Genomic DNA, 83840 nt, shown 5'->3' on the forward strand with positions numbered 1-83840 from the left:
TGTCTGCTGAGGAGGCGAACTATACGTCACGGCCCCAGACCCGTCAACACCTTTCGCGATAAAAACCGTAACAAAAGCAGGCCGCGCACCCCAAGCCATTGATACGGCAACGGATATCCACAAAGGGTATTTGATAAACCCCCGTCACAGCCCCGCCGCGCCTAGCAAAACGGGCCGGAGATAGACTCCGGCCCGTGGCTTCAAACGGTGTAAACCGCCCTATTCCTTCTTCACATCCAGCAATTCCTGCAGCTGATTCAGCGTGGAGCCGTCCTTGACCACGTGCTGCAGCCATTCTTCCAGGCTCATCTCGGCCCAGCGCGCCGCCCGCTCGGCCAGTAAGGCCACCGGGCTGTGCGGTTCGTTATGGCGGAAGTAGCGGGCGACTTCGCTCAGCATCTGCACCGCTTCCTGGCGGCTGCGGATCTGCCCGTTGAAGGAGATGGGGGCGGCGGCGACCGGCGCCGGCGCGCTGTGGCTTTGAGTCACGGCTTTTCTTTCCTCGCTGACTTGAACGGGCGCCGGCGCGACGCCGGCGGGCGCGGTTTGCTGGCGGTAGCGCAGCACCAGATCCTGGCAGGCGTAAATGCCGTTGCGGATTTCCGCCAGGCTGGGCGCCTCGTCAGCAAAGCGCTGGTCCACTTGCGCATCCAGCGCTTCGTAGCGGCTCAAGGCCGCCACCAGGTTTTCCGCCAGACCCTGGAACCAGACGTGGCCGGACTGGGTAGCGCTCTTTTCGAATTCATCGCCGGAGAGCTTGCCTTCGGCGATGGCGGCGGCCTTGGCGTCCGCGTCCTTCAGCCCCAGGTTCTCGACTTCGCGCGATTGCTGCCAATCGTTCCAACCGTAGCCGCCGAAATCCGGCTTCAGCAACGGCACGCTGCGGATGGCGATGCCCAGTTGCTGGTTCAGCCACTCCAGTTTGCCGACGCGCTCGTCCAGATCGTGCGGGTCCAGCTCCGGATAACCGTTTTCCCAGTATTGAGCCAGCCAGCCGTCCAGCACGGCCAGGCCCAGCGCCAGCCCGTGAATGCCGTTGACCTGAACCTGGGCCTCGGCGTACCAGGCCAGCAGTTGCAGGTCCTTGCTGTTTTGCGTCAGCGCCTGTTCACACAGGCGGATGACCTTGGGCCATTCCGCCACCTTGAGCGTCTGCTCCCAATCCCCTTGCGACAGGCCGGGGTCGTCGCTGCGGCGGGCTTCGCGAATCTGGTCGAAGAGCGTGGAATAGGCCAGGTCCTCGCCCGCCGGCGCGGCGCCGGGAATGGGGGCCAGCAGCTGCTCCACGTGTTGATCTATGTTTTCCATGCTTGCTCAGCTTCTATATATAGGTGTGGCCGGTTCAGCCTTTGCCGACTTCCGGCATGGTGGAAATCAGCGCGGCGCCGCAACTGACCTTGTGTCCTTCCAGCGCCACCGGCTTGCCGCCGACCAGCCAGCTGGAATCGCCTTCCACGATGGTGCAGTTGACGTGGCCCTGCTGCGGGCAGGTGACGGCGTCTCCCAGGCAGGCGACCTTCTTGCCGAACAGGGTAGTGCTGGATGCGGCGCTGACGACGGCGCCGCCATGATCGGTGGGGTCGCCCAGTCGAATCACGCGTTTCATGCTGCAGTCTCCTTGCGCGGCGGCCTGGCCATGGCCAGCGCCACCTGCTCATGGCTAAATTGGGTGAGGATGGCCGGCGCGGCCAATCGCGCGCTGTGGCTGACGGCGATGGCCGTCAGCATGGCGCTGGCGGCGACGCCGACGTCGCCCCAGTCGCGCGCCAGATTGCTGGCTTCATCGACCGGATGCAGTTCCACGCCGTGCCGGCTCAGCGCGCTGGCGATGGCGGCCAGGCGCACGCCGCCGACATTGACGTCGCCGCCGTTGTGCGCCAGCCAGGCCAGGCTGGCGGCCTGGTCATTCTCCGGCTTGGCGTCCTCTGGGCTGAACGGGTAGTCCAGCAACGCCGCGTTGACCAGGGCGTTGTCCAGCACCGGCTGCAGCTGGCGCGCCAATTGCAGCGCGCGCTCCTGCTGCAATGCGACCGAGCTGGACTGGCCAAGCTGGGCCAGCACCGGCAGTTCGGCCAAACCGGCCTGGTGGCGGCCCGGCACCAGGCCCCAGCTGCCGCCGGAGCGGCTGAAATCTTTTTCCCAATACGGCTGGTAGGGATCGGCGCCTTCGGCCACGGTGACGGCGACACCCTGCTCCGGCTCCGGCAGTTGCTCGCGCAGCATCAGCAGCACCGCCACCGCCAACCCCGGCTTGCCCAGCCAGCGTTGACGCTCTGCCGCCGCCGTGTCTCCTTCGTCACCGTCGTCGGCGCCTTGCAGCGCCAGCGGCGCATCGGCGCCGAGCACCAACACGCCCGGCAGTTCCGGCTCTTGCTGCAATAGCTGCCGCGCCCGGTCCGCCACCGTGCCGGTGCCGGCGCCGGCCAGGAAACGCGCGTCCGGCGCCGGCCAGTCCTCATCGACCTGCCCCGCCATCATGGCTTCCAGCTGCCACTCCTTGACCGCGGCGATCTGCTCGATGCCGGACGGGCCGGGCACCACTTCCATCAGCAGCGGCAGCCAGGCCGCGCCGGGCGCGGCGGCGTAGAGCTGGCTCAGCGCTTCGACCACGTGCGGCCGCAGCGCGGCCAGCACATCGTCGGCGTCACCGCAGGCATCGGCCTTGTCCACGCTGGACCACAGGCAGCCGTCCGGCGCCTCCGCCAGCCAGAAGGGTTCGTCCTCGGCCGGCGTGGCGCAAGCCCATAACCAGCGGCACTCCACCACCGCCTGGCGTTCGCGCAGCTCGGCCAGATGGCGTTCGCGCGCGGCGTCGCGCGCCGCCTGGTGCTCGGCGTCGGCCGCGGCGGCTTGCTCGGCCTCGGCCTGCTTGGCACGTTTTTCCTTCAAATAGCCCCACAGCTTGACGCCGGCGCTGAGCAGCATCGGCGGCCCCAGATGCAGCAGCAGGATGGCCGACGGGCTGATGCGCTGCCAGCTTTGCGGCAACACCAGCCACAGCAGCCCCCACCAGGCGACGGTGCTGACCCCGAACAGGCCCAACATTCTCCACATGCGCGCGACTCCTTAGCTCAGCCGCACTTTGACCTGCTCGCCCTTCAGCGAGACGGCGATCTTCTTCACCGGCTTGCCGCTGGCCATGCGCGCCAGCAAGTCGCTGGAGATCTGCGCCAGCAGGGTGCGGGTCAGGATGGCGTCGGCGTTGCGCGCGCCGCTGTCCACGTCCAGGCAGCGCGCCGCCATCTGCTCGGCCAGTTCCTCCGGGAACTCGACCTGGGCGCCGTGGTTGTCGGCGATGCGCTGGCGGATCTTGTTCAGCTTAAGGCCGACGATGGCGCGCAGCACCTCGTCGCTGATCGGCAGATAGGGCACGATGGTCAGGCGGCCGAGGAAGGCCGGCTTGAACACGTTCTGCAGCGTGGGGCGCAGAATCTCCACCAGGTCTTCCGGCGTCGGATCGCGGGTTTCGCCCTCGACGGTGACGCCGTGCTCGCAGGCGCGCATCACCAGGTCGGTGCCGGCATTGGAGGTCAGCAGGATGATGGTGTTCTTGAAGTCGACTTCGCGGCCTTCGCTGTCTTCCAGCAGGCCTTTGTCGAAGACCTGGAAGAACAGCTCCAGCACGTCGGGGTGGGCTTTTTCCACCTCGTCCAGCAGCACCACCGAGTAGGGCTTGCGCCGCACCGCCTCGGTCAGCACCCCGCCCTCGCCGTAGCCCACATAGCCCGGCGGCGAGCCCTTGAGGCCGGAGACGCTGTGCGCTTCCTGGTATTCCGACATATTGATGGTGATCAGATTGCGCTCGCCGCCGTACAAGGCCTCGGCCAGCGCCAGCGCGGTTTCGGTCTTGCCTACGCCGGACGGGCCCACCAGCAGGAACACGCCCTTGGGCTTGCCCGGGTCTTCCAGATTGGCCTTGGCGATCTGCACCCGCTCGGCGATCTGCTCCAGCGCGTGATCCTGGCCGATGACGCGCGCGCCCAGCAGCGAGGCCAGCTTCTGCACCTGTTCCAGCTCATTGCTGACCATGCGACCCAGCGGGATGCCGGTCCAGCCGGAGATCACGTCGGCGATCACGCTCTCATCCACGCACTCGAAGGCCAGCGGCTGCAGCTTCTGCAATTCGCGCAGCGCCTTGCGCTTGGTCTGCAGCGGGCTCGGCTTCTTGCCCTTGACCGGCTTGGCCTCGGCCTGCCGCTGTTTGAGCTCGTCGATTTCCGCGACCAGCTTTTGCTGCTCGTCCCAGGCGGTGTGCAATTGCTCCAGGTCCGCCCGCAGTTCGGCGCGCTGGGCTTCCAGCTCGGCGATGCGCTCGGCGTGGCCTTCTTCGCGCTGCAGCGCGCTAATTTCACGGTCGATATTGTCTATCAGCACCGACACGTCCTCGATCGGCCCCGGCTTGCCGGCGCGCGACAGCGCGACGCGGGCGCAGGCAGTGTCCAGCACGCTGATGGCCTTGTCCGGCAACTGGCGGCCGGCGATATAGCGGCTGGACAGGTGCACGGCGGCGGCCACCGCCTCGTTGAGGATTTCCACCTTGTGGTGCTCGGCCATCGCCAGGGTCAGGCCGCGCACCATCTGCACGGCGATTTCCGGCGCCGGCTCTTCCACCTTCACCACTTGGAAGCGGCGCGCCAGCGCGGCGTCCTTTTCGAAGTACTTCTTATACTCGGCCCAGGTCGTTGCCGCGATGGTGCGCAATTCGCCGCGCGCCAGCGCCGGTTTCAGCAGGTTGGCCGCGTCGTTCTGGCCGGCCGCGCCGCCGGCGCCGATCAGGGTGTGAGCCTCGTCGATGAACAGGATGATGGGCACCGGGCTGGCCTTGACCTCGTCTATCACCTGGCGCAGGCGGTTTTCGAACTCGCCCTTGACGCTGGCGCCGGCTTGCAGCAAGCCCAGGTCCAAGGTGCGCAAGGTGACGCCGGCCAGCACCGGCGGCACTTCGCCGTGCACGATCTTGCGCGCCAGGCCTTCCACCACCGCGGTCTTGCCCACGCCCGGCTCGCCGGTGAGGATGGGGTTGTTCTGCCGGCGGCGCATCAGGATGTCTATCATCTGACGGATTTCAACATCACGGCCCAGGATGGGGTCGATCTTGCCGGCCTTGGCCTGGGCGGTCAGGTCTATGGTGTATTTGTCCAGCGCCGGGCTGCCGCGCTTGCCGGCCACGGGCGCGGCCATCGTCGGTTCCACGCCGGCCTCGACCGCCGGCGCGTTGGCCGAGGCCTCGCCGCCGTGCTGACGCAAGGCGGCGTAAGCGCCTTGCAAGCGGCCGGCATCCTGGCGCGCCAGCGCGGCGGAGCCGGATTGCAGCGCGCCGCGCAGCGCCTCGTCCTGCCACAGCGCCAGCAGCAGGTCCAAGGTGGACACATCGTCCTGGCCTTGTTCCGCGCTGGCCAGCAGCCAGGCCTTTTCCAGCCACTTGGGCAGCCAGGCGGACAGCACCGGGTTGCGGGTATTGCCGCTGCGGAAGGCGTCCAGCGCCGCTTCCAGCTCGCGCTCGATGCGCGGCAGGTCCGCGCCCAGCGCGTGCAGCGCCGCCAGCGCGGCGTTGTTGTCCTGGTCGAACATCGCCAGCAGCGCGTGTTCGATCTCGATTTCGAAATGAGTGCGCGCCAGCGCGCGGCTGGCCGCCTGCTCAATCGCCTGGCGGGCGGTGGGAGTCAGTCTGTCGATCAGGGCTTTCAGGGATACGGACATATCGTTCCAATACGCTCAAAATGAAAAATCAGTTTCGCCGGCGCCGCTCAATGCAGCAGCGCGTAGCGCATGTCTTCAGGGTCCCGCCGCTGCGGGCCCAGCCAGCAATTGCCGCCCAGCCGCAAATCCACCGGGCCGCCCAGCTGCGACGGCGGCACGTCGCGCTTGTCCAGCACCAGGCTGACGTCGGCCGCCAGATTGTGGCCGACGGCGAATTGCAGCAGCGCCTGCAAGGCCTGCGCGCCGGGGCCGCCCGGCAGCAGCGCTTCGAACTGGGCGCGGCGCATGCTGCCCAGCCGCAGCTGCAGCTTGGTCTGGCGGTCCCAGACCCGGGCGCCGGCGAACAAGGACACGCCCAGTTCGCTATCGCTGGCGCCCAGCCGGCTTTGTTCCGTCGCCGGCACCTTCATCCACTGGCCGACGAATTGCTCCAGCGCTGCGTCGACGCCGAAGAAACCCTGGATCAGGGTTTCCAGCGCCTGCGCCGACAAGGGCTTCTGGCTGAGCAGGCCGGCGTAATAGATGAACAGGTTTTCATCCAGCTGCGCGTCCGGCCCCATCTGCTTGCGCAATTGAGACAAGCCCAGGCCGCCCAGGTCCAGCAGATTGCGGGTGAAGCCGTCGCGCTCGCCGGCCTCCACTTCCAGCCAATAACGGTATTTGCGCCAGGCGCCGAAGAACAAGGCGGTGGCGCGATGGCTGAAGATGTCCAGGAAGGCGTGCAGCGAGCCATCCTTATACTGCTGGCGTCGCTCCAGCAACAGCTCGGTATAACTGGTGGGCAGAGCGCCGCTGGGGCCGGTCAGCCCGATGAAGCTGACCGTCATCTCGTCGGTGGCGTCGGCCTGCTCCGGCTCCCTGGCCGGCTGATAGCGGCACAGCTCGCTGGGCGGGAAGGACAGCGAGGCCAGCGAGCGGAAGCGCAGGCTGGCCGGCAGCCGGCCGCGGCGCTCGCCGCGCTTGCGCGTGGCCAGGCCGAGGATGCGCACCGCCTGGAAAAAACCGAACTGGCTGGCGTCGCGCGCCAGTTCCTGCTTCAGATCGCGCGGCTTGCGCTGGGCCGCGGCCCGCATCGCCCTATCATTGGCGCTCATGATCCACCTCCGGCCGGCTGCGGCGACGCATCGCCCACAAACCAAACAACAGCCCGGTGATCAGGCTCAGCGCACCGCCCGGCGCGAACAGCAACACGCCATAGCCCGCCATCTGGCCCGATCCGCTCACCAAGCCCCACCAGCCCAGCAACAGCATCGCCAGCGGCAAGCCCAGACACATCACCCAATCCAGCGCCGGGCCACGCTGCCACAAGCCCTCCTCGGAGGACAAGGAGTAATACAGCAATTGGCAAAAGCTGGGCGCCAGCAGCAAAACGATCAAAATTTCCATGGCGTCCTCAAATCACCAAGGCCTCGCCGGCGCGGGCCGGCCATGAAGCCAGCGCCTCGTCCTGCTGCACCGCATGCACCCGCAGCCGGGTAAAACTGTTGGGCGCGCAGTAGAGCGCGAAGAAACGCTCCAGCACCGCGGCGAACAGGTAGACGCTGCCGCCCACGTAGTAATCCGGGTCCAGCGTCAGGCGGATTTCGCTGCCGCGCACGAAGCCGCTGAAATCGCGGCCGGACACCCGGGTCACCGCCGGCTGGCTTTCGATTCCCACCACGCCCTGGATCTGGCGCACATTGACCGGGGAATCGGTCAGGTTGTACAGCGCCAGCATTTCCTGCAGCGCGGCGCAGCCGGAATCGACGATGGACATGTAGTTCAGCGACAGATGCGACACCAGCCGCCATTGCACCGCGCGCCCCAGCGGGCTGCGCTGGCTGGCGCTGGGCTTGCGCAGCAGGCGCACGCGCTTGACCACGGAATGGCCGGGCAGGGAGAAGTCGGTGCGCTGGGTGGATTGGCTGCCGCCAAACGGAATCTGTTCCGGCAGGTCGCGGTTGCTGCACAGCAGCTCCAGGCTCAACACCTCGGTGGCCGGACGCACGGCGTTGAACTCCAGGTCCGCCAAGTGCAGCTCCAGATCCGTGCCCTTGTCGCCCTGCCGCGGCGAGCGTTCACGGCTGGCGTGCCAGTAAAAGCGCGGCGTTTTCTTTTCGCTGCCATGGCGTATCGCGTAGAACGGCGGCACTTCCTCGCTGCTCTCGCCGTCTCCGGATTTTTCCACCCGCACCACGCGCTTGATCTGGATCGCCTCGTAAGCCTGCTGCTTGCGCCCGTCCACCAGCACCGGATAGCTGGCTTTCTGGTGGGTGACGCGTATCGGTTCGCCCGGCTGGGTGAACAGATTAACGATGGGGGTGCAGCCCAGCTTCATGTGCTGGGCCTGCAACTGGGTTTGCAGGCGGTTGTGGCGCTCGCTGTCCGGGTATTGGTCCAATAGCAGGCGCAGCACCAGCTTGTCGCCATCCAGCCGCGCCACCGCCTTGTCCAGCTGCAGCAGATCGACGAACAGGAATTTGTCCGGGTAGCAAAAGTATTCGGTCAGCAGCCGGTAGCCCATGAAGGAGCGCTCGTCGTAATCCAGCAGCCCCTCGTCGCGGCCGAAGCCCACCGCCTTCAGGCTGGCCGCCGGCAGCTTGCGGGTGCGCGCCGGGTCCTCGCTGCCATCGCCCACGCTGACACTCTGCACATTGGACAGCAGCATCTCGTACAGCAGATGCATCAGCGCCGGCTCGCCGTCCAGGAAGAAACGCAGCGATTGCAGGCCGATGGCGTTGAGCGCCAGGCCGCCGTGAGTGTGGAACTCCAGCGTCAGCACCGCCGCAGCCTCCGGCGCCAGCTGGCGCAGATAGGGCGAGCCGCTGGTCAGTTCCAGCTTGGCCTCGGTCAGCGACAGCGGATACAGGTCCACCGGATAGGCGCTGCGGAATTTGCACACCACGCCCTGCATCGCCGGCGCGTGCACCGGCTGGCCGCGCTCCACCCGGTAGCGCTTGGCGATTTCCGGCCGTTGCGGATCGCACTCGAACTGCACGATGGTGGCGGATGGAATCGGCTGCAGATAATGCGGATACAGCACATTGAGGAAGCTGGTGGCCACCTCCGGGTATTCGTCGTCCAGCTTCTTGTGGATACGCGCGGCCAGGAAGGCGAAGGACTCTATCATCCGCTCGGTATGCGGGTCCTCGCACTGGTCGCCTTCCATTTGCAGGCGGCCGGCGATCTTGGGATAGCGGCGCGCGAACTCGCCGGACAGCTGGCGCAGGTGTCCGAGTTCGCGTTCGTAATACGGCAATAAGGATTCAAGCATTAAGGCACACGTGACATCATTGTTATCCGGCCGCGCCGGCGGGCTGGCCCCGGCGCGAAACCGCTATTTCTTGGTTTTGAAATACTTCTCCAGGCCAAAGCTCAACGGCTCGCGCAACAGCAGGCCGCCATCCTCGCCCAGGCCGAAGATCAAGGAGGGAATCGCCGGCCGGCTCAGCCCCAGGTCGTCGACGGCGATGGCCAGCAAGCGGTCCGCCCGGCGCGCGGCCGGCACCTCCAGCCAGGTCCAGGCGTCGGCGCTGCCCTGACGCCGCAAGGCCACGCGGGTCCAGTCGTCGGCCTTGCCGTCCCAATCCAGGATCGCATCGCCGCTGGCGTTGCTGACCGCCTGTCCCAGCGTTTTGCCCGCCGCCTCGAAGCGGACCTCGATGCCGGCCGCCCCGCCCACGCGCGGCTGGCCGACGATGGCGATCAATTGCCTCGCCGTGGCCGGCTGACGCACATTCATTTCCGCATCCGACATCAGGCGGTACTTGGGCGCCTGAGCCGGCAATTGCGCCTCCACCGTCACCAGGCCGTTGCTCACCCGCCAACGGCCCTCCAGATAATAAGCGCGGCTGGCCAACAAGGACCAGGAAGCCTGGCCGTCGGCCTGCAAAGCCAGCTCGGACTCCGTCCGGCTCTCCATACGGTAATGCCCGGCCAATTGCGCCGCCGTCAGCGGACGGTCCAATTTGCGGTAGCGCAACGCGGAGCGCACCGGAATCTCAGGGGCCGGCTTGGGCATCGTCAAGCCGCCGTCCGCCTGGATCTCCAGCTCCGCTTGGCGGAACAGGGGCTGCACCGCGTCGGCGTTGCTCAGCTCGAAACCGGCCGCCCGCTCCGTCCTGCCGGCGGCGTCCACCTCGAACCACTGCCAAGCTTGCCCGGAGCCGGCCAGGCGCAGGCCCACCTTGCGCCACGCTCCCCATGCCTTAGGCTGCCAGGCGATCAGATAGCCCGGCGTCCGGGTGGCCTCGGCCTCCACTTGCCGGCCTTGATCGTCTTCCAGCAGGGCCTCCGTTCCCGCCACGCCCATGCGGCCGGCCGCCAGCACCGCCACCGTCATCATCGCCTCGTCGTAGCGGTCCGCGGCCATGAAGCGGCCGGAGGCATAGGGCAATTGCCGGTAGGCCGGCGCTTCGCCGCCTGCCGCCGCGCGCAGAACGATCCGTCCCCGCCCGCGCGTCCAATCGCCGCGCACCGTGCGCGCGCCGCTTCCCTTGATGAACCATTCAAACTGGCCCGAAGGCAGCAGAACCAGGCTGCTGGGCAGCCAGTCCTCGTCGGCCGGCACATAGGTGCCGGCCGCCTTGTCCGGCGCGGCGGCCTGCGCCGGCGCGCAGAGGCAGCCCAAAAGCAAAGCGGCGCAAACTCTATGTACGGTTTTGCCAGACCTACGGACCACTCTTTCCTCCCGCATCCCATTTCCCATCGCTTTTATCCAAATATTCAACACAGCCGCGCCCAACTATTGCTCCTAGCCCCTATTCAGCTCAGCCGCGCGCTCACAGGATCACGCCATCATCACATCAGGCTGTTGCGCGTCGCGGTTGCGCAAACGGGTCAACAGCACATTGTCGGCGCCGGCATAGACCTTGCGGTAGCGCAGGTAGCCGGCGCCCACCAGGAAAGGCTCCTGCCCCGTGGTCACCCGCACCGGCACTTGTTGCATGCTGCCGGACTCCTCGTAGAGCTTGACCCAGCCCTTTTCCTCCTCGGTCAGGGACTCCTGGTTGCGGCTGCTCATCTTCCTCAGCTCCGCCTGGATTTCCGGCGTTTCCTTGCCGGTCAGACGGAACCAGGCGTAGGAATCATGCACATAGTCGGTAAACAAGCGGCTGGCCGCCGCCGGCAAGTATTTGCCGCCCTCGCCCTTTTCCAATTCCGGCCAGATTTCCTTCAATTCCGCCCAATCCTTGACCACTTTCGGGTCCCAGGTGGGCGGGTAGTAATTCCGCGTCGCGCCCCGTCCCATCTGCACCTTCTCCTCGCGCATCCAACGCCGGAAGTATTCCAGATGCTCGGCCATCTTCTGATTGCCACCCACCAGATCGTTGACGTCGCCGTTGTTGATGCCCTTCAGATTGGGGAAATGCTGGGTCAGCGAGGCATGATCCAGCTTGTCCGCCCAAGTCAGCCGCCAAGCGATGTAAGGCCAATACATATCGCGCAACAAGTCCTTGTACTTGCCTTCCTTGCGCGGTATGGCGGCGAGGAAATCATTGAAGGCCGTGATCAATTTCGGGTCCACCAGCATCCGGTACTGCACCGCCGCCGGCATCTTCTCCGCCTTCAGCGGCACCCCGGCCAGCCGCGCCTTGCGATACATCACCGCCAAGGCGATGCGCGACAGCTTGTCCGAACCCTTGGGGTCCTTGCCGCGCCCCTGCTCCAGAGGCAAATAACCGCCGCCGACATCGGAATGCACACCGGGAAACATGATCTCCTCGGCATTGCCCGGCAGGCCGCCCTGGGTTTCGATGGAATCCAGCGGAAAGCTGCGGCGGATCTCATGCGCGGAAACCAGGTGCACGCAACGCATGCCCATGGGCACCCGCAGCGACTGCTCGGCGTCGGCCCATTCCGCGTGACCGTCGAACAACAGCGTGGAGGACGCCAGGCCCACCGAGGCCACGGTGTCGAACAGGCCCAGAAAGTCGAAATGCACCGGGATGCCACCCAGGGTTTTCTGGCCGCTGTTGCCGGTCATCTCGGCATCCAGCTCGCACATGCGCTGCATCCAGTTGCTGAACGAGCGCGCCTTGGTCGCCCCGCGCGAGAAACCAAACACCGATAGGTAAATGCCGCTGATGCGGCCCTTGTTCATGCAGGCCACTTTGTCGTCCGGGCCGGGCAGATAGGGCTTGATCGCCTTCTGCAAGTCTTGCAAGACCATGCGCAGCTCGTCGAAGGTGCTCCGCCGGCCGGTGCGCATATCACGCTCGCTGATCCAGCCGCCGTTTTTCAGGTTCCAGCCGGTCACCACCATCCGCTTGCTCAGCGTTCGTATTTTCTCGTCCGACACCAGGACGCTGTCCTTGAAATAGCGGTGCACATTGTTGACGGCCTGCATCAGGCCCCAGACGATGCGTTCGTGACCATACAAGGCCATCGCCGCGCCCATAGACGCGTCGCTGCCCTTGCCGCTGTCCTTCACGCTGGAGAAGGGCGTGCCCACCCCCGGCACATAGACCTTGAAGAAATGGGGATAATCCTGCTCCACGTCCGCCCACTGCGGATCATTCGAGATCACGCCCTTGACGCCAAGGCCGGGGTAACAATCATACAGGCGGGCGACGTTGGAAAAGCCGTCGTTGTCCTGGCACAGATTGTAATTATTGCGCGTGCCGTCAAAGAAGAAGCCGAAGAACAAATTGCCGTCGCAGCTGGCGGCTGGGTTTTTGATGGGGGGGAGTTCTCTTTTTTCCCACTTTCTCAAAACCACTTCATCGTCAGCATTGAAAAATTCTTTCCTATTGCACGGATCTGAATCTTTATCAATCAACTTATCACTGATTTTTGTCATGGCTTCCTAAGCTCCATCTGACGGATTTCAGCTTTTATATCATCAATTGTTTCTTTATATTTTTGGGCTTTCTCAGGGCTTTCTTTCGATGCCACTTCTAATTTATCCAATGATCCTTTGAGGATATCGAGATCCCTTTTCCATATCTTCCGCCGAAACTCTAGCGAAGGCCTCGGCCACCCCCTCACCGCCCCCGGCCAATTCGCATTGGGCGGATCGTAGCGGCTGATCACCGCCGCCAGCTTGCCGCCGTCCAGAATCTGCACCCACAGCGTTGCCGGTTCCTCGTAGCGCGGTACATCCAGCTCATGCGTCCGCAGCGGAATCTTTTCGTACGCCCATTCCTGATAGGTCTTGGCCTTGGTGCCCAGCCGGGTCTTCACCACCACCTTCAGCCCCGGACGCCATTGCGTCGGCAAGGACACGCAGCACATGGCGCCGCTGCCCGCATAGGCCGCCACCCGCTCCATCGCCTCCAGTTGTTCCGGATCATCGGCGCGGGCAATGCCCACCACGTCGTAATCCTCATCGGTGTAATTGACCGCGGTCAGCGACACGCCGATCTTGCCCGATCCCAGCGCCGCGCAGCCGCTGGAGGCCAGCACGACAAGTACCAATAAAACCCGGCCTAGCAAACTCATATCATCCTCTCCATGCACATGCCGCGAATACAACGCATTGCCCTTCAAAAAAAACTCAAAATAGAATCATATTGCAATGGCAATCCTAGCAAATATGGAGAAAAACCATCTGATCTCCCCTTCGACTACCCACGAAGCTCCAAGAACCATAAATGCAATGAAATATCATGGTCTTGACCCCATAAGCTTCACTTGCTCTTTTGCCCATTTTGCCGCCTCGGTAAACTCCACCTCTTCTCTAGGATTCTGTCTCGCGGCGTCTTCAAATCGTTTAGCTCTTCGCAAATATTCTGCGGAATCCCTATCCCATCTCATTCTTCGATATTCTAGAGAAGGCCTAGGCCATCCCTTCACCGCTCCCGGCCAATTCGCATGAGGCGGATCATAGCGGCTGACCACCGCCGCCAGCTTGCCGCCGTCCAGAATCTGCACCCACAGCGTTGCCGGTTCCTCGTAGCGCGGTACATCCAGCTCATGCGTCCGCAGCGGAATCTTTTCGTACGCCCATTCCTGATAGGTCTTGGCCTTGGTGCCCAGCCGGGTCTTCACCACCACCTTCAGCCCCGGACGCCATTGCGTCGGCAAGGACACGCAGCACATGGCGCCGCTGCCCGCATAGGCCGCCACCCGCTCCATCGCCTCCAGTTGTTCCGGATCATCGGCGCGGGCAATGCCCACCACGTCGTAATCCTCATCGGTGTAATTGACCGCGCTCAGCGACACGCCGATCTTGTCCGATCCCAGCGCCGCGCAGCCGCTGGAGGCCAGCACGACGAGAACCAATAAAGCCCGGCCTAGCAAACTCATATCATTTTCTCCACAGCAGTACTGCAGATACCTCTCGCATAGCCTCTTAAAATGAAATCCTTATCCCAGCAAAAACGCCATCGACAGCTCAAGCCATGATGAACCGATCTTTTGCCAAGCCTCAAAAGCTTAAACCAGTCAACATTATTTTAAATGGCATCTATGGCTTGTTTTTTTCCATCTTTTGGATTTTATTTTTCAGATATTCTATGTTTTCTCTAAACTCTGTTTCTTTTGTTGGATCGTGCTCAATAGCACCTTCAAGAGACCTCAAGTCACCAAGCAAGATGGCATAATCCCGTGCCCATATTCTCTTCTTAAAGCCCTGCGAAGGCCTAGGCCATCCCTTCACCTCTCCCGGCCAATTCGCATGGGGCGGATCATAGCGGCTGACCACCGCCGCCAGCTTGCCGCCGTCCAGAATCTGCACCCACAGCGTTGCCGGTTCCTCGTAGCGCGGTACATCCAGCTCATGCGTCCGCAGCGGAATCTTTTCGTACGCCCATTCCTGATAGGTCTTGGCCTTGGTGCCCAGCCGGGTCTTCACCACCACCTTCAGCCCCGGACGCCATTGCGTCGGCAAGGACACGCAGCACATGGCGCCGCTGCCCGCATAGGCCGCCACCCGCTCCATCGCCTCCAGTTGTTCCGGATCATCGGCGCGGGCAATGCCCACCACGTCGTAATCCTCATCGGTGTAATTGACCGCGCTCAGCGACACGCCGATCTTGTCCGATCCCAGCGCCGCGCAGCCGCTGGAGGCCAGCACGACGAGAACCAATAAAGCCCGGCCTAGCAAACTCATATCATTCTCTCCATGCCCAGACTTCCACTACAAACCGGACATATTGAAAGATGCCAAACTTTTCATGGCCTAGTGCCCAGTAACTTCAACTCAAATAAAACTGAGTTAATCGCTTTTTGATAGCTTTCCTTTTCCTTGTAATCTGTCTCACGATCCTTCGCATTAACCATTTTCGCTAGCTGCTTTTGAAGTAATAGATTATCCCTATCCCACAACTTACGACGATGCTCTATCGAGGCTCTCGGCCATCCCTTCACCTCTCCCGGCCAATTCGCATGGGGCGGATCATAGCGGCTGACCACCGCCGCCAGCTTGCCGCCGTCCAGAATCTGCACCCACAGCGTTGCCGGTTCCTCGTAGCGCGGTACATCCAGCTCATGCGTCCGCAGCGGAATCTTTTCGTACGCCCATTCCTGATAGGTCTTGGCCTTGGTGCCCAGCCGGGTCTTCACCACCACCTTCAGCCCCGGACGCCATTGCGTCGGCAAGGACACGCAGCACATGGCGCCGCTGCCCGCATAGGCCGCCACCCGCTCCATCGCCTCCAGTTGTTCCGGATCGTCGGCGCGGGTAATGCCCACCACGTCGTAATCCTCGTCGGTGTAATTGACCGCGGTCAGTGACACGCCGGTCTTGTCCGATCCCAGCGCCGCGCAGCCGCTCAGAAGCAAGATAATGAAAAAGGGTAAAAACCATCTACCAATACCCTGAGAACCATCCTCATGGCTCGAACTCACATTAAGAATGCCCGTAAGCGTTCTCACTTCAGCCTATTCTCAAGCTTTAGTATGCTTTTTTTAATATCCGAAATGGCCCAATCCATATTTTTTTTCTGCTCAACACTTAATCCAGGTTTTTTTGATGCATTCTCCATTACAGCCAATAATTCTTTCTCGCGATTCAACTCCAAAATCAATTTTTTATTTTGATACGCAGCACTTGGCCTAGGCCACCCCTTCACCGCCCCCGGCCAATTCGCATGAGGCGGATCATAGCGGCTGACCACCGCCGCCAGCTTGCCGCCGTCCAGAATCTGCACCCACAGCGTTGCCGGTTCCTCGTAGCGCGGTACATCCAGCTCATGCGTCCGCAGCGGAATCTTTTCGTACGCCCATTCCTGATAGGTCTTGGCCTTGGTGCCCAGCCGGGTCTTCACCACCACCTTCAGCCCCGGACGCCATTGCGTCGGCAAGGACACGCAGCACATGGCGCCGCTGCCCGCATAGGCCGCCACCCGCTCCATCGCCTCCAGTTGTTCCGGATCGTCGGCGCGGGCAATGCCCACCACGTCGTAATCCTCATCGGTGTAATTGACCGCGCTCAGCGACACGCCAGTCTTGGCCGGCCCCAGCGCCGCGCAGCCGCTCAGCAACAGGCCGGCGACCAGGCGGAGGCGCGGGGCAAGGTAGCCGATCATGGCGTGGCCGGTTTCTTCTCCAGCTCCAGGTCCATGCCCGCCGCCGGCATCAGGAACAGATACTCGCCGCGCAGCTGATGGCGGCGGCCATTGCTCGCTTCCAGCACGCTGCCCTTGGGCAGACGGAGCAAGGCCATGCCCTCGGCGACCAGCGCTTGCGACTTCACGCCCTTGGCGTCTCCGCCCAGCCAATCGCGCAAGGCCTGGCCGCTGGTTTCCAGCTTGGCCGGCACCGGCTCGCTCCAGCCCAGTTGAGCCGACACCAGGCCATAGTCCTTGCCCAGCTTGACCACGGTCAGCAGCGCGGCGGGTTCGCCGTTGTCGTCGTACACCTGCTGCATCCGTTCATTGGGCAGCAGCGCGTAACGGCCCAGCCAGTCGTCGGCCTGGGCCAGCGCGGGACAAAGCAGGGCCAGCAGCAGCGCGCCGCCTTGCAGAAATTTACGTGCCATCCGTCTCTCCTTTTGCTATCGAAATCAAGCCGGCGCGCGCAGCGCGTCCATGCAGCGCTCGAAACGTTGATCCGGCTCTTCCTGTCCTTCCAGGTCCGCCTGCGACAAGGCCCGCTCCACCACCGGGTAACAGTCCGCCAGCACCTCGGGGGTGATGTAGCGGTGAAAATGCATCTGGTACAAGGTTTCATCCGCTTCGCCAGCGCGGATCAAGGCCAGGGTCTGGGCTTGGTCCAACACCACCTTGTCCGCCGGCGGCAATGCGCGCGTCGGCAACGGCAGGCTATGCCAGCCGCCCGCGCGCGCCGGCAGCAGGCACAAGCTGGCCGGACCGAAGAATTGCCCGCGCTGTTCCGCGTCCTGCACCGCCACGATGTCAGGCAAGCGGCGGGTATCCGGGTAGCGCAGATTGAAATGCAGGTCGTCGGCTTTCACCACGCACCACGGCAGTAGACGCTGCGCGAGTTCGGACAGGCTTTCCGGGCTGAGCCACACGCTGAGCATCGGCATGCCGTCGCAAAACGTCAGCAAGCGCCGCAGCGGCTCGGGGAAGGCCGGGTCGAACTGCGCCAGCAGGGGCGAGGCCGCCATCAGCTCCTTGCCGCCGTCGTCGCTCTGGGTAAACACGCTGAGCCAGGGCAGCCCGCTGGCGCGCAGCCGCCGCAATAGATCCGGGTTCTGCGCGCCGTCCAGCAGCAGATAACTGTTGTGCTCCGGCATCTCCGCCACGGCAGCCAAACACCGCTCCAGCTCCGCCCAATCGAAAGAATGAATATATTTCATCGCTGTACCTGACTGAAGGCGGAGCCGGCCTTGGCGCTGCGCAGCAAACACTCCACGCAGACTTCCTTGGGAAACAAGGGGAACGGCGGATTCATGCTGGCCGGCCCGCTCCAGTCATGGCGCCCGCCCTTGAAGCTGACGGTGCCCGGCGCGTGCAGCTCGATCTTGCCGTCCTTGATCCGCACATAAGCGCCGCCGCTGGTCAGCAGAATCTCCTTCTTGCCATTCCACAGCTGCTGGCCCTTGATGGCGGTGATCTTGACGTCCTGGTCGCCGGTCACTTCGATATTGTCGCTCTGCGCTTGAACCTGCACCTTGCCCTTGGCCGCGATCAGCTTCAGCGCGATCTGATCCTTGACCCCGGCGACGAACAGGCTGATGTGCTGGCCCACATTGTGAATCCAGCGCCGGCCACTGGTCTGGTTAGTGTCGCGCTGCGCCACCAGGTCCAGATTGCTGCCGGCGGCCACGGTCTGGCTTTGCTGGCTCAGGCTGGCGATACCGGCCGGGGCCGATAGCACGATCAGCGGTTGTTGACCGGCTTGGTCCTTGGCGGTTTTGCCGTCCTTGTCGGTGTTGGAACCGGCTTCCCAGGCTTTCAAGGCGGCGGCCTGGTGTTGCAGATGGCCTTCGGTTTTCTTGGCGGCCTTGGCGTTGTCCGGGCCGATTTCCTCCGGCCCGGTTTCCATGGTGTCGGCCTGCTGGCCGCTGGCGGTGTCGCCCAGGCTTTGGCTCAGGGCCAGGGCTGCATCGAGCTGGCTTTGCGCCTGTTCGCGCGCCAGTTGTTTACCGGATGCGCCGTTCTGCGCTTCGGTGCTCAGCAGCAGGCCGTGGCCGGCACGGATCGCGCCGTGATGGTCGGTGCGCAGTTCGAAGCCGTCGCCGCGCGGTTCGGCCTTGCCGTTGCTGCGCGGCTGGGTGAGGAAGCCTTGGTTGAGCTGGGTCTTGCCCGGCTCACTCGATAGCTTGGCGCGCACTTCACCCGGGGTGTCGTCGAACAGCAGTTCGTTGTACTGGCCGCCCTGGTGTTCCTTGGATTTGATGCCGGACAGCGTCTTGTTGGCCGGCAGCGCGCCGGCGCCGCTGAAGTCCGGGGTGGGGTGGCTGCCGTTGTAGAGCACGCCGGTAATCACCGGGCGGTCGATATCGCCTTCGATGAAGTCGACCAACACTTCCTGGCCGATGCGCGGGATGAATTGATGGCCCCAGCCGGCGCCGGCGCTGGGCATCACCACCCGCAGCCAGCAGGAGGATTTATCGTCCATCCCCGCGCCGATGCTGGGGTGTTCGTCCGGCCGCTGCCAGTGGAACTGCACCTTGATGCGGCCGTGCTGGTCGGTGTGGACTTCCTCTCCTTGCGGGCCCACCACGGTGGCGGTCTGCACGCCACGAGACTTGGGCTTGGCCAGTTCGGTATGGGCGTAGGCCGGGGTCAGCGGCACGCCGCGACGCTGGGCGTCGAAGTCGGCGCGGAACGGTTGCGCGTCTTTCTCTCCCGCCAGCGCTTTGAGATCCGCCGGCAGGTTGTTGCGCGCGCTTAAAGTCTGGCGGGTGACCACGAATTCGCGCTGCTCGCTGCTGTCGCCGTCGTGGGCCGGGTGTTCGTCCAGGCGGAACCACTGGCCGGCGGCCAGGCCTCGCACCGAGCCGCCGCCGCTGAACTGTTTGGCCTTGAGGTCATGCGCCTGCTGGCGCAGCTGGGCGTAGTGGCTGAGCTGGTCGGCGTCGCCGGCGTAGTACAGCGATTGCGGGTCGTAGTCGTGCAAGGAGGATTGCAAGGCCTTGCCGTTCTGGCCCTGGTCGATGCGGCTGTCGTCGCCGCTGTGCTGGGTCTGCACCGGCTGGTAGTCGAAGCTGGCCAAGGCCACCGCGCCAGGCACGATCTGGCGCTGCGCATTCCACTCGGTCAGGCCGTCCTCGGCCTCGGTGGCGTCGCTACGGTGGAAGCGCACCCGCTCGACCGTAGCCGGCGGCAGGCTATAGGGGTCGTCGAAGGCGACCAGTTGCACCTGGGGGGTGTCGCCATCGACATGATCGAAACGCCAGGCATAGCCCTCTTCGTGCAACAGCCGCACGATGAAGTCGTAATCGGATTCGCGGTATTGCAGGCAGTAGCTGCGTGGTGAGGCCGGGCCGGTCTTGAACTCCAAGGTCTGCACCCGCGCGAATACCGGGTTGGCTTGCTGATGCTCGGCCAGGATCTGTTTGACGATGTCCGGCACCGACAGGTCCTGGAACACCCGTGAGCTGACGCGATGGCGCAGCAGCGCGAACGGCGGTTCGATGGTCAACTGGTAGCGGCTGAAGCCGCCATCCGAGCCTAGGCTCTGCACCTTGGACACCACGCCGCAGCGCAGGCTCTCCGCGCCGGCGGCATCGAGAATGCCGAGGCGGGCCGGCAGGCCGAGCAGGGTCTTGAGTTCGATCGCGCCGTCCGGGGACAGACACACCAACTGGTAGGCGTAAGGCCGGGACACGCCTTCCTCGCCGGCCAGGCTCAGCGGCAGCAGTTGCTCGGCCGCCACGCTGCCGTCGCCCAGGCTGAGGGTGAGCAGGCGCTGGTCTTGGTTGAAGGCGGAGGCGAAGCTGGCGAGCAGGGTGCTGAGGTCCATGGCGTTTAACTCAAGGTCAAATCAAATCGACTGCGCAATGCGTCAAGCCGCGCCGAGCAAACGGCCGCGGCTTGAGCCGGAGTAATTAGTTGGCGACGATGCGCACCGCGTGCAATTGGCGCTCGGTGTCGTAACGCACGCTGATCTTGCCAGCCGGGATGCCGGCGTCGGTCAGGACTTGCTTGACCGCGATGGCGCGGGTCTGAGCGGCGGCGCGGGCATTGCCGATGTCGCCGCGGTAGCAGTGGCCGCGCACCAGAATGGATTTGGCGGTTTTAAGCTTGGGCAGCAGCAGTTGCAGCTGGGCCTCGCCCACCGGGGACAGCTTGGGGCTCATTTTTTCAAACGGGATCAGGTTGGGGTCTATGGCCATATTGGCGGCCACGGCCTTGTCCAGCGCGGCCTTCTCTTCCGCCGCCTTGATCACGGCGGGGTCCTTGGAGGCTTGTTGAGCGTTAGGATTGGTCTTGCAGCCCGCGAGCGCCAAGCACGCAAGCGCGGCGACCATCAGCAAACGTTTCATAGCATTACTTCCCGAATTGACTTTAAACATGGGCAAAGGGCCTCCCGGAAACCGCTGCGCCAGGCCGGCGCGCGGCGGCTTCCCGGATGCCTAAAACCCGCCTGGGTCACAGGCGGGTTTGCGTTCCAGCAAGGCTGGAGATTAAGCGATCGCCTTGTTGGCGGTCAGGTCCCAACCGGAGCTGACGTTACCGCCGCCGGCGCCATCGGCGCGTTTCTGCTGGGTGTAGGTCCACTTGATCTTGCCGTAAGTGAAGCTCACCTTTTCGCTCGGGAAGCCGTTGTCGTTGGCGGAACCGTGCGGCTCAACCTTGGCGATCAGGACTTGTTCCATCTTGATCTCCATGTACTTCACCTTATCGCCACCGGCACGGCACAGTTCGATGGTGATTTCCTTGATGTGCTGGCCCTTGCAGCAGGCTTCGTAAATCTTCGGGCTGGCCTTGTCCAGGAAGTGGGTGATTTCGTAAGCGGCGTGGTTCACGCGCTCGGCGGTAGCGCCGCCGGCGGAGCTGGCGGTCGCTTGAGCCGGCTGTTCCAGCTTGTGGGCAAAGGATTGGATCTCGATCCAGTCCGCGTGCTTCTCGTCGCTGCTCTCGCCAGGAATGCCATCAATTTTCAGGAATGCATCAAAAGCCATTTACTTCTCCTTAAACAAAGGTCAAAAATCGGAGGGTTCGCCCTCCTATTGCAAAGGATGCCCAAGGCCGCGCGCCCTGCGGGAGCGCGTGGCACCGGGCTCTCCAGCGTTAACCCGCCGGTTGCGGCAGCTCCGCGACCAGACGCAGGGAAATGGTCAATTCATCCAGCTGGAAATGCGGCCGCAGGAAGGCGGCGGCGCGGTAAACGCCCGGCTTGCCCGGCACTTCCACCACGTCGACGCGGGCTTCGCGCAACGGGTATTTGGCCTTGGCTTCCTGGCTGGCGGAGTCGTCCAGCAGCACGTACTGCGCCAACCAGGTATTCAGGAAGTCCTGCACGTTCTGGCGCGAGGCGAAGCTGCCGATCTTGTCGCGCATGATGGATTTCATGTAATGCGCGATGCGCGACACCGCGAAGATGTAGGGCAGCTGAGTGGACAGGCGCGCGTTGGCGTTGGCCGAGTCGGTGTTGTAGGTCTTGGCCTTTTGCACCGACTGGCCGCCGAAGAAGGCCGCGTAGTCGGTGTTCTTGCAGTGCACCAGCGAGATGAAGCCCAGATCGGACAGCAGTTTTTCGGTGCGGTCGGTGATCGCCACCTCGGTCGGGCACTTGAGCGCCACTTCGCCGTCGTCGGTCTTGAAGGTATGGGCCGGCAGGCCTTCCACCAGGCCGCCGCCCTCCACGCCGCGGATGGCGGCCAGCCAGCCGTACTGGGCGAAGGCCGAGGTCAGCCGCGCGGCGTAGGCGTAGGCGGCATTGGTCCACAGGTATTTTTCGTGGGTGCTGCCGTCCACGTTTTCTTCAAAGTCGAATTCCTCCACCGGCACATTGTCGCGGCCGTAGGGCAGGCGGCCCAGCACGTGCGGCAGGACCAGGCCGACGTAGCGGGAGTCTTCCGATTCACGGAAGGATTTCCACTTGGCGTATTCGACGGTGTCGAAGATCTTGGCCAGGTCGCGTGGCTTGCCGATGTCGGTGAAGCTCTCCAGGCCGAACAGGCCGGAGGAGGCGGAGGTGATCAGCGGCGCGTGCGCGGAGGCGGCGACGTGGGACAACTCGTCCAACAGGTAGAAGTCTTCCGGGTGGCGGGTGAATTCGTAATCGCCCACCAGGCCGGCGTAAGGCGCGCCGCCGAAGGTGCCGTATTCTTCTTCGTAGATTTTCTTGAACAGCGCGCTCTGGTCGAATTCCGGCGCCGCCTTGAAGTCCTTGACCAGGTCTTTCTTGGAGGCGTTGAGCACCTTGATCTTGAGCATGGTGCTGGTTTCGGATTCCATCACCAGGTATTTGAGGCCGCGCCAGGAGGCTTCCAGTTTCTGGAAATCCTGCTGGTGCATGATCTCGTTCAACTGCGAGGAGATCAGCGCGTCGATCTCGGCGATGCGCGCGTCTATGCTGGCGGAGAGATCGCGCGATACGCTGACGCTGCCTTCCAGTACTTGGTCGACCAGTTCGCCGATCAGATCGCGGGTATGGCCCTTCTCGCTGTCATTGGTGGCAACGCGGCTTTGCTCGATGATGGAATCGAGCAGGCTGCCGGACGCCGCCGGTGCTGCGGCCGCGCCGGCCTCGAGTTGTTGTTCTGCGCTCATCTATTACTCCCCTGCTTTGTCCGGATGCGCGGCCTGGCTGATTTGCTTCAGCTTTTCGGTATCGCGCACCACTTCATCCAACAATTCTTCCAGCTTGTCGTTGCCCGCCATCTTGTTGCGCAGATCGGCCAGGCGCTTGCGCGCGTCCAGCAGCTGTTTCAGCGGCTCGACCTGGTCCACCACGTTCTGCGGCTCGAAGTCGGCCAGCTCGTTGAAGTTCAGTTCCATCGCCAGCTGGCTGCCGTCTTCCTTCAGTTTGTTGTCCACCTTGATGGTCAGCCGCGGCGCCATGCCTTTCAGCACTTCATCGAAGTTGTCGCGGTCGATCTGGACGAACTTGCGCTCCTTCATCTTGGGCAGCGGCTCCTTGCTGTGGCCGGAGTAATCCCCCAGCACGCCCAGCACGAAGGGCAGTTCCTTGGTTTCGATGGCGTCGCCGATTTCAACGTCGTAGGTGATCTGCACGCGCGGCGGGCGTACCCGCGACAGTTTTTTCTGTGTGCTTTCTTTGGCCATGATGGTTCTCTCTCAAGTTCACAAAGCTCTGGCGCCGCCTGCATTCAACAATTGCCCGCGGCTCCGGTGTTACGCCAATACTCAGGCCACGCTGCGCGACAGGCTGGAAGCCACATCGCTCAACTGAGCCACCGAAATGGACGGATCGTTCAGCCGCCGCCCCAGGATATAGGCCGCCTCGGCATAAGCCTGGTGGTTGCGCCACGGCGCCTGCGGTTCGGCCACGTCGACCACGAAACGCGCGTCCAGTTGCCCGCCCCAACACTGCGCCACGATTTGCTCATTCAGTTCACCTGGCAGCAAGGCCAGGAAACGGCCTTCCGGCCGCCGCATCAGCAGGCATTGCTCCGCCTGGCCTCCCTGGCCGGTGGTGGCGGCCTGGTACAGCGACAGCCAGGTAGCCGCGGCCAGCATGTCTTCGCCGTCGCTGTCCGGCAGCGGCAGCAAGTAGGTTTGCGCCGTCAGGCTGCCCTTGAACTTGCGCAGCAGCTGATGGTGGAAGGTGAAGGCCAGCAGCACGGTTTCCAGGTCCGGCAGGCCGCGTTGGGCCAGCAGCGCGCCCAGCCGGCTGGCCGGGGTCATCGTCATATGCCGCTCCAGCAGTTGCTGCGCCAGCTCGATGTCGGCGCTGGAGGAGGAGCCGAACCACGACTGCTCCTCAAGGAACTGCCGGCAGGCCAGCATTTCCACCGCATTGTCGATGGCGCTGCTCAACTGCTCCTTCAAGCCGGAGAAAAACAGCTCGTTGGCCAGCATCAGCACCGACAGCGGCGGCAGCGGGGTGTCGCATGGCAGCAAGGAGGCCGCCACCAGCGGGTAGTTGCGGCCGCTCTCGTCGCGACTGGGCTGCATCACGCCCAGCGATAGCCACATTTGATCGCGGCTGCGCAACACGAAGCTGGTGGCCGGCGTCGCGCGGTAACGCTCCACCGCCTCCGGCCCGCTCTCCAGCCCCAGCAGGCTCTGGGCCAGCAGCTGGTCCAGTTGGGTGGCCGCCGGATGGGTGGCGTTGATGCGGACAAAATCGCCGCGGCGCGGCAATTTGCCGAAAATGCAAAACTGCGGGGGCGCTTCCTGAGCGCGCTTGAAATTGAACGCCATGACTCGTCTCTCTCCTTACAGCGTCACGCGCTCAGGCAAGGTCAGCTTGTACAGCTTGGTCAGTTGCAGCGGGTTGACGCCACCGACCATGCGGAAATTGAATTTCACCGTTTGCGCGTCGCCATCGGGCTTGCGCAGGTTCCAGGTAAGCTGGGCGGAGTCCGGGCTGTCCTGGCTGACCTTGGCGCTGGACAGCAAGCGCATCAGGCCCATGCGGCCCGGCTGGTTGCCCACCACGCTGCTGGCGCCGCTGTAGGACACCACCTGGATGCGCGCGCCGGCGTTCTGGCCAGTACCCGGCCAGGTGAACGGCTGCCAGGCTTGCGGGCCGTTGCGGTAGCGCAATTCCTGGCCGTCCACCTCGAACACGATCTCGGACAGGCCCGGCGTCGGCGTCGGCTGCAACTCAAAGCGGGTGTTCTCACCGTCCTGCAACTGGGTGTTGGCCAGCGCGGACAGGCTGCTGACGCTGGACAGGAAGGCCGGGTTGAATTTCACCCCCATATTGCCCCAGGCGCGCGGCACCAATTGGTCGCCCTTCTTCTGCACCAGGCCGCTCAGGTATTTGTTGATGAATTTGTCCAGGGTGCCGTCATTGGCTTTGACGAAGCGGCTGATCTCCGCCACCGAGGCGCTGTTGCTGGAATCGGCGAACGGATATTTGCCGGCCAGCTGCTTCCATTGCGGCAGCACCTCATTGGCCCAGGCCTGGTTGATGTCGTTGGCCACCGGGCCCAGCAAGGCGTTGTAAGACTGGGTCAGCGGACGCACCAGCATCGGCCGCACCATTTCGCCGGTTTCCGGCGACACCTGGCTGAGCAGGCTATTGTCGACGAAGGCGGCGGTGTCGCCCAGTTCGGAGCCGGAACCGCTCAGCGTCGCCTGCAGCGCGGCGCGCGCCTGCGGGCCGGGCTCGTCGGTGCTGGAGATGGCGGCCAGCTTGGCCTTCAGCTTGGCCAGTTGGTCCAGATAGGCGTTGATCGGCGGGTTGTCGCCCTTGACCAGCTGCGCGACGCCGGCGAACTGACGGCCCACTTCGCCGTACAGCTTGCCCTTGTCGGCCTGGGCCGGCGCGCTGCCGCCCTTGAGGAATTCAGCAGTCTTTTCCAGCATCGACTGCTTGGCGTTTTCCAGCGAACGGTTCAGCTCGGACGGGTTGTCCCAGGCGGTTTCCATCGCCGCGCGCGCCAGCACCAGCTTGATCGGCGAGTTTTGCTTGTCGGACAGCCGCGCCATCGCCGACGCCGACTGCGCCGGATTGGTGAAGTCGCGAGTGGTGACGCCGATCAGGAATTTCTTCCAGGCCGCCGCGTACTGGGTGCGATACAGGGTTTCCAGCGTGGCTCGGTTTTTCTCCACGTCGCCGTCGCGGCCCAGATTGTCCTGGGTGGACGAGGCCAGCACCCAATCGTCGCTGCGGATCTCGCCCTTGCTGGCTTCGTCGATCGCGCCCTTGACGTAGCCGTTCCAGGCTTCGCGGGTGAAAGCGCCCTCCACCATCTGGCTGCCGGCGATCACGTCCAGATCGCGGTTGTCCAGGATGCGCGCCACGGTCAGCGGCGAGAAACGGGTATTGGCGCGCGCCTTGATTTCATTGAACACCCGCTCCTGCGCGGACAGGCGCTTGAAGGAACCACGCAGCACATCGCGCGCTTCGCCCACCACCTTGGCGTTGTTGTCGATCAAGGGCAGGTCCGCTTCCTTGATCTGGCTGACGTAGAAGGCCACCAGCTTTTCGGCCACCGCCATCACCTCTTCCACCGAATACTGCCCGCGCTGGCTTTCCAGATACGGCCGCCAGTAGCGCGGCAGCTGGTCTATCAGGTGCGCCTCGTCCATGCGCTTCTGCTCATGCAGCATCAGATAGGTTTTCAGCGCGTTGTAGCTGGCGTCCAGCTGCTGCGGATTGCGCTGCGGCGCGGCGGTTTCGCCTTGAGCAGCGGACGCGTCCAGCTTGGCCGTGGTGGCGCGTTGCGGCCAATCCAGCGCGCTCAGCTTGATATTGGGCAGGCCTCCGCGCGGCGCGTGCTTCTTGGGCTTGGGTTTGAACGGCGCCGGAGCGGGCGCCGCCACCGCCGGCTTGGCCGGCTCGCTCACCACCGGCGCCGGGGCCGGCGCTTCGGGCTTCAGCGCCACCAGCGTGGTTTCCAGATTGCGCTGCACCGGGCGCAGCATCACGTCCTTCAGGCCGGCGAAATACTCGCGGCGCAGTTGCGGTTCCAGCTCCTTGCCCTGGTACAGGCCCAGACCGATCTGCCACGGCGCTCCGTTCTTGCGATAGGCCTGCAGTTCTTCCAAACGCTTTTGCAGGATTTGCAGCGAGCGCAGCTTGTCGTACAGCTGACCGCTAGCGGCCAGTTTCTGCGCCTGGGCGCGTTCCGCCTTCACCTCGTCCAGCAGGTGCTGGTTGCCGATGAAGGACCAGGTCCAGAAGCTGGCCAGCGCCGCCAGCGACAACACGCCGGCCGCCATGCCGATCAGGCGCCAGCGGCTGCCGCTGGGCTTGGTCTGGCGCGAAATCAGGTGTTGATCCTGGAACAGCACGTCGCGGAACAGATTGCGCAGGAAGAAGCTATAGGACGCGGGCGCCTGCTTCATGTCCTGACCGCCCTTGTTCAAATCGAACTGACCTTGCACCCGATTGGCGGCGACGATGCGCGGCACGCCTTCTTGCAGCGCGCTGGTGAAATAGAAGCCACGCAGCAGCGGGCGCGCGTGGTAGGGGTCTTCCTCGTGCAAGAGCTTAACGAACTTGACCACCGCCTCTTTCAGGCCGTGGAATTCGATGGGGAAGGCGAAATGGGCGGGCTTGATCTGGTCGCCGCGATACTGGATCAGCTTTTCCTCGCCGGCCTGCACCAGGCCGCGGTACAGCAGTTCAAACTGCTGGCCGGTGACGGTGGCGATGTCGAAGCCGGCGCCTTGATCGGCGCTCAAGGTCGCGCCCCAGACCCGCGCGCGTTCCTCGTCGTCGGCTTCCTGGAAGAACTGGGCGAAGCCGCCCAACAGGTCCAGCTTGGTGAACACCAGATAGATGGGCACCAACAGGCCGAAGGTATTGCACACCTCATGGATGCGCTCGCGGATCTGGCGCGCGTACAAGGTGAAACCTTCGCTATTGTGCTGCGCCAGTTCCGGCAGGCTGATGGCGATCAGGATGCCGTTCACCGGCGCCTTGGCGCGGTGCTTTTTCAGCAGCTTGAGGAATTCCAGCCACTCCACCCGGTCCTCGCTCTGGGTCGCGTAACGGCCGGCGGTGTCCAGCAGCACGCCCTCGGTGGAGAAGAACCAGTCGCAGTTGCGGGTGCCGCCCACGCCCTGGATGCCGCTCTTGTCGCTGAACGGAAAGGTGAGGCCGGATTGCAGGATGGCGGAACTCTTACCCGCCGCCGGGTGGCCGATGATCATGTACCACGGCAGCTCGTACAGCGCGGCGCTGCCGCTGGCGGAACCCAGCTTGGATTTTTTCAGCGTATCGATGGCGCCCAGCAGCCGCTGGCGCAACAGGGTAACCTCGGCGCGCTTGTCGGAACTGGCGTTGATCACCGCCTCGTCCGCCTGCTTGCGCAGCATGCGCTCCAAGAGGCCACCGGCGCGGCGCGCCAGCACCTGGCCCACCAGCAGAGTCAGCACCCAGAACAACATGACGCCGATGATCCAGCCCAAGCGGGCCTCCAGCGACTCCAGGCCCAACCAGGGGCCCAGGAACCAGATCAACGCGATCAGGATCAGGAACCCGATTGCAGAAGCCACTTTGGCGTGACGCAACCAACCTTTCATAAACACCCACCACCTTCTTGTAAGCCGTTATTTTTTGAGCAGGGACTTGAGCGAGCCGGGCCTCTCAATATGCCCGAAGTCCTTGAAGCTCCAGTTACCGCCCCATGTCAGGCCGGCTGCAGCAGCTTCCTCCCCCAGCGCGGTGTAAGCCTGCATCGCCCAGGGGTCACGTTCTGAAATCACTACCTTGCCCGCGCGGATCGGCGCCAGGTCCACCGCCAAGCCGTATTGATGCTTGCTCTGGCCACCCTTGGCCTTGGTCACCAGCGTGGCCTGCCCGGCCAGCGAATCCTGGCGCTCCGGGCTGCGGTAGCCCTCCAGCAGCACCATGGGAAAGCCCCGCGCCTTCATTTTTTCCATCACCCGCAGCACCACCTGCACGAACTCCGGATTCAGCTTGCTCCAGTCGCGGTCGGCATGGCCCAGGCTGGGGCGCTCCGCGATGACATTGACAAAAGCTTCCGGCGGCAGCGGCGGCGGCGGCACCAGTTTTTCTTCCAGCAGCGTTTGTTTGATTCTGATGCCCTGGGCATACTCGGCCGCCTCGAACTCCGGGCTGCGGTGGAAGCGGTTCAGCTTCAGCGTGATCGCCACCGCCAGCGCCACCAGCAGCAGGGACACCACCGGCAGCCACACCCGCCAGTAGCGGGCGGCCACGCCCGGCGCTCCGCTCGACACACGCAAAAAAGCGGCGCTCAATGCCCGCTTTTCATTCGAAAGCGCAGGAGCCGCCGCAGGCGTGTCCGCTACCGGCGCGACGGCCTTTGGAGAGCGCGTTCCCTCCAAGATGCGGGGCTGTCCCAAGAAGAACTTCCAGCCCAGCCACGACAGCAGCGAGACGATGCCAAACACAAGGACTGGCAGGATATAGTTAAAATGCATTTTGACGCAAAACAGTAAATGACATTACAATTTAAATCAATAGCTTGAACGACCCAATCGCGAATTTTGACGCCAATATGCAAATTAAATTGCCAGCTATCATGCATTCCAATTAAACCAAAAATTTGGGATACTTTCGATAGCAGATAGTCACAAATCCAATCGTTAGGAACCGCCGTCATGACGAAAAAACGCCCCCATTGGCAACGCGCAGCAGTCTTGTTTTCCGCCGTTGTCATAGCCACTCTGACCGCTTGTTCCAGCACCAAAAACATAGACATCAAGGCCGAGGGAACCCCCACGCTAAACCGCGACGCCAAAGGAAAACCGCTGTCCGTGGTGGTGCACGTCTACCAGCTGAAAAACCAGCAGGCCTTCAACCGCCTGACCATGGAAGCGCTGGCCAGCGGCAAACCCGAATCCGAGCTCCTGGGCGATAGCCTGATCAGCAGCAAGGAACTGACCTTTTTGCCAGGTGGTAAAGTGACGCTGGATGACGTCACCATTGAAAAAGACGCACAGTTCATCGGTGTCGTCGGTTTCTTCCGCCGTCCGGACCCCAATTTCTGGCGCCTGTTGTATGACGCCGACACCGTCCGTAGCAAGGATCTGAGCTTCCGCGCCGCAGAATGCCACTTGGAAGCCATCAAGCCCAAGGCCTTGACCATGCCCGGCCAGCCCTCCACGCCCAAGGTGGATTGCGCCGCCAGCCGGAACTGAGGCGCCACCGGCCATAGAGCGCGACGCTGAAAATTAACAAAGCCTTTTGCATGACAAGGACAAAGCGCTGCTGCAAAATGTCGCGCATTTTAGCGATCGTGTACACAGTTTGAACAGGGTGTTATTACCGGCTGCGCCCGGCCCCAGACGGGATTTGGCCTTGCCGGGCAAGCCGCCCGCAGCCGCCGCGGCCAAGCCCGGCGAACCCGCTGATGAATTTTCAGCGCCCATTGAATTTGAAATTGCAATCCAGACAAGGTGTATCAGTAATGCAACAAGCCAAACGAGTGCTATGGGGCGAAGGCATGTTCCTGCGCCCGCAGCACTTTCAGCAGCAAGCCCTCTTGCTGGAGCAGCACCTCTCCTCGCGGCAGCAACTGAGCAACCGCCACGCCTGGGGCGTGCAGCAGATCACGCTGGATGAGCAGGCGCTGAAGGGCGGCACCGTCCGCATCGACGCCTTGTCCATCCTGTTTCGCGACGGCACGCTGTACCAGGCGCCGGTCAATGCGCCGCTGCCCTTGTCGCGCGACCTGAACACCTTGCCGCAAGCCGGCATCAAGACCACGCTCTACGCCTGTCTCGCCCATATGCAGCCCTATGGCGGCAATACCCGCAGCGGCGAGGCGATGTCCCGCCCCACCCGCTTCCAGAGCGCCAATGTCGAAGTGGCCGACCTCTACACCCAGGCGCTGGACGCCGACCTGTCCACGCTGGAACTGGACGTGCGGCTGATGATCGAGGAAGAAAACCGCGATGGCTACGACGCCATCCCGCTGTGCCGGCTGGAAAAGGACGCCACCGGCCAATGGAGCCTGGCCGGCGGCTTCATCCCGCCGCTGGTGACGGTGGAAGGCTCGCGCGAAGTCAGCCACATGCTGCGCCGCCTGCTGGACATCCTGCTGGTGAAGAACCAGGCGCTGTCCGGCGGCCAGCGCGAACGCGCCAAGAACGTGATGGAGTACAGCTCCAGCGACATCAGCTCCTTCTGGCTGCTGCACACCGTCAACCGCAACTTCGCCAAGCTGCGCCACCTGTCGCTGGCCAGCCCGCTGCATCCGGAAGAACTCTACCTGGCGCTGGCCGAATTCTGCGGCGAGTTGCAGACCTTCTCCACCCACTACACGCTGTCCGACATCCCGGCCTACCGCCACGACGACCTGCACACCGTGCTGCCGGCGCTGGACGCGCAAATCCGCGAACTGCTGGAAACCGTGATTTCCTCGCGCTACGCCATCATCCCGCTGCACTCGCCCAAGCCGTCCTTCTACATCGGCCGGCTGGAAAGCGACCGCCTGCTGGAAAACGTCGATTACTACCTGTCGGTGCAAAGCGAACTGCCGGCCAGCCAGATCATCGACAGCGTGCCGTTGAAGATGAAGATAGGCGCGCCGGACGACGTGGAAAAAATCCTCAACTCCGCCATGCGCGGCGTGGCGCTCAGCCACGCGGCGCAAACCCCGTCCGCCATTCCGGTGCGGGTGGGCAACCACTATTTCGCGTTGGAGCCGCACGGCGAAATCTTCAGCCGCATGCTGCAATCGCGCAGCATCTGCATCTACATGCCGCAAACGCTCTCCAACCTGACGCTTGAACTGATCGCCGTATTCCGCTGAGACCGCCATGAACCAAACCGCCGCCACCCCTCAAGAACGTCCGCTGGCCGTGGCCGCCGCCGCGGCCCCCACCCTGCGCGAAATGCTGGAAGACGGCATCTACCTGCTGTTCCTGCTCAAGGACGGCAACGCCCCCAGCAGCGCGGTGGAATTCAACCGCCGCGTCGACCAATTCCTGAACCAGTACGAGCGCAATGCGCGCAACTTCGGCAAGGATCAGAACGCCATCAACCACTCCAAGTACGCGTTCTGCGCCTTGATGGACGAAATCATCCTGTCGTCGGAATTCGACATCCGCGACGAATGGGAACGCATGCCGCTGCAACTCCGCCTGTTTGGCGAGCACCTGGCCGGCGAGGGCTTCTTCAACCGCCTGGAACAGCTGCGGCTGGAACCGGCCACCCATATCGAGCCGCTGGAAGTGTTCTATACCTGCCTGCTGCTGGGCTTCCAGGGCAAATACCTGCTGGAAGGCCAGGAAAAACTGGGCTATCTGACCCACAAACTGGGCCAGGAAATCCAGCAAGTGCGCGGCGGCAAGGCCGAGTTCGCGCCCAACTGGCAACTGCCGCAACGCTTCCAGGCCTTTGTGCGCCATGAACTGCCGCTATGGCTGTACTTCGCGCTGCTGGCCGTGGTGGGCGCCGGCATCTTCGTCGCCTACCGCTGGTTGCTGTCCAGCCAGATGCAAAGCATTTTCGGCCTGTAAGCGATGAACCGCCGCCACGCCCAGCTGCTGCCATCGGTTCTGGACCGGCTGTTGGACGATCAGCCGGACAACAGCCATGGCGCCGAAACCATGCTCTACGAGCTGGCGCAGATCAAGCGCTCGCTGGCGCGGGATCTGGAAGCGCTGCTCAACACCCGGCTCGCGCCGGTGCAAGAGCTGTTCGACGCCTACCCGCTGGCCAACGACAGCATGCTGAGCTTCGGCATTCCGGACCTGTCCGGCATCAGCCTGCTCAACCCGCACGACCGCGAACTCTTGCGCGAACAACTGCGCCGCGCCATCGAAGTGCACGAGCCGCGGCTATCCCGCGTGCGCGTCAATCTGGACGCGCCGCGCGAGATGGAGCGCCACCTGCGCTTCCGCGTCGACGCGGTGCTGAAAGTGCACCCGCACCGGCCGCCGGTCACCTTCGACGCCACGCTGCAACTCTCCTCCAACGTATACAAGGTACAAGGCTGACTCAGCCTGACAGCGCCCCATGGACCTCAGCACCCTGCTCGCCAGCTTCGCCTCCGCCTTCAATCAAGACCAGCGCCTGCTCACCCTCAGCCTGGGCGACGGCAGCGTGGCGGCCGAGCAACTGCTGCCGCTGAGCCTGGCCGGCGAGGAAGGCGTGTCCCGGCCTTACGCCTACCAGTTGGTGTGTCTGTCCCCGGACGGCGCGATCGAACTCAAGACCCTGCTCGGCCTGCCGGCCCGCCTCGGCATTCTCGATGCCGCCGGCGCGGAGAGCCTGCGCTGCGGCGTGGTGTCCAAGGTGCAGAGCCTAGGCTCGGATGGCGGCTTCAGCCGCTACCAGTTGACCATCGAACCGCCGTTCGCGCTGCTGCGCCATCGCGTCAGCTCACGGGTGTTCCAGGACCTGTCGGTGCCGGACATCGTCAAACAGATCCTGGCCGAGCATCAGCAAGCCAACCCGGTGTTCGCGCGGGTGCAGACGCTGGCGTTCAAGACCGGCCCGGCGTCGCCGCGCAGCTACTGCCTGCAATACCGCGAATCCGATTACGACTTCATCGTGCGGCTGTTGCACGAAGAGGGCTATGCCTGGCGTTTCGATCATGTCGATGGCGACACCCCCCAAGTGCAGCTGGTCGCCTTCGACGACCCTTACAGCCTGCCGCCGGCCAGCGTGGAACGAGTGCGCTTCCACCGCAGCGACGCCACCGAAGCCGAAGACGGCCTGACCGAGTGGAACGCGCAGCGCCAGATCGTCCCCGCCGCGGTGGCCTTGGCCAGCTTCGATTACCAGCCGGTGCAGACCCAGCACAGCGGCGACGACAGCCGCATCGACCAGGGCCAGAACGGCAAGGCCTTGCAATCGTCCTTGCACGACTACGACCCGCAATCGCTGTACTACGCCGGCGACGCCGATCAGCTCAGCCACTACGCCCAGCTGCGCCAGCAAGCGCATGACCTCAAGGCCAAGCAATTCAGCGGCGGCGGTTCGGTGCGCGGCCTGGCCGCCGGCCAGTGGTTCCGCCTGGACGAACACCCGGCTCACGACGGCGACAGCAGCGAACAGCGCGAATTCGTCGTCACCCGCCAGACCCTGAGCGCGCGCAACAACCTGCCGGCGGATCTCAAAGCGCTGGCGGGAGAGAAAGACGCGCAACCGTTCCGCGCCGACTTCGACGCCCAGCGTCGCGGCGTGCCGCTGACCCCGGCCTACGCCCATACCGAACTGGCCAAGCCCAAGTCTCGTGGCGTGCAGACCGCCACCGTGGTGGGCCCGCAAGGAGAGGAAGTCCACACCGACCAGCACGGCCGCATCAAGGTGCAGTTCCACTGGCAGCGGCCGGACGAACACCCCAGCATCGGCGCGGGGATGGACGATAAATCCTCCTGCTGGCTGCGGGTGGTGATGCCCAGCGCCGGCGCCGGCTGGGGCCATCAATTCATCCCGCGCATCGGCCAGGAAGTGTTGGTCGACTTCATCGAAGGCGATATCGACCGCCCGGTGATTACCGGCGTGCTCTACAACGGCAGCCATGCCACCCCGGACTTCAGCGGCGCTGGCGCGCTGCCAGCCAACAAGACGCTGTCCGGCATCAAGTCCAAGGAATACCAGGGCGGCCTGTACAACGAACTGCTGTTCGACGACACCCCGGGTGAAGTTCGGGCCAAGCTGAGTTCCGAACCCGGCAAGACCCAGCTGAATCAAGGCTTCCTCACCCAGCCGCGCAGCAATGGCAAGGCCGAACCGCGCGGCGATGGCTTCGAACTGCGCACCGACCATCACGGCGCGATCCGTGCCGGCCACGGCCTGCTGCTGAGCACCGAAGCGCAGAACGGCGCATCCGGTAAACAACTGGCGCGCGAACAGGCGCAAAGCCAGCTCGATGCAGCCCTGGCCCTGAGCCAAAGCCTGGGCGACACCGCCAGCGGCCAGCAGGCCGACACCATGGAAACCGGGCCGGAGGAAATCGGCCCGGACAACGCCAAGGCCGCCAAGAAAACCGAAGGCCATCTGCAACACCAGGCCGCGGCCTTGAAAGCCTGGGAAGCCGGTTCCAACACCGACAAGGACGGCAAGACCGCCAAGGACCAAGCCGGTCAGCAGCCGCTGATTATTCTGTCCGGCCCGGCCGGCATCGCCAGCCTGAGCCAGCAAAGCCAGACCGTGGCGGCGGGAACCAATCTGGACCTGGTGGCGCAGCGCGACAGCAATCAAACCTCAGGTCGGCGCTGGATTCACAATGTAGGCCAACACATCAGCCTGTTCGTCGCCGGGGTCAAGGACCAGATCGCGCTGAAGCTGATCGCCGCCAAGGGCAAGGTGCAGGTTCAAGCGCAGAGCGACAGCATCGAGGTCACCGCGGACAAGGATGTGACCGTCACCGCCTGCAAGGGCAAGGTGGAAATCGCCGCCGGTCAGGAAATCCTGCTCACCAGCGGCGGCGGCTATATCCGGCTCAAGGGCGGCAATATCGAAGTGCACTGCCCGGGCGAAGTCAGCGTCAAGGGCGCCAGCCACGCGCTCAGCGGCCCGGCCAGCCTCAGCACGCCCACGCCCACCTTCAACAAGCCCGGCATGGGTAATCTGCAAGTGATCCACGATTTCGCCAACGGCTTCTCCATGGATCAGGGCAAGTTCGTGGTCACCGACGCATTGGGCGTCAAACACCGTGGCGTGCTGGACGAGGCCGGCAAGGCCATCGTCAATGGCTTGCCCACCGGGCCGGCGCAAGTGCAATTCCTGGGCCGTCCGCACAAGAGCGAGGCGGACATCTTCCCCTTTGTGCCGCAGCCGGAAGCGGTGCTGCAAAAGATGGGCGCGGCGGTGCAAGAACAAGCAATGAATCAGCTAAGCAGCCTGGTGGGCAAGGCGCTGCCGCCCGCCGCCGCCGGCCTGGCGCAAAACCTGGCCCAGGCCAAGGGCGCGGTGGACCAGGCCAAGGCCATGGCCTCCCAAGCACAGGCCGCGCTGCAACAAGCGCGCGACATCAAACAACTTGCCTCCGGCGCGTCCCTCCCCTCCGCCGCCGGCATGATCAAGAATATCGTTTAAGAGCCCTCCTTCGACATGAGCACCGCAGCCCAAGCCAAACCCGTCGCCGTAATCAACGGCACGCCGCAAAACGCAGCCCAAGTCATCCAACAAACCGGCAAGACTTTCGATCAATGGCTGCAAAGCATCAGCGACGGGCATCTGTCGGTGGACAGCCTCAAGACCATAGGCAGCGCGGTGCCCATCGTCGGCAACCTGATCTCGGTGGGCGATGTCATCGTCGACCTGATGGAGATGTCGGAAAAGAGCAAGAAGAAGCAGGAAGTCGATGTCTTCGACTGGCTGTTTCTGGGCGTGGACCTGGTGGGCGTGGTGCCGGCCGCCGGCGGCCTGTTCAAAATGGGCGCGCGCCCCACGCTGAAGCTGTGCGCCAGCAGCGTGCGCCGCGCCGGCGGCGACTGGCTGAAAATGGAGCTGTCCGCCTCGCTGACCCAGAAAGTGGCCAATATGTTGCCGGCCGACTTCCGCAATATGCCGGACCAGTGGGTCAAGCACGTGGACGGCAAAATGCAGAGCACGCTGGAAACCTGCGGCGGCAAGGGCAAGGTCATCATCTCGGACCTGGCCAATCTGCTGATCAGCCTGGGCTCCGGCAACTTCAGCGGCTACGTCAAACAGCACGTGCCGCAAGCGCCGGTCAAATACCACCTGGAGAAAACCAATAATCAAGGCTTCTGGGCATCGGTGGGCGCGGAACTGGACGCGCTCAACCGCGCCGCCGCCAACGCCAAGAAAGAAGCCGCCGCCGGCATGACCGTGGCCGCGGCCAAGGGTATAGACATGGCGCTGAAAGGCAGCGCCGCCGCCCGCATGATGCTGAGCCTGGGCCGCACCCTGCTGGCCTGGGCCGGCCAGCTCACCGCCAAGCTGCTGTCCATGTACTCCAGCCACCTGAAGCCCTTGCTGAACAAGCTGCTGGAAGCTTTTCTCAAACACCTGCCCAAAAAGGCCGCAGCGGTGGCCAACAAAGTCACCAACAAGGCCAAGAAAGGCACCCAGCAGCTTTATCAGGAAGTCACCAGCCGCTTCAAGGGCAAGATCAAACCGCCGCCCAAATGCGCCTGCGCCGCCTCGCCCAACAGCATCGGCTATGTGCTGGGCGAAGAATCGCTGCAACACACCGACTTCAGCCTGCCCGGCGTGCTGCCCATCATTTGGACCCGGCAATACCGCTCCAACTTCGACGGCAACGACGCCCGCGGCGACCTGGGCGCGCGCTGGGGCGTGGCCTACGGCGCGCGCTTCGACATCGAGGGCGAAGCGCTGAAGCACCACGACGACAGCTGCCGCACCCTGGACTATCCGCTGCTGCCGGTGGGCGAATCCCTGAAGGACGAGCTGGAAGGCTTCACCCTCAGCCGCCTGTCCGACACCCTGATCTCCCAGACCTACGGCCACGACCTGGTGCAGCTGTACGAGCGCCACGGCGACAGCTTCCGCCTGGCGCTGATCAAGGACCGCGCCGGCAACAGCATCGCGATGAACTTCCGAGACGGCCGGCTGATCCAGCTAGTCAGCAGCGCCGGCCATGTGGTGGATCTGGCGCATGACAAGCACGGCCGCATCGTCCGCGTCAGCCTGCAAAACCCGGAAACCGGCCTGCCGCTGCGCACGCTGGCGCAATACCAATACAGCGAGATCACGCCGCTGGCCGCGGACGCCGGCGACCTGCTGGCCGCCAGCGATGAAAACGGCCAAAGCTGGAGCTACCAGTACCAGCACCACCTGCTGACCCGCTACACCGATCGCACCGGCCGCGGCATCCACCTGGAATGGGACGGCAGCCACCTGGACGCGCGCGCCGTGCGCGAATACGCCGACGACGGCAGCCAGGACATCCGCCTGGCCTGGGACGACAATATCGACCTCACCTATGTCACCGACGCCTACGGCCGCACCACCGAGTACTACTTCGACGACAAGGGCTACAACTACCGCATCGTCTACCCGGACCACAAGGAAGAATGGTTCGACTACGACGCCCAGAAGAACCTGGTCAATCACATCTTCCCGGACGGCTCGCAAGACAGCTTCACCTACGACGACAAGGGCAATATGGTGCTGCACGAGCGCCGCGACGGCAGCGAAGTCGCTTTTGCCTACGACGCCGAGGACAATCTGGTGGAAATCACCGATCCGCTCGGCGAAAAATGGCTGCGCGCCTACGACGACAAGGGCCAGCTGATCGAGGAAGCCGACCCGCTGGGCCACAAGACCAAGTACGCCTACAACGAACAGGGCCTGCCGGTGGCCATCACCGATGCCAAGGGCGGCAAGAAGCAGATAGCCTACCGCCCGGACGGCCTACTGCAGAGCTATACCGACTGCTCCGGCAGCGCCACCCAGTGGCAGTACGACGAACGCGGCCGCGCGCAGTTGATCATCGACGCGATGGGTAGCGCCACCCGCTACCAGTACGCGGCCAACGGCACCCTGCAAGCCATCGTCCAGCCGGACGGCCAGGCCACCCAGCTGGAACACGACGCCGAAGCGCGCCTGCTCAAGCTGACCGACCCGCTGGGCCGCGCCACCCATTACGACTACGACCAGGCCGGCCGGCTGCAGGCCCGCACCGACGCCAACGGCCACAGCCTGGCCTACAAATACGACAAGCTGGGCCGGCTGACCGCGCTGCGCAATGAAAACCACCGCCACTACCTGTTCGAATACGATGCCGGCGGCCAACTGATCAGCGAAACCGGCTTCGACGGCAGCGCCACCCGCTACCACTACAACGTGGCCGGCCAGCTGGAAAAGCAGCAAGAAGGCGATATCGCCACCGACTACCGCTACGACCGCGCCGGCCGCCTGATCGAGCGCAGCGCGCCGAACAGCAAGGAAAGCTTCGGCTACGACGCCGCCGGACGGCTGTACCAGGCCAAGAACCGCTACGCCAGCCTGCGCTGGATCTACGACCCGGTGGGCAATGTAGTGGAAGAACACCACGGCTACAGCGTGGCCGGCGTCAAGGAAACCTACCGCTGGCAGCATGAGCACGACCCGCTGGGCAACCGCGTCGCCAGCGTGCGCCCGGACGGCCGCCGCGTGGACATCCTCAGCTACGGCAGCGGCCACGTGCATGGCCTGCTGTTTGGCCAGCGCGACATCGTCAACCTGGAGCGCGACAAGCTGCACCGCGAAACCCAGCGCGTGCTGGGCAATGCGCTGCAACAGCACCAGAGCTACGACAAGGCCGGCCGCCTGGCCAGCCAGCGGCTGATGGGCAGCACCCAGTGGAACCGCCAATACCAGTACGACGCCGCCGGCCAACTCACCGGCATCGCCGACAGCCGCGCCGGCCAGCTCAACTACCGCTACGACCCGGTGGGCCGCCTGCTGGAAGCCGCCACCCCCAAGGGCGTGGAAAGCTTCCGCTTCGACCCGGCCGGCAACCTGCTGGACAACACCCCGGCCGCCGACGGCCACCAGGACAACAGCCTGTTGGGCAATCTGCTCAGCCAGTACGCCGGCCGCCACTACCGCTACGACAGCCGCGGCAACCTGGTGGAAAAACGCGTCAACGGCGCGCTCACCAAGCTGGAATGGGACAGCCACAACCGCTTGTCCCGCCTGACCGCGCCGGACGGCCAGCGCACCGACTACCACTACGACCCGCTGGGCCGCCGCATCGCCAAAATCCAGGCCGGCCAGACCACGCTTTACGGCTGGGACGGCGACGTGCTGGCCTTCGAAACCCGGGACGAACAAGCAGTGCATTATCTGTTTGAGCCGGACAGCTTCGTGCCGCTGGCCCAAGTCCACACCGAAGCCGTGCGCGGCGTCAAAGTGCCCAACTGGAACCAGTACCGGCCCTACGACTCCGACCTGGACCCGCTGCGCAAACCCGCGCCGGAACCCAGCGAACCGACGGCGGTGTACTACCACCACACCGACCACCTGGGCACGCCGCAGGCGCTGACCGACGAACAAGGCGCGCTGGCGCTGGAAATGGACTACCAGGCCTGGGGCCAAGCGCGCGAAGTCATCGCCGACGCCGCCAGCAAGGCCGGCATCCGCAACCCCTTCCGTTTCCAGGGCCAGTACCAGGATCAAGAATCCGGCCTACACTACAACCGCCACCGCTACTATGATCCGGAGATTGGGCGGTTTATTTCGCGGGATCCGATTGGGTTGTTCGGCGGAATGAATAATTTCATGTACGCGACAAACCCAGTGGAGTGGGTAGACCCGTTAGGGCTCGTAAACCTTAGAACGACCGACCCCAAAAGAGGGTCGCTGACACCTATTCAAACAAGATGCTGGTATTTAAGAGAAGAAGAAAGAATCAATGCTAAATTATGCGAATGCAAGTCCCAGAAAGAAAGAGCAAGATTAGCCCACAAACTCAGAAATGAGGCTCGAATACGCGCACGACTACTCAGCAGTGACTCCAAATGGGGGACGGGCCTATATATTGGGGGGGAGGCGTCGGGCACAAAAAGAGCTGAGCCGATGCTAAAATGGAAGGATGCTATTGCTCGCGCGAAAGCCAAAGGGGCAGAAACTTCGGAAGATATATACAAAAGCATCGAAGAGTCTTCGCAAAAATCACGAGCAAGTGTAAACAAATCCCTAGAAGGCATTGATTGTAAAAAACAGCTAGAAGGAATTTAAATGAGATTCATCAACCTAGAAACAGCAGACATAAAACAAGCCATCAAAAAAATAAACGACCCCAATATTATAGAAATAATAGAGGAAGGCCTGATGCCAGAAGCAGATATTTTAATTTGCAAGCATCATGGCAAAAATTTAAACATAAAAATCGACTTGGATTATGGGGCCGAAATATGCCCAATTGATAGCTTTTCACCTCAAGAGTTAAAGGATCTAGAAAATAGCATCATTGCAAATTTGCCCTCAAATTAACCACCTTAACGTCATGTTCAGTACAAAAAAACCATACAGGTTCTATGACTCCGCACGGGTTCTACGAGTCCGCCATAGGCCTACTGCGCAAACTACCATAGAAATCAATAGCAGCGAACTATGAACACAGTCACTTCCTAACCCAATGAGATAAGGCGTCCAGTGTTAAGGAAGACTCATGGCCAACATAAATGAAATGTGGATTGATGACATCACCACATTGATCCTAAATGCCAGATCAAATGTAGCCATCACAGATATTGAAATCTAGCAAGCCATTAGTAGCATAGAGCAATTAATAAAAAATATAAAAGCAAAAAATCATTACCGATGGAGATAGAAAATATTCTCACTAACTTGCAGACTAGTCTAATAACAAGCATGGACTGGCTTAAAAATGAGAAAACCAGATGGCAATAACGGGGACCATATACGAAAGCAGACTTACTCCTCTCCGATTTGGTAAGGAACATTAACGTTCACGCAAAATAAATATCAACTCATTTAAATCATAACCAAAAGAAATTGATCAACCAGTCTCCAGCTGCAACTACCCCAGCAGCCCGCTAGGCCCACCGCCAAGACCCAGACCAGCCAGACCACGCTTCTATGGCTGGGACGGCGACGTACTGGCCTTCGAAACCCGGGACGAACAAGCGGTGCACTATCTGTTTGAGCCGGACAGCTTCGTGCCGCTGGCCCAAGTCCACACCGAAGCCGTGCGCGGCGTCAAAGTGCCCAACTGGAACCAGTACCGGCCCTACGACTCCGACCTGGACCCGCTGCGCAAACCCGCGCCGGAACCCAGCGAACCGACGGCGGTGTACTACCACCACACCGACCACCTGGGCACGCCGCAGGCGCTGACCGACGAACAAGGCGCGCTGGCGCTGGAAATGGACTACCAGGCCTGGGGCCAGGCGCGGGAAATCATCGCCGACGCCGCCAGCAAGGCCGGCATCCGCAACCCCTGCCGTTTCCAGGGGCAGTACCAGGATGAGGAATCCGGGCTGCACTACAACCGCCACCGCTACTATGATCCGGAGATCGGGCGGTTTATTTCGCGGGATCCGATTGGGTTGATGGGTGGGTTAAATATTCATAACTACACACCCAATCCAGTTAGCTGGGTTGACCCCCTAGGCTTAGCTGCGAGAAAACCACAATGCCCAGTTAGAGCTAAAGCAATTTATGCTGAAAAGCTTGCAGAAATTAGAGAGGCAACTGCAACTCATGACTACACCAACAGGCCAAACGCTAACTTAACTGTTCCCGGAGGGGTGTCCGGTGCCATTGAGCATACAAAACGAACTGGTGAACTAGTCGGTGGCTCAGATCACGTACAAAAAGGCATGCAGATTAGAAACACGTTAAAAATAACCCTAAAACAAGTAGATAACGCCTACGACCTTTGTCAAGAGCAAAAGAAAGAGCTTCACCGCCTTGCAGACCCATATGTAGCGAAATTGGATCACGCACTCAGCATGCCTGGCTTTAAAAAGAGCTAACCCATGAAAAAAATCAACATTAGCGAAATAAAAAGAAGAATTGACAATTATGGTCCATACACCTGGGAGGATCCAAGCAACATTTCTGGATTCGATTTGGCAGAAAACAAAATCCAACTCGCCCTGAGATATTATCAAACTCACATACTAGACTGGGAAAATGAGCTGCCAGATGAAATTCTTACCGATTACTTAAATGCATGTCTTTGCAGTGAAAAAGCTCATCAACAAACTCCAAAGCATCAGACAGACCTTATATCATATCAACAGTTTTCTGATGCTCTGATATATTTAATCGAAAGCCTTCACTCTTCATATGGCGCCACAGTAATTTCAAGTCACCACCCGAAGGCAACAAACACGAAAGAAGGAACATCATATTTATTAAAAAAATTCATAAATGCATACGACAAATCGCATCAACACATGACCAAACAGATTTTAAATGAGGCGATTTATTTTATATTTACATACAATCTAAAAAATGATACTGTATTTAATTACCGCCCATCAGAAAAAGAAATATCTTTTCTCAACAAAATAGAGAATGATCGAAAAGACCTTACACACGAGCAGTACGAAATAGAAAGAAAAATAGAGCTATTCACTACCGAAATATCAAAACCAGAAAATAACAATCTTGATTTCAGTTCTGCAAAATCCCTATCCAAGCAGCTGATGATAGAGCCATCTGTTTTTAATATCGCATGGCACATTAGCAAAAATCAAGCTAACTAGTAAATCATCTCTGAGCATTACAGCAAACAACTCCTTGAATTGCAAAAATTAAAATCAAAATTTCATATGGATTACCCATCAAATTCCATCAATCAGCACAAGAAAATACCTCACAACTCAGGTGAGGTTTGAACAAAAACCTTTAACACCAAAAATATGACGCTAGTAAAATGTATACACCATGACTGGTCTGGCACGGAAAACATCAGCAGCAAAGCCACCGAGGCCATCAAGAACAACACACTCGATCAAATATTATATACAAGCATTATTTTTGAAGAGCTTGAGTTCCCGCTCGTTGTCACTGGAGGAGAAATCATACACGATGTGGCTTTCTCTACTCCTCAGGTCAAAATAGAAAACGAAGGCATATTAAATTTAGTATTATCCACACTTAAACCAATGTGCTACAAATGCGTAGAGGTTTATGCAAAATCACGTCAAAACACCTAAGCCATCAGCTCAATTACCAAAAAAACACAAATACAAAATACATAAACCTCAAAGCCATACATAATTTATCAAATTGACTTCTTGCAAAGATCACAACCCATATCAACAAGCATAGCATTCAGCTCACCTGTGCAGATTGATAACACCCATATTTTTATCCTTTATTTCAATTTTTTTAACACCTCAAGCTGTAATAAAGTCAAAATCTTCATCTCTACCAGAACAACTTCACCTCTCATCGAAACAGAACATGAAGCCCGCGATAGCCGACTTTAATTTACATGACCGCGTAGGGAATTTAATAGGTAGAATTGCTACAACTTTTATTGAAGGCGAACTCTTACTCGGTAAATTTGCACCCCGCCTTCATTTCTCATTACACAAAAAGCTATTCAACGAATTTGAGTACGCCACAAACAATCAGCTGTTTGTTGAGATTGATCGACTGGAAAAAGAAATAAAAGAAATCGGCTTTTTCTTGATCGGCCCATCACCTCAAATGGGGCGAATTGAAATTGCCGACTTGCAGATCATGGGAACTGATGTGAGCTTTAGATTAAAAAACCAAGCCCCTATAACGGGAGAATCTATTGCACAATTTTTGCAAAAATGAATTGATCACTTCCCAAAAAAACAGCGAATAGCCTTGACATAAAATTGCTAGATTAGCTTTCTTACTCTTTGAGATTAAATAATCGCTCAACGACCCCAAGAGCGTGAGAGTTTACGATTCGCCTCTGCAGCCAACTAGCGGGACAGCGCCCCCGCCACCGACAGCTCAGGACCACAAGCAGCTAGGCAATTCTCAATCAGGCCACAACAAAACCAAAGCCCCATCCGGGGCTTTGGTCGTTTGGGTGCTTAGGCCAGTTCTTGCATTTGCATCGAGGTCTGTTGCAAGCGGCGGGCGAGTGGTTCCAGCAAGCAATACATCTGTTCGCTGTCCAGCGTATCGAGGTTGGATTGGTCCAACATCATCGTTAGACCGGCCATCGCGCTGCTGACCTGGCTGAGTTCCAGGCAGATCAGACGGGCACTCTGCTGGAAATGCTCGCAGTATTTGTCTAGCTGTTGCAACAGCGGGTCAAGCGGCTGCAGTGCGGGATGTTGCTGGCGCAGGGCATGCAATTGGCGCAGCAAGTTAGACAGCGTGGGAAGATGAGGGGATTGAGTGGTGCTAGTCATGGCGACTCCTTTACTGAGCATTAAGCCCACCATCCGACGCTAACCGGAGGCGGCGGGCACATGGCGGGATTAGCGTTACCGGCAGTAAGGATCCGGCGCGTGCAAGCACGCTCCCACCATGGCCCGCCAGAGAAAAGGACGTAGCAATGGTGTCACGGACGTAAAAAATGCCGCATGTGGCGGCAGTCCGCCTTACTGATTCGGAACGCTAATTCCGGTGCTAAACCACAGCACAGCAGGATTATCACGTGCTTGGGGCCGGGAGGCAAGGGGCCGACGTCCCCCACTCCACGCAGACATCATCTGCGGCGTACAAGTATCGGGCTAAAGCTGGCGTCAGCGGATGATCGACCACTGCAACTGAAGTCAGACACACACAATCAACGCGATCGCCACCAGCCACGCCCGGCACCAAGAATCCAAGCTACACTACAGCCTCCATCATAGAGATGAAGCGGCTAATTACTTGAGCCTTATGAAGTGACTGTTGAAAACGGCAGAACATAATGGATATTATCAAGGAACAAATGCTAGGAATCACCGCAGAAATAGCCGACAGCGTAGAGTTCAGCTTCTCAGAAGTTCACATCAACCACGGCGCTTATTTTTGGGGGAAAATAATTTTACCGCTTATATCTCGGTGCTTCCGCTTGAAATCGAGCTACTTATTGAAGGCGGCTTTGATGAAAGCACTGTAACGATTGCATTGGAGATATGCACACCAGACGGAGAGATTATAGCGGACGACTTCAGTACGATCCAATCTCCCAAAGAAAATGTAAGAAAAACAATCACCCCATACCTAGACACCATATCAAGCAGATTTATCACTGAGATAAAAAATAAAAAACAATCACCTTCAGCAGCATAAGCATGCAAAACAGCCAAGAACAAATTGAGATTTGCCAAAAATATTCATCAAAAATAATTGCGCCAGATGACAGTGAAATGATCGCCATTGCGCTCGAAACAATTGGTCAACTCCCCATACGCGGCATCAGAACCTTCAAACAAGATGGTGACAATATATCCTGGTTTTTCTACTGCGGAGACTTCTCGGATACGCCAGATTTTTTCAAACCCATGCATCTTAGTCACCTTAATGAATACTTGCCGGAAGTGATGAAGTATCTTTGCTTGGAACCCGGCTATAAATTCATGGTGGACCCATACGGCTTTGAAGATGTATGGAAGGAAATCTAAAAGACAGCCCAGTTGGCAAGCGGGTTATACATTGGTTCGCTCATAGGCATCCGCCGCTTCATATCAAGTACAAATGTCATCACGCTGCATTAGCTCATATCAGAAAGTGCAGAATGAAAAAATCAAGTTCAGTGCCTCGCCTGCAGATCATGGAGCATGCCGAATTAGAGTCCGCCCATACCTTACGAAATTCAAACACACCGCACCAACCCCGCCATAGACGCTTTCCAATGTCCCCCATAGAATTCACCTCCAACTTTCTGACGAAAATGCTCGAATGGGAAGACTGGTATTATGCAGAAAAGAAAAAAATTGAGAACATGTCTAGCGGTAGCCATATTGATGCCGTCTGCCTGGAGTCTAGAGCCAAACTTGAGCTCATATTGCAACCTTATCTAACGGAAACGGCTTTTAATACAATTGGACAGGCCAAGCTGGAGACACTAGGGGTCGGGAGACCTCGCCTCTATGATCAGGAGGCGATCTCCTGTACGGAAATCACGCCCACCAAGTTTGAAACCATTACAATAAGTAGAAAGCAACAAAACCGTTACTCAAAGTACCTTATTTTCCTGAAAAAAGATAACTTCAAAATTGACAAAGCGCTTCAAAGCATTGATGGTGTCAACTGGACAAAAAAGAATTCCATATAGCGGTGCACCATCGGCAATGACTAGTTATAACGCTGCCACCCCAAACATGGCGTGATTAAATCAAAATGGAAAAAAGCATATTACCCGTCATCTTACAAATGATGGATACCGTCCCCTTCTTCGAAAATGTTACGTCAAGCCACCCGGCGCTCGAATCGAATGGGACATTTTGCAATAGCCTCGAAAGCTTTGAGCACAGGATTCGATCTGAAGAATGGGAAAGTGTCAGGAGCGAAGCGGCGGCACAATTGAGCCTGACTCTTAATAAGAAGTTTCAGAATCAATATCAGGAATGGAATAGCGTCGCCAAAGCGGCCCGTCTGTTTTTTGACGAAAGAATAGCGCCTAAACTAAGACAGTTTGAACAAGCACATGGACTGAAAAGTTTAGCCGATGATATTGGCTATGACATTAGCCATATCATTATTGAGGAATATTTTGTAAAGCGGATAGGTATCAAAAGAATGCTTTTCAGCCGCCTGTTAGATATATACAAACAGGGCAGGATTCCTTGCGGCTACACTGTCTTTCCTGAGAAAAACCATGCTCAGCCGGTGGGGAAAATCATCTCTTTTAGCCCTCCCTCCATCATGTGAATTCAAACGCAAAGCTCAACCAGGATCTATATTCAGGATGATTCCAATCGCCGTGGGCATTTACTTGGCCGCTCAAAAGGGAGATGTTTTCCGCTCCCACCCTTCCCTCGCGGCAGCCGCATTAAAACACCTTGGGATAAGTGAGCGCTCTCAGTTTGGAGAGTTCTACATGAAGTACCAAGGAGCATTCATTAGCCCAAATGATGAGCCAGAGTTACTGGATATCGTGGCTTTAGTGATACCCGCCATACCGGATCAGACTGAACACATACAAAGCGTTTATGGCATTCCAGTTCACTATCTCGCACTGACGACAGATGAAAGCGAAGGCATGTATCTGTATGACAAGAGCAGTGAAGCGGTGCTGGACGTAAACTTCGAGGAGATTCCCTCACTGAGGCAAGGCACCCACACTGCGAGATGGAAAGACTTCAACAGCTTTCTAATTTCCTACTTTTCTTAGCGCCCGTTCAAAGTCTCGCGAGCCAGGGCGAGACAAGGCGTTGTGGCTGAGAAAGCGAAATGTACGGTTGATACATCAGCATTTCGAAACTGTACTCTCCGCGTAACGCTCCACGACGCGTAGCAGATCGTAAAAAGGCTCTTAAGCAGTGCCTCCCGCATATACGCTAGAATCCTAGCCGGCAACTTAGTCCCCTCCACCCTCCAAGCCGGTGCCTCCGCATGAGCCATTACGACTCCGAGTACTACTTCATTTGCTACCAAAGCGCGGAGAACCGCCCGATTCTTGCGGCGGATGCCGCCACCGCGGACCTGGCCTACAGCTCTCAAGCGCTGCCGGCTAGCGCGCTGCCGCTGCAATTCATCAACGGCGCGCAGACTGAAAGCAATAAAGGCATATTCAGTGATAGCCCGCCGGAGATTCTGTTTCATGGCTCGGATATCGCGGTCAAGCATGCGATATATCAGCGGCTGGCCGCCATGGAGCTGCCCGGCCTCGTACCGCAGGCCGCCAGCTACTGCGACCACAAGGGCCAGCGGCATGATGATTATTACTTTTTGACCTTCACCCGCTCGCTGGATTGCTGGGACAGAAGCTTGTCATATTATGCACCGGAGCCTTTAAGCGGCTTTGCCGATCTGCGCTATGAGGTGGTTAGCTATCAGCTTTGCGCCCAGACCTTGGCCTCCATTCCGTTGAGCCAGCGCAGGCTGTTTAAAATGGGTGCCACCACCGAGGGCTGGCTGTTGGCGCATGAAAGCATCGCCGACATCCTTGACCGGCCAGGCGTTACGCTGGTTCCGGTGCAGGATTTTGGAACCGTGTTTTTCCCATAGTCCCCCAGACAGACTTATTGTTTTGCCTGGCTCGGCTCAGCACCAACCATGCCTGTGATACCACCAATAGGAAGCGAATATGGCGGCTTATCTGCCACTGGGAGTTGGCCCTGCGGAAATGGAGCTCTTGCTTAAACATGGCATCAAGTATGACAAGAGGCAAAAACGGCAGTTGCTGGAGGCTTATCATGACCAAGCCAGGCCGACACTAGCGGTATTGCTCGATTACTTTAGCGCCAGAAAGCTGAAAATCCCGCAAGACTATCTGGATTTCCTAAGCCAGCATAACGGCGGGAGGCCTGAGCCTGGCTCGCTCCGACTTCAAACTCAGAGTATCTCGATACAGTATTTTTATGCCTATTCCAGCCCATTGGAAGCCTGTACCCTGGACTACGCCAGCACTTTATATCAGGGCCGGATTCCGCATGGCTTGCTTCCAATTGCTCATGATTCCAGCGGCAGCTTATTGCTGTTGAATGGCAGCCAAGTGGACTCCGGGCATATTTATTACTGGAATCATGACAATGAGGCCGACTGCACGGTTGAGGCTTGCTGGGACAATATGCTCAAGCTTGCCAGCAGCTTTAGCGAGCTGGAGCGCTTGCTGCAGCAGTCACTCTGTTGAAAAGTGAAACCGCAAGCCCGTCCCTGGCAAGCGGACGAAAGAGAGCCGATGAAGATTTACAGCATGTTCAGCACCACACAGAGCGAACACTCGCTGCTGGATATCAAAGATCCCGATGGAGCCATTCTCGATTTCTTCCTGCTTGGCATGGGCAATAAAGGTCTAGAAAACGGTCGCGCGCTACAAGCCAACGCGCAGGCTTTTTTCCAGGAAGAGAGCATGGCGGATTATGACTACTTCGAGCCCAGCATCAGCCTGCCCATCTTTTCTGTTCTGGCCTGCACCTGCATCGGTGAAGCGCTAACAGCACAGATGAGCTTACACCCCTGCAAGACCCGTGTTGGCGCCGGCAGCATAGAGATGTTCGCGGGCCGAATCTTGAATAGAAAACCGATATTCGAGAGAGTGGATGATTATAAAATTCAGATACGAAAAGATGCCGACATCCGGCGGGAGGATTTGATCGTCCGGGACGCGAATCTGCCTCAATTCTTTTTTGTCACCGAGTCCTTCAAGATATTGTGCGAACAGCGCCGCTTAAAGATAAAGTTCAAGCCATTCTCGCTGATGAAATAGGCCGGCAAGCGGCGCTGAGAATAAGAAAGGCCCAAAATGATCCACTCCGCGGAAGAATTCATTGCCCTGCGTGATAGCGATAATAAAGAAGAATATGACCGTTCCGCCTTTGAAGAGGCGCCGCTAGCGGTGTGGAGGGACTTGATTCAACGCTATCCCGACTACCGGCGGTGGGTTGCGCATAATAAAACCGTGCCCGTTGAAATCCTGGCCGAGCTATGCAACTATGGCCCGGATATTCGCCAGTTTGTCGCCACCAAAAGAAGATTGTCCCGCGAATTGTTTATCCTGCTGTCTCAAGATCCGGCGGCCACCGTACGCCAGTCCATCGCGGTGAACAAAAAGACGCCGCTGGATATCTTGCAGTCTCTGGCCAAGGATGAGGACGCGGATATCGCCGACTCGGCAACACGTAATGCAGGCAAACGAGCTTGAAGCGCCATCTGATTGCGGGCCCCGGCAGGCCGCTTGAGCACAAACCGGATTCCACCCACGAGCATTAGCGATGAGCGATGAATATTTGATCAAACTGCCAGCGGGTGGCGGCCAATTGCTGATGGACACGCTAAGGTCCAGCGCGATGGCAAGCACGGCGAGCGAGGACTGCCTGATGCTGCGTGACCCCGCCATGGAGAGCGGCTGGCATTACAGCATGCGCACCTTCAAGCAGTCTGAGCATTGCTTGTTCATGGAATTGGCCATGCCCAGCTATCCATTATTCCTGCTGCTGGAAACCGTCTTACTGGCAAGCGAGCACGCTATTGTTGAATACGATGACGATGAGCCCATCACCTTGGCTCGGGTGTTTCGAGTTTAAGTGGGCCAGCATGCCGCGCGCTCTCCGGCAAGGCGGGCCAAGAGTCTGCTCACAGTCTGCTGCGCGTCGGCAACGCGTTACATGGTGAGCACGTCTTCGAAAGGCTCATATACCTTGTGTACACTCCGCTTTCTCAACCGTTTTCGCCTTGTCTCTCCTTAGCCCGCGAGGCTTTGAACAGGCGCTCAGCCCAACATTGAGAACAGAGCCAATATGAACACCATCGCCAGTGGGATGGAAAACCTCATCGCGCAGCACCGCGCCTACGCCTTGAGTGGGCAATTCAGTCCTGGCAGCGCCAGTTGGCCATGGGCAGGCCCGGCCAACCCGGATATCCTGGCGTTCTACCGCCATTACAACCCGGTCGACGTTTTGATCGAAACCGGTTTGACGCCCTTGCGGTTTCATAACACCGCGACGCTGGCTGCGGCGCAAACGGCTTACTCACCGCGCGGGAATGAGGCGCTGCCGCCGGCCCACTGGCCGGCTAACAGCCTGGTGATCATGGACGATATCGGCGGGGGCCGGCCCATTATCGCGGAGCTGCGGCCGGAGCATACGCTCATCTGGGCCCAGCACGAAGCCGGCACGCTGCTGCGGATTGCCGCCTCGCTGCCCGCCCTCCTCCATGCGCTGGCCGCCATGGTGGATCTGATCTACGGCAAGTATCAAGTCTTTGAGGTGTTCGACGCGGACGGCGAGGTGAGCGGCGCGTTCTCCGAGGACTTTTGCTCCGCGACGTCCCCATTTCTGGGCGCGGAGGGCAGTTTGAACTTCTTCGAATATTTATACGGCTGAGCACACGCTCCGTCTCGCGGAAAGAAAACCTTATGCGTTACGCCTTCCCGGCTGCCAGCGCGGCCATTCTGGCCGCTCATGGCTGGCAAGCCGGCCGAAACATCGCGCCGCAAGCGGCCATCCTGGCTTGGGAACAGGACGGCTACGCAGTGTTCCCGGCCGGCGTGCATTTCATCCAGAGCTTCCATGGCATTACCTTGAGCCACCGCTCATGGAACGGAGACGCGGATGACGAGTCCTGTTTTGACGCCATCCAGGCCACCCGGGGCTTTGATCGCCTCTGGGCCTTGGAGGTCTACCAGCCCTTGATCGGGCAAAAGCTGCTGCCGGTGGGACAAGGCTATGCCAGGCACCTCAGTTATCTCATTGCCGAGGACGGCGCGGTTTACGCCGGCTATGATGACTTCTTCTGCCGAATTGGCGCCGATGTCGTCGCGGCGCTGGAAAACATCATTTTCAAACGGGACTTCCTCATCCTCCAGCATTAAGAATGCTGTTCACGATCTCGCGAGCTAAGGCGAGACAAGGCGAAAACGGTTGAGAAAGCGGAATGTACAAGTGGTACATGAGCATTTCGAAGCGGTTTTCAACGCCCTTGTCTAACTATTCCGCCGACGCGCAGCCGATCGTAAACAGGTTCCAAGCGTCACGGTCCCGTAGCCGCGCCTTGTTTTGCAAAACATGCCGTTGAACCCTAATGCTGTCGCAGCCATGATTCTCCATCACCCATGAAAACCGTATTGATCTATTCCGCAGCCGATGCGGAAGCGCCCGCCTCTCCCGGCTCGCAACATCATTGGTACACCCTGGTTCAGGATCCGGCCGCGGCCGAGGCGGACCACAACCCCTGGGATGGCCGCGCCGCCATCCTAAAAAAGCCTTATGAATTGCAAGATGATTGCCGGGTGTCGATCAGGCCTGCCCGTTGCTTCGATCCGATAAGCCGGCAAGAGCAGCACAAGAACCTCTATCTGATCGAGATTGCCAATCAGGGCGGCAGTAGCGCGTTCTGTTCCAGGAGGCTTTATCGCTGGCCTGAGGCGCTGGGCTTCATCGCGCAATTTGAAGGCTTGTCCTTTCCGGCCGCGGCACGCGTGTGGCGGGCAAAAAAACCATGAACCGGGCCGACGAATTGAGAATCCAGCTGCGCTGGCGAAGGAATCTTGAACACGCGGCTAACAGCCATCCGTTCATCGGGCCATTATTCGCCAACGGCAGGCCATTGAGCGTGGAGCAGGCATCCACCTGGCTCAAGGCCTGCATGCGCCAGGCCCAAAGCCATGTGCGCCTCATCAGCACGCAGCCGGAGCAGGCGTTTGAACTGCTGCGCGAGCGCTTGCAAGCCGCCAGCCATTGCTCCTCGCCCATCCATCTCTGCATCTCCGGCTACCAGGGCTGCACTTACCCGAACCAGGGCTATTATCTGATTCCGGATCTACCCGTGATCGAGGCCAGCTACCGCGAAGCCCTGTCTTTCCTGAGCGCCGTGCCCCGCCCATCCCTGTCCTTCTTCGCCTGCGCCTTGCCTTGATGGCCAGGCCGGTGTGGCGCTGAGCACCCAGGCCGCCTTGCCGCAGCCGGAAAACGGCATGTTCGATGGCGTGGAATATGAGCTGTCGCACTGGGCTTTGACCACAGCCAAATAAGCTACGTATCCGCACGATAACCTCCGGAAAATGCTGAACGATGCCAGCACCAGGTCCGCCAACGGCAGCAAGGACATTACGGTTTTTTCAATGCGGCGGGCGCCACCCTGGATCTGCAAGACCGCGAGGATGGCCTGTACCTGTTCACCGCTGGATGAGCCACGCGGGCGATATTGCCGCGCCACCGCCCAGCCCATGCATTAGAATGGCGACCTTCTCGGCCCATGGACACCAGCGCGGCCCGCAGGCCGCCAAATCAAGACCGCATGGAAACGCCATGCTCACGCCAGCGCAGCAACAACTGAAAAGCCGGGTTCACCAAACCGCCGGGGTCTGGCGCAATGACCGCTATCGCGGCGCGGCCGGCCTGGTCTGCCGCGAGTTCTTTTTCAAACGGGTGGCGCAGCGCTACCATCTTGGGCTGGATGAATACCTGCCCGAACACGAGGATGCCGTTGATCTGTATCTGCGCCACCTCCGGGCGAGCTTCGACAGCTTCGACGCCGCGCTGGACTACTTGGCCAACGGCTTGCGGATTGCGCCGGAAAACCTGCTCGCGCCCCGCGGCGGCCTACCGCTCCCATAGAGAACGCCATGGATAAAACGCCAACCGCCGCCTTGGCGGAACAGCTCAGCCGGCTGGACGCGGCGATGCAGGACTTTTACACGCAGGATTTCAGCGACGAAACCGCGGAACGAGCGCGCAACAAGGCCTTGAAACAGGCATTGCTCGCGCTGGCCGGCAGCGCGCTGCGGCAGGGACAGCCGGCGCAGGCCGAGCAGGCGCTGCACCTCCTGGCGCAACACACCGGCTGTCGGGAGGACCTGGAAATCCTGGCGGAAATCATGGATTCGCCCGATGGCCGGCTATTGGCGGCCTTCCCACCCTCCCAAACTCTATTGGCCGGCGCCGCCACCGCGCGCTGGGACGACTTCGATCATGCGCCCCTCGAACCGCCGGCCCCTCCCGCCTCCCGCACCATCCGCCAGCTCCAGTTATACGCGGCGTCCTGTTTGCAAGCTTTCTGCCAGGCCCAGGCGCTGTCGCATCCCGCCATTGCCCAGTTGCTAAGCCATCTTTACGCCATTGAACACGCGGCCAGCCTGCCAGCGTGGGAAAGCGAGGGCGCCGGCCTGGCCTTGAACGGCAGCGGCGATCCGCCGCCGGCGGATCTGGCGCAGAGACTGGCGGACCAGGGTTTGCGAGACAGCTTTCTCGAGTTGGTCGATTGCGTGGTGGAGGTGGGGCTGGCGGATCTTCATGGCGCGGATACGGCCATGCCGGCCAGCTTCATCCAACGCATAGAAGCCATTTTGCTAACGCACGCGGTCGCCCTGCCCGCGGCACCGGAGACCAGAGCATGACCCCCACACAAGCCACGCTGCGACAAGCAATCTGCACCCTGAGTCTGATAGACACCGTGTTCCATCGCCTGGGGGTGCGCATAGGCAGCGAGGAGCTGAGTCCGGCCGAGGCCTGGGCCGAAACCTGCCGCACCTTCCAGCAGCTGGACCTGCAGCAGCGCCTGCCCGAGCTGATCGCGGCGTTGAGGGCCATCGCGGAGCCGCGGCCGGAATACGATGCGCGCAATATGAGCGCGCTGGATTACCGGATCGAGGCCTTGGTACAGGACTACTACCGCCAAGCAAACTCGCCCCAGCCGGCTAAGGATAGCTGATCAGGAATTCGGCCTTGCCATTGGCGGGGCCCGGGTGGATGGTGCCGGTACGGATGTACTCGGCATGCAGCTTCATTTCCACCATGCCGCTTTGCGGACTACCCAGCTCGAAGTGCGGAGTGCCGACCCCGCCCTCGGGGCCAAAGGTGATCACGCCATTGTCGCCGCCCACCCTGCTTAGCCGCAGCGCCAGGCCCTGAGCCGCCGCCGCGCCGCCTTCGGCATCGGAAGAGATGCTGAGCAGCGCGCTATTGTTGTCGCGCTTGGAAGCATCGGTGAACTGTATCTTGGGCTTGGCCTCGGCCGCGCATTTGCTCAGTTGCAGCGTGAAGTCCTGACCCGGCTTGGTCGCCGCGCCGTTCAGCACCGGAAAATCGCCGATATTGTATTGCCCCATATCCACCACCACGCTCTTGGTCTGCAATTGGCAGACGTTTCTGATCGGCGGTGGGTTCAGCCCAGTCTGCAGCGTACTGAAGTCGGCCAGCTCATTGCATAGCGTCGATACTTTAGGATTGACCGCCTGTAGGTAGAACTGGGTGCTGGCGCCCGGCAGGCTCGTCACCTGTCCACCTGGACTGGGGCCGGTCACGATCAGTTCTTGATACATATTGAGTACCAGCGAATCCTCTCTGGATTGGCCGGTGTTCTCCGCGGGTTTCATTGCCAGCACCTCGGCTTTCAGGCTGAAGGGCAAGGTCTTGTCGCCCGATGAGCTCTCGTAGCTCCAGCGCAGACCAATACCCGCGATATTGGTGGGCATGGTGCCGTACTGGTCAAGTGCGCCGCCGCCGCCGCCGGTCCAGTGCCCTATGATCTGCACCTGATCGTCCGGATAGCCGGTATTCGCCTTATAGCTGCCGATCACTTGTACCCCGCGCTTGCTCAATACCGTGCCCGGCGGCGTATCTTCAGAGATCTGCAGCGAATTGCCATCCCCGCCGATCCATGGCCCGGCCTCGGGTACCGGAAATCGACAGCTCTTGACGGAAACGGCCGCCGCCGCGCCACCGGACAGGCATAGCAAGCCGATCAGCGCCACCAGCCATTGCAGGGCTTTAAACATAGACTTCCTCGCCTTGCGCTCGTTGGAAAAACCCGGCCATGACATGCCATGGCCGGGTGGCCGGCCAACTTCAGCCGGCATTCAGCGTGGCTCAGTAGGCGGAGATCACGCCTTCGTTACGGCCATAGCTTGGAACCAGCGCGGCATTGCCCATGGCGAGGTTGCCGCGCATTTCGCCATAGTTCCAGCCCACCAAGCCACCATAGACCTGGCGCCAGCCATTGACCCAGCTGATCTTGCCGCTGGCGGTGGAGTAGTTGACCGTGCCGGAGCGCTGGTTCATGCCCACCAGGCCACCCAGCATGCTGTCGCTGCCGCCGCTGACCATGCCGCTGGCCACCGAGTTGTCGATCTCGCTCTCGTTCATGCCCACTAGGCCGCCCACCAAGCTGCGGCTGCCGCCGCGAACATTGCCGGTGGCATTGCCGATCTGGATACTGCCGGCTTCATTGCTATTGCTGTTGACGCCGACCAGGCCGCCAACACGGCTGGTATCGCCGCCGATGACTTCGCCGGATGCATCCGTCGACCGCAGATTGCCGCCGTTATAGCCCACCAGCCCTCCCACCAAGCTGTTGCTGCCACCACTCACTTTGCCGCTGGCGCGGGCAAAAGAGATATCGCCGGTGTTGTTGCTGCCGATCAGGCCGCCCACACGGCTGTTGGCGCCGCCGGTCACCATGCCTTGCGCGGCGGCGGTGACCACCTTGCCACCGTTATTGGTGCCGATCAGACCGCCCAGGCTGGCGCTGCCGGTGTCGTAAACCTGGCCGCTGGCGTTAACGTTGAACATGGAGCCGTCTTGATTCAGGCCCACCAAGCCGCCGATGGCGGCGCTGTACGCGCCCTTGACCATGCCGCTGGCGCTGGAGCCGTTGATGGAGCCGCCTTCGTTGTACCCCACCAAGCCGCCGATGCGGCTGTCGTTGCTGGCGTACACCGAGGCGCTGGACTTGGCATTGTCGATACTGCCGCCCTTGCTATAGCCCACCAGGCCGCCGACATTGAGCCCCACGCGCGCATCCACGCTGCCCGCGGCGGAAACGTCCACGAGGCTGCCGTTATTGTTCAAGCCCACCAGTCCACCCACACCGCCGCTGCCGATTTCATTGCGCGCCATGCTGGAAGCGTAAATCCGGGCATTGGTCTGCGAGTTCTGCAAGGTACCCTGCACGTTTTCACCCACCAGGCCGCCGATGGCTTGGGTGTAGCGATTGCTGTAAACGGTGCCGTTGAAGGTGGAATCGCGCACCACGGCCTCGCTGCCGGCATTGACGCCCACCAGGCCGCCGGTGGAGTTCATGCGGCTACCGGAGGCATCGACGACGGCATTGCTGCTGGCGTTATGGATCAGACCGGTATTGCGGCCCACCAGGCTGCCAATCTCCACGCTGCCCATGTAGCTGGAAGATCCGTTGACACGGCTGTTCAGCAGATTGACGTTGCCGATGACGCCGCTATTGGCGGCGAACAGGCCCAGCGCCGGCCCTGCGAACTGGATGTTGAGCCGGCTGATGTCGTTGCCCAGGCCATCGAACATGCCGGAGAAGCTGGCATTGCCGCCACCGGCGATGGAACTGAACGCGCGGTTGTAGCCGTCGATGGCATTACCCAGCACATAGAGGCCGTTCAGGTTGCCGTTGATGGCCTGCAGCTGCGCCACGTCCTGAATCACGGAGTACTGGTTGCCATTGGAACTGAACTGGGCGCCCTTGCCGGACAGGGTGACCTTGACACCGGACTTCAGGAAATAACCGTCGCCGCCATAGTTCAGCGCCAGCGCCCCGCCAACGCCGGTGGCACTGAGATTGCCATTGAGTTGGACATTGTTGCTGGCGTTCAAGGTCAAGGCGTTGCCACTGCTCCAGTTGACCGGACCATTGACCACGATATCGCCTTTACGGCTGGCCAGCTCGATATGGGTATTGGCCAGGTTGCGGGACAGGGTGTCGGCGAACACGCCGCTGTCCGCCGGCTGGGACGCGCCCGGGCTGACGTCCAGTTGATTGGCGCTGATTTTCCAGCTGCCGGTGCGGCCATTGTTGGCGGTGGTATTGACCGCGGTGGCCAGCGCCACATTGACCTTGCCGCCCTTGACTTCGACCTGGCCGCCATCGCCGCGCGACGCGCCCTGAGCGCTGGCGTCCAGCCGGCCGGCCACTTCCACGCGGCCATCGCCGGCATCCAGCACGATCTTGCCGGAGCGGTTGTTCAAGGCGCGGGCTTCAATCACGCCCAGATTATTCACCGCCGTCGAGAGCACGCTTTCGGCCACGCGCGCGGTCAGCAGCACTTCGCCGCCATCGGCGCGCAACAGGCCGCGGTTCAACACCTGCGTGTTAATCTCCGTCGGATCCACTTGCAGGTTCAATAGGCCGTCATTATCCAGCTGCAAGGTAAAGGCCCGGCCTCCGGCCAAGGCCACCTTGCCTTGCTGGGCTTGAATCGTGCCCTTGTTTTCCACCTTGGCCGCCAGCAGCGCCACAAAGCCGCCGTCCTTGGCCACAAGGTTGCCCTCGTTTTCAATCTTGCTGGCGGAGGTGCCGGCAAAACGGTACTTGCCGGCCTGGAAGTCGGCATCGCTCAGGTTTTGCGTGGAGGCGACCAGGCCGCCGACATTGACTTGCGCGCCCTTGCCGAATACCACGCCATTGGGGTTGATCAGGAATACACGGCCATTGGCTTCCAACTGACCGAGGATGGAGCTGCCGTTATTGCCCAACACGCGGTTGAGCGCGATGGACTGGCTGCCGGGCTGGTTGAAACGCACTTTCTCGCCGGCGGCGATGTCGAAGCGATCCCAGTTGATCGCCAGCTTGTCGCTGCCCTGGTTGATGGATAGCTGTTTGCCGTTGTCGATCACCAGGATATTGCCGTTGCCGGACACCACGCTGCCGTTTTGCGGCAGCGCGTGGGCCGGCGCCAGGGCGATCAGGCCCAGCGCCGCCAGCAGGCGCCCCTGCCAGCGGCGGCCGCTGCCCGCCTTGCCGCGCGCGCGCTTCAATTCACTGCCCACTTGCCAGCACTGCTGCAGCGGGTTCCAGAGTAAAGAGTAGGTCTTGTTCATCACAGCTTCCTTTTTAAAATGAACGAAGTGCAGTCTCCCAACACAGGAGAATTACCGAACACCAGCGTGCGACGCTCCAGAGCGTGTCCAAGCCACCGCCGCCGCAGCGCGGCGGAACATGAACAACGCCCTAAAGCAGCCAACTCGCTTGCGCCCAGATAGTGGGGCCCCGTTCCGGGGCCGCGTTGCCGGCGCTGACGCGCCAGGCCGCGCTGACATTCAATTGGCCATGGCCTTGTTGCCAACCCAGGCCCAGACCGAGCGCGCCGCGCTGGAGCCGGGGGTTGAGCTGCCCCCAACCGCGCTTATTGGCCCGGGTCTGGCCGTAGTCGTAGAACAACGCGGCCTGCACGCCGGGCCAAGCGGCGTAACGCGCTTCCAGATTGCCGATCCAGCCTTCGTCGCCGCTGGCGTCGCCGGCCGGGTAGGCGCGCACCGCATAGGGTCCGCCCAGGCTGATTTTTTCGGAGGAATCTAGGTTGCGACTCGCCCATTGGGCATTGAGCTGGGCGTACAGGCTCAGCCGCGTGCTCAGCCTTTGCAGCCGGACGCCGCTGAGGCTGAGCTTGCCGAAGCTGCCTTGGGTGTCGGTGGTCAGGTAGTCCCACCATTGCGCCAATGGATCTTCCATCCGCAGTTCGCCGGCGCTGTAGGCCAGCGACAGCTGGCTGAGCCCGCCGCCGCCCAGGCCGTCCTGGCCGTTGGCGCTGAGGGTGGCGGTCCACAGCCGCGCGCGCTTGACGCTGCGGCTACCGTCGAACTCGATGTCGTCCTTCAACTGCTTGTCTTCGTACAGCAGTTGGCCGTGCAGGCTGAAGTTGCGTCCGCGCCGCAGCGCCTGGCTGACAAAGCCGCTGGTGATGCGTGCATTGCCGTGCATGCCAAGATCGCTCAGGCTGCGCCCCAGCCGGTATTCCATATTGGAATAGGCGGCGCCCAACCGGGTCAGCCAAGGCCCCAACGGCAGTTGGTAGCTGATGCGCTGGTATTGCTGCCGGCCATCGCTGCCCATCGCGCGCAGGCTGAGCTGATCGCCCAGGGTGAGCGGGCTATTGAGGTTGAGACTACCGCCCAGCCGGTATTCGCCGGTGTATTTGCCGCCATAGTTATCGAGCTCGACGCCGCCGCTGAGCAAGGCGCCGGGCTGGGCCTGGAGCAGCAGATCGGAACGGCCGGCCTGGGTGCCGGGCCGCAAGGTGGCGCGCACATTGACGCCTGGCAAGTCGTTCAATCGCAGCAAGGCCTCGTCCAGCGCGTCACGCTCCACCAGCCGGCCTTCCAGCCCGCGCAAGGGCGCGCGCAGCACCTGGTCGCGGGTTCGCGATGCATTGTCCAGCTCCACCGCGCCGTAATGGCCTTCCTGGATCGCGATACTCACTTCGCCAGCCTCGATTTCCTGCGGCGGCAAATAGGCGCGGGCCAAAAGATAGCCGTGCCGCAGATAAAACCGCGTCAAGCGCTCCGCCGCCGCGCTCAATTCAGCCATGCCCAGTTCGCGGCCGGCCAGGTCTTGCAGCAGCGGCGCCAGCGTCGCCGCGTCAAAGGCGGTATTGCCGCTGAAACGGAAGCCGGCGACGCGCAGCCGCGGCCCGCTGTCCGGCTCCACCACCTCCGGCCTGGACGGCGCGCTCAGCTCCAGCTCCGGCGCGATGGATGGCGCCAATTGCGGCCGTGTCGACTCGATGTCGCGCAGCGATTGGCCCGCGTCCGGCAACTGCGCCAGCGCCGGCGCGCTCCAGGCCAGGGCCAGCAGCAGGTGATATGGATGCGCGCAAGGCGCGATGTGGCGGGTGATGTGCATGCAATCGCTCATGGGGGGGAAAGAGGGGTTCACCGCCGCGGCTGGCAGGGCGCGTCCAGCACTTCATAGCGCTGCTGCCTGCCGTCGTCCCGCTTGGGCAGTTGATAGTCGATCCGGCATTGCTGCTCCGGCGCCTCGCCCCAGGACACGCTCAATTCGCCACTGGGCTCCAGCCCCTTGGCCAGGATGCGGCCGCCCTGCCCCACCACACCGACGCTGTCGCCGGCACGGTTGCGCACCGTGGCGGCGAACGGCAGCGGCTTGTTGTCCGGCAAGCGGCTGTTGATCAGGGTGGCGCGCGCCATTTCGGTGTCGTAGGACAACATCACCACCGCGCCGGCGCGCGGCGCCAGGCCCTTGCTGCCCGTCTGTTTCAGTTCCACGTCCAAGGGCATGCCCTTGGGGTCGATATCTATGGTGTTGAGGTGATAAGGGGTCAGGCTGGGCACCACCGCGTAACCGCGGCCATCCACCCGCGCCTGACCGGAGCCCACCAGGGCGCCTTCGGCGTCCGGCACGCGCACCACCGCGATGGTCTCGCCCAGGCTGCGCGACAGGGTCAGCCCGCCGGGATGAGCCACCAGCGCGCCGGCGGCGCCAGCGGAATATTGGCGATAGCCCTGCCCGGCGCTGACGCTGGCGTTGAGCTGGGCGTACGGCAATCTATAGCCCAATTGCGCGCCGCCGCTGGCGCCTCCTTGCTCCGCATCGCTGGCGGAGACCGAGTAATTGACCTTGCCTTGTTCGTCCATCACGCCGGACACGGTGGCGGTGGCTTGCAAACCGCTGTTGGAATCGCGGGTGACGAAGCTGTTCAAGGTGGGCGTGCGCCGGCCCTCGCCCAAGGGCAGGCTCAGGTTGAGCAGATAGGTGGTGCGGCTGCCGTTGGCCGCGCTCAGCCCCTGGGTCAGGCTGCGCGTGCGCTGCACGGAAAGGCTGTAGCTGACGCCGCGCCAGCTATTGCCGTAGCCGGCGGAAAAATTGATTTCCTTGCTGGAGTCGCCCCAGAACTGCTGCATCGAGCCATTGGCGTACAGCGAGCCGCGGCCCCATTGCTGGCTGATGTTGGCATCAAAGCGGTGGCGTTGCCGCACCACGGAATCGAAGGGCTGTTGCTGCCGGAGCTGTTCCTTCACCGCGATGGCATCGGTCAGCGACAGAAAACCGGAGGTGGTGTAGCGGTAGGCCAGCAAGGAAAAGTTGGTGCCGGTGGCGTCCAGCCGCTTGCTGAACGACAGCCGCAGGCTATTGCCATGAAAGCGCCGTCCTTCCGGCTGCCGGCTCTGCGCGCGGGTCAGGTCGACGGCGAAAGCGCCCACCCGGGTATTGGCGGCCATGCCCAGCAAGGCCGACGCATAGTCGCTGGACGCGATCGCGCCGGTATAGGCGGTCCACAACCCATCCAGCCCGCGCTTGTAGATGGCTTGGACGAAGAAGGGGTCGTCGGCCACGCCCGGCTGTTTGAGCTGGCCGGCGATCAGGCTGTAGCGCTGCATATCTCTGCGCAGCAGCTGCGGCGTGGACGCATAGGGCACGACAAAGCTGCTTTCGGCGCCATCGGCCTCCACTACCTTGACCAGCAGATCGCCGCCATCGCTGTTGACTTGCAGATCGCGGATGGCGAAGGCGCCTGGCGCCACCGAAGTTTCGTAAATCAGGTAGCCGCGTTGCGACACGCTGACCTTGGCATTGCTTCTGGCGGTACCGTTGATCACCGGCGCGTAGTTGCGCTCGTTGTCCGGCAGCATGCGCGCGTCACTGCTCAGTTGCACGCCGCGGAAGGACAGACTGTCGAACAGCTCGCCGCTGCTGGAGGTTTCGCCCAACACCAGCTGCGAGCGCCAGGCCGGCACATCGGTCTGCAGATAGACCGAGCCGCTTTGATAACGGCCGGAGCGGCCGGACGACCAGGACAGCGAGCCGTTGTGGCGCAGCCGCCAGCGCCCCAGGTTGACGCCGCCATTCAGGCCGACATAAGCACTGCTATTGCGCGTGCCCCGGCTTTCGCTGCTGTATAGATTGGCGTTGTAATCGAGCATGGCGGCGCTGACGCCGCTCTCCCATTTCTCAGGACCGACGAAGCTGCTGCTGGTGGCGAAGTGGACGAACAGCGTTGGCACTTGCAAGGTCAGCTTCTGTTCCGCCATGTCCACGCTGACCTTAGCGCCCGGCACATATTGCGCCAGTTCGCCGCAAAACAGGCTGTCCGGCATCGGGTTGGGCTCGCCGCTGCCGCTCTGCCCGCGCGCGGCCTTGTCCATGTCCACGCCCATGCGCTCCAGTTGCTCGCGCTTGAAGCAAGGCTGCGCGCTGGCGCCGGGTTCGCGCTCCGCGAACACGATATCCTCCATGCCCTGCCAGCGGCCGTTGACGTTGATTTCCAGCCTATAGCTGCCGGCCTGAATCTGGCCTTCCCGTTCGAAGCGACTGAGATCAATGTCCTTCTGGCCCGCGCCAGTGAATAGATAGGACGCGTCGAACACCACATCGCGCGATGCCGCCCGAGGCGCAGCCGGCTGCTCGCCGCCGGCTGTGGCCGGCTCCGGCACTGCGGCCGGCGTCACGCCGTCGGCGTGGGCGGCGGCGCAGGCGCCGCTGAACAGGCCCGCCACCAATACCGCCAAAGGCCTGACCGCGGGCGCGCCCGTCCCGGCCTTGTCGCTTCCGCTCAAGCCACCCATATGCAGTCTCGCTTAATTGCTTCGATTCTTGATCCGGGGCCAGCCCCGGTGCGTGGAAAGTCACTGGCGAAAGCCTGACTATTGCAAGCGTGCCTCCGCGTCGATAATGCCGCCGAAGTCGTTCACCGCCTGAAAGCGGAGCAGAACACCGGGCTTGAAGGCCTGCGCCTGGCTCGGGATGGCGAAGCGCTCGGAGGAGAAAGGCTTGACCATGTCAACCGGCACTTCAATCGGCGTCAGGCTGGAGGCCTGCACATCGGCCTTGAACAGGGAAACGAAATAAGGCGTGGGGTTATGCGCTTCCAGATAATGCTTCCCGGCTTCTCTCACCACCGTCCAGCGCATTTTCCGCGGAGCCAGCGCCGGGTCGTCGCCCAAGGAGGAGGGTCGGAAAAACACTTTCAAGCGCGTGCGATAGGTGAACTGCAAGTAGTTTGCGCCGGCGGCCTTGGGCGGCACTTCCAGGAAATTGATCCAGAACACCGACTCCCGATCCGTGGCCAAGGGTTCGCCGCTATATAGCATGCGCACCACCTGGCGCTTGTCCGCATCCATGCGGAAAATCGGCGGCGACAGCGTGAACGGCACCGGGATATCGCTGGGCGCCACCGTGGCATCGCCCAGATCCAGCCAAGACTGCACCAAGACAGGGTCATTGCCCTTGTTTTCCAACTGGATGCTGACTTCCCGCTCTTGGGCGGGATAGATGATCCGCGTGCCGCGGATCACCAGCGCCGCCTCCGCGGTGCTTGCCCACATCAGGACCGCCACAGCATAAATAGCCGCCAGACCTGCATATTTGCGCGCCATCCATGCCATGGCCGCCCTCCTCAACTCAATTTCAGAACCTGGGGCTTAGCGGTAAGCCAGCACGTAGTCGATCTGGCTGAACACCGAGCCGCTGCCAGCATCCGTAGCGGGATTGATGCGCTCCAACTTGGCGGACAGCTCGACGGTGGCGGTACGCATTTTCGGATCCCCTGAAGTTGGCACATCCGGGGTGAAATTGGCTTCAGGTATATCCTCGCTATTGCCGGCACCCAGCGGAATCTTGACTGCGGAACTGCCCGTGCCCTTGTACAAGCCTATTTCCACGTTCGTGGCCGAACTGGGGCCGCTCAGCTTCAGACGGCCGGTGCCGCGATTCACGTTTAGGTTGTTCGGGTTGAAGGCGATTTGCACCCGATTGGCATTGCAGACATTGGACATGCCAGTAATCACCAGGCTGAACGGCACCGCGGCACTGCCGGTCGCCCCGATTTCCTCCGGCTTCAGGTTATTGAAATCCACTACCTTGTAGCCGTCTTCCTGACCGTCGATCAGGCAGGTGCTGCTGGCGACGCTGCCCTTGAACACGATTTCCCCGCGGTTGGCCGCAAACGCCTGGGATGCCAGGCCGACGCCCAAAGCCAATGCCACGCTAATAGTCAGCTTATTCATGTAACGCACTCCAAAATTTAATCCATCGAAATCCACAGCCGCGATCCTGAACGCCGAACCGCCACCGCTGGACACCCTATTAGGGGATACCCCGTTCCGGCGCGCCGCCTGCTTTCTGCTCGCCGGGAATTGGGCAGGCACATTATCTGCAGGCCCACGCGCCAGCTGAATGAGACGTTTCTCAAACCTTGCTGCAGTGCGGGAAAATGAGAAATTTCTTAATAGGTGAATATTTTCCTGTCCATCGCCACCGACTAGCTGACGAAATCCGGATAACGCTGGCGATGCCGTGGGCTTCCATGGGACCGCCATCCGGCGGCGGCTGAAGCATCTGTCATCCTGGGATGAAGTCTGCTACGCTGCCTGTCCGTTTCGACTTCTGCGTCCGCAGGATTTCACCATGCTCAAGTTTGACGTTCTGATCATAGGCAGCGGCCTGGCCGGCATGACCTTGGCGCTGCATCTGGCCGAAAGCCGCAAGGTGGGCTTGATCACCAAGCGCGATTTGCTGGAAGGCAGTTCCACTTACGCTCAAGGCGGCATCGCCGCGGTGCTGGACACCGAGGATTCGGTGGAAGAACACATCCGCGACACGCTGATCGCCGGCGCCGGGCTGTGCAATGAGGCCAGCACGCGTTTCATCGTCGAGCACTCCAAGGAGGCGATAGACTGGCTGATCGCCTTGGGCGTGCCCTTCACCAAGGATGAGACCCATCGCACCGGCTACCACCTGACGCGGGAAGGCGGGCACAGCCATCGCCGCATCATCCACGCGGCGGACGCCACCGGCGCGGCGGTGACCAGCACGCTGGGGCAGAAGATCAAGGCGCATCCCAATATCACCGAGCTGGAAGATCACATCGCCATCGATCTGATCACCTCGCGCAAGCTGGGGCTGCCGGGCAAGCGCGCCTACGGGGTCTACGCGCTGGACAAGCTGGCGGACCAGATCGTCACCATCGCCGCCAAACACACCATCCTGGCCTCGGGCGGCGCCGGCAAGGTCTATCTCTATACCACCAATCCTGACACCGCCACCGGCGACGGCATCGCCATGGGCTGGCGCGCCGGCTGCCGGGTGGCCAATATGGAATTCATGCAGTTCCACCCCACCTGCCTCTATCACCCGCACAGCAAGTCCTTCCTGATCACCGAGGCGGTGCGCGGCGAGGGCGGCATCCTGAAGCTGCCGGATGGCACCCGCTTCATGCCGGAACACGATCCGCGCGCCGAACTGGCGCCGCGCGACGTGGTGGCGCGCGCCATCGACTTCGAGATGAAGAAGCACGGCCTGGACTGCGTCTACCTGGACATTTCCTACAAGCCGGCCCATTTCATCCGCGAACACTTCCCCAATATCTACGCCCACTGCCTGGAGCTGGGGGTAGACATCACCCAGCAGCCCATTCCGGTGGTGCCGGCGGTGCATTTCACTTGCGGCGGCCTGGTCACCGACCTGAGCGGCCACACCGATGTCGACGCACTATATGCGGTGGGCGAAGTGGCCTGCACCGGCCTGCACGGCGCCAACCGCCTGGCCAGCAATTCCTTGCTGGAATGCCTGGTGATAGGCAAGGCGGCGGCGGAAGACATTCTGGCCGCGCCGGAAATCAAGCTGCCCAAGATCCCGGATTGGGACGACAGCCAGGTGACGGACCCGGACGAAGAAGTGGTGATTTCCCACAACTGGGACGAGCTGCGCCGGGCGATGTGGGACTATGTGGGCATCGTGCGCACCAATAAGCGGCTGATGCGCGCGCAGAACCGCATCCGCCTGCTGGCCGAGGAGATCAATGAGTATTACCGCCATTTCCATGTCAGCAACGATCTGATCGAGCTGCGCAACTTGGTGCAGACTTCGGAGTTGATCGTGCGTTCCGCGCTGCTGCGCAAGGAGAGCCGCGGCCTGCATTACAGCCGCGACTATCCGGAAAAACTGGAACTGGCGCAGGAAACCATCCTGACGCCGGAAGACACGCCAGTCGCCAAGCCGGACTGACGGTCCGGGCGGGCTACACCCCGCCCAGATAGTCCATCTTGCCCAGCGGCACGCCGTTGTGACGCAGGATGGCGTAGGCGGTGGTGATGTGAAAGTAGAAATTGGGTAGCACGAAGCCCAGCAGATAGCTCTGACCGCTGAAGCGGATCTCCTCGCCGCGCACTTTCAGCACCACCTCTCGTGTTTCGCTGCCATCGATCTGCGCGGCGGAGAAGCCCTGCACATAGGCCACGGTCTTGGCGATGCGTTGGCGCAGCTCGTCGAAGCTGGCCTCTTCGTCGGCGTAGCTCGGCACCTCAACGCCCGCCAGCCGCGCGACACAGCCCTTGGCGCTGTCGCTGGCGATCTGCACCTGGCGCGTCAGCGCGAACATATCCGGCGCCAAGCGGGCGTTCAGCAGCACTTCCGGCGCGATCTTGCGCGCGGCGGCGTCGGCGGCGGCCTTGTCCAGCAAGGCGGACAAATTGTTCAGGCCCCGGATCAGCACCGGGACGGAAGCTTGATACATGGAAACAGACATCGGCGGGCTCCTGTCGGATAAGGGAAAACGGCCGATCCGGCCAGGACGGCGGGGATGCGGCTCGCCGTTACAGCATAAGCGAAAGCGCCGCGGCCGTGGGCTCCCACAGTGGCGGCGCTTTCCTTCCATGTCTCCAACGACTCACGGACAAGGCACGTGAATGCTTTTCGAGCCCGCGTAAATATTCTTGCAAGTCGCCTTGGAACCTATGCCGTCCAGGGTAAAGTGCGGATCGCTCTTCTGATGGCAGCCCTTGGACACATTCAGCTTACATGCCGATTTATCGATCATTTCCTTCAAGGCATCGCTTTTATTGCTCAGGTATTCGGTGGCCTCGGCCTGGGTATAGGCTTTCACATCGCTGTTGGCGGGATCGTTCCAGCCTTTCTTGAACGTGATCCCCGCATTGGCGGCGCCCATTGTCAATACGGCCAGCAGGCCTGCCAGCCAACACATCGCGCTAGTTTTGCTCATCATCAGCTCCTACCCGGGTGTATGAATGCTTGGCGCGGACGCGCAGCGCCACGGTCGGGTCCGGGCAAGCGGCATGCTCCCGCCCAAACCTTATGACAAACAATAGTAAGGGATAGGCCGGTAGTTCACCTGACCAACAAGACTGTTGTCATAACTTTGCGAGTGTGAGCCCTTAGAACCTGTTTACGATCTCGCGAGCTAAGGCGAGACAAGGCGAAAATGGCTGAGAAAGCGGAATGTACAAGCGGTACATGAGCATTTCGAAGACGTTTTCAACGCCGTATCGCCGACGCACAGCAGATCGTAAACAGGTTCTTAGAGCCTGTTCAAAGTCTCGCGAGCAAGAGCGAGACAAGGCGAAAACGGCCAAGAAAGCGGAATGTACTCGTGGTACATGAGCACTGAGCTTGGTTTCAACGCCCATTTCTATCCATCCCGCCGACGCGCAGCAGATCGTAAACAAGTTCTTACTCAGGCTTGGCCAATGGCAGGGTGAACCAGAACGCGCAACCGCCGGCCACGGTGCTATTGGCGCCGAATTCGCCGCGGTGGAATTCGACGATGGAACGGCAGATATTCAGGCCTATGCCCATGCCGTCCGGCTTGGTGGAATAGAACGGGGTGAACAGATTGCTCTTCATCGCCTCGGACAGACCGGGGCCATTGTCCACCACTTCCACTCGCCAGAACGCGGACCCAATGGAAGTGCGCACCTTGACCCGCGGCCGCTTGGTTTGCGCTTCCTGCATCGCCTCGATCGCGTTTTTCATCAGATTGAGCAGCACTTGTTCGATCAGCACCGGGTCCATGTCCAGCAGACAGCGGCCAAGGTCCTGCTCCACTTGCAGCTTGACGCCGGCCTTGGTGGCCAGGCCCTCCGCCAGGCCGACCGCGCGCAGCACCACCGGCCCCGGCTCCACCCGCTCCAGCTGCGGCTCGTGTTTCTTGACGAAGGCGCGAATGCTGCTGACGATCTGGGCGGCGCGCTTGGCCTGCTCGGCAATGGCCTGGATCGCCTCGCGCACGCCGGCCGGCAATTCCAGCGCCGCCGGCAAGCGACGGCTGACGCCGGCGGCATAGGTGTTGATCGCGGTCAGCGGCTGGTTCAGCTCATGCGCCAGCGTGGAGGCCATTTCGCCCATGGCGATCAGGCGCGAGGTGTTTTGCAAACGCTCCTGCTGCGCCAGTTCCCGTCCTTCGCGCGCCTTGTCCTCGCTGATGTCGGCCAGGATGGCCAGCCAGGCGGATTCGCCGTTCACCCAGTCGATGCGGCGACGGTGGGCCTGGAACCAGCTGGTGCCGCCGTCGGTGGTGAACTCCAAACCGTATTCGTCCTGCTCCGGTTGCTCCTGCAAGCCGGGCAGCAGCACGCAGCAAGGGCCGTCCGGTTCCAGCGTCAGCCACAGCCGGGCAAACGCCGGATTGGCGTACAACAACAGTCCGCCGCTCTCTTCCATCACGCAGACGCCGGCCACCAGACCGTTGAGCACGGTGAGGAAGCGCTGGTGCGAGGCATTGAGCGCCAGCCGCTGCCGCTTGCGCTCGGTGATGTCGAACAAGGACGCGATCCAGCCGCGCTGGCTGCCGTCCGCCTCCACCAAGGGCGTGGCGTAAAGCCTCACCTCGATGAATTCGCCATCCTTGCGCGCGAAACGCAGCTCGAAGCCCTGCTCCGGCTGGCGGTTATCGCGCACCGCAGCGATGGCCGCGGTCATGGTGGCGTGGTCGTCGGCCGGCCAGAACGCGTGCGGCGGCGCCTGGCCCACCAGTTCCTCGGCGCTGAAGCCCAACATGTCGCAGAAGGCGCGGTTGACGCGCACGATGCGCCCTTCGTCTTCCAGCGCCACCAGACCGCTCTTCATGCAGTCTTCTATCGCCTGGCGCAGCGACACTTCCTTGGCCAGCGCCTGCTCGGCGTGGGCGCGCTCGCGCACATGGCGGCGGATGCGCCAGGCCGCGTACAACAGCGCGCTGACCAGCAATACGATCAGCCCGGACAGCACCGGCAGGGTCAGGCCCAGACCGGCGCGGTAGCTGACCGCGTGCAGATAGAGGCCGTAACCGGGCGGGTCGAAACTGGTCTGGTGCGAGACGGTGCCCGGGCGCTCCGCCGGGTCGAACTTGCTGGCCAGGATCTTGCCGCTCAGGTCCTGGATGCTGATGGAGTTCTTGGAGGCGATCCACCACGGCACCTGGTTGAACAGCAGCAGGTCCAGTTGGTAGCTGAGCCGCAGCCCGCCCAGCGGCTTGCCGTCGTGGACGATGGGCACGGCCAGGTCGAAACGGTATTTGCCGTCCCCGCCCTGGTAGGGCTCGCCGTAGCTGGGACGCAGCAGACGGTTGGCGCGCCACAGCGCGTCGAACTCCTCGCCGCGCAACACCCTGCCGTCGCGGCGGGTGCCGTGCTGATCGCGCAACACCCGGCCGTCCAGGTCCACTTGCTCTATGGTCAGCAGTTCCGGGTTTTCACGCAGGTAGAAGGAGGCCTGGCGCGCGAAGCGCAGGCTGTCGATGGCGCCGCCCTCGATCTCCCGGCTCAGCGTGTCGCCCCACTCCTGCTGCCCTTCCAGATGCATGCGCAGCGACTGCTCCAGCCACAGCACTTCCTGGATCAGATTATCCTGCTGCTCGTCGCGCCAATCGCGGTAGACCAGGTAGAACAGGCTGCCCAGCGCCAAAACCAGCGCCAGCAGCAGCGAGGCCGCGCTGAGCCAGAGCATGCGGGGAGAGCGGCGTTGCGCCATATTTTTTATTTGCATGACATACTAGGGAAAATCCTAATGCTGAAGTCCCTAATGGCTGAAGGACCGGGGAACTTCTACTTTACACCGAACACAGAGACTGTCCACAAGGACAGCATATAAAGGAAAGTAGCCTCAGCTTTACCCTTAAAAATACAAAAGCATAATATTAAGCATGGGCAGCCTTTCCTAAATCCGCACCATGCATTCACATTGGAGATGAGAATGAAACTGAAGTTTGCCGCCGTGGCCGTTTGCGCCGCGTTCGCATTGTCCGCCACCGCCAACGCCGCCGGCGAGATCGTCATCAAGTTCAGCCATGTGGTTTCCCCGGACACCCCCAAGGGCAAGGCCGCGGAATACTTCAAGAAACTGGCGGAGCAACGCACCAAGGGCAAGGTCAAGGTGCAAGTGTATCCCAACAGCCAGTTGTACAAGGACAAGGAAGAACTGGAAGCGCTGCAGTTGGGCGCGGTGCAGATGCTGGCGCCCAGCCTGGCCAAGTTCGGCCCGCTGGGGGTGAAGGAGTTCGAGGTCTTCGACTTGCCTTATCTGTTCGACAACTACGATCAGGTCAACAAGGTGATGCACGGCCCCATCGGCAAGCAATTGCTGGGCAAGCTGGAGAGCAAGGGCATCAAGGGCCTGGCCTATTGGGACAACGGCTTCAAGAATTTCTCCGCCAACAAACCCATCCGCACCCCGGCCGACCTCAAGGGCATGAAGATCCGCATCCAGTCGTCCAAGGTGCTGGAAGAGGAAATGCGCACCCTGGGCGCGCTGCCGCAGGTAATGGCCTTCTCCGAGGTATACCAGGCGCTGCAGACCGGCGTGGTGGACGGCACCGAGCTGGAAGCGTCCAATCTGTACACCAGCAAGGCCTATGAGGTGCAGAAACAGCTGACGCTGACCCAGCATGGCTTCCTCGGCTACGCCGTCATCGTCAACAAGAAGTTCTGGGACGGCCTGCCGGCCGATGTCCGTACCCAGCTGGACAGCGCGATCCGCGATGCGTCCATCTACGCCAACGACATCGCCAAGAAGGAAAACGAACGCGCGCTGGCCGGCATCAAGGCCGCCGGCAAGACCCAGATCTATACACCCACTCCGCAGGAGCGCAGCGCCTTCAAGAAAGCGCTGGCGCCGGTCCATGCCAAGATGGCCGGCCGCATCGGTCAGGATCTGCTAAACCAGATTTATAAAGAGACCGGTTTCAACCCGGCCAAATAAGACCATGCGAGTCCAAGAGCATGCCAGGCGGCATGCTCTTGTTCCATGCGGAGACAGCCATGTTCAAATTCCTCGATCACCTTGAGGAGTGGATGATCGCCTGCCTGATGGGGGCCGCCACCCTCATCACCTTTGCCGCGGTATTGCACCGCTACGGCTCGGGCATCGCCACTCTGCAGCCGCTGCTGGCCCACATCAATATGTCCTGGGCGCAGGAGCTGACCATTTACCTCTTTGTCTGGATGGCCAAGTTTGGCGCCGCCTACGGCGTGCGCACCGGCATCCATGTCGGCGTCGATGTGCTGATCAACCGGCTCAGCGACAAGCGCCGCGCCCGCTTCATCGTGTTCGGCCTGCTGGCCGGCGCACTGTTCACCGGCACCGTCGCCGTCATGGGCGCCGATTTCGTCTGGGACATCGCCCACACCGATCAAACTTCCCCCGATCTGGAAGCGCCGATGTGGCTGGTCTACCTGGCCATTCCCTGTGGCTCTTCGCTGATGTGCTTCCGCTTCCTGCAAGTGGCCTGGAACTTCGTCAAGACCGGCTCGCTGCCCAAGCATGACCATGGCCATGTGGATGGCCTGGAAGGCGATGAGCAACTGGACAATATGCACCCCCATGATCTGCACCACGGAGGCCGGCCATGAGCGCCTTGATCATTTTTGGCCTGCTGATGCTGCTGATGCTGACCGGCATGCCGATTTCCATTTCCCTGGGCCTGACGGTGCTGACCTTCCTGTTCACCATGACGGAAGTGCCGATCACCTCGGTGGCGCTGAAGCTGTTCACCGGCATCGAGAAGTTCGAGATCATGGCCATCCCCTTCTTCATCCTGGCCGGCAACTTCCTGATGCACGGCGGGGTGGCCAAGCGCATGATACGCTTCGCCACCACCCTGGTCGGCCATTGGTACGGCGGGCTGGGCCTGGCCGGCGTGGTCTCCTGCGCGCTGTTCGCCGCCATCACCGGCTCCTCGGTGGCCACCGTGGTGGCGGTGGGCTCCATCATCCTGCCGGCCATGGTCAAGCAGGGCTATCCGCAGCGCTTCGGCGCCGGGGTGATCACCACTTCCGGCGCGCTGGGCATCCTGTTCCCGCCATCGATCAACCTGGTGATGTACAGCATCGCCACCGCCGGCATGGATGTCACCGGTCCCAACGGCATGAGCGTCAGCACCGCATCGGTGGGCCAGCTGTTCATGGCCGGCGTGCTGCCCGGCCTGTGCCTGTCCCTGCTGCTGGGCCTGACCACCTGGTTCCGCGCCAAGAAATTCGATTACCCGCGGCTGCCACGCGCCAGTTGGGGCGAGCGCTGGCAGGCCTTCCGCGACAGCGTCTGGGGCTTGCTGCTGATCGCGCTGGTGATAGGCGGCATCTACAGCGGCATCTTCACGCCCACCGAGGCGGCGGCGATGGCGGCGGTGTACGCCTTCGTGATCGCGGTCTTCGTCTACAAGGACATGGGGCTGAAGGACGTGCCCAAGGTGTTGCTGAACGCGGCGTCGATGAGCTCCATGCTGCTCTACATCATCACCAACGCGGTGCTGTTCTCCTTCCTGCTGGCTTCCGAGCAGATTCCGCAGGCGATGGCGGCGTGGATGACCAGCCAGGGCCTGGGCATCGTCGCCTTCCTGCTGCTGACCAATATCCTGCTGCTGGCCGCCGGCAACTTCATGGACCCGTCGGCCATCGTGCTGATCATGGCGCCCATCCTCTATCCGGTGGCGGTGAAACTGGGCGTCAATCCCATCCATTTCGGCATTCTGATCGCGGTTAACATGGAAGTGGGCATGTGCCATCCGCCGGTGGGATTGAACCTTTACGTCGCCTCAGGCATCACCAAGATGGGCATCACCGAACTGACGGTGGCGGTGTGGCCGTGGCTGCTGACCATGCTGGGTTTCCTGGTGGCCGTCACCTATGTGCCGGAAATCTCGCTGTGGCTGCCGCGCGCGCTGGGCATGGTGAATTAGCATCCGCCTGACAAGCATGAAAACGCGGTGGCATTCGCCATCGCGTTTTTTGTCAGACAAGGCGATAGCCCGCTCCGCCGTTAAGCCCGTATAATGTGTAGTTACTCCCTTACACCAACCAACCACCTAAAGATCAACCTCAGGAGTCCCAGAGAATGGACGAGCAATTGCGCCAGAGCGCACTGGAATACCACCAGTACCCCAACCCGGGCAAAATCCAGGTTGCCCCGACCAAGCCTCTCACCACCCAGCGCGACCTCGCCCTGGCCTACTCCCCCGGGGTGGCCGCCGCCTGCGACGCCATCGTGGAAGATCCGCTGAACGCCTATAAATACACCGCGCGCGGCAATCTGGTGGCGGTGATTTCCAACGGCACCGCTGTGCTGGGCCTGGGCAATATCGGCGCGCTGGCCGGCAAGCCGGTGATGGAAGGCAAGGGCGTGCTGTTCAAGAAGTTCGCCGGCATCGATGTGTTCGACATCGAGGTCAACGAGCTGGACCCGGACAAGCTGGTGGACATCATCTGTTCGCTGGAACCCACCTTTGGCGGCATCAATCTGGAAGACATCAAGGCGCCGGAGTGCTTCTACATCGAGAAGAAGTGCCGCGAACGCATGAACATCCCGGTGTTCCATGACGACCAGCACGGCACCGCCATCGTGGCCGCAGCCGCGGTGCTCAACGGCCTGCGTCTGGTGGAGAAGGACATCGCTCAAGTGCGCGTGGTGGCTTCCGGCGCCGGCGCCGCCGCCATCGCCTGCCTGGACCTGCTGGTGGCGCTGGGCGTGAAGCGCGAGAACATCACCGTCTGCGACTCCAAGGGCGTGATCTACGAAGGCCGCGACGAGAAACTGGACGACTCCAAGAAGCGCTACGCGATCAAGGACAACGGTCAACGCAAGCTGGCCGACGCCATGGCCGGCGCCGACATCTTCATGGGCCTGTCCGGTCCCAAGCTGGTGTCCCAGGACATGGTCAAATCCATGGCCCGCGCGCCGCTGATCCTGGCCATGGCCAACCCGGAGCCGGAAATCCTGCCGCCGCTGGTGAAGGAAGTCCGCCCGGACGCCATCATCGGCACCGGCCGTTCGGACTACCCGAACCAAGTGAACAACGTGCTGTGCTTCCCCTTCATCTTCCGCGGCGCGCTGGACGTGGGCGCCACCACCATCAATGAAGAGATGAAGCTGGCCACCGTGCGCGCGATCGCCGATCTGGCGCTGGCCGAACAGAACGATGTGGTGGCCACCGCCTACGGCGACCAGGAACTGTCCTTCGGCCCGGAATACGTGATTCCGAAACCGTTCGACCCGCGTCTGATCGTCAAGATCGCGCCCGCCGTGGCCAAGGCCGCGATGGATTCCGGCGTCGCCACCCGTCCGATCCAGGACTTCGACGCCTACGCCGATCAACTGGCCCAGTTCGTGTACAAGACCAATCTGTTCATGAAGCCGGTGTTCGCCCAGGCCAAGAAAGACCAGAAGCGCGTGGTGCTGACCGAGGGCGAGGACGAGCGCGTGCTGCACGCCACTCAGGAAATCGTCACCCAAGGCCTGGCCAAGCCCATCCTGATCGGCCGCCCCAGCGTCATCGACATGCGCATCCAGAAGCTGGGCCTGAAGCTGGTGGCCGGCAAGGACTTCGAGATCGTCAACAACGAATCCGATCCGCGCTTCGCCGAGTACTGGAAAGAGTACTACCAGCTGACCAAGCGCAAGGGCGTGTCGCAGGAGCAGGCTCGCCGCCGCGTGATCGGCAACACCACGCTGATCGGCGCAATGATGGTGCGCCGCGGCGACGCGGACGCGATGATCTGCGGCACCTACGGGCCGTACCGCCAGCACTTCGACATCGTCGAAACCGTGCTCGGCTACAACAACCCGGAGCAAGTGGCCGGCGCGATGAACGCGCTGATCCTGCCCACCGGCAATATCTTCATCGCCGACACCTACGTCAACGCCGACCCGAGCGCCGAGCAACTGGCCAGCATCACCCGCATGGCCAGCGAATCGATCAAGCGCTTCGGCATTGCGCCCAAGGCCGCGCTGCTGTCCAACTCCAGCTTCGGCACGCTGAACAGCGCCTCGGCGCAGAAGATGCGCGCCGCCTTCGACCAGATCCGCTCGGCGCAGCCGGACCTGGAAATCGACGGTGAAATGCAGGGCGACGCCGCGCTGGTGGAAAGCATCCGCAACCAGGCCATGCCGGACAGCACGCTGAAGGGCTCGGCCAATCTGTTGATCATGCCGAACGTGGAAGCCGCCAACATCAGCTACAACCTGTTGCGCGTTTCCGCCTCCGACGGCGTGACCATCGGCCCCATCCTGATGGGCATGAGCAAGCCGGCTCACATCCTGACCCCGATCGCTTCGGTGCGCCGCATCGTCAACATGGTGGCGCTGGCCGCCGTGGATGCGCAAAACAGCAAGTAAGCGTTTGCCTGGGATTTAAGGCATATACTGAACGGGCAAGCACAGCTTGCCCGTTTTTTCTTGGCCAAGGGAGCCGCTCATGAGCAACGAATTCAACCCCAACGACCCCTTCTCCCTGTTCCGCCAGTTCTGGCAAAATGCCACTCCGCCCGGCATGCAGCCTTTCCTGCCGCCGATGAGCGAAGAGGAAATCGATCGCAAGCTAGCGGAATTGCGCGTGGTGGAAAGCTGGCTGACCATGAATATGGGCATGCTGGGCATGCAGATCAAAACCCTGGAAATGCAGAAATCGGCACTGCATTCGATGCGGCCGAAAGACCCTCCGCACGCCTGATTCCCAAGCCTGCGGATTGGAGTTTGCCGGTGAGGCAAACAACGCTACACTCTAGCGTCCGGCTGCGGACCTCCATGACCAAGAGTGTGCAAGCGCAGCCCCTCCATGCCTGTGGACTGCGCCTCTCGCGCCTATCCTAATAGACAACAACAACGACTTCACCCTGCGGACGCCATGCGTTTTTCTAACGATTTCTCCTCGCAGCCGGCCGCTTCCGGCCTGCCGCCCATTCCTGTCTGGCTCTTGCTGCTGATCGCCGCCGCCTGGCTCTTGCCCGGCCTAGTCGGCCATGAACCGTGGAAACCCGACGAAGCCTATACCTTCGGCTTGGTGCGCCATATCGCGCTGACCGGCGATTGGGTGGTGCCGACGCTGGCCGGCGAGCCCTTCATGGAAAAGCCGCCGCTGTTCTTCATCAGCGCCGCCTTCGCCATGCGCTGCCTCAGCGGCTGGCTCAGCGCGCCGGACGCCGCGCGCCTGGCCGCCGGAGGCTGGCTGGCGCTGACGCTAGGCGGCATCGCCACCGCCGCCGGCGCGCTGTACGGCCGCCGCGCCGCGGCCTGGGGCGCCATCTTGCTGCTGGGCTGTCTGGGCCTGTCCATGCGCGCCCACCAGATGATCACCGACACCGCGCTGCTCGCCGGCATGGCCTGGGGCCTGGCCGGCATGGTGCTGCTGCGCCGGCGCGCGGTGCTCGGCGGAGTGCTGCTGGGGCTGGGCGGCGCGGTATCCTTCTTGAGCAAGGGCCTGCTCGGCCCCGGCTGCCTGGGCCTGAGCGCCTTGTTGCTGCCGCTGCATCCGGACTACCGCAACCGCGGCTACCTGAAGGGACTGCTGATCGCCGCGCTGGTGGGCTTGCCGCTGCCCGCACTGTGGGTGCTCAAGCTGTACCAGCGCGACCCGGCGCTGTTCCAGCTATGGTTCCAGGTCAATAACTTCGGCCGCTTCAACGGCAGCGCCCACCTGGGCCCCAAAGCGCCCAAGCTGTTCTACGCCCGCACCCTGCCGTGGTACGGCATTCCGGTGCTGCCGCTGGCGCTATGGGGCTTGTGGCGCGGCCGCCGGCAATGGACCCGCGCCTGGCCGGCGGCGCCGGCTCTGTGCTGGCTGGTGACGCTGGGCGTGCTCTCCCTCGCCGGCGACGCCCGCGAACTGTACGCAATGCCGCTATTGCTCCCCCTGGCGCTGCTGGCCGTCACCGGTCTGCAGGCCGGCGGCCATGGCCGCGCCTGGAGCACGCTGTCACTGCTGCCCTTGCTGCTGAGCCTGGCGCTGAGCGCGCTGCTGCTGGCCGTGGCCTGGGTGTTGTCCACCGGCGAACCCACGCAATGGGCCAAGGTGATCCTGCATCGCAAATTCACCGATTGGCAGCCAAGCTGGCATCCATGGACCTGGCTGGCCTATGGCCTGATCGCCGGCGGCGTGATCTGGCTATGGCGGCGGCTGCCGGCCAATACCGCTCCCGGCTTCGCCTGGCGCTGGAGCCTGACCATCGTGCTGCTGTGGGGCGGACTGGCCACGCTGTGGCTGCCGGCGCTGGACCACGGCATGCGCTACCGCGAGACCTTCGCGCCGCTGCGCCCGGTATTCGCCGACATCCGCGCGCAAGGCGGCTGCGTCGCCAGCATGGGCTTGGGCGAACCGCAGCGCGCGCTGCTGGATTATTACGCCGATTACCACACGCTGCGGCTGGAAAGCAGCCCGCAAGCCGGCCAATGCCAGTGGCTGCTGGTGCAAACCCTGCATGACCAACTACCGGCCTTTGCCGCCACGCTGACACCGTTGCGGAGTTTTCAGCGCCCGGGCGATGTCAAGGAACGCTTCCGCCTCTACCGGCTGGAACAGCCGCTGGAACGCTTGCAGACCTCGGCAAATAATTCCAATTGACTTGATTTCACACGAAATAGTCACACTTAGTCACAATTTGCCCAACATTCATTAACAATTGGCGACCCGGCATCACGTAGCCTTAACCCTTTTTTGTTTGAGGTTATGGTATGTCGGCGCTGAACGCGGTGGATTTATTCTGGTCCTTGGCCAGCGGGCGCTTTTCCCGCAAAGACGGCTTCGACGAAGGGAAGAATCGCTGCAAATTCGCGCTGCGCGGCTTGCTGACGCTGCCGTGGACACTGCGCTGGCTGGACACTTGGCGCCAACAGCCCGCGCTGCGGCAACATCTGCAGGCCAACCCGCGGCTGGCCTGCAAGCTGCATCGGCCCTATCTCTACCGCTCGCTGAGCCAGGGCGGCAAGCTCGCCGCGCTCCGCGCCCATTACCAGGCGCTGGCGGAGCGGATCTCGCCGGCCGCCTATCGCAGCCTGCTCGATGACGCCGGGCTGACACTGGCCGAGCTCAATGGCAAGAACGATGCCGAGATCAAGGCGCGGCTGACCCACCAGCACAGCTTCGACAAGGAGGGTGAGCTGTCGCTGCAAATCTGCAATGCCGACGACGTCGCCATCGCCACGCTGACCTTCACCATCGCCCGGCGCCACGACGACATCGCCATCATCATTGGCGGCCTGCAAGGCCCGCGCAAACCCCATGGCGCCGACGCTGTGCATCAACTGACCAAGCAAAGCCACGGCTTGTTTCCCAAGCGCCTGGCGGTGGAAGCCTTGATCGCCCTGGCGCAGGAAATCGGCGCGAAGCAAGTGCTGGCCGTCAGCAAATGGCAGCACATCTATAGCTCCTGGCGCTATCGCCGTCACTTCTTTGCCGACTACGACAGCTTCTGGGACACCTTCGACGCCCAAGCCACCGCTTGCAAACGCTTCTTCAGCCTGCCGCTGCAGCTGCCGCGCAAACCGCTGAGCGAGATCGCCAGCAAGAAGCGTTCGGAATACCAACGCCGCTACGCGCTGCTGGATGAACTGGCGTTACAGAGCCGCCACGCGCTCACGCGCCAGGCCGCCGCAGGCTGAACGCCGGTTCGGCGCGGCTGAAATCATCGCCGCCCAGCTTGCCCACCAAGGCCAGCGCATCGGAATGCAGCCGGCCGTCGCGCCAGGCCTCATCCGCCACATGCACGTGACGCACTTCGCCCAGCACCAGATTGCCGGCCCCGGCGCCCTGGCCCAAGGCCAGGCACTGACTGAGCACGCACTCGAAACGCAGCGGCGCCAGCTCCACGCCGGGCGCCTTCACCTGGCGGCTGCGCGCCTTGCCGACGCCGGCGAGATCGAACTCGTCCACCTCCGCCGCATACGGACCGCAGCTGACGTTCATCGCTTCCGCCAGCCGTTCCGACACCACATTGACCACGAATTCGCCGGTGGCGCGGATATTGGCCAGCGTGTCCTTTTCGCCGCCGGCGGCCGGCGTCAGAATGCTCAAGGCCAACACCGGCGGGCTGACGCTGGCGACGGTGAAGAAGGAAAATGGCGCCAGATTGGCCACGCCGTGCAAATCCTGGGTACTGACCCAGGCGATGGGGCGCGGCTGCACGCTGCCCACCAGTAAGGGATACACCGACTCCGCCGGCAAGGCGCTGATATCGCAATCCATTTTCTTTCCTCCTTGATGCCATCATTCTAATGCTGCACAGCAGCAAAATACCAGCCCGCAATGCAGTACCCGACGATGGTGTCACGGCGGCTCGGCGGGTAAAATGGCGCGATGAACTCACCTCGTTTTATCCATCTGCGCCTTCATTCGGAATTCTCCATCACCGACGGCATCGTGCGCCTGGATGACGCCATCAAGCGCGCCATACAGGACAAGATGCCGGCGGTGGGCATGTCCGATCTGATGAACATCTTCGGCATGGTCAAGTTCTACAAGGGCTGCCGGGACAAGGGCATCAAGCCCATCGTTTCCTGCGACATCTGGCTGGAAAACGAGGATGACCGCGACAAGCCCTATCGCATGATGCTGACGGTGAAGAACCGCCAAGGCTATGGACGCTTGTGCGAACTGCTGGCCGATGCCTACACCCACAACCAGTACCGCGGCCGCGCCGAAATCAAGCGCGCCTGGCTGGAAAACGGCGACAACAGCGGCCTGATCTGCCTGTCCGGCGCCCATCTGGGCGATGTCGGCCAGGCGCTACTGCAAGGGCAGCGCGATGAGGCGCGCAGGCGAGCCGAATACTGGGAGCGCTGCTTCCCCGACAGCTTCTACCTGGAGCTGCAACGCCTGGACAATCCGCAAGTGGAGCACGCCCTGCAGGCCTCGCTGTGGCTGGCCGGCGAAACCAGCCTGCCGGTGGTGGCCACTCATCCCATCCAGTTCATGGACCCGGACGATTTCAAGGCCCATGAAGCTCGAGTCTGCATCGCCGAAGGCTTCACCCTGGGCGACAAGCGCCGGCCGCGCAGTTTCGAGGAGAACCAATACTTCCTGTCCACCGAGCAAATGCTGGAGCGCTTCGCCGACATTCCCGAAGCGCTGGAAAACTCGGTGGAAATCGCCCGCCGCTGTAATATCAGCGTGCAGCTGGGCAAGAACTATCTGCCGCAATTCCCCACCCCGGATGGCATGACGCTGGACGACTACCTGATCCACCTGTCCGAGCAAGGCCTGGAGGAGAGGCTGGAGAAGCTCTACCCGGACCCGGAAGTCCGCGCACAAGAGCGCCCTCGCTACGACGAGCGCCTGAAGATCGAGTGCGACACCATCGTCCAGATGGGCTTCCCTGGCTACTTCCTGATCGTGGCCGACTTCATCAACTGGGCCAAGAACAACGGCTGCCCGGTGGGCCCCGGCCGCGGCTCCGGCGCCGGCTCGCTGGTGGCTTACAGCATAGGCATCACCGACATCGACCCGCTGGCCTATGCGCTGCTGTTCGAGCGCTTCCTCAACCCCGAGCGGGTATCGATGCCCGACTTCGACATCGACTTCTGCCAGGACAATCGTTACCGCGTGATCGAATACGTGCGCCAGAAATACGGCGCCGAGGCGGTATCGCAGATCGCCACCTTCGGCACCATGGCGGCCAAGGCGGTGGTGCGCGACGTCGGCCGGGTGCTGGACCTGCCCTATATGTTCTGCGACGGCGTCTCCAAGCTGATTCCGGCCGCGCCCGGCAAGCAGTACTCGCTGGACGACGCGGTGGAAATGGAACCGGTGCTGCGCGAGCGGCTGGAAAACGAGGAAGAACTGCGCGAGCTGTGGGAACTGGCCAAGAAGCTGGAAGGCCTGACCCGCAACATCGGCATGCACGCCGGCGGCGTGTTGATCGCGCCGGGCAAGATCACCGACTTCTGCCCGATGTATCAAGCCAGCGCCGACGGCGCGGTGCCGGTGTCGATGCTGGACAAGGACGATGTGGAAAAAGTCGGCCTGGTGAAGTTCGACTTCCTGGGCCTGCGCAACCTGACCATTATCGAACTGGCGGTGCGCTACATCAAAGACCTGGACCCCGCCTTCGACACCGACCTGAATCTGCTCGAGTTCACCGATCAAGCCGCCTACAAGGTGCTGCAGCAAGCCAATACCACCGCGGTGTTCCAGCTTGAATCGGACGGCATGAAACGGCTGCTGGAAAAACTGAAGCCCGACCGTTTCGAAGACATCATCGCTGTGCTGGCCCTGTACCGTCCGGGCCCGCTCGGCTCCGGCATGGTGGACGACTTCATCCTGCGCAAGGCCGGCAAGCAAGAGGTCGACTACTACCACCCAGACCTGCAGGCCTGCCTGGACCCGACCTACGGCGTGATCGTCTACCAGGAACAGGTGATGCAGATCTCGCAGATCATAGGCGGCTACACTCTGGGCGGCGCCGACATGCTGCGCCGCGCGATGGGTAAGAAAAAGCCGGAGGAAATGGCCGAGCACCGCGGCAAGATCGCCCAGGGCGCGGCGACCAAGGGCTACGATCCCAAGTTGGCCGAGATGCTGTTCGACCTGATGGCCAAGTTCGCCGAGTACGGCTTCAACAAATCGCACACCGCCGCTTACGCGGTGGTGTCCTACCAGACCGCATGGCTCAAGGCTCATCACACCGCGGCCTTCATGGCGGCCACCATGTCCTCGGAATTGGACAACACCGACCAGCTCAAGGTGTTCTACGACGACAGCGTGGACAGCAAGAACAAGCTGATCTTCCTGCCCCCAGACGTCAACCAGAGCTACTACCGCTTCGTGCCCGTGGACCGCAAGCACATTCGCTACGCGCTGGGCGCGATCAAGGGCACCGGCGAGGCCGCTGTCGATCACATCGTCGCGGTGCGCGCCGAATCCGGCCCGTTCAAGGACCTGTTCGATTTCTGCCGCCGCACCGACAAGAAAATCGTCAACAAACGCGTGATCGAAGCGCTGATCCGCGCCGGCGCTTTCGACAGCATCGAGCCGAACCGGGCCAAACTGTTCGGCAATGTCGGCCTGGCGATGGACGCCGCCGAACAGGAACACGCCAATGCCAACCAGGGCGGCCTGTTCGACATGTTCGGCGACGACGTCGCCCCCAGCGTGGAAATGGTGGAGATCAAGCCCTGGAACGATGCGGTCAAGCTGGCGGAAGAAAAGCTGGCCATCGGTTTCTACCTGTCCGGCCACCCTTTCGCCGCCTACGCCAAGGAAATCCGCGGTTTCATCAAAACGCCGCTATCGCGGCTCAGCCCGCGCAAGGAGCCGCAGCTGTTGGCCGGCTTCGTCACCGGCATCCGCGTCAAGGTGGGCAACCGCGGCAAGATGGCCTTCGTGCAACTGGACGACGGCAGCACCAAACTGGAAGTCAGCCTGTTCGCGGAAAGCTTCGAAGCCAACCGCAGCCGGCTGAAGGACGACGTGGTGCTGGTGATAGAAGGCAAGGTCAGCGAAGACAACTTCTCCGGCGGCCTGCGCATCATCGCCGACAAGGTCTACGAGCTGGGCGAGGCGCGCAGCCGCTACGCGCGCAGCTTGTCGCTGCAATTGGCCGGCAAGGTCGATGTCAGCAAGCTCAAGGCCCAGTTGCACCCGTTCCGTAGCGAGGATGCCGGCTGCCCGGTACGCATCCACTACAATAACGGCGCCGCCAGCGGCGACCTGATGCTGCCGCCGCCCTGGGGCGTGCGGCTGGACGACGGCCTGCTGCTGTCCTTGCAGGATTGGCTGGGCTCAGACAAGGTTAAGGTCATGTGGTAAGCCGCCCGAGCCGTTCAATAGCCGCGCGCCCGCGCGGCTTTTTTACGCCCGCGCTTTGCAAGCGCCGGACATTGCAGTAGGCTTGCCCGCTCCACAGCACTCATGGACAAGGATGTTTTCACGATGACGGCACGCCCGGCGCAACTCCCGGACCTCGCCCCGGTCTTCCAGATCGAGCAGGCAGTATTCGGCCAGCACATCTACCCCGACTTCTTCTTCCGTCAGGCCCACGATCTGTGGCCAGACCTGTTCTTGGTCGCGCCAGGCGCGCAAGACGGCGAATTGGGCGGCTACATCATTGGCGCGCCGGGCAGCGGGCAAGGCGAGTTCTGGATCATGTCTCTGGCGGTACACCTACATTGCCGCGGCCAGGGCACCGGCAAGCAATTGCTGCAGACGCTGCTGCAAGCGCTACGGGCGCGCCAAGCCAGCCATGCGAAACTGACCGTGCATCCCGACAACCCCGCGGTTCGGCTGTACCAGCAACTGGGCTTCACCATCATCGAGCATCAGCCGCACTACTTCGGCGAGGACGAACCACGTTTGCTCATGCGCGTGGATTTCTAAGAACCTGTTCAAAGTCTACGTTGCTTCAACCGTTTTCGCCTTGTCTCGCTCTTGCTCGCGGGAGCGTAAACAGACTCTAAACTTCACGATCAAGCGCCGCTCGCGGCGCTTTTTTATTGCCGGCATGTCCAATGCCCGAACGCAACAAAGCCTCCCCGAGGGGAGGCTTCCGTGTCGCGTTTCCACCGCGCCA

72 protein-coding genes are annotated in these 83840 nt (G+C 61.6%); 37 read left to right on the forward strand and 35 right to left on the reverse strand.

Annotated elements, in window-relative coordinates; translation table 11 throughout:
* Nucleotides 1-219 precede the first annotated feature (219 nt).
* The 24 genes from tssA to ACE3QM_RS11920 form a co-directional block, all read right to left on the reverse strand.
* Nucleotides 220-1308: a type VI secretion system protein TssA gene (gene tssA / locus ACE3QM_RS11805; protein ID WP_374422070.1), complete on the reverse strand. Its 1089-nt coding sequence runs from the start codon at nucleotides 1306-1308 to the stop codon at nucleotides 220-222.
* Between the two features lie 34 nt (nucleotides 1309-1342).
* Nucleotides 1343-1606 carry a PAAR domain-containing protein gene (locus ACE3QM_RS11810; RefSeq protein WP_048409801.1) on the reverse strand — a complete coding sequence of 88 codons (264 nt, stop codon included), beginning with the start codon at nucleotides 1604-1606 and terminating at the stop codon, nucleotides 1343-1345.
* Complete coding sequence (locus ACE3QM_RS11815; RefSeq protein WP_231464824.1) at nucleotides 1603-3054, reverse strand: hypothetical protein; 1452 nt, start codon at nucleotides 3052-3054, stop codon at nucleotides 1603-1605. The genes ACE3QM_RS11810 and ACE3QM_RS11815 overlap by 4 nt, the downstream gene beginning before the upstream one ends.
* Before the next feature lie 12 nt (nucleotides 3055-3066).
* Nucleotides 3067-5700, reverse strand: coding sequence for a type VI secretion system ATPase TssH (gene tssH / locus ACE3QM_RS11820; RefSeq protein ID WP_374422072.1), 2634 nt, complete (start codon nucleotides 5698-5700; stop codon nucleotides 3067-3069).
* A 47-nt stretch (nucleotides 5701-5747) separates the two neighbouring features.
* Entirely contained in the window at nucleotides 5748-6794 is a 1047-nt protein-coding gene (tssG, locus tag ACE3QM_RS11825) for a type VI secretion system baseplate subunit TssG (RefSeq protein ID WP_374422074.1), read from the reverse strand.
* Complete coding sequence (locus ACE3QM_RS11830) at nucleotides 6781-7086, reverse strand: hypothetical protein (RefSeq protein ID WP_374422076.1); 306 nt, start codon at nucleotides 7084-7086, stop codon at nucleotides 6781-6783. Before ACE3QM_RS11830 ends, tssG begins: the two co-directional genes overlap by 14 nt.
* 7 nt (nucleotides 7087-7093) lie before the next feature.
* Nucleotides 7094-8953, reverse strand: a complete 1860-nt coding sequence (gene tssF / locus ACE3QM_RS11835) for a type VI secretion system baseplate subunit TssF (protein WP_048409796.1) — start codon at nucleotides 8951-8953, stop codon at nucleotides 7094-7096.
* A gap of 63 nt (nucleotides 8954-9016) precedes the next feature.
* Complete coding sequence (locus ACE3QM_RS11840) at nucleotides 9017-10315, reverse strand: hypothetical protein (RefSeq protein WP_374422079.1); 1299 nt, start codon at nucleotides 10313-10315, stop codon at nucleotides 9017-9019.
* A 153-nt stretch (nucleotides 10316-10468) separates the two neighbouring features.
* On the reverse strand, nucleotides 10469-12394 hold the full coding sequence (locus ACE3QM_RS11845) for a DUF2235 domain-containing protein (protein ID WP_374422081.1): 1926 nt from the start codon (nucleotides 12392-12394) through the stop codon (nucleotides 10469-10471).
* 83 nt (nucleotides 12395-12477) lie between these two features.
* Nucleotides 12478-13122 (reverse strand): DUF3304 domain-containing protein, encoded by a 645-nt coding sequence (locus tag ACE3QM_RS11850; RefSeq protein WP_374422083.1) that lies wholly within the window; start codon nucleotides 13120-13122, stop codon nucleotides 12478-12480.
* A gap of 165 nt (nucleotides 13123-13287) precedes the next feature.
* Nucleotides 13288-13929: a DUF3304 domain-containing protein gene (locus tag ACE3QM_RS11855; RefSeq protein ID WP_374422085.1), complete on the reverse strand. Its 642-nt coding sequence runs from the start codon at nucleotides 13927-13929 to the stop codon at nucleotides 13288-13290.
* 160 nt (nucleotides 13930-14089) lie between these two features.
* On the reverse strand, nucleotides 14090-14734 hold the full coding sequence (locus ACE3QM_RS11860; protein ID WP_374422087.1) for a DUF3304 domain-containing protein: 645 nt from the start codon (nucleotides 14732-14734) through the stop codon (nucleotides 14090-14092).
* 62 nt (nucleotides 14735-14796) lie between these two features.
* A complete protein-coding gene (locus ACE3QM_RS11865; RefSeq protein ID WP_374422089.1) occupies nucleotides 14797-15498 on the reverse strand; it encodes a DUF3304 domain-containing protein in 702 nt (233 codons plus the stop codon).
* Nucleotides 15495-16151 carry a DUF3304 domain-containing protein gene (locus ACE3QM_RS11870; RefSeq protein ID WP_374422092.1) on the reverse strand — a complete coding sequence of 219 codons (657 nt, stop codon included), beginning with the start codon at nucleotides 16149-16151 and terminating at the stop codon, nucleotides 15495-15497. The genes ACE3QM_RS11865 and ACE3QM_RS11870 overlap by 4 nt, the downstream gene beginning before the upstream one ends.
* Complete coding sequence (locus ACE3QM_RS11875; RefSeq protein WP_374422095.1) at nucleotides 16148-16603, reverse strand: hypothetical protein; 456 nt, start codon at nucleotides 16601-16603, stop codon at nucleotides 16148-16150. Before ACE3QM_RS11875 ends, ACE3QM_RS11870 begins: the two co-directional genes overlap by 4 nt.
* Before the next feature lie 24 nt (nucleotides 16604-16627).
* Entirely contained in the window at nucleotides 16628-17386 is a 759-nt protein-coding gene (locus tag ACE3QM_RS11880; protein ID WP_374422097.1) for a DUF4123 domain-containing protein, read from the reverse strand.
* Complete coding sequence (locus ACE3QM_RS11885) at nucleotides 17383-19998, reverse strand: type VI secretion system Vgr family protein (protein ID WP_374422101.1); 2616 nt, start codon at nucleotides 19996-19998, stop codon at nucleotides 17383-17385. Before ACE3QM_RS11885 ends, ACE3QM_RS11880 begins: the two co-directional genes overlap by 4 nt.
* An 85-nt stretch (nucleotides 19999-20083) precedes the next feature.
* Nucleotides 20084-20521, reverse strand: coding sequence for an OmpA family protein (locus ACE3QM_RS11890; RefSeq protein ID WP_197081438.1), 438 nt, complete (start codon nucleotides 20519-20521; stop codon nucleotides 20084-20086).
* Nucleotides 20522-20662: 141 nt separating this feature from the next.
* Nucleotides 20663-21160: a type VI secretion system tube protein Hcp gene (locus ACE3QM_RS11895; RefSeq protein WP_048409786.1), complete on the reverse strand. Its 498-nt coding sequence runs from the start codon at nucleotides 21158-21160 to the stop codon at nucleotides 20663-20665.
* A 109-nt stretch (nucleotides 21161-21269) separates the two neighbouring features.
* Nucleotides 21270-22754, reverse strand: coding sequence for a type VI secretion system contractile sheath large subunit (gene tssC, locus ACE3QM_RS11900; RefSeq protein WP_048409785.1), 1485 nt, complete (start codon nucleotides 22752-22754; stop codon nucleotides 21270-21272).
* A gap of 3 nt (nucleotides 22755-22757) precedes the next feature.
* Nucleotides 22758-23270 (reverse strand): type VI secretion system contractile sheath small subunit, encoded by a 513-nt coding sequence (tssB, locus tag ACE3QM_RS11905; protein WP_048409784.1) that lies wholly within the window; start codon nucleotides 23268-23270, stop codon nucleotides 22758-22760.
* 81 nt (nucleotides 23271-23351) lie between these two features.
* Nucleotides 23352-24371, reverse strand: coding sequence for a type VI secretion system-associated protein TagF (tagF, locus tag ACE3QM_RS11910; RefSeq protein WP_374422105.1), 1020 nt, complete (start codon nucleotides 24369-24371; stop codon nucleotides 23352-23354).
* Between the two features lie 15 nt (nucleotides 24372-24386).
* Nucleotides 24387-28151 (reverse strand): type VI secretion system membrane subunit TssM, encoded by a 3765-nt coding sequence (gene tssM, locus ACE3QM_RS11915; protein WP_374422107.1) that lies wholly within the window; start codon nucleotides 28149-28151, stop codon nucleotides 24387-24389.
* Nucleotides 28152-28178: 27 nt separating this feature from the next.
* On the reverse strand, nucleotides 28179-29033 hold the full coding sequence (locus tag ACE3QM_RS11920) for a M15 family metallopeptidase (RefSeq protein ID WP_082151008.1): 855 nt from the start codon (nucleotides 29031-29033) through the stop codon (nucleotides 28179-28181).
* A gap of 180 nt (nucleotides 29034-29213) precedes the next feature.
* On the opposite strand from ACE3QM_RS11920, the gene tssJ reads away from it, so the two are divergent.
* The 10 genes from tssJ (at nucleotide 29214) to ACE3QM_RS11970 (ending at nucleotide 43788) form a co-directional block, all read left to right on the forward strand.
* Nucleotides 29214-29753 (forward strand): type VI secretion system lipoprotein TssJ, encoded by a 540-nt coding sequence (tssJ, locus tag ACE3QM_RS11925; RefSeq protein WP_048409781.1) that lies wholly within the window; start codon nucleotides 29214-29216, stop codon nucleotides 29751-29753.
* A 269-nt stretch (nucleotides 29754-30022) separates the two neighbouring features.
* Nucleotides 30023-31369: a type VI secretion system baseplate subunit TssK gene (gene tssK, locus ACE3QM_RS11930; RefSeq protein WP_048409780.1), complete on the forward strand. Its 1347-nt coding sequence runs from the start codon at nucleotides 30023-30025 to the stop codon at nucleotides 31367-31369.
* A gap of 7 nt (nucleotides 31370-31376) precedes the next feature.
* On the forward strand, nucleotides 31377-32078 hold the full coding sequence (icmH, locus tag ACE3QM_RS11935) for a type IVB secretion system protein IcmH/DotU (RefSeq protein WP_048409779.1): 702 nt from the start codon (nucleotides 31377-31379) through the stop codon (nucleotides 32076-32078).
* A gap of 3 nt (nucleotides 32079-32081) precedes the next feature.
* Entirely contained in the window at nucleotides 32082-32558 is a 477-nt protein-coding gene (gene tssE, locus ACE3QM_RS11940; RefSeq protein ID WP_048409778.1) for a type VI secretion system baseplate subunit TssE, read from the forward strand.
* Nucleotides 32559-32577: 19 nt separating this feature from the next.
* A complete protein-coding gene (locus ACE3QM_RS11945; protein WP_374422111.1) occupies nucleotides 32578-35607 on the forward strand; it encodes a type VI secretion system Vgr family protein in 3030 nt (1009 codons plus the stop codon).
* Nucleotides 35608-35622: 15 nt separating this feature from the next.
* Nucleotides 35623-40221, forward strand: a complete 4599-nt coding sequence (locus ACE3QM_RS11950; protein WP_374422113.1) for an RHS repeat-associated core domain-containing protein — start codon at nucleotides 35623-35625, stop codon at nucleotides 40219-40221.
* The gene (locus ACE3QM_RS11955; protein ID WP_374422115.1) at nucleotides 40222-40476 is read left to right on the forward strand and encodes a hypothetical protein; all 255 of its coding nucleotides are present in this window, start codon (nucleotides 40222-40224) and stop codon (nucleotides 40474-40476) included. It abuts the gene before it with no gap.
* A gap of 659 nt (nucleotides 40477-41135) precedes the next feature.
* The gene (locus tag ACE3QM_RS11960) at nucleotides 41136-41984 is read left to right on the forward strand and encodes an RHS repeat domain-containing protein (RefSeq protein ID WP_374422117.1); all 849 of its coding nucleotides are present in this window, start codon (nucleotides 41136-41138) and stop codon (nucleotides 41982-41984) included.
* A 3-nt stretch (nucleotides 41985-41987) separates the two neighbouring features.
* The gene (locus tag ACE3QM_RS11965) at nucleotides 41988-42722 is read left to right on the forward strand and encodes a hypothetical protein (protein WP_374422119.1); all 735 of its coding nucleotides are present in this window, start codon (nucleotides 41988-41990) and stop codon (nucleotides 42720-42722) included.
* A 703-nt stretch (nucleotides 42723-43425) separates the two neighbouring features.
* Nucleotides 43426-43788 carry a hypothetical protein gene (locus ACE3QM_RS11970; RefSeq protein WP_374422121.1) on the forward strand — a complete coding sequence of 121 codons (363 nt, stop codon included), beginning with the start codon at nucleotides 43426-43428 and terminating at the stop codon, nucleotides 43786-43788.
* Between the two features lie 248 nt (nucleotides 43789-44036).
* Here the strand turns inward: ACE3QM_RS11970 and ACE3QM_RS11975 are convergent, their stop codons facing one another.
* Nucleotides 44037-44360, reverse strand: coding sequence for a DUF1484 family protein (locus tag ACE3QM_RS11975; RefSeq protein WP_156183719.1), 324 nt, complete (start codon nucleotides 44358-44360; stop codon nucleotides 44037-44039).
* Between the two features lie 487 nt (nucleotides 44361-44847).
* Between ACE3QM_RS11975 and ACE3QM_RS11980 the strand changes: the two genes are divergently transcribed.
* The 17 genes from ACE3QM_RS11980 to ACE3QM_RS12060 all read left to right on the forward strand — a co-directional run bounded on the left by ACE3QM_RS11980 (nucleotide 44848) and on the right by ACE3QM_RS12060 (nucleotide 54252).
* Nucleotides 44848-45231, forward strand: a complete 384-nt coding sequence (locus ACE3QM_RS11980) for a hypothetical protein (RefSeq protein WP_374422124.1) — start codon at nucleotides 44848-44850, stop codon at nucleotides 45229-45231.
* 2 nt (nucleotides 45232-45233) lie between these two features.
* Entirely contained in the window at nucleotides 45234-45563 is a 330-nt protein-coding gene (locus ACE3QM_RS11985; protein WP_374422126.1) for a hypothetical protein, read from the forward strand.
* Between the two features lie 113 nt (nucleotides 45564-45676).
* A complete protein-coding gene (locus ACE3QM_RS11990) occupies nucleotides 45677-46216 on the forward strand; it encodes an NTF2 fold immunity protein (RefSeq protein ID WP_374422128.1) in 540 nt (179 codons plus the stop codon).
* Nucleotides 46217-46281: 65 nt separating this feature from the next.
* Entirely contained in the window at nucleotides 46282-46812 is a 531-nt protein-coding gene (locus ACE3QM_RS11995) for a hypothetical protein (RefSeq protein ID WP_374422130.1), read from the forward strand.
* Nucleotides 46813-46849: 37 nt separating this feature from the next.
* Nucleotides 46850-47275: a hypothetical protein gene (locus ACE3QM_RS12000; protein WP_374422132.1), complete on the forward strand. Its 426-nt coding sequence runs from the start codon at nucleotides 46850-46852 to the stop codon at nucleotides 47273-47275.
* Nucleotides 47276-47496: 221 nt separating this feature from the next.
* Nucleotides 47497-48111, forward strand: a complete 615-nt coding sequence (locus ACE3QM_RS12005) for a hypothetical protein (RefSeq protein WP_048408229.1) — start codon at nucleotides 47497-47499, stop codon at nucleotides 48109-48111.
* A gap of 79 nt (nucleotides 48112-48190) precedes the next feature.
* On the forward strand, nucleotides 48191-48736 hold the full coding sequence (locus ACE3QM_RS12010; RefSeq protein ID WP_053074194.1) for an SMI1/KNR4 family protein: 546 nt from the start codon (nucleotides 48191-48193) through the stop codon (nucleotides 48734-48736).
* Between the two features lie 48 nt (nucleotides 48737-48784).
* Complete coding sequence (locus ACE3QM_RS12015; protein ID WP_374422135.1) at nucleotides 48785-49312, forward strand: hypothetical protein; 528 nt, start codon at nucleotides 48785-48787, stop codon at nucleotides 49310-49312.
* Between the two features lie 36 nt (nucleotides 49313-49348).
* Complete coding sequence (locus ACE3QM_RS12020) at nucleotides 49349-49747, forward strand: hypothetical protein (protein ID WP_374422137.1); 399 nt, start codon at nucleotides 49349-49351, stop codon at nucleotides 49745-49747.
* Nucleotides 49748-49817: 70 nt separating this feature from the next.
* Nucleotides 49818-50129 (forward strand): hypothetical protein, encoded by a 312-nt coding sequence (locus ACE3QM_RS12025; RefSeq protein WP_374422139.1) that lies wholly within the window; start codon nucleotides 49818-49820, stop codon nucleotides 50127-50129.
* Nucleotides 50130-50342: 213 nt separating this feature from the next.
* Nucleotides 50343-50927, forward strand: coding sequence for a hypothetical protein (locus ACE3QM_RS12030; protein ID WP_374422141.1), 585 nt, complete (start codon nucleotides 50343-50345; stop codon nucleotides 50925-50927).
* A gap of 32 nt (nucleotides 50928-50959) precedes the next feature.
* Nucleotides 50960-51415 (forward strand): SUKH-3 domain-containing protein, encoded by a 456-nt coding sequence (locus ACE3QM_RS12035; protein ID WP_374422143.1) that lies wholly within the window; start codon nucleotides 50960-50962, stop codon nucleotides 51413-51415.
* A gap of 240 nt (nucleotides 51416-51655) precedes the next feature.
* Nucleotides 51656-52045 carry a hypothetical protein gene (locus ACE3QM_RS12040; RefSeq protein WP_374422145.1) on the forward strand — a complete coding sequence of 130 codons (390 nt, stop codon included), beginning with the start codon at nucleotides 51656-51658 and terminating at the stop codon, nucleotides 52043-52045.
* Entirely contained in the window at nucleotides 52042-52458 is a 417-nt protein-coding gene (locus ACE3QM_RS12045) for a hypothetical protein (RefSeq protein ID WP_374422147.1), read from the forward strand. The genes ACE3QM_RS12040 and ACE3QM_RS12045 overlap by 4 nt, the downstream gene beginning before the upstream one ends.
* Before the next feature lie 320 nt (nucleotides 52459-52778).
* Entirely contained in the window at nucleotides 52779-53159 is a 381-nt protein-coding gene (locus tag ACE3QM_RS12050; protein ID WP_374422150.1) for a hypothetical protein, read from the forward strand.
* An 8-nt stretch (nucleotides 53160-53167) separates the two neighbouring features.
* Nucleotides 53168-53938, forward strand: a complete 771-nt coding sequence (locus ACE3QM_RS12055) for a hypothetical protein (RefSeq protein ID WP_374422152.1) — start codon at nucleotides 53168-53170, stop codon at nucleotides 53936-53938.
* Nucleotides 53935-54252, forward strand: coding sequence for a hypothetical protein (locus ACE3QM_RS12060; RefSeq protein ID WP_374422154.1), 318 nt, complete (start codon nucleotides 53935-53937; stop codon nucleotides 54250-54252). Before ACE3QM_RS12055 ends, ACE3QM_RS12060 begins: the two co-directional genes overlap by 4 nt.
* Here the strand turns inward: ACE3QM_RS12060 and ACE3QM_RS12065 are convergent.
* The 6 genes from ACE3QM_RS12065 to ACE3QM_RS12090 all read right to left on the reverse strand — a co-directional run bounded on the left by ACE3QM_RS12065 (nucleotide 54239) and on the right by ACE3QM_RS12090 (nucleotide 64307).
* The gene (locus ACE3QM_RS12065; RefSeq protein ID WP_374422156.1) at nucleotides 54239-55318 is read right to left on the reverse strand and encodes a fimbrial protein; all 1080 of its coding nucleotides are present in this window, start codon (nucleotides 55316-55318) and stop codon (nucleotides 54239-54241) included. The genes ACE3QM_RS12060 and ACE3QM_RS12065 overlap by 14 nt on opposite strands.
* Before the next feature lie 91 nt (nucleotides 55319-55409).
* The gene (locus ACE3QM_RS12070) at nucleotides 55410-58385 is read right to left on the reverse strand and encodes a GLUG motif-containing protein (protein ID WP_374422158.1); all 2976 of its coding nucleotides are present in this window, start codon (nucleotides 58383-58385) and stop codon (nucleotides 55410-55412) included.
* Nucleotides 58386-58515: 130 nt separating this feature from the next.
* The gene (locus ACE3QM_RS12075; RefSeq protein ID WP_374422160.1) at nucleotides 58516-60186 is read right to left on the reverse strand and encodes a ShlB/FhaC/HecB family hemolysin secretion/activation protein; all 1671 of its coding nucleotides are present in this window, start codon (nucleotides 60184-60186) and stop codon (nucleotides 58516-58518) included.
* 29 nt (nucleotides 60187-60215) lie between these two features.
* Nucleotides 60216-62867: a fimbria/pilus outer membrane usher protein gene (locus ACE3QM_RS12080; protein ID WP_231464693.1), complete on the reverse strand. Its 2652-nt coding sequence runs from the start codon at nucleotides 62865-62867 to the stop codon at nucleotides 60216-60218.
* A 78-nt stretch (nucleotides 62868-62945) separates the two neighbouring features.
* Nucleotides 62946-63626, reverse strand: a complete 681-nt coding sequence (locus tag ACE3QM_RS12085) for a fimbria/pilus periplasmic chaperone (protein WP_231464691.1) — start codon at nucleotides 63624-63626, stop codon at nucleotides 62946-62948.
* Nucleotides 63627-63722: 96 nt separating this feature from the next.
* Nucleotides 63723-64307, reverse strand: a complete 585-nt coding sequence (locus ACE3QM_RS12090; protein WP_231464688.1) for a fimbrial protein — start codon at nucleotides 64305-64307, stop codon at nucleotides 63723-63725.
* A 400-nt stretch (nucleotides 64308-64707) separates the two neighbouring features.
* Here ACE3QM_RS12090 and nadB point away from each other — a divergent pair, with 400 nt between their 5' ends.
* On the forward strand, nucleotides 64708-66306 hold the full coding sequence (nadB, locus tag ACE3QM_RS12095) for an L-aspartate oxidase (RefSeq protein WP_048408242.1): 1599 nt from the start codon (nucleotides 64708-64710) through the stop codon (nucleotides 66304-66306).
* Between the two features lie 13 nt (nucleotides 66307-66319).
* On the opposite strand, the gene ACE3QM_RS12100 is transcribed toward nadB, so the two are convergent.
* The 3 genes from ACE3QM_RS12100 to ACE3QM_RS12110 form a co-directional block, all read right to left on the reverse strand.
* Nucleotides 66320-66826, reverse strand: coding sequence for a DUF1993 family protein (locus tag ACE3QM_RS12100; protein ID WP_231464683.1), 507 nt, complete (start codon nucleotides 66824-66826; stop codon nucleotides 66320-66322).
* Nucleotides 66827-66967: 141 nt separating this feature from the next.
* On the reverse strand, nucleotides 66968-67300 hold the full coding sequence (locus ACE3QM_RS12105) for a hypothetical protein (protein ID WP_374422165.1): 333 nt from the start codon (nucleotides 67298-67300) through the stop codon (nucleotides 66968-66970).
* Between the two features lie 467 nt (nucleotides 67301-67767).
* Nucleotides 67768-70044, reverse strand: coding sequence for a PAS domain S-box protein (locus ACE3QM_RS12110; protein WP_374422167.1), 2277 nt, complete (start codon nucleotides 70042-70044; stop codon nucleotides 67768-67770).
* A 222-nt stretch (nucleotides 70045-70266) separates the two neighbouring features.
* Here ACE3QM_RS12110 and ACE3QM_RS12115 point away from each other — a divergent pair, with 222 nt between their 5' ends.
* The 7 genes from ACE3QM_RS12115 (at nucleotide 70267) to ACE3QM_RS12145 (ending at nucleotide 78936) form a co-directional block, all read left to right on the forward strand.
* The gene (locus ACE3QM_RS12115) at nucleotides 70267-71271 is read left to right on the forward strand and encodes a TRAP transporter substrate-binding protein (protein WP_374422169.1); all 1005 of its coding nucleotides are present in this window, start codon (nucleotides 70267-70269) and stop codon (nucleotides 71269-71271) included.
* A 59-nt stretch (nucleotides 71272-71330) separates the two neighbouring features.
* Nucleotides 71331-71921 carry a TRAP transporter small permease gene (locus ACE3QM_RS12120; RefSeq protein ID WP_048408247.1) on the forward strand — a complete coding sequence of 197 codons (591 nt, stop codon included), beginning with the start codon at nucleotides 71331-71333 and terminating at the stop codon, nucleotides 71919-71921.
* Nucleotides 71918-73246: a TRAP transporter large permease gene (locus ACE3QM_RS12125; protein ID WP_048408248.1), complete on the forward strand. Its 1329-nt coding sequence runs from the start codon at nucleotides 71918-71920 to the stop codon at nucleotides 73244-73246. The genes ACE3QM_RS12120 and ACE3QM_RS12125 overlap by 4 nt, the downstream gene beginning before the upstream one ends.
* Nucleotides 73247-73401: 155 nt before the next feature.
* Entirely contained in the window at nucleotides 73402-75678 is a 2277-nt protein-coding gene (locus ACE3QM_RS12130; RefSeq protein WP_048408249.1) for an NADP-dependent malic enzyme, read from the forward strand.
* A 79-nt stretch (nucleotides 75679-75757) separates the two neighbouring features.
* Nucleotides 75758-76012: a PhaM family polyhydroxyalkanoate granule multifunctional regulatory protein gene (locus ACE3QM_RS12135; protein ID WP_048408250.1), complete on the forward strand. Its 255-nt coding sequence runs from the start codon at nucleotides 75758-75760 to the stop codon at nucleotides 76010-76012.
* Between the two features lie 174 nt (nucleotides 76013-76186).
* The gene (locus ACE3QM_RS12140) at nucleotides 76187-77899 is read left to right on the forward strand and encodes an ArnT family glycosyltransferase (RefSeq protein WP_374422173.1); all 1713 of its coding nucleotides are present in this window, start codon (nucleotides 76187-76189) and stop codon (nucleotides 77897-77899) included.
* Nucleotides 77900-78009: 110 nt separating this feature from the next.
* Complete coding sequence (locus tag ACE3QM_RS12145; protein WP_374422175.1) at nucleotides 78010-78936, forward strand: VirK/YbjX family protein; 927 nt, start codon at nucleotides 78010-78012, stop codon at nucleotides 78934-78936.
* Here the strand turns inward: ACE3QM_RS12145 and ACE3QM_RS12150 are convergent.
* Nucleotides 78911-79519 (reverse strand): flavin reductase family protein, encoded by a 609-nt coding sequence (locus ACE3QM_RS12150; RefSeq protein ID WP_048408253.1) that lies wholly within the window; start codon nucleotides 79517-79519, stop codon nucleotides 78911-78913. The genes ACE3QM_RS12145 and ACE3QM_RS12150 overlap by 26 nt on opposite strands.
* Nucleotides 79520-79630: 111 nt before the next feature.
* On the opposite strand from ACE3QM_RS12150, the gene dnaE reads away from it, so the two are divergent.
* Nucleotides 79631-83080 carry a DNA polymerase III subunit alpha gene (dnaE, locus tag ACE3QM_RS12155; protein WP_048408254.1) on the forward strand — a complete coding sequence of 1150 codons (3450 nt, stop codon included), beginning with the start codon at nucleotides 79631-79633 and terminating at the stop codon, nucleotides 83078-83080.
* Nucleotides 83081-83203: 123 nt separating this feature from the next.
* Nucleotides 83204-83647 (forward strand): N-acetyltransferase, encoded by a 444-nt coding sequence (locus ACE3QM_RS12160; protein WP_048408263.1) that lies wholly within the window; start codon nucleotides 83204-83206, stop codon nucleotides 83645-83647.
* Nucleotides 83648-83840: the final 193 nt, after the last annotated feature.

It is taken from the genome of Chromobacterium sp., from assembly GCF_041912965.1.
GTDB lineage: Bacteria > Pseudomonadota > Gammaproteobacteria > Burkholderiales > Chromobacteriaceae > Chromobacterium > Chromobacterium aquaticum.

Bases quoted from the DNA above. Each gene is read 5' to 3' on its own strand.
- tssA (WP_374422070.1), bottom strand. From the start codon at position 1,308: ATGGAAAACATAGATCAACACGTGGAGCAGCTGCTGGCCCCCATTCCC.
- ACE3QM_RS11810 (WP_048409801.1), bottom strand. From the start codon at position 1,606: ATGAAACGCGTGATTCGACTGGGCGACCCCACCGATCATGGCGGCGCC.
- ACE3QM_RS11815 (WP_231464824.1), bottom strand. From the start codon at position 3,054: ATGTGGAGAATGTTGGGCCTGTTCGGGGTCAGCACCGTCGCCTGGTGG.
- tssH (WP_374422072.1), bottom strand. From the start codon at position 5,700: ATGTCCGTATCCCTGAAAGCCCTGATCGACAGACTGACTCCCACCGCC.
- tssG (WP_374422074.1), bottom strand. From the start codon at position 6,794: ATGAGCGCCAATGATAGGGCGATGCGGGCCGCGGCCCAGCGCAAGCCG.
- ACE3QM_RS11830 (WP_374422076.1), bottom strand. From the start codon at position 7,086: ATGGAAATTTTGATCGTTTTGCTGCTGGCGCCCAGCTTTTGCCAATTG.
- tssF (WP_048409796.1), bottom strand. From the start codon at position 8,953: ATGCTTGAATCCTTATTGCCGTATTACGAACGCGAACTCGGACACCTG.
- ACE3QM_RS11850 (WP_374422083.1), bottom strand. From the start codon at position 13,122: ATGAGTTTGCTAGGCCGGGTTTTATTGGTACTTGTCGTGCTGGCCTCC.
- ACE3QM_RS11855 (WP_374422085.1), bottom strand. From the start codon at position 13,929: ATGAGTTTGCTAGGCCGGGCTTTATTGGTTCTCGTCGTGCTGGCCTCC.
- ACE3QM_RS11860 (WP_374422087.1), bottom strand. From the start codon at position 14,734: ATGAGTTTGCTAGGCCGGGCTTTATTGGTTCTCGTCGTGCTGGCCTCC.
- ACE3QM_RS11870 (WP_374422092.1), bottom strand. From the start codon at position 16,151: ATGATCGGCTACCTTGCCCCGCGCCTCCGCCTGGTCGCCGGCCTGTTG.
- ACE3QM_RS11875 (WP_374422095.1), bottom strand. From the start codon at position 16,603: ATGGCACGTAAATTTCTGCAAGGCGGCGCGCTGCTGCTGGCCCTGCTT.
- ACE3QM_RS11880 (WP_374422097.1), bottom strand. From the start codon at position 17,386: ATGAAATATATTCATTCTTTCGATTGGGCGGAGCTGGAGCGGTGTTTG.
- ACE3QM_RS11885 (WP_374422101.1), bottom strand. From the start codon at position 19,998: ATGGACCTCAGCACCCTGCTCGCCAGCTTCGCCTCCGCCTTCAACCAA.
- ACE3QM_RS11890 (WP_197081438.1), bottom strand. From the start codon at position 20,521: ATGAAACGTTTGCTGATGGTCGCCGCGCTTGCGTGCTTGGCGCTCGCG.
- ACE3QM_RS11895 (WP_048409786.1), bottom strand. From the start codon at position 21,160: ATGGCTTTTGATGCATTCCTGAAAATTGATGGCATTCCTGGCGAGAGC.
- tssC (WP_048409785.1), bottom strand. From the start codon at position 22,754: ATGAGCGCAGAACAACAACTCGAGGCCGGCGCGGCCGCAGCACCGGCG.
- tssB (WP_048409784.1), bottom strand. From the start codon at position 23,270: ATGGCCAAAGAAAGCACACAGAAAAAACTGTCGCGGGTACGCCCGCCG.
- tagF (WP_374422105.1), bottom strand. From the start codon at position 24,371: ATGGCGTTCAATTTCAAGCGCGCTCAGGAAGCGCCCCCGCAGTTTTGC.
- tssM (WP_374422107.1), bottom strand. From the start codon at position 28,151: ATGAAAGGTTGGTTGCGTCACGCCAAAGTGGCTTCTGCAATCGGGTTC.
- ACE3QM_RS11920 (WP_082151008.1), bottom strand. From the start codon at position 29,033: ATGCATTTTAACTATATCCTGCCAGTCCTTGTGTTTGGCATCGTCTCG.
- tssJ (WP_048409781.1), top strand. From the start codon at position 29,214: ATGACGAAAAAACGCCCCCATTGGCAACGCGCAGCAGTCTTGTTTTCC.
- tssK (WP_048409780.1), top strand. From the start codon at position 30,023: ATGCAACAAGCCAAACGAGTGCTATGGGGCGAAGGCATGTTCCTGCGC.
- icmH (WP_048409779.1), top strand. From the start codon at position 31,377: ATGAACCAAACCGCCGCCACCCCTCAAGAACGTCCGCTGGCCGTGGCC.
- tssE (WP_048409778.1), top strand. From the start codon at position 32,082: ATGAACCGCCGCCACGCCCAGCTGCTGCCATCGGTTCTGGACCGGCTG.
- ACE3QM_RS11945 (WP_374422111.1), top strand. From the start codon at position 32,578: ATGGACCTCAGCACCCTGCTCGCCAGCTTCGCCTCCGCCTTCAATCAA.
- ACE3QM_RS11950 (WP_374422113.1), top strand. From the start codon at position 35,623: ATGAGCACCGCAGCCCAAGCCAAACCCGTCGCCGTAATCAACGGCACG.
- ACE3QM_RS11955 (WP_374422115.1), top strand. From the start codon at position 40,222: ATGAGATTCATCAACCTAGAAACAGCAGACATAAAACAAGCCATCAAA.
- ACE3QM_RS11965 (WP_374422119.1), top strand. From the start codon at position 41,988: ATGAAAAAAATCAACATTAGCGAAATAAAAAGAAGAATTGACAATTAT.
- ACE3QM_RS11970 (WP_374422121.1), top strand. From the start codon at position 43,426: ATGAAGCCCGCGATAGCCGACTTTAATTTACATGACCGCGTAGGGAAT.
- ACE3QM_RS11975 (WP_156183719.1), bottom strand. From the start codon at position 44,360: ATGACTAGCACCACTCAATCCCCTCATCTTCCCACGCTGTCTAACTTG.
- ACE3QM_RS11985 (WP_374422126.1), top strand. From the start codon at position 45,234: ATGCAAAACAGCCAAGAACAAATTGAGATTTGCCAAAAATATTCATCA.
- ACE3QM_RS11990 (WP_374422128.1), top strand. From the start codon at position 45,677: ATGAAAAAATCAAGTTCAGTGCCTCGCCTGCAGATCATGGAGCATGCC.
- ACE3QM_RS11995 (WP_374422130.1), top strand. From the start codon at position 46,282: ATGGAAAAAAGCATATTACCCGTCATCTTACAAATGATGGATACCGTC.
- ACE3QM_RS12000 (WP_374422132.1), top strand. From the start codon at position 46,850: ATGATTCCAATCGCCGTGGGCATTTACTTGGCCGCTCAAAAGGGAGAT.
- ACE3QM_RS12005 (WP_048408229.1), top strand. From the start codon at position 47,497: ATGAGCCATTACGACTCCGAGTACTACTTCATTTGCTACCAAAGCGCG.
- ACE3QM_RS12010 (WP_053074194.1), top strand. From the start codon at position 48,191: ATGGCGGCTTATCTGCCACTGGGAGTTGGCCCTGCGGAAATGGAGCTC.
- ACE3QM_RS12015 (WP_374422135.1), top strand. From the start codon at position 48,785: ATGAAGATTTACAGCATGTTCAGCACCACACAGAGCGAACACTCGCTG.
- ACE3QM_RS12020 (WP_374422137.1), top strand. From the start codon at position 49,349: ATGATCCACTCCGCGGAAGAATTCATTGCCCTGCGTGATAGCGATAAT.
- ACE3QM_RS12025 (WP_374422139.1), top strand. From the start codon at position 49,818: ATGAGCGATGAATATTTGATCAAACTGCCAGCGGGTGGCGGCCAATTG.
- ACE3QM_RS12030 (WP_374422141.1), top strand. From the start codon at position 50,343: ATGAACACCATCGCCAGTGGGATGGAAAACCTCATCGCGCAGCACCGC.
- ACE3QM_RS12035 (WP_374422143.1), top strand. From the start codon at position 50,960: ATGCGTTACGCCTTCCCGGCTGCCAGCGCGGCCATTCTGGCCGCTCAT.
- ACE3QM_RS12040 (WP_374422145.1), top strand. From the start codon at position 51,656: ATGAAAACCGTATTGATCTATTCCGCAGCCGATGCGGAAGCGCCCGCC.
- ACE3QM_RS12045 (WP_374422147.1), top strand. From the start codon at position 52,042: ATGAACCGGGCCGACGAATTGAGAATCCAGCTGCGCTGGCGAAGGAAT.
- ACE3QM_RS12050 (WP_374422150.1), top strand. From the start codon at position 52,779: ATGGCGACCTTCTCGGCCCATGGACACCAGCGCGGCCCGCAGGCCGCC.
- ACE3QM_RS12055 (WP_374422152.1), top strand. From the start codon at position 53,168: ATGGATAAAACGCCAACCGCCGCCTTGGCGGAACAGCTCAGCCGGCTG.
- ACE3QM_RS12060 (WP_374422154.1), top strand. From the start codon at position 53,935: ATGACCCCCACACAAGCCACGCTGCGACAAGCAATCTGCACCCTGAGT.
- ACE3QM_RS12065 (WP_374422156.1), bottom strand. From the start codon at position 55,318: ATGTTTAAAGCCCTGCAATGGCTGGTGGCGCTGATCGGCTTGCTATGC.
- ACE3QM_RS12070 (WP_374422158.1), bottom strand. From the start codon at position 58,385: ATGAACAAGACCTACTCTTTACTCTGGAACCCGCTGCAGCAGTGCTGG.
- ACE3QM_RS12075 (WP_374422160.1), bottom strand. From the start codon at position 60,186: ATGCACATCACCCGCCACATCGCGCCTTGCGCGCATCCATATCACCTG.
- ACE3QM_RS12080 (WP_231464693.1), bottom strand. From the start codon at position 62,867: ATGGGTGGCTTGAGCGGAAGCGACAAGGCCGGGACGGGCGCGCCCGCG.
- ACE3QM_RS12085 (WP_231464691.1), bottom strand. From the start codon at position 63,626: ATGTGGGCAAGCACCGCGGAGGCGGCGCTGGTGATCCGCGGCACGCGG.
- ACE3QM_RS12090 (WP_231464688.1), bottom strand. From the start codon at position 64,307: ATGAATAAGCTGACTATTAGCGTGGCATTGGCTTTGGGCGTCGGCCTG.
- nadB (WP_048408242.1), top strand. From the start codon at position 64,708: ATGCTCAAGTTTGACGTTCTGATCATAGGCAGCGGCCTGGCCGGCATG.
- ACE3QM_RS12100 (WP_231464683.1), bottom strand. From the start codon at position 66,826: ATGTCTGTTTCCATGTATCAAGCTTCCGTCCCGGTGCTGATCCGGGGC.
- ACE3QM_RS12105 (WP_374422165.1), bottom strand. From the start codon at position 67,300: ATGAGCAAAACTAGCGCGATGTGTTGGCTGGCAGGCCTGCTGGCCGTA.
- ACE3QM_RS12110 (WP_374422167.1), bottom strand. From the start codon at position 70,044: ATGGCGCAACGCCGCTCTCCCCGCATGCTCTGGCTCAGCGCGGCCTCG.
- ACE3QM_RS12115 (WP_374422169.1), top strand. From the start codon at position 70,267: ATGAAACTGAAGTTTGCCGCCGTGGCCGTTTGCGCCGCGTTCGCATTG.
- ACE3QM_RS12120 (WP_048408247.1), top strand. From the start codon at position 71,331: ATGTTCAAATTCCTCGATCACCTTGAGGAGTGGATGATCGCCTGCCTG.
- ACE3QM_RS12125 (WP_048408248.1), top strand. From the start codon at position 71,918: ATGAGCGCCTTGATCATTTTTGGCCTGCTGATGCTGCTGATGCTGACC.
- ACE3QM_RS12130 (WP_048408249.1), top strand. From the start codon at position 73,402: ATGGACGAGCAATTGCGCCAGAGCGCACTGGAATACCACCAGTACCCC.
- ACE3QM_RS12135 (WP_048408250.1), top strand. From the start codon at position 75,758: ATGAGCAACGAATTCAACCCCAACGACCCCTTCTCCCTGTTCCGCCAG.
- ACE3QM_RS12140 (WP_374422173.1), top strand. From the start codon at position 76,187: ATGCGTTTTTCTAACGATTTCTCCTCGCAGCCGGCCGCTTCCGGCCTG.
- ACE3QM_RS12145 (WP_374422175.1), top strand. From the start codon at position 78,010: ATGTCGGCGCTGAACGCGGTGGATTTATTCTGGTCCTTGGCCAGCGGG.
- ACE3QM_RS12150 (WP_048408253.1), bottom strand. From the start codon at position 79,519: ATGGATTGCGATATCAGCGCCTTGCCGGCGGAGTCGGTGTATCCCTTA.
- dnaE (WP_048408254.1), top strand. From the start codon at position 79,631: ATGAACTCACCTCGTTTTATCCATCTGCGCCTTCATTCGGAATTCTCC.
- ACE3QM_RS12160 (WP_048408263.1), top strand. From the start codon at position 83,204: ATGACGGCACGCCCGGCGCAACTCCCGGACCTCGCCCCGGTCTTCCAG.